Below are 112,637 nucleotides of genomic sequence, written 5' to 3' on the forward strand. Positions count from 1 at the left end.
GGATGGCGGTTTAAAGGATCTCGTCTCTTGCCTCTCTCGTTTTTCTTTTCGCTTCCTGTCTCCATCCGGTAGACGGACCGGTACTGCGAAGGCAATGCGGTTGGCGCTTCCCGCCTTGTGTTCACCGCCACCACCCAGCCCGACGCCAAATACTTTCAAGTTAGCGTCACCCTTGCCGGACGTCTCTGCAGAAACGGCAACGTCGAATTCAACGAGCGTGAAGATCCCGAGATCGTTTGCGGAAAACACGTTCTTGCCATCAGGAACGCCGTAGTTACTCGCATTAATATTGCCATCAGGATCGCTTGCTTGCGCCTCTTTAACACCTTCCAATATCTGTTGGAGGCTAGCTTTTACGAAGTCTTTGAGATCCATTATTGCCCTCATTTACCGCGACAGCACTTTCATTAGTAAGATCCGAATCGAGCGCGAGGGCTCATCAGGCTGGCGATATGACAATTAGCTGGAATGATCCGCTTACAAGTTGCGCCCAAGACCCATCAGACCGCCTAGTAGGCCGCCAGCCGATCGGTTGCCCCGCCAGTGACGTGCTCGCAGATTGAAAATGTGGTCTGGTCCGCCGAGACCAACCGGGTGGACGTGATCGATTTCCCATCCGTATTCGGTGAGCTTGCCGTAATCAGCGCGGCTTATCATGCGACCATCGCAATCAACTGCAAATGCGGCGGTCGCCGGGGCTACGTTGTTCCACGCAGCCGCCTTCCTTGCCTCTTCACCCAGGCCCAGTAAGCCCATCGCACCCGACTCGAAAAGTTTCATGTTCTGCCCCAGTGTCGCTCGACGAATCGTCGATTAGAATCATTCTACAAGTGGAAACGATAGGTGAACAAGATTTCGCTTCTGGGCTGAATGCTTTTTACCCGGCTATTTCGGGGTACGTTTAAGCCCCATCTCAACCAACCGCCTAATGGCTTCGCTGCGCGACGGTTTATCGGGCTGGCGCGTGGCCCACGCGTCGACCGTCTCGCGCAACTCTGCTGACAGGCGAATAGCGGTCACGGGGTCTTGCCCTGTCGCAGGGCGGCCTGGTCGTTTTCGTAGTACGTTTTTTGTTGCCTTCGCCATAAAAGCGTACTACACAAACCTCGCTTGAAGAACAAGCGGCTGCGCACGGTGCGCTAACACCAAGCACAGCCTAACCCCAGCAAGGACATGCATCCATGCCGCAGGCTGCCATCAATCCTATCACCTCTAACGAAATCGCCAATCAGCTCGTAATGCACGTGCGAAGCCATCGCGCGCAGCAGAGCGAAGCAAAACGGGAAAGGATTGACGGGCTCCTTACCGACCTTTCTCACTTGCCGCCCGACGATTCGACCTATGCCGCCTTTGCGCGCGCGGCGGCGCTGGTCGGTGATCTGCATAGCGTTTGGGAGCTTCTGCCTGACAAAGTCGTCGAGGGATACGAGATACGCAAACTGCTCACTCGTGCCCTACGGCTGGCGTGGCTGCAGCTACTGTTCGCAGAGTCCAACTGGGGCCTTTCGATTGGTGGTCATGACATGGACTATCTTGCCTCGCTCGACTGGGCCGCAGAACTGTTTCCGGGCTTCGACGCGCGTTCAACCAACGGGTTGGCCGAACAGGCACAAGCGACGAAATAGCCACCCACCGGCACCCCACGGTGCCGCTCACCTTCGCGGTCCGCTCAGCAACGTTGCGGCTGGCCGCGCAAGGCTGGTGCGGCGTGACTGTGGTATAATCACAGGGGCTTGCAACTACGCCGCCCTTTAACCAGAGCCGCCGCATGACCACACATCGTCCTGCCAACGATAATACGCGCGGGGGAATCATCCCTCGCGGCCTTCGCAGGGTTGACGCGGCGAGGTATCTTGGAATTAGCCCTAGCCACTTCGACAAACAGGTGAGGGCAGGCGCTATTCCTAAACCGCTAGAGAGATATGGCGTAACTGTATGGGATCGTGCGGCTTTAGACGGATTGTTTGACGGCGTGCCTGAGGCAAATACTGACAACGAATGGGATAGCGTTTTGCACCATGGCGACCAAGAAGCCCAAACACGTCCACGCGTACACTGATCGGCACGGCAAGCAACGCCTGTACCTGCGCAAGCCCGGTGAGAAGCGCGTGCCATTGCCAGGGCCGCTGTATAGCCATGAGTTTTGGAAGGCGTATCACGCGGCCAAGACGGCCCAGCCTGTTAAACTGAATCGCAATGCGCCCGGCAGCGTATCGGCTGCCATCATGGGTTACTACGGCTCGGCCGAGTACAAGTCGCTGGCCGAGTCCACGCGTGCAAATTACCGACGTATCCTTGAGCGCTTCCGAGCGGAGCACGGTACCAAGCCGCTCGCCGGACTTCGGACCAAACATATCAATGCGATAATCGACAAGATGGCGGACCGGCCCGCCGCGGCAAACGGCCTACGCAAGCGACTCCACACCGTCATGGAGTACGCAATCGGCGCTGGACTGTTGGACGTGAACCCGATCAGCCGCGCCAAGCATGTGAGGTACGTCGAGAAGTCATATCGATCGTGGACAGAAGCCGATATCGACGCCTATCGGAAACGCTGGACACCAGACACACCACAGCGCCTTGGTTTAGAAATTTTCTTATACACCGGCTTGCGCCGCAGCGATGCCGTGCGGCTCGGTTGGAAGCACATCGCCGATGGATGGATTACAATCACTACGGTGAAGTCTCGGCACAAGACAACGCTCAACATTCCGGTCCACCCGACACTCTGGGCGTACCTCAAAGACATTCCTCGCGATCAGCCGACATTCCTGCGCACGAAATGGAATAAGGATCGTAGCGCCAAGGGCACGACCAACTGGATTCGCGACGCCGCGCACAAGGCTGGCTTACCAACCAATTCAAGCCCGCACGGGCTGCGCCACGCGATCTGCGCCAACCTTGCTGATGTCGGATGTACTACGCACCAGATTCAGGCCATCACAGGGCACAAGAACCTGAAGGAAATCGAGACCTACACGAAGGCCGCGAATCAGAAGCGGCTGGCACAGATTGCGATGTCAGCACTGGCTAACCGCTCGGACAGGTTAGCCAATCCCGACACTAACGATTTGAAGATGTTAGAGAATTTGTCGAGCGTGGCGCTCCCTAGCGGAATCGAACCGCTCTCTCCACCGTGAAAGGGTGGCGTCCTAACCGATAGACGAAGGGAGCTGAACTTTTCGGCGGCAAATCGCACGTCGTTTCAGTCTCAATCCGCTGCGATCCTACCGTCAAATCAATATCCTATATTGATCTGATCAGACGGAGTTTCCGGCCGACATGAACCGACCGGCTGCAGTCGCGAAACGTATAGTGGCGTTTTCCCGGAGGAGCAAGCATCTCCACCGTGGGGACCGGGTTGCGCCGGGTCCCACTTCGACTGAAAGGCGAGCCCCACACGAACCTACCCGTCCAACACGAGCTACCCGTCCAATGGAGCATCCAAAATAATGGGCAGGGGTGTCGGTCATTGGCTTTTCCACGTGGGCGCAGGGGCGCGGTTCGCTCATCACCAACGGAGATAGCCGATCAAGAAGTCGAGACCATCCGCGCGCGAAAAGCGTGCCGAGGATACGCACAGGGGTTATCTGGATCTGAGGGATCGTCAAGTTGCGCATATGTCAGCGGCAGCAGGATTGGCATCCATATGGTGCTGGTGCTGCGTCGAACGGATGCGCCGTTGCGAAGCGCATTCGTAGTCGCGACGTCCCGGCGTACGGTAAAAAAAGCCTCGCTAAAGCGAGGCCTTCAACGAAGGTCTGGCGTGCGCGTTCAGCTACCGAAGAATAGCCACAGCAGAAGTATCACCGGTATCGGTACGCCAATCAGCCAGAGCAAAAGTCCCTTTCCCATCCGCCGTCTCCTTGAATGTCATATACGTTAAGGAGAACGTGAACTGCGCACGATCGTTCCCGCCTGCTACAGGGCCGAACAGTAAGGGCTGTACGAGGTCGCGCGGTGATGTTTCGTTGCAATCGCGCGAAAGCACGATCAGGCACAGTAGCGCCGCTCTGAACTTCTCACCAATGACCGGTGTTTGGCATCGAGCTCCACGGTTCGGCCGACGGGCGAGCATCACCCTTTTGCAACAGCTCGATCGAGTGCAGATCTGGGGAGCGGACGAACGCCATCTGGCCATCGCGGGGCGGGCGATTGATGGTGATCCCGAGCTTCATCAATCGTTCACAGGTGGCATAGATGTCGTCGACCTCATAGGCGAGGTGACCGAAAAAGCGGTCCTCGCCGTACGTCTCCTCGGCCCAGTTGTAGGTCAATTCGACCAGCGGTGCGCCGCGGCCTCTGCACTGTTTCACCAGATCCTCGTCGTCGGGGGCGCACAGGAAAACCAACGTGAATCTGCCTTTGTCGTTATCGACGCGACGGACTTCTTTCAGTCCCAACGCTTCGACATAGAACTTCAGCGCGACCTCGAGATTGCGCACGCGCAGCATGGTGTGAAGGTAGCGCATGTGTGACTGTCTCCTGAAGACGCATGAGATGAGCGGTGGGTCCAGACAGCAGGCGGGTGCCTGCTTGTTGATACATCGTAGCAAAACCAGATCGGGGCGGTCGCTTTTTGCGCGCAATTTCCGATGAGCGGAGCGCCAATTAAGCGCCCTTTTTCCACGTTAGTGGAACTCTTTCAGCGGCTTGCTCGTTAGCTAACGCAAAAACGGCATAAACCATAATTCCTGAGAATTAGGATGTGTCCAAGTCCAACGTCATTGCAACCAAGTTAAATAGAACCAAGTCAAATAGACGCGCGTTATTGCGTCGATTTTTGGTGAGAGGATAGCGACATGAAGAAGAAGTTGATCATGATTGCGACCGTGGCAACGCTCGGCAGCGCCGTTATATCGCTGCCAGCTCAGGCTCAGCGATTTGGACCGGGCCTCGGAGTCGGTCTTGCCGTCGGCGCTCTGGCAGCGGGCGCAATGGCGAATTCGTATTACGGACCGTACGGTTACTACGGCGGCGGTCCATACTATGGCTATGGACCGGGCATTTACGGCGCCGGCTATGGCGGTGGTTGGGGCTGGGGCGGTCCGGCCTATTATGGCGGGTGGGGACCCGGTTATTATGGCGGTGGTTGGGGCTATCGCCGTGGTTGGGGCTATCGCGGTGGTTGGGGCGGAGGCCGCGCGTACTATGGAGGTCGCGGTTGGGGTGGTGGAGGCCGTGGGTATTATGGGGGTGGTCATCGACGCTGGTGATCTGAGTTGACCCCCGGAGAGATCGAGATGGAATCTCTCCGGGACAACGGATGCACCGCAGGATTTCGTCGCCTTGACGGTTAATCGGTGCGCAGCGAAGCGGTCTATTCGCGGCCTCTTCGCGAATAGAATGACGCTGGACCTGCTGCGATGCTTCATTTTAGAGCCAATAATTTTTTGTTTTTTTTCGTGCGTGTGGATTTAGGTCGTTGTCGTTGGGCGTCCCTTGAATTTGGAGAATTTCCAAAAAAAGATTCAAAACAATCACGGACACGGGGCCAGCTTGTGGCTATTTGGAAACGTCTTGGCGCAGGGAACTATTCGCGCGTGCACCGGTCCAGTGAATTATCCTGCGATGTTTCTGCAAAACGTCTGGCTTCTTATTAGATGAAAACTGCCCACAACGGATTGGATGCTCGTTAGGGCCGAACCTGATCGGCAATCAGATGAGGATCAAAAACCCGTGAGTAACTGATTCGTGCGTGTGCAAGTCTGTTTATAGGTGTCGTCAATTTATCTTTTGTCTTGCGACGCCAACGAGAGTGTTATCTTTTGATTCCTAAGATTCGCTTGGATATATACAGTTGTGTATAACGTCGTCGAACAGACGACAACCGTAGTAAAATGTGTGGGGGCCTGCGTCATGGGGTCGGACGGTTTTGAATCCAGGAAATTTGCGGGACCGACGGTGAGCGATCACTTAGGGTCAAAGGACTTTTCCGGAACAACAGATCGAGAGTCGGGTGCCGGGCCTTTCGCCGGGCTTGGGGAATCTCCCGCCAACATCGTCGAGATCAGCGGCGTCATCAAATGGTTTGACGCTTCAAAAGGCTACGGATTTATCGTCCCTGATAATGGCTGGCCGGACGTGCTCTTGCATGTCACCGTGCTTCGTCGAGACGGCTATCAGACGGCTTATGAGGGGGCCCGTCTGGTCTGTGACTGCGTGCAGCGGGCGAGGGGCTATCAAGCGTTCCGAATCACCTCGATGGACGAGTCCACCGCGATTCACCCGGCGCAGATGCTGCCGCCGCGGACCCACGTCAGCATAACGCCTACCAGCGGCTTAGAGAGGGCGCAGGTAAAGTGGTTCAATCGGCTGCGCGGTTTCGGGTTCTTGACGCGCGGCGAGGGAACGCCGGATATTTTCGTCCACATGGAAACGCTACGGCGCTTCGGCATAACAGAGCTTCGGCCGGGACAGTTCGTTCTGGTTCGGTTTGGGCCGGGTAGCAAGGGTATGATGGCGGCGGAAGTTCAGCCGGAAACCGGTGCTCCCAGCGTGTCCTCGCACTGATCCGGCGGAGCTACCGCCAAAGCTGCGTTGCGCGGGGATGGCTTGAGATCTGACTTTCCGGAAATCGTGTTTTGCACCCACAACAAGCCTGCTGTTCCAGGTGGCGGCGGTTTGCGGCGAGACGCATTGTGATCATAGTTCTGACAGGTTGTCTGATGCTACAACTGCGGAATATCGGTCTAGGGTGGCTCCGCTCCGGTCTATGGATCGCCCTGTTCTCTTGGATTGTCATGGTCGCGCCGGACGACTCCTACGTCCACGCAGCCGAACTCCAGCCGCTGGAAATTGCAACCCAAGCCGGCGTAAGGACGTTCTTGGTTGAGATGGCGACAACCCCCGAGGAGAAGGCCACCGGATTGATGTATCGAAAGCATCTGCCGGACGGGCAGGGTATGCTGTTCGATTTTTCTCCGGTGCAGCAGGTGACGATGTGGATGAAGAACACCTACATCCCGCTCGACATGATCTTTATCGGCCCGAGTGGTCGCATCCTGCGGATCGCAGAGAACACCGAGCCGCTATCGACCCGAATTATCTCTTCACGCGGCCCGGCCAAAGCTGTGCTCGAGGTGATCGGAGGGACTGCGAAAAAGTACGGCATCGCGCGCGGTAACCGGGTCTCGCATCCGCTCTTTAATGGCCATTGATTCCGCCAATAGCGGAAAGGCTCTGACAATAGCGGAAAGGCTCTGAGCGACTTGCTGGGCCGGCCGGAAGCATGTAACGACATCGTTTCCCAGCAGATCGGGGTATAGCGCAGCCTGGTAGCGCGGCAGTTTTGGGTACTGCAGGTCGTTGGTTCGAATCCAGCTGCCCCGACCATTTTGTTTGATATTTATCAAAATAAATCAATAATTTACGACGACTTTCGAATAGCAAAAAGTTACAATCCATAACAGTTCTCCGGGGCAGTTTCCGTAACTTTGACCCGGTTCGGGTTTGAAGCTCCCGACGTTTCAAGGCAACGATGGGCAGAGCCGTCGAATTGAAGCAAAGGCTGAACGCTGCTCAGAAGGAAGAGGGCGGGGAAGCAGCTTTGAATCAATCCAAAGCCAATGAACCGTGCCCATTCGTCGGGTGCGTGACCAAAGACGGGATCAAGCTGGCCTTGGGCGAAAACTGGACATCATCTGGCCTAAAAGCATTCGGGAAATAGCAGAGGAAGAATGGCCAAATGAGCAGTTGGACACTTGTAGCCAAGAGGCCATCCGAAGGGGATGTGGCGGTTGATCTTACGGTCGACGGCGGTGATCCGCTCACACTGGGCTTAGTCGAAGCTGAGGGATTAGAAGCCGCATTGGGCAATGCGCTTACAAGCGTCAATGACGCGTCCGGCCGAATTTCATGCGTGAACGTAGGCGTGCAAATCGTCATCGCGGTCGATAAGACAGCGATAGCTACTCTTACGCATGACAAGGCAGAACAGATGCGCAGCCAGTTGAAAGAGCTTCTGGCGGGCAACGGCACTGAATTTAGCGATTCAGGTGCCGTCGAATAGACATGTGCTGAGGCTTGAGCAGATCATCCCGCGCCGCGCCTTGATCCGGATTGATCCGAGCGGGTTGCGGCCCGTTACTTTGGCCGCTGCAACTCCGGTGAATTGACCCACTTTATAGCGTTATCGGTCTGCCAGATTACCTTTAGCTTTGGATGTCGTTCCAATTCCTGCGAAAGCCGACAAATCTTTTTGAGAGCACAAGCGACGGTTGTCGGAGTGATAGACTTGGAAGCATTGTCGGACATTTGTGATGCTCCACACGTTATTTCCATATAAATATAGCGTAGGCAACCTAAAGATGTCTAGGCGTAAAGCGTCGTGAAATAAGGATGCAATATTTCGTGATCGTCCGCCGTCAGTGACCCGTGAGCTCCAAGTGCAAGCCAACTATCGTAAGGAAATAGCAGCTTCCGTCGCACGGCGTATGATGATCAATTTCGCGAAAATCAGGATAACCGTTTTGCCGACGCATGACGGCGCATCGCCCTCAACAGTCAATAATCAGGTGTGCCGCGCGGATTTTCCTTAGCCCAAGTCGTAATCGCTTCATTTGGAACGACAAGCGATGACGGGCTGCTAGGCGCGTAAAAGCTCTTTCCACTCTCCACAGAATAAGCGACGCCACCCCATACGGCCTCGTCATTCAAATGTATGCTTCCAACTTCTGGATTGATGTTGCTCACAGTCGTGATCTTGATTTCAAGGCGTCCATGTTGGCTGTTTCTAATCGCTGCTCGATCACCAATCTTGGCGTTGCGATAGTAGTACTCGATTTCTTCGGCCGTTTGATCTTGGCTCGGGTCAACATAGGTTCGGGGAGGAGACATATTTTAAGCAGCCTTCTGAGAGATTGTGGGGTATGATCGCCTCAATGATCTTCTGGCGTTCACTCAACACACCTTGCGGCAACACACCATAGATTCCTGCAGTCGTCGCTTTGGTGTGATCGAGGAGGGAGACGAACGGTTCATCCATATACCCGCCTCGGCGGAAGGCATCGGCGGTGCTATGCCGGAAGTTAGGGAAATTCCGACTCTTGTCCTCTTTGACGCCAACGTTCTTAAAGTAGCCCGCAAAGAAACGCGACGGCGTCGCGAATGAGGATCGCTTTCCGTTCGTCACCGGACCATGGATAGAGTAGAGTTGTCCCGACCAATCGGTATCTCAGAGCAATTTCGATCGACGAAACCTCCCAGAAGGACCAGATGGAGGTGGGAAAGCCGAGACATTATAAGGGCTGTCGATTGGAGACGATCGATCCGGATCAGCGAGGTTGATGGGGCGTTCACGATGGTGGGAAGGACGAAACAATGAGCAGTTGGGTGCTAGGTGCTCGGAAGCCGCTCGAAGGCAACGGCATCGAGATCGACCTTGCGATTGATGGTGGTGATCCGCTCACGTTGGATGCGGTCGAAGCTGAGATCCTGGAAACTGGGTTGGGCAAAACACTCGCGGGCATTGATAACGCATCCGGCCGAATTTCATGCGTGAACGCAGCCACCCAAATCATCGTTGCAATCGATAAGATCACGGTTGCATCGCTGAGATATGAAAAGGCGGAGCTACTTCGCAGCCACCTAAAAGAACTTCTGGCAGGCAGAGGCACTGAATTTACCGATTCAGGCGCCGTCGAAGATCCGCTAGGTACTCCCGTTCCTTGATAAGGGAGATCGAACCAGACCTAGTTCGCGAAGGTGTTGAATGAACCACCGGTGCGTGCAGATACCGGTTCGCGTGAAGAAAACGCGTCAGATTAAGATCTGAGAGCTTCGCCTCTGAATTTTCCATCAGAAGCGGAAAGGCTCCAAGGCAGCATGATCGCATTCATGCGTCAGACACAGGCGACGCATATTTTGTCTTGAAAGCATCCGCATTCAAAAAAAGGGGCACGCCAACCGGCGCACCCCCGTTGATACTTGCCGAGCGACGATCAGTATGGGCAGATCGTGCGGCCCCAGCGCGGGCTGAAGTAGCACCCGCCATAGCCCATACCAGCGCCGTAGCCTAAGCCGTAGCCCAAGCCGCCGTAGCCCCAGCCGCGACCGCGACCCCAGCCGCCGCCACGACCCCAGCCACCGCCGCGACCCCAGCCGCCGCCGCGACCACGGCCGCCGCCGCGACCCCAGCCGCCGCCACGGCCGCCGCCGCCGCGACCACCACCGCGCGCTTCCGCCGAAGTAGTCGATCCGGCGACCAGAACCGAGGACACGCCAGCAACGCTGATAAAATACACGCCAACCATCGCCGCTGCCGCCAGGACGCGAGTGATGATGCTACGTTGCGCGCTCGAACTTTTTTGAATCATCAAGTGAATCTCCAACTCTGTTTGGCACCGTCGTGAAGCAGACCTTGTATTCGGAACAACCATTGTCGCGAATCTAAGGCAATCAGTTTGCCTTGGTTTGGTGCATGATAAAATAACATTTCCAACGAACTTGAGCGTTGCCGCTAATCGAGACCAGGGTCGGCTTCCGCTCAGTCAAGGGTCGGCAGCTAACGTGTTAAGGTTCACGCAACGATGGCGAAAAAGACGCGATACTCACCATATAACAATCAATGGTTGTATATAACAACTTTTAGTTGCGTGCATTTTAAATCCAAGTTTTCTGGTCGAGCCGTCGTGAACTTCCTGTGCCGCAGAAGCGACGCAAAAGGGCAGGCATAAACGTGGCTCCCTTGATGGCGTCATGTTAGCCGCATCACCAGGTTGGGCTTCGCGAATACGAGGCGGCGCCCGAATCCTCCCTCGAGATTGCTCCGCAGAGGCTCATGTCAAAAAAGCACACCTATGTTCTCGGTCTCAACACCTATGATCACGACGTGAGCGCCTGCCTGCTTCGAGACGGCGCCGTTGCTTTCGCTATCGCCAAGGAACGGATCACGCGCGAAAAGCACGCCAGCGGATTCTTCAAGGAGGTCATTGACTACTGTCTCGGAGCCGAAGGCATCGCCATCGGCGACATCGATCTGGTGGTTCGCAATTGCTACATCCTTCCCGTTCCGGAAATGGAGGAGCGGCTGATCTATCAGGACATGCCGGGATTCCTTCCCCCCGAGGAGCGGCTGGACGCGCACGACCATCCGTATTTCCGCTCGCGTTCTGACAAGGTGGTGTCAATCTCACACCATCTGGCGCACGCCTATAGCGCCTTTGCGGCCTGCCCGTTCGATGAGGGCGCAATCATGATCGTCGACGGCGTCGGCAGCTATCGATCGGACGTGACCGAGCCCTATCCGGAAAGTGACACCGCATCGCCGCTCGCGCGCGAGTCGGAGAGCTACTACCAGTTCAGCGGCAAGTCGCTCGAATGCCTGAAGAAGGTTTGGATGGAGCCGGACCGCGGCTTTTTCAGCGACGAATTCTACAACATGCCAGGGCTCGGCGCGCTCTACAGCCGCGCTTCCACTTATGTATTCGGCGACTGGAATAAATGCGGCGAGCTGATGGGGCTCGCACCGTACGGACGCCGCGAGCAGATCAAGTCGCTGATGGACATCACCGACAATCGTCTCACGGTCCCGCGCTGGTCGGCCGAATTTAACCAGCCCTACATCGCTGAAGGTGGCGGAAAATGGGACAGCAGCCCCTCCATGCGGCATTGGGAGGATATGGCATGGCGGGTTCAGGACGACACAGAAAAGGTGCTGCTTGCCCGCGCCAATTGGCTTCGGGAAACCACGGGCGCGAAAAACCTCTGCATCGCCGGCGGCGTGGCGCTGAACTGCGTGGCCAATGGACGCGTCGCGCGGGAGGCCGGATTCGAAAACGTCTGGATTCAGCCAGCGGCGGGTGACGACGGCATCGCCATCGGCTGCGCTCTCTACGGTTGGCTCGAAGTGCAGAAGCAGCAGCGCGGCTTCGTGATGGAGCACGCCTATGTCGGTCGCGGTTATTCGGACGCCGAGGTCGAGGCCGCAACCCAGCGCTCGATCGTCAAGGTCCAGACGGCGGCGGTGAAAAGCTTAAATGTCTACGCCGAAACCGCGAAGCTTCTGGCGGATCAGAAGGTCATCGGCTGGTTTCAGGGGCGTTCCGAGTTCGGCCCGCGCGCGCTCGGCAATCGCAGCCTGATCGCCGATCCGCGCAAGGCCGATATGAAGGATATCCTCAACAGCCGGGTCAAGCACCGCCAGCCGTTCCGCCCTTTCGCGCCCATCGTGTTGGCCGAGCGCATGACCGATGTCTTCGAGGGCGACGAGGATTCACCGTTCATGCTGATCGCCAAGGCGGTTCGGCCGGAATGGCGCGACCGGATTCCGGCGGTGGTTCACGTCGACGGCACGGCGAGAGTGCAGACCGTACGCGAGAGCACGAACCCCGCACTCTATCGGCTGCTGAAGGAATTCGAGGAGCTGACCGGCGTTCCCGTGCTGATCAATACGTCATTCAACGTCAAGGGCGAACCGATCGTAGAGACGCCGCGCGATGCCATGCGCTGCTTCCTGACCACGGGCATCGATCATCTGGTGTTACATGACACGGTGGTTTCCAAGACAGGCTTGCACCGGATCATGGGACCGCTCGTCGGCGTCTACACCGACGTGGGCACCGTCGTCATGTCGAACCTCAGGCGAGCCTAAGGGGCCGCGGCGCCATTGCGCCGCGAAAACACCAGATTGTCAGGCCGCGACATAACGATTATATCCGATGGTGTCCGCCGGCTTTTCTGCCGGATCGGCCCGCTAGCAGCAGGTTATAGTGATCCATGACGGCACGTATCTTTAAGCCCGCCAAGAATGCGATGCAGTCGGGCGCTGCCAGAACGAAGGAATGGCAACTGGACTACGAGCCCGAGCAGGCAAGGGTGATCGAACCTCTGATGGGTTGGACCAGTTCCGGCGACATGAAGCAGCAAATCACGCTTCGCTTCGAGACCAAGGAGGATGCGATCGCCTATTGCGAGCGCAAAGGCATCCCCTATCAAGTGATAGAACCAAAGGTGAAGCCGGAGCGAAAAGCCGCCTACGCGGACAATTTTGCGTTTCGTCGCATCGAACCCTGGACCCATTAAGCGGGAGGATGGACCGAACCAAGGTTGACCTTACCCGGAAGGGCCGGGCACCCTGGCCGGATTAAGGCGCGCGTTTCACGCCTGCCAAGCATTCTGGACTGTCATGGCGCTCCGTTCCGGTGTCGATCCAACGTCGTCAGATTTCGCGCTCAACGTCGAGGCGATGAAAATTCTGGTCAACGAGTTGCGCGACAAGCTCGCGAGCGTCGCGGGCGGAGGCGGCGAGACCGCGCGCGCCCGCCACACCTCACGCGGCAAAATGTTGGCCCGCGATCGTGTCGACCTGCTGCTCGATCCCGGCACCGCGTTTCTCGAGCTGTCGCCGCTGGCGGCGAACGGCATGTACGGCGGCGACGTGCATTCTGCGAGCATTATCACCGGCGTCGGGCGCGTCTCGGGCCGCGAGTGCGTGATCGTCGCCAACGATGCGACCATCAAGGGTGGCACCTACTATCCGATGACCGTGAAGAAGCATCTGCGGGCGCAAGAGATCGCGCGGCAGAACAATCTGCCCTGCATCTACATGGTGGATTCCGGCGGCGCTTTCCTGCCGCAGCAGGACGAAATTTTTCCGGACGAGCGTCACTTCGGCCGCATCTTCTACAACCAGGCCAACATGTCGGCGACAGGCATTCCGCAGATCGCGATCGTGATGGGATCATGCACCGCGGGCGGCGCCTATGTGCCTGCGATGTCGGATGAGAGCATCATCGTCCGCAATCAGGGCACGATCTTTCTAGGCGGTCCGCCGCTTGTGAAAGCAGCCACGGGCGAGGTCGTTACCGCTGAAGAGCTGGGCGGTGCCGATGTGCATTCGCGCCAATCCGGCGTCACCGATCACTATGCGCAAAACGATGCCCATGCGATCGGGATTGCGCGCCGTATCGTTTCCACCCTGAAGCCACCGCAACACGCTGCGCTTAACATGCATGAACCGCGCGAGCCGCTGTTCGCACGGGAGGAAATCTACGGCGTGGTGCCGGCGGACGGTCGAAAGCCGTTCGATGTGCGCGACATCATCGCCCGCATCGTTGACGGTTCGGAGTTTGATGAATTTAAGAAGCTGTACGGCCAGACGCTGGTGTGCGGCTTCGCCCATATCTGGGGATATCCGGTCGGCATCGTCGCCAACAACGGCATCCTGTTCAGCGAAAGCTCGCTGAAGGGAACACATTTCATCGAGCTGTGCTGCCAGCGCGGCATTCCGCTGGTATTCCTGCAAAACATTACGGGCTTCATGGTCGGTAAGAAATACGAAGCGGGCGGCATCGCGCGCGACGGGGCCAAGCTTGTCACGGCGGTTGCGACCGCGGGCGTGCCGAAGTTCACGGTGGTGATCGGCGGCTCCTACGGCGCCGGCAATTACGGCATGTGCGGCCGCGCTTTCTCGCCCCGATTTTTGTGGATGTGGCCGAACGCGCGCATCTCGGTGATGGGCGGCGAACAGGCTGCGATGGTTCTCAGTACGCTGCGCCGGGAGAATATCGAAGCCAAAGGCGGCACCTGGTCTGCGGAGGAGGAGCGCGAATTCCAGGCACCGATCCGCGCGCAATACGAGAACCAGGGCAATCCTTATTACGCCACCGCGCGGCTATGGGACGACGGGGTGATCGATCCTGCCGACACGCGCCTCGTGCTGGGACTTGGATTGTCGGCGGCCGCGAACGCGCCGATCGAACCAACGACGTTTGGGCTGTTCAGGATGTGATCATGGCGAAGCGTCCGCATTATCGCCGTTTCAGCACGCTCCTGATCGCCAATCGCGGTGAGATTGCGTGCCGCGTAATCCGTTCCGCCCGAGCCATGGGTCTGCGCACCGTTGCCGTCTATTCGGAGGCGGATCGCGACGCGATGCATGTTGGCATGGCCGACGATGCCGTGTTGCTTGGACCCGCACCCGCCCGCGACAGCTATCTCGACATCGAGAAAGTGATCGACGCGGCCCGCAAGTCCGGCGCGGAAGGCGTCCATCCGGGCTACGGGTTTTTGTCGGAGAATGCCGGTTTCGCGCAAGCCTGCGCCGATGCCGGCCTCGTGTTCGTCGGACCGACAGCGGCGATGATGACCGCAATGGGGACGAAGTCGGACGCCAAGGCGCTGATGCAAAAGGCAGGCGTGCCGCTGGTGCCAGGCTATCACGGCGACGCGCAGGACGAAGCCACGCTGCAGGGCGCTGCGGACCGGATCGGCTATCCGGTTCTGGTGAAGGCGTCCGCTGGCGGCGGTGGCCGCGGTATGCGGATCGTGCGTTCGGCTGCGGAACTGACCCCGGCTATCGTCAGCGCCAGGCGGGAGGCCAAGGCGGCATTCGGTGACGACCGGATGCTAATCGAGAAATACGTTGAGAGCCCTCGGCATATCGAGGTGCAGGTGATCGGCGACAGCCATGGCAATCTGGTGTCTTTGTTCGAGCGTGAATGCACCTTACAGCGCAGGCACCAGAAGGTGATCGAGGAAGCGCCGTCGCCGACACTCGACGCCGCGCAGCGCGACAAGGTATGCGAAGCCGCGCGCAAGGCCGCCTCCGCGGTGAGTTATGTCGGCGCGGGCACCGTCGAGTTCGTATCTGACGGCAAGGACGTGTTCTTCATCGAAATGAACACCCGCCTACAAGTTGAGCATCCCGTGACCGAACTCATCACCGGAATCGACCTCGTGGAATGGCAACTTCGGGTCGCGTTCGGCGAAAAACTGCCGCTGACGCAGGACCAGATCAGACTGAATGGCCACGCCATCGAAGCGCGAGTCTACGCCGAGAACCCAAATAAGAGCTTCATGCCATCTGTCGGCCGCATCAAGACGTGGCATACGCCCCCGGAGGTGGATGGCCTGCGCATCGATGCCGGCTACCGTGAAGGCGATGCGGTTTCGCCGAATTACGATGCCATGCTCGCCAAAATAGTCGCATGGGCACCAACCCGCGAAGCCGCGATCTGCCGGCTCAACCGCGGCATCGAAGAAACCGATGTCCGCGGCGTCGTCACCAACATTCCGTTTCTATCCGCGCTGGTCACGCATGCGGACGTACGCGCCAACGCGGTCGACACGGGGGTTATCGAGCGTCATCTTCAAGACCTGACCCAGCCTTCAGCGGCACCGGGCGAGACCGAACTCGCGGCATCCGTCGCCGCTGTCCTACTGGCGGAAAGCAAGATGTCTCCAACGGACCAGGCATCGCCCTGGCGAACGGCGGGCTGGATGGTGGTCGGCCGACGTCGGCGGCGGTTCGTATTCCGTCAGGGTCAGGCCGAGCACGCGGTCACGTTCGTCTATGGCAATGGCCCGTACGAAATCCGGCTAGGAAAAAAGAATCTTGCATTCGCGTTTGCTGCGGACGACCGAGAAGGCATGATCCTCACGCTCGATGGAATACGAAGCCATGTTGTCTTCGTCGTCGACGGACGCGAACTCTACTTGCGGACACGCAATGGGCGGTTCGAGTTGCACTGGGTCGATCCCTTTGGCGAAGACGATGAGGAGCAGACCGGCGAAGATCGCATCGTCGCACCGCTTCCGGGCACAGTGGTCGCGTTGCTCGCGGAAGAGGGGGCGCTGTTGGAGAAGGGTGCACCCATCCTCACCCTCGAAGTCATGAAGATGGAGCAGACCTTGCGCGCGCCCTACGCCGGTAAGTTGAAGGAGCTTAAATGCAAGGTCGGCGATATCGTGCAGGAAGGCGCCGAACTCGCCGACATTGAGCCCGCGGCTTAGTCTGTCTCACGACCCGGAATTTCCATCCCCGTGACTTTTCCGTCAGGGTCTATTCTCAGGTAGAGACCAGACACGTCATCAGGCCGATTCGTCTCCGGCAGTTTGCCGCCGGCCGGTATACGGCAATGGTCCGGGACCAACGTCCGCTAAATTGCTGGCTACTTCTTCCGTCCCTTTCTGGCGGCATAGCGGGCATCGCGCGCCGCCTTGCGCTCGGCCTCAAGCGCCGCGGCGGCGGCGGCGGCTTCTTCTTTCTCCCGGGCGAGTTGCGCGGCGGCGACCGCAGCGGCCTCTGCCTCACGGGCTTTTTGCGCGGCCTTCTCGACTTCGCGGGCTTGCCGCGCCTTCTCGCGTGCAGCCGCCTGGGCCTCGCGCTCGGCCTGTCTTTGCTTTACGGCGGGATCGTCGGGACCGGGCTTGGCGCGAAACTTGTCGAGAATATTTTTCCGGGCCTCCAGCGCCGCCTTTTGGCGGTCCGCGAAGCCGGGTTCCTTGAATCCACTCATCTATCGAAAGCCTGTTCGTTCATCGCAATAGCAGGGTGTGCGGGGGTTTATAGCAGCTTCGCCATCGCATGCGTTGTGAAAAACGCCTGCGCGCTTTGTTATCCATTATTGTCGCTCATTTTCACGAAAATCGCGCGATTTTCAGTGCGCGCAATCCCCGACGCGGGTTGTTTTGCCGCATTACCAGCCCTCCGGCGGCCTGCCGAGCGCGCTTGCCGTGAATGATGCACGCCGATATAAGCGCCGCAATTCCCACGACCGCTGAATCAAGGACGATATCATGGCGATTGAACGCACCTTTTCGATTCTCAAGCCGGACGCGACCGCGCGAAACCTGACCGGCGCGATCAACGCCCTGATAGAAAAGGCTGGACTGCGAGTTGTGGCCCAAAAGCGCATCCGCATGACCCGTGAGCAGGCCGAGACGTTTTACGCCGTGCACAAGACGCGTCCCTTCTTCGGAGAACTCGTCGACTTCATGATTTCCGGGCCAGTGGTCGTGCAAGTGCTCGAGGGCGACAATGCGGTCCTCAGGCATCGCGAGATCATGGGTGCAACCGACCCGTCCAAGGCGGCCGATGGCACCATCCGCAAGCTCCATGCGAAATCGGTCGGTGAAAACTCCGTTCATGGATCGGACGCCGCCGAGACAGCCGCGATCGAGATTGCCCAGTTCTTCTCCGGCAACGAGATAGTCGGCTAGGCCAGATCTGGCGGCGCTCGATCGAAGGGAAGCTGACGTTGGATTCGCTTCTGCACGTCTTCGATCTAACGACGATCGCATCGGCCTTCGAGCAGTTTCGAAACGATGTAGATGATCCGGCATTCTGGCTCGCCGTCGGCAAGATCATTTGGATCGATGTTGTCCTGTCCGGCGACAACGCGCTGGTGATCGCGCTTGCCTGTCGCGGGCTGCCTCCCCAACTGCGTTTTTGGGGAGTGGTGCTTGGCGCCGGCGCTGCGGTCGGCCTTCGCATCATCTTCGCCGGGATCATCACGACCTTGATGGGGTTGCCCTACCTCAAGTTGGCAGGAGGGCTCGCGCTGCTGGTGATTGCCGCCAAATTGCTGGTGCCGGAGAAAGAGAGCGAAGAGGGAATCCCGGCGACCAGCCATCTCTGGGCTGCCGTTCGGGTGGTGGTGGTCGCCGACTTCGTCATGAGTCTCGACAATGTGATTGCGATCGCGGCGGCGGCGAATGGCAGCGTGCCGCTGCTGATCATCGGGCTGGCAGTCAGCGTGCCTCTGATCGTGACGGGCGCCGCGCTGATCATGATGCTTCTGACGCATTTGCCCTTTCTGGTCTGGGCCGGATCGGCGTTGCTGGGCTGGATCGCGGGCGAGGTCATCGCAACCGATCCGGCGGTTGCGCCACAGCTGCATCAATTCTTCGACACGGGCGCGGGTACCTTTCTGGATACAGTCTTGGGGTGGTTCGGCATCGCACCGCAATTTGCCTCCGGCGGACCCGGAGGCGAGGTATTGTGTGGCGTACTAGGAGTTATGATCGTACTGATCGCCGGGGCGATCTGGCGCAATCGCACGTGGGCCGCCGATAAGCGCTTCTAAAGCGTGGATAGATTTGGTGGCGACACGTGGGCCGGTCTCCGGCGTAGTTGGGCGCGATCCCGCGGTCGGCTCGGCAATGTGCTCCCCGGTCGCGAGAGGCGTGTTGGACTCGTTTGATCCGACAGAACTTGGTCAGATCACCAACGGCGAGATCAGGCTATCGTCCAGACTGGCCTTTGCCGACGTATTACAGATGTCGCCATCCAGTCGCGTGCCACCACCCGCGACCAGCCGCAGCGCATCCGGGTAGATACGATGCTCGATCTCCAGCACGCGTGCGGCCAGTATCTCAGCTGTATCGTCGTCGCGGACGGTCACCGCGCCCTGCATGATGATGGGGCCGGCATCTGTTTCCGCAACAACGAAATGAACCGTGGCGCCAGAGATCTTCACGCCTGCGCGCAGGGCCTGACCGTGGGGGTCGAGTCCTCGGAATGATGGAAGCAGCGAGGGATGGATGTTGAGCATTCGCCCATGCCAACGTTGGACGAACTCAGCAGTGAACAGCCGCATGAAACCGCCGAGGCAGATGAATTCGATGCGCTTGTCGTCCAGAGCGGATTGCAGTTTGGCCTCGAACGCCACGCGATCCTTGCCAAATGGCTTGCTTTCAATGACGAGGGTCTCGATGCCGACTGCTCCAGCTCTGGCGAGGCCCGCCGCGTCGGCCTTATTGGAAATGACGACCGCGATCTCAGCCGGAAAGTTCGCGGCTTTCGCGGCTTCCACCAGCGCCATCATATTCGATCCGCGTCCGGAAATCAGGATGGCGACACGGCGTTTCATGCTCTCATTCCCTGCGGGGGCGTTCTACATCGCGAGATCGAGGTGGCCCTCGTAAATGACACGGCCTTCATCGCCCGCGACGATCACGTCACCGAGCAACGAAACGCGTTCACCGGCCTGCGCCAACACGTCCACGACTTGCTGAACCGCATCACGGCGCACGATCGCGATCATTCCGATACCGCAATTGAAGGTTCGAAGCATTTCGCGTTCGGCTATGCTGCCCTGATGCGCCAGCCATTTGAACACCGGAAGTACCGTCAACCTGGCGAGATCGATCCGCACACCGAGTCCTTCGGGCAGTACGCGAGGAATATTGTCGGTGAAGCCGCCTCCGGTGATGTGGGCAAGCCCTTTCACCGCGCCGGTTTCGCGGATCGCGCGCAGGCAGGATTTGACGTAAAGCCGGGTAGGGGTTAGCAGCGCGCCTCCCAAGGTCGTAACCGGGGCAAAAGGCGCTGGAGCGGCGAGGGCGGTTCCCGAAACTTCGACAATCTTGCGGACCAGCGAATAGCCATTGGAATGCACGCCGGACGACGCAAGTCCGATCACCGCATCTCCGGCAGCGATATCGCGGCCTGGCAACAGGGCGCCGCGTTCCGCCGCGCCGACTGCGAAGCCGGCAAGATCATAGTCACCCTCCTTGTAGAGGCCCGGCATTTCAGCCGTTTCGCCGCCGATCAGAGCGCAACCCGCCTCCCGGCACCCTTCCGCGATCCCGGCCACGATCGCCGCGGCCGTTTCGGGATCAAGCTTGCCGCAGGCAAAATAATCAAGGAAGAACAACGGCTCCGCACCTTGCACGACGAGATCGTTGACGGACATGGCGACGAGATCGATGCCGATGGTGTCGTGAATACCGGTTTCGATTGCGATCTTGACCTTGGTTCCAACCCCGTCGTTGGCCGCGACCAAAATCGGGTCCGTAAATCCCGCGGCCTTGAGATCAAACAGCCCGCCGAACCCACCGATCTCAGCATCCGCGCCGGCGCGAGCGGTCGCGCGAACCATCGGCTTGATGAGGTCAACCAGCCGGTTGCCGGCGTCGATATCGACACCTGCCCCGGCATAGGTAAGGCCATCGTTCTTGTCGGTCATGCAGCAGCGCTCGAAGACATTTTCCGGCTGGTTACGTCGGATTGCGGACTTGCGCAATGGCTCGCACGGGCTGTCCGCATATACTATGTAGACAAGGGCCGATCCCTGCGGCAAAGCCTTGTCTCCCGAAGGTTTTGTGCGGAAACCATCCGGAGCCTGGGAAACGTCGCGTGAGTATTCCAAATATCATTACGCTCGGCCGCATTCTGCTCGTGCCAGTCATTATCTGGGCTATCGCCTCCAATCAGATGGAAATCGCGTTTGCCATCTTTGTGGTTGCCGGCATCAGCGATGCGGTGGACGGGTTTTTAGCCAAGCGCTTCAATATGGCAAGTGAACTGGGCGCGCTTCTGGATCCACTGGCCGACAAGGCGCTGCTGGTCTCGATCTTCGTGACGCTCGGCATCCTGGGGGCCGTTCCCATTTGGCTCGTTATCCTGGTGGTCTCGCGCGACATCATGATCGTCGGGGCCGTGATCGTGTCGTGGCTGTTCAACAAGCCGGTGCCCATGAAGCCGCTGCTGGTTTCGAAGCTCAATACGGGGGCACAGGTCGGGTTCGCGGCGTTGGTGCTGGCGGCGCTGGGATTCGGATTTGATTCCTCGCCCTATGATACCCTTCTGATGGTCGCCATTGCGGTCTTGACCCTGGTTTCCGTCTCTTTCTATCTCGTTGAGTGGGTGCGTCACATGAGCACCATCGATCCGAAATGAGATGGCACGGTGCGCGCAAGTTGGTGCTGGTGGTCCGGTGTAGAGTTTGTAGTGGAGTAGATGCGTGGCAGACCGCTCCCCCTCCCGTCAGCTCGCATTCGCGCTGCCGCACGCTGAAAGCTTTTCGCGGGACGACTTTCTGGAAGGTCACGCGAACGCGGCGGCGCTATCGCTGATTGAGAGCTGGCCGGAGTGGCCGAACAGGATCATGTTGCTGGCCGGGCCCGAAGGTTGCGGCAAAAGCCATCTCGCGACGATCTGGGCGGAGCAGGCGGGCGCGCGCTCCATAAGCGCGCGAAGCCTAACTGCGGCGACAGTACCAGCTGCTTTGGCGACAGGGGCGCTCGTCGTAGAGGACATTAATCCGCAAGCCTTCGACGAGCTTGCAATGTTTCACCTGATAAATCTCGCCCGTGAAGAGGCCGCGTTCGTGCTGATCACGGCGCGAGTCACTCCGGCCGCGATGGAGATCAGGTTGCGTGATCTCCGTTCGCGACTCCGCGCGGTGCCGGTCGTGACGTTGATGCCGCCTGACGATCAGCTATTCCGGGCGCTGATCGTGAAGTTCTCCGCGGACCGCCAAATGAACATCGACGAAGCGGTCGTCAATTATATCGCAACCCGGACCGAACGATCATTTGCTGCCGCTCGCCTCGCCGTCGAACAACTCGATACCGAATCGTTACGGCTTGGCAGACCTGTGACTCGCGCGCTCGCCGCCGAACTGCTGCGTAATCAGGACTGAAGCCATACGGCTCCGCATCCCTCCGGCTCACCCTTGACGTCACGACCTTCCGTAACATCAAATGTCATGGAAAGGTCATTGAGCTGGCCCATGGTTTGCAGCTGCGCCGCCGTGCCCGCACGACCAACGAGATACGGAACCGTCATATCAATGGATTCAGCTCAAACTATTGCTACCGAAGAAAAAAGGCGGGAGCCGCAACTGGACTCCGCAATCCGCACCAGCCCGGAACGGTTCATCAATCGGGAGCTGTCCTGGCTGCATTTCAATCGTCGCGTACTTGAAGAATCCGTCAATCCCGGCCACCCCGCGCTCGAACGCGTCCGCTTTCTGTCGATTTCCGCCAATAACCTTGACGAGTTCTTCATGGTTCGCGTTGCCGGTATCAAGGCGCAGGTCCGGGAAGGGATTACCGAGCGCAGCCCGGACGGGCTGCCGCCGTCGGAGCAACTTGTTCTCATCAACGAGACGGTCTCAAGGCTCGCGAGCGATCAACAGGCGATCTGGCGAGATCTCCGTAATGTGCTGACCGAAGTCGGGATCGTCCTGATCGATGGCAAGGACGTCACCAAAGCCGAGCGAAGCTGGATTGCGGATCACTTCCTGCACAATATTTTCCCCTTGCTGACGCCGCTCGCTATCGATCCGGCCCACCCCTTTCCATTCATTCCAAGTCTCGGCTTCACCATCGCGCTACAGCTCGCGCGCACCTCTGACGGTAAGCCGATGAATGCGTTGATCCGTATGCCGGGCAAGATCGACCGGTTTCTGAGGCTACCGCCGGCCAGCAAGGACGACCCCGTCAGATTGATCACGCTTGAAGGCGCCACCAGCCTGTTCATCAACCGACTGTTTCCAGGTTACACCGTCAAGGGACAGGGCGCGTTTCGCATCATCCGGGATTCCGAACTGGAGATCGAGGAGGAGGCGGAGGATCTGGTTCGCCTGTTCGAGACCGCATTGAAACGCCGCCGCCGCGGCTCCGTCATCCGGCTCGAGATCGAAGCCGCAATGCCGGCTGAGCTACGGGCATTCGTTCAGCGAGCGTTATCGGCGGCCGACGACGAAGTATTGTTGGTGGATGGCGTCCTGGCCATGAACGAGCTGTCGCAACTCACACGGCTCGATCGGTCAGACCTTGAATTCGTGCCGTACGTCCCGCGCCACCCGGAACGGGTGCGCGATCACGGCGGCGACGTGTTCGCTGCAATCCGGCAGAAAGACCTGATTGTTCATCATCCTTATGAATCGTTTGACGTCGTCGTGCAGTTCTTGCAGCAGGCTGCGCGCGACCCTGACGTGGTCGCGATCAAGCAGACGCTCTACCGCACCTCCAACAACTCGCCGATCGTGCGGGCGCTGGTGGAGGCCGCGGAGGCTGGTAAGTCGGTTACGGCGCTCATTGAACTCAAAGCGCGTTTTGACGAAGAGGCCAACATCCGATGGGCGCGCGATCTCGAGCGCGCCGGCGCCCAAGTGGTTTACGGCTTCCTTGAGCTGAAGACGCACGCCAAGCTGTCGCTGGTTGTACGCCGGGAAGGCGGTAGTCTCGCGACTTACGTCCACACCGGCACTGGAAACTATCACCCCGTGACCGCGCGCATTTACACCGACCTGTCTTATTTTACATCGGATCCGATTATCGGCCGTGATGCGGCGCGCGTATTCAATTACATCACGGGCTACGCCGAGCCGAGCGATATCGAAAAAATGGCCGTATCGCCTCTGACATTGCGAAACCGGATTCTCGATCATATTCGAGGCGAAACCACGTTTGCCCGTAACGGCAAACCGGCCGCGATCTGGATGAAGATGAACGCGCTGGTCGATCCCGATATCATCGACGCCCTGTATGAAGCATCCCTGGCCGGCGTTTCTGTCGAGTTGATCGTGCGCGGCATATGCTGCCTTCGACCCGGAGTTCCCGGATTGTCGGAAAACATTCGCGTCAAATCAATCATCGGCAGGTTTCTTGAACACGGACGAATTTACTGTTTTGGAATGGGGCAACCGATGCCCGGCCCAAAGGCTGCTGTGTATATCTCGTCTGCGGACATGATGCCGCGCAACCTCGACCGCCGCGTCGAAGTACTATGCCCCTTACAAAATGCGACGGTGCATCAGCAGGTTCTCGAGCAGATCATGGTCGCGAACCTGAAGGATACTGAACAGAGTTGGCAGTTGTTGCCGGATGGATCATCAACGCGTATGAAGGCCGCGAAGGGCGAGGAGCCCTTCAACCTGCATAACTATTTCATGACGAATCCGAGTCTGTCCGGCCGTGGAAAGTCGCTCAAGGAATCTTCGCCGCGCCGCCTCACGCGTCGCGCAGAGCGGCAGTCACCCGCATAGGAGGCCTGTGCGAGAATATCCGCGCCCAAGCAAGCCTGGCTCCAGCGTCGCTGTTATCGATATCGGCTCCAATTCCGTACGTCTCGTCGTCTATGAAGCGTTGCAGCGGAGCCTCGTTTCGATTTTCAACGAGAAAGCATCGTGCGGGCTCGGGCGCGAGGTGCAATCCACCGGGTTGCTCGCGCAGGATCCGATCAACAAGGCGCTGACCTCGCTGCGGCGTTTTCACGCCCTGTGCAGGGTCATGAAGGTCGGTCGCGTCTACGCCATCGCAACCGCCGCTTGCCGCGATGCCACAAATGGTCCTGATTTCATAGCCAAGGCTGAACGCATCTGCCGTGTGCCGATTGAAATCCTGTCGGGATCGCGGGAGGCTTATTTCGCAGCGCTAGGCGTGGTTTCCAGCGTCCACAAACCGAACGGGATCGTGGGGGATCTCGGTGGCGGTTCGTTGGAATTGACCGACGTGCGCGGTCATCGCATCGGTCGTGGAATAACGCTCCCGCTGGGCAGTCTCGCATTGCAGGATGCGTCGAAGAAATCGTTGAAGCGCGCAGACCGAATCGTAAAAGCCGCGCTTGCCGGCGCGGTGCCGCTAAAGACCGGACAGGGCCGTACCTTTTACGCGATCGGCGGGACGTGGCGAGCGTTAGCTCGCATTCACATCATCCAGAGCGGTTATCCACTTCGCGTCATGCACGGCTATTCCATTCCCGCAGCAGACGCGCTCGATTTCGTCCGGCGGCTGCGTCGTCTAGCGGCTTCCCAGACGCTGGCAGATATCGAGGCCGTTGCCGAGGCGCGCCAGCCGCTGCTGACTTATGCCGCTCTCGTCCTGGAACATATCATCCGGATTGCGAAGCCAAAAACCATCGTGTTCTCGACCTATGGTGTCCGCGAAGGTCTGCTTTATTCGATGCTGCCGGCCGCTGACCGCTCGCGGGATGGATTAATCTGCGCCGCGCAGTCGCTGAACGGCTTGCTCTCACGTTCCGCACGCCATGCCGAGGAACTGATCCAATGGACTGATCGACTGTTCCAGATTGCGAAACTTCATGAGACCGAAGACGATCGCCGGCTGCGTCACGCCGCTTGCCTGCTTTCCGATATCGGCTGGCGCATACATCCGGACTACCGCAGCGAGCAGACGCTCGATTCGATCATGCACGGCAATTTTGGCAGCATCGACCATCAAGGACGAGCGTTCGTCGCGCTGTCAGTATATTATCGCTATGCCGGGTTAAATGAGGTGAACGAACCATCCCCGGTGATATGCGAATTGGTAACTCCGCCTATGGATGAGAGAGCGCGCATTCTGGGCGCAGCCTTTCGGGTCGCACATATGATTTCGGCGGCTCGGCCAGGTGTGTTGTCCGCCACCCATTTTAAAAGCAGCGGCCGCAAGCTGACGCTTGTGTTCGAGCACCGGCTGATCGATCTGGTCGCGGATCGTGTGGGCGGCCGGTTCAAACAGCTGGCGCGCCTTGTTGGCCGCTCGGGCTCGATCGTCCTCCGCTAGCCCGTTCGTGGGGACACCGTCTGCGGCGTTTTCTCTGCGCGCATCGGCCATCCGCCTCGTAATACTATCGTGCTGGAACACTCATAAGGAGATGTCGCTGTGGGTGATGGCAATTCAGCCAGTCTAGCCGGAGTTCTCTCAGTCATCATTCTTGTCGTGGCGAATGGTTTTTTCGTCGCATCCGAATTTTCGCTGGTGGCCATGCGTCGCAGCCGCGTCGCGCAACTGGTTGCTGCAGGACGTGTAAACGCCCGTGCGTTACAGAAGGCGGTCGAACACCTGGATTATAATCTCGCAGCATGCCAGCTCGGGATTACGCTGTCATCATTGGCCCTCGGTTGGATCGGGGAGCCCGCGTTGGCGCACCTGATCGAGCCGCTGTTGATACTGCCATTCGGCACCGGAGCCGAAATCGGCGCTCACGCCATCGCTATTATCGTCGCCTTCGCGATCATTACGATTTTGCATATCGTGCTTGGCGAGCTCGCTCCCAAAAGCCTGGCCTTGCAGCGAACCGAGACCACTGCGTTGATTATCGTGCGTCCGCTCTCCCTGTTCGGGTTTTTGTTGAAGCCGGCAATCGTGTCATTGAACGGGCTCGGCAACGGTGTCTTGCGCTTGTTCGGCCTCAGCGCAGCCAGCGAAAAGGAATCGCTTCATTCGCCTGACGAGATCAGACTTCTCGTTGCAGAGACTGAGCGAGCTGGCTTGCTTGCTCGAACCCAGCGGGAAGTCGTCGAGCGGGTCATCAGTCTCACGAGTCGCGATGTGAGCGACATCATGACGCCGCGGACGAGTGTGGTTTGGGCGGACGCAAATGACAACCGGGACGAAATTCTCAATGTGGTCCGTGACTGCCCGTATGAGCACGTCGTGATCGGGCAGGGGAGCATCGACGAGATCGTCGGCGTGCTGCGAAAACAGGACTTGCTCGATCAGGCGCTTGAAGGCGCTGAAGTTGATCCGCTCGTGGTTCTGCAACAACCACTAGTATTCGCGGAGTTCACGCCGATCCTGCAGGCTATCGAGCGTTTCAAGGCGCAACCCGTTCGCGTTGGCATTGTCGTTGATGAGTACGGCACATTGCAGGGAATTATTACTCGTACCGATCTTCTGGAGTCCATTGCGGGAGAATTGCCGGACGCCGGCGAGGAGGCGGACATACAGGAAGGCGACAACGGCCAGCTTATCATCAATGGAAAAATGCCGATTGACGAAGCGATGATGCACTTGAACATCGCTCGCAAGCCCGATGGAGACTTTCATACCGTGGCAGGCTGCGCGATTGAGCTGCTAGGTCGAATACCAGCTATCGGTGACGAGTTTACCTGGGAGGGATGGTTGTTCCGGATCATGGAAATGGACGGTCCGCGGATCAGCAAACTGGTAGCCCGGAGGTCGGTCCCGTGATGTGCGTTCTGAACTTGTTGTGCGAAACTCGAGGTACGCTCTAAGTTCGCTCCACAAGCAACACCCGGCCCTTTTCGATCGCCAGAGCCAGCCTGCCGTGCTTTAGCGCGAGGGCGGTCTCGCCGAACAGTTCGCGCCGCCAGCCGTGCAGCGCACCGACATCGGCCTCGTCATCGGCTGCGATCCGTTCCAGGTCGTCCACGGTCGCGATCACCTTGCTCGCAACGGCATGGCGCTCGGACGTCATGCGCAGGAGAACCTTGAGAAGCTCCACCGTAGCAGCGCCGTTCGAATTGTTGCGCGGTTTCTCGATCTTCGGCAGCGCGTGCGGGTCTCGTGCGAGCCCGCGCTGGACGGCCGCGACGATATCGACGCCCCACTGGGATTTTTCAAAACCTTTTGGCAGCGAGCGCAGCGTCGCCAGCCGCTCCGGGTTGGCGGGAGCGTGGGTCGCGATATCACCGACGGCGTCGTCTTTCAGCACCCGCGACCGCGGAATGTTCCGACTCTGGGCTTCCTGTTCGCGCCATGCTGCCACTTCCATCAAAATGGCGAGGTCCTTCGGCTTGCGAACGCGGGTCTTCAATCGCTCCCATGCACGTTCGGGGTGGAAGTCATAGGTTTTTGGCGAAGTCAAAACCTCCATCTCCTCGCTGACCCAATCACTGCGGCCACGCTTCTTGAGATCGGCATCGAGAGCGGCAAAGACGTCGCGGAGATGGGTGACGTCCGCTACAGCGTATTCGAGTTGTTCCGCCGTCAGGGGCCGGCGCGACCAGTCGGTGAATCGATGGGTCTTGTCCGGACGATGCCCCGTGACGCGTTCGACCAGCGCGTCATAGGCGATGGAATCGCCGTATCCGAGCACCATGGCAGCTACCTGTGTGTCGAAGACGGGATGGGGAATGATGCCGGCCTGGTGCCAGATAATTTCGATGTCTTGTCGTGCGGCGTGGAAGACCTTCAGGACGCTTTCGTTCGACATCAACGTGAAAAAAGGCTTCAGGTCGATTCCCGTTGCTAGAGTGTCGATCGCAACGGCCTCGTCGGAGCTCGCCAGCTGAATAACGCAGAGCAGGGGATAATAGGTGGTCTCGCGGAGGAATTCCGTATCGACGGTGATAACCGGGTACTTGGCGAAGCGAGCGCAGACGGAGGTCAGTTCCGCAGTGGTCGTAATCAGGTCCATGAACGCTCCATAGCCCGTCTCTTTGCCCTTGTCGCCCCGCTTTCCGCGCGCACTGCGTTTGGTTTTGCAGACTTCTGCGGTCAAAAAATGCTTTTAGTAGAGTGAATTTGACATTCGCAAGCCACTTGAACGTGCGCCCTGACGCGAACGTCAAACTCAAAAACTCCCCTAACATCTTATGTTTGCTAACGGTCTTTCGATTCTAACGTTCGCAAGAAGCCGCGTCCAAAAAAGGGGGGCGAATGTTAGAATCGGACCACTAGCCGCTCTTTCAGGTTCCGCCATCCGGTTGCCGCGCTCCTTCCGCTCGGGTAAACCCCTGACGCTCAACCGTTCGGCCCGGTCCGGCCTCCGATTCCGCCTCTGAAGCATTCCTGCAGGATTTCCATGCATCGCTATCGGTCCCATACCTGCGGCGCGCTCCGCGACAGCCACATCGACCAGACGGTCCGCCTGTCCGGCTGGTGCCATCGCATTCGCGACCACGGCGGGGTGCTGTTCATCGACCTGCGCGATCATTACGGGCTGACCCAGTGCGTAGCCGATCCGGACTCGCCGGCTTTCGCCGACGCTGAAAAGCTACGCTCCGAATGGGTGGTCCGGATCGACGGCAAGGCGCGCCGCCGTCCGGCAGGCACCGAAAATCCGGAACTGCCGACCGGTAGCGTTGAAATCTATATTACGGAAATCGAGGTGCTCGGCCCTGCCGCCGAATTGCCGCTGCCGGTATTCGGCGAGCAGGAATACCCCGAAGACATAAGGCTTAAGTACCGTTTTCTCGACCTTCGTCGCGAGAAGCTGCATCAGAACATCATGACCCGCGGCGCCATCGTCGATTCGATGCGCAGGCGCATGAAGGAACAGGGTTTCTTCGAGTTCCAGACCCCGATCCTGACGGCCTCCTCGCCGGAAGGCGCACGCGACTTCCTGGTGCCGAGCCGCATTCATCCTGGCAAGTTCTACGCGCTGCCGCAGGCGCCGCAGCAGTATAAGCAGCTTTTGATGATGTCCGGCTTCGACCGCTACTTTCAGATCGCGCCGTGCTTCCGAGACGAAGACCCGCGCGCCGACCGCCTGCCGGGCGAGTTCTACCAGCTCGATCTTGAAATGAGCTTCATCGAGCAAGACGATGTTTTTGCTGCGGTTGAGCCGGTTGTCACCGGCGTGTTCGAGGAGTTCGCCAAGGGCAAGCCGGTCACAAAGAACTGGCCGCGGATTCCGTTTGCTGAAAGCCTACGCAAGTACGGCACCGACAAGCCCGACCTGCGCAATCCGCTGGAAATGCAGGACGTATCCGAGCATTTCCGCGGCTCGGGCTTCAAGGTGTTCGCTCGGATGCTGGAGGATTCGAAGAACCAGGTCTGGGCGCTTCCGGGGCCGGGCGGCGGCAGCCGGGCGTTCTGCGACCGCATGAATTCGTGGGCGCAGGGCGAGGGTCAGCCGGGCCTCGGCTACATCATGTGGCGCGAGGACGGCGAGGGCGCAGGCCCGCTCGCCAACAATATCGGGCCTGAGCGCACCGGGACCATTCGCGCGGCACTTAAATTGAAAGCCGGCGATGCGGCCTTCTTCGTTGCTGGCGATCCGGCAAAATTCTGGAAGTTCGCAGGGCTCGCGCGCACCAAACTCGGCGAGGAACTGAACCTGATCGACAAGGACAGGTTCGAGCTGGCCTGGATCGTCGACTTCCCGATGTATGAGTACAACGAAGAAGATAAAAAGGTCGACTTCTCGCACAATCCATTCTCGATGCCGCAGGGCGGGCTCGACGCGCTCAACACCCAGGACCCGCTGACGATCAAGGCGTTCCAGTACGACATCGCCTGCAACGGCTACGAGATCGCCTCCGGCGGCATTCGTAATCACAGGCCGGAAGCGATGGTGAAGGCGTTCGAGATCGCCGGTTATGGTGAGACCGAGGTCGTCGAGCGCTTCGGCGGCATGTACCGCGCGTTTCAATACGGCGCACCGCCGCATGGCGGCATGGCGGCCGGCGTCGACCGCATCGTCATGCTGCTCTGCGGCACCACCAACCTGCGCGAAATCTCCCTGTTTCCGATGAACCAGCAGGCCGAGGATCTGCTGATGAGCGCGCCATCAGACGTCGCTCCGAAGCAGTTGCGCGAGCTTCATATCCGGCTCAATCTGCCAAAAGACTAGCGGTTCGATTCTAGCTTCGGCATCTCTTTTCCGCAGGCATCTCTGCGAGAGTAGCATCGAGCAATCGCAGGCAAATTGCTGACGAAGCTTGGATTTTGACATTCGTGTTTGGGACTGGCAGCCGGTAGCGCGCTATTGTCAGATCCGCTCCGCCAACCGGCCGACCGAAGCTTCCGGGGAGCGTTTACCGTGTCGTATTCAGAAGATCTCCGCTCCGCCGCGCTGTCGTTCCACCGCAACCCGCGTCCCGGCAAGCTCGAAATTCAGCCAACAAAACCGCTCGCCAACCAGCGCGACCTCGCGCTTGCCTATTCACCGGGCGTTGCGGCAGCCTGCGAGGAGATCGTCGCCGATCCCGCGGAAGCCGCAACGCTGACCGGCCGGGCCAATCTAGTCGCCGTGGTATCGAACGGCACAGCCGTGCTCGGTCTTGGTAATATTGGGCCGCTCGCCTCCAAGCCCGTCATGGAAGGCAAGGCGGTCCTGTTCAAGAAGTTTGCCGGCATCGACGTGTTCGATATCGAGATCGCTGCCGATACCATCGAGCGCGTGGTGGAGACGGTCGCGGCGCTGGAGCCGACCTTCGGCGGAATCAACCTTGAGGACATCAAGGGGCCCGAGTGCTTCGAAATCGAGGAGCGGCTGAAGGCCCGGATGAAGATTCCGGTCTTTCATGACGACCAGCACGGCACCGCGATCATCGTCGCTGCCGCCATCACCAACGCGCTGTTGCTGAATGGCAAGGCGCTCGAAGAGGTCAAGATCGTCGCGTCAGGCGCGGGGGCGGCCGCTATCGCCTGTCTCAATCTGCTGGTGTCGATGGGCGCGCAGCGCAAAAACATCTGGGTTTGCGATATCGACGGCGTTGTTTACGACGGCCGCAATACCCGAATGGACAAGTGGAAAGCGGTTTATTCGCAGAAGACCGACAAGCGCAAGCTGGCGGAAGCGATTGCGGGCGCGGATGTGTTTCTGGGCGTCTCGGCCGGCGGCGTGTTGACGCCGGAGATGGTCGCGCAGATGGCGGATAAGCCCCTGGTGCTGGCGCTCGCCAATCCTGTTCCGGAAATCATGCCGGACGAGGCGCGCAAGGCGCGGCCGGATGCCATGATCTGCACTGGACGTTCCGACTTTCCTAATCAGGTGAACAACGTCCTGTGCTTTCCCTTTATCTTCCGCGGCGCTCTCGACGTCGGCGCCACCGCGATCAACGAGGATATGAAGCTAGCCGCTGTCGATGCCATCGCCCGGCTAGCCCGCGAACCGCCGTCCGACGCCGCTATCCGATTTGACAGCGAAACTCATGGTTTCGGACCGGGCTCTTTGATTCCCAGTCCATTCGACCCCCGCCTGATCCTGCGCATCGCGCCCGCCGTCGCGAGGGCTGCCATGGCTTCGGGAGTTGCGACGCGGCCGATCACGAATTTCGACGAGTACCACGCGCGGCTTGAACGCTTTGCCTTCCGGTCCGGCCTCGTCATGAAACCAGTATTTGCGAAGGCAAAGAAGCAGCCGTTTCGGGTGATCTACGCCGAGGGCGAGGATCTGCGTGTGCTGCGAGCCACTCAAGAGGTGCTTGAGGAGCAACTGGCCCGCCCGATCCTGGTCGGTCGCCCGTCCGTGGTGGAGACGCGTCTCAGGCGTCTCGGTCTCGCGATCAAGGCGGGCAGGGATTTCGATCTGATCAACCCCGAGGACGATCCCCGCTACCGAGCATATGTGCAGTCCTACATCGATGTTGCCGGCCGGCACGGCGCGACGCCGGACGTCGCACGGACGACGATCCGCACCAATGCGACCGTAATAGCGGCGCTCGCGGTGGTGCGAGGCGAAGCCGATGCGATGCTGTGCGGCGTTGAAGGCAGCTATATGCGGCACCTCCGGCACATTCGGGAGATCATCGGGTATCTGCCCGGGGCAAGCGACTTCGCCGCGCTATCGCTGATGATCACCGGCAAGGGCGCCTATTTCATCGCGGATACGCAGGTGCGCCCAAACCCGTCCGCTGACGAACTCGCGGACATCGCATCCCAGGCTGCCGTCCATGTGCAGCGCTTCAACATCACGCCGAAGATCGCTTTCGTGTCGCATTCCGATTTCGGCAGCTACGATACGGAATCCTCGCGCAAGGCGCGTCGAGCGACCGAACTGTTCATCGCCCGTCATCCCGATATCGAGGCTGACGGTGAAATGCAGGGCGATACCGCCTTGTCGGAGTCCGCACGACAACTGATCTTGCCGCATTCTCGGTTAACCGGCGTCGCCAACGTTCTAATTCTGCCCAACCTCGATGCAGCGAACGCCGCCTATCAGATGATCAAGGTGCTCGGCAGCGGCCTGCTTGTCGGACCTATCCTGATCGGTCCCGCGCATCCCGCCCACATTTTGACCCCGTCAGTGACGGCGCGCGGGATCCTCAACATGACAGCCATTGCGGTGGTCGAGGCGCAAGAGCGCGCGATCCGCTCTTAGGTGCGTGCGTTAAGCGGTTTAATCCGAGGAGGATGAGGTTGCGAAGCTTCAGTATTCCCGGAGAGGCCAGATGACCGCCACACGAATGCGAGCGGAATGCTCATTTGTGCCGCCCGTTCGTGTGTGCTGACGTGGGTGATATTAACTTCTACGGTTGCATTGCTCAGAATGACTCTGTCGCAAGACGGCGCATTCTGCGAAGTTTATCGTTTTCTTTTGCTGCCGATTGTGAGGATCACTCCGCTTCGCCAACATATGGTGAAACGACTCTCGATCAATGCATTTGAAATGGTGAAGCCGTGGGAAAAAGCAGTGCCGCTATCATTGATTTTCAACCTTATCTGGAGCGGCGCAGGCGCGCAGCGAAATCCGGAGAGGCTTGTGGTCTGTCATCGGCCAGCCAATTCAACATCCCGTTCGTTCTTCCGTTTATGTGGCTGACGGTGCCTGTCGTCTTCGTTGGGTTCCAAACATGGATATCAAGGCCCAGATCTACGGAGTCCAGCCCGATCATCGCATGAGCAAACTAGACACGAGCCAGATTTACCATCAAGGCGATGGAGGCGGTCTGGATTGCATTGAACTGCCGGTGATTGTCGGAAAGAATTTGCGCCGCATCCGGTTACGGCAAGGCTTGTCGCTTGAGCGGTTGGCCAAGCAATCGGGCGTGAGCCGCGCTATGCTTGGCCAGATCGAAACGGGCAAGAGCACGCCGACCATCGGTCTGCTTTGGAAAATATGCACCTCGCTCACCGTTCCGTTCGCTAGCCTGATCGCCATTGGCAATCCCGAAGGAATCATCGTTCTGCGGCGCGATGGATCGAAACTGTTGTCATCCAATCAGGGACAGTTCACCTCCCGGGCTCTGTTTCCGTTCGATAGCGAACGACGAACTGAGTTCTATGAACTCCGGCTCGCTCCACTCTATTGCGAAAACGCCGAAGCTCATGCGGCAGGGACACGCGAGAATCTGGTCGTTGCCAAAGGGTCTGTCGAAATCGCCGTCGGATCGGCGCGGCCAACGACTCTGAGAGAGGGAGACGCCATGCTGTTCGAGGCGGACGTTCCGCACGCATACCGCAATCTCGGCACAGACGAGGCAGTTCTGTATCTCGTGATGACCTATGCGCAGATGATCGGCTGACGCTGGCACAACCCCGCGATATTTACGGCCACCACTCGCCCAGCCTGAAACAAAAACAAGGGCAGGATCAGCCAGCCCTTGTTCGAACTCAACCGGACCGTTCGATATCGTCAGGCTGCCTTGGCCGGCATGACGCACATCATCGCCATCCCGCCGCAACACATCATCATGGGCATGCCGTTGTTCGCCATGTTCATCATGTTTTGGCAGCACTGCATGAACATGTCCTTCATCGACGCGTCCATGGGTGTCATCTCGCAAGTCATGCCATTGGCCGTCATTGTGCAAGTCATCTGGCACATCATGGTCGGCATCGCCATCATACCGTTCATTGGCATCATGCCGCCCATCGGCATCATGCCATTCATCATCATGGGCGCCGCGCCGCCCATCATGGGCATCATCATCTGCATGGCTGGATTCATTTTCTATCCCTTCAAGAGGCGAATGATCTCTAACTATCGAGCCAGATGGTAGATAATCCTAACTTGAGCCTCAATTAGAGATTGTTCGCGCTGTTCGCTTTCCTCCAATAAGGTGCCGGACTCTCCAATACAGTAGCCGGGTCCGCTATGATAACGGCAGCTCCTCCGTAATGTTAGACAAGCCCGGCCACTGAGAGGATGAAGCGTCTTGCGGGAAATCTACTCTGTCAAACGCGGCGCCATGCTGTAACGCGAACGTCGTTCTCCGCATCGAGAATCCGGACCTCGCTAGGCTGAAGTCCATGTGCCGCCAACACAGCTTGAGGAGAACTATCGGGGACGCCGGGAAAGCAGCCTTCGCCTCCGGGTAACCTCACGTGCGGAGCTTCCGACAGCCAGAACGTATCATAACGATCGAGAAACATTTCGAATACTGAAGGTCCACCGATGATCGCGGCCACTCCGTCGCGCACTCCGGCATGAGCGCAGGCGTCCTCGAACGACGCGCCAGCGGGATTCCATAAGGTAGCCTTTTCGTTTTCGGGATCACGTTCAAGAGCGGCTACGCGGCGGGTTAGTCTAACCCTTTTGCGCAGCGGCGAGTTGGGCTGATCCTCGAACGAATTGCGTCCATGAACGACGACGTCCGCATGATCCAGTCCTGCGGTGAAAAACTCAAGATCGCCCCTGAATTTCAGCGCTTGCGGCATCACATGGCTCGCATCGGCGAGCATTCCGTCCGCCGACACGATGACATAGCCCTCGATGCGAAGCATAAGCCTTTCCGGATCGTCGCGCGTTATTCGGAGATCGTCTGGACGACGCTGTTGACCGGCCGGGAACTCACGGTCGGCAGCTTGGTATCCTTCTTCAGTTCCTCGTCGTATTGCGCGAGCGTCTCGATCGGCGCCTTTGCCTTCATCTGCACGACTTTGTATCCACCGGCCTTCAGCCTGCGCAAAACCTCCGGCAGCGCCTCGGCGGTATGCTTCTGGAAGTCGTGCATCAAAATGATACCCTTGCCGACCTTGTCGAGCTTCTTGAAGATGTTGTCGACCACCTGTTGAGCCTTGTGCGACTTGAAGTCGAATGAGTCGACGTCGCAGGAAAAGATCGCGATATTGCGCTCGCCAAGGTAGGTCACCATCTCTGGCGGATGCTGTAGCGCAGGGAAACGGAAAAACGGGGCAGGAGCAGCCTCAAGCGCCCATTTGACGGCGCTGAATCCCTTCTCGATCTCGTCCTTGCGCTGCGCCTCGGACAGCTTCTTGTTGTTGAGATTAGCGTGCGACCATGTGTGCGAGCCGACCGTGTGTCCGGCGGCGGCGACATTCCGCAGGATCTCGGGATGGTAGGTCGCGTGCTTGCCGATCGAGAAGAAGATTCCGGTGGTGCACTGATCGGCAAGCGCCTTCAGCACGGCAGGCGTATTTCCGGGCCACGGACCATCATCAAACGTCAGCACCACTTCCTTGTCGCGCAGGAAGTCGAGTTGCTTGAAATGCTCGAATCCGAAGCCAGGACCACCGGTCGTATCAATTTGGACCACGCGGGCAACACCGAGTGCGTCGGGGCTTCCGTTACAGGCGACCTGCACTCCGCTTGCCCGCGCGGGAACCGGCGCGGCCGCATTCTGGACTCCCTTGGGTGCGGGCGTCTGCGACCAGGCGACCGTGGTCGCACACAACGAAACCGCGCCTGCAAAGATCAGCCCTGTCGTCATGCGCATCTCGATCACCTCAAAGGTTATCGCGGTTGAATCGCCCGCTTTCTCATTCTAGCGCAGCTACAGACGACCCCTTCCACGGAAACGGCATTTATCCCCAGTTGGGCTGCTTCCTCTGATACCGCCGTGTACGCGACCATGGCAATAGCGCCGAGCGAAAGCCCGAGCAATTGAACCGCCACTTTATCGCAGCCCGACGATGAAGTCGGTGCCTTCACCGGTTTCGCTGCCTGCAATACTCTGATCGGAGACAATGATGGAGTCTCCCGTTGAAAAGGCAATAGCGATTTGCGCCATGACGTTCTCAGGGATGGAGATGCGGTTCAACGCGTCGGTGGCGCTATCCGGAACAGGGGTCGGCCTGACCGTTGCGTTGACCACGGTCGTTTTCTGGCCGGACCGACCTTTGAGAACGTGAACTCGGTCGGCGCGACGCTCCAGCGCCGGGAGCGACACGACCGACCAGCGGAAGTCAGCCTTGCTGTCCTTGGCGACTTCCGCGGTGAACACGTGTGTTCCCAAAGGCCGATCGCTCGCGGCGATCGTGATGGGAGCATCGAATATCGGCGTAAAGTTCTGCCGCACATAGATCTTGCTGTCCTTGCCGCTGACAAAGACCGCGATCCGTCCGCTCCGCTTCAGTGCGGAGATCGCCGCGAGTTCAGCCTTCTCCGCACTCGCAGGAGAGGTTTGCGGTTGATCCTCCGACCCTGCGGGGATTTCGGCGGGGGAAACCACCGTATCGCTGACAGGGTTGGCCGCCGCCGTTACCGTGACGTCGGTGTCCCCCGTGTTGCCTGAATCTCCCTTGATCGGCTCGGCGGCCGCCGCCTCAGGCGTCGCAGTGATGGATCCACCGGTCGCAGGCAAACCGGATGTAAGCGATGAAACTTTGACTTGCGACATCGCGGCGTTGGCGTCGGCTTTCACCTCGGCCGGCACGGGCTCTGGCCGACGGCTTATCAGCACAGGGTGCGAAAAATCAGCGGGCGTCACCTCGTCAGGAGTGATGATGACTCGAGCGCCGATCCTGGTCCAATTCCACATCTTCACTGCGAAGTCCAAGGGCATTCGGATGCATCCGTGCGACGCAGGATAACCTGGAAGCGCGCCCGCGTGCATCGCGATGCCAGACCAGGTGATGCGTTGCATGTAGGGCATTGGCGCGCCGCTGTAGATATTCGAGCGATGCCATTTTTGCTTTTGAATGACGCTGAAAACACCCATTGGAGTTCCGTGGCCGCTCATTCCAGTCGACACCGGGGTTTCGGCGAAAAAGCCGTTGGCGTCATAGATCTTGAGCATTTGCCGCCGGATTGAAATGGCAATGATGATGGGGCCATTTGGCTTCCGCGTGACTTTAGCCGCCGATTCTGGCTTTGGGAGCCGGCGATGTTTAGCTCCATGCGCCTGCGGCCTCGTGACGGGCGGCGGGGGAGATCCTTCGTTAAAAAAGTCCGGATAATCGTCCTGCCAGAAGATCTGGCTGCGCGCGGGTGATACAAGTCCGGTCAGGACGGCGATCAGCAGTCCAATCCCGAGGCGTACCGACCAAGGATATGTACCCACGCAAACCGAGGGAACATTGGCGGTCCACCGCATCGTGCGCAGGAAGGACAGATATTCACTCACGCCTTTGTCCTCGAATCATGGTTCAGATTTAGCGCTTCCGACTTCACTTCCTACCGGTCTGTGTCGGTTTTCCGGCTGGCTTCCTTTAAATAATGCAAAATCCTTCACACGAATCTAATTCTCGGCTCGCTCGGCGGTCGAGATCTTTTCTCGGGAACTTGAAGAACTTACATAGGTCGGACTCAGCAAACGGAGCTACCTGATGACATTTCGAGCTCAGATTCATGATGAGAAGCGCCGAACGGCTCGGACCTTTTTGGCCTTCATCGTCCTTACGGTGGCGGTGTTCGCCGGAACATACGCCCATGCAGCAGACGAGCCCGATCTGATCTTTCGTCGCTCGACGGTTTTCAAGCTGCTGACACCGAATGACAAGCTTGCGACGTATGGCGTCGATGATCCTGAGATCGAAGGCGTTGCTTGCCATTTCACGTTACCCGAGAAGGGCGGCATCAAGGGGTGGCTTGGAGTGGCGGAGGAAGTCTCGGATATTTCGCTGTCGTGTCGCCAGATGGGGCCGATTCGCTTCAAGGAAAAGATGAAGCAGGGCGAAGACATGTTCCGGCAGCGGCGCTCGCTGCTGTTCAAGAAGATGCAGATCGTGCGGGGCTGTGACGCAAAACGAAACGTGCTGGTCTATATGGTTTATTCCGACCGAGTGATCGAGGGCTCGCCACAGAATTCGACGTCCTCAGTACCGATCATGCCCTGGGGCGCTTCGGACACCACCATCCAGAAATGCGGGGATTTCATTTCCGATTAGAGTCACGTTCGAAGGCGATGTTAATGCGACGGAGGTACGCATTCACCGCTTTGAGCCGACCCGCGATATGCACTTGCGTGCCGGAACAACGCCGGCCGGGGTCAGTTTCGTACCGGAGATTTCCTTAATCTGCCCCGCCGGACAAGATCCATCATCGACAAGAATGCGTTCGCCCAGCCGCAGATTGACGACGTCGGTCTCTCGCGCAACTTGCGAAGCGTGTGCGGCGGGCGCCGCAATGCTCAGTGTGACAACTATCAAAAAAAGCAGGTCGCAACTTTTCGGCATCTGGTATCCTTCTTAGCAGCGACAATTCGCATTCTCGTAACACGATTTTCAGCGCTGCGAAGAACGTCAGCAGGCAGTCGGAAGAATAGTGCGGTTTGCAGCTAAGCTAATCTCGACTCGACTCGCGTCATAATCGCCTGTCGTTGGCAAATCTGCGAACTACGCGGCGCTCGACCACGACCGAGCGCAACGCGCCCTGCTCACCCGCAATCACGCGCGTCGTAGGCGACCGCGTAACAGCACGAGCGGTCTTCTTGACCTCTGCGTGAACGACATCGAACGGCATTCCAATCAGCGATGCCGCAATCTCCGCCTGCGAGTCGAGATCGTCGGTGATCCCCATGGCCGCGAAGATGGCTTCCTCCAACGTGGGAGGATCGTGGCGAACCCGCCGGATGCCAAATTTTGTATGCCAGCCTTCGCTCATCGTTCGCCTCAATGGTTGGGCAAACTCAGCCCATGAAAATTGACGTGAAACGCCTCAACGCGACATGACCGTGGTCGTTCAAAGAACGACGGTTCTTCGAACCATTGTCTCCGGCATCCGCACTTTTCGATTCAAAAAGAAGCGGAAAGTACAATCAAACCTCATCCTGCTTTAGGTCAGGAGACTCGGTATGCACTCATACGGGATCTAAAGTGGCAAAACAGCTATGCATTTTGACGCGCTTTGCACATTGCCAAGTTGCGCATAAAGCAACATGCGACATGCAGCCGCGCTTTGCCTTAAAGACCCTGCATGGGGTTCTGACTTGCCCGGGGGTTATTCGGCGATCGGTACTACTTCGGATGGCCCCTGAGGCCATCGCTTCAGCGCGGTTCTGCCGGCGTCGGTCAAGGCATAAATTCCACGCTCAATGCGGTCGAACCATCCATAGACATTGTGAAGGAGGATTTTTCCGGCATCCGGAGCTTCCACTCTGAGATCCCGCACGCGGCATGGACCGGTAGCCATTGCGGCTGCGCAAACCAGTGCCTGCTGGCGATACGCTGTCATGATCGGCGTCCGCGTGCTGCCGCCGGCAACTGGATCGCCCTTGCGGCGTTGGTGCTCTATGACCAGCCGAGAGCGCTTCTTGGGATTGCGGCGCGGACTGACAGCGGAGGGCGCCACCAGCACTTCAACGCTCCCTTGGTGTGTCACCCCGAGCATTCCGAACCCTAGCCGCCGGCACAGGTTCCGATAGCGCGCGTCGCTCTCGCGTCCCTTGCCGTTCATCGACAGCCTGGCGGCAAGCCAGACCTCATCGCATGCGCCTGCGCGCTCGACGCCTTGAAGAATGAGTTCCAGATTGAAACTCAGTTTCAGCTCGCCGATCACGACGATCGGCGGATCATCGCCGCTGAGCGCAACCAGATCGCAGCCGCCGACTTCGCCCTTAACAGTGAAGCCAAGGCTTTCAAGATGACGTTTGACCGGAAGATAAAGCGAGGTTTCCACGTTGCACGCTCAGGCCGACTCAACGGCCCGGATCTTATCAGTCGGTCGGCTAAGTCGGCGACCCTGGAAGGCTTTTGAACAGGCCGAGCCGAAGATCTTTGGCACAATAGATCATATCGCCGTCAACGCTTACCGTGCCGTCGGCAATTGCCATCACCAGCCTCGAACGCCTCACCCGTTTGATGTCCACCGTGTAGGAAAGCCTGCGCGCATGCGGCAGAATCTGACCTGCAAATTTCAAATCGCCGAGACCGAGGGCACGAGCTTTCACATTCCGGTCGCGGCCAAGCCAGACCAGATAAAATCCCACCATCTGCCAAAGCCCATCGAGACCAAGACAGCCGGGCATCACCGGATCGTTCTGAAAGTGGCATTGGAAGAACCAGAGGTCCGGTTTGATATCGAGCTCAGCGCGCACCAGTCCGCGCCTGTATTTTCCGCCGCCTTCCGTGATTTCCGTGATGCGATCGAACATCAGCATCGGCGGTAATGGCAGTTTGGGTTCGCCAAAACCGAACATCTCGCCACGGCCGCAAGCCAGCAAATCCTCGTAGGAATAGCTGCTGCGGCCAGGCATCTGCTGATCCCTGTAGAAAACCCTAGGGCTGGGAACTTCTTATCGTCGCTACCATAGATAGCATAACTGCCATAATTACACGCCACAAGAGAAATGCAAGAGTCGAAGAACCGTAGGTTACTAAAAACCCGGTTAGACCGTTTGCAAGAGGAGAAGGTCGCGTTCAGACGCGTCCACGCACCGGTAGTAGCGCGCCGGTGACTCCGCTTGCCGCATCGCTTGCCAGAAACAGAATGACATTCGCTAGTTCCTGCGCCGTCACCCACGTCGCGAAATCCGCTTTGGGCATGTCCCTGCGGTTGGCTGGCGTGTCGATCGTCGAGGGCAGGACGGCATTGACGGTCACCTTGCCTTTCAACTCGGAGGCAAGCGCTTCGGTCAGCCGATGCACGGCCGCTTTCGACGCAGCATAGGCGCCCATGCCAGCGCCGGCCTGTAATGCTCCGGTCGCGCCGATGTTGACGATACGTCCGGCGCCGGATGCAACCAGATGCGGGATCGCGGCCCGCGAGGTGTTCAGCGCGGTCGTCACGTTGATCGCGTAGAGGTGCTGCCATGTTTTGGAGTCGCCGTCCGCGATAGTTTCGAACGCGAATGCACCGGCGATATTGACGAGGGCATCTAGCCGGCCGAAATGCGCAGCCGCCGCATCCACGGCCCGCAAGGCTTGTTCTGGGTCGGTCAGATCGACGCCGTCGAACTCGATCCGGTCAGCGGTAGCACCGCCGTTTACAGCAGCGCGGTCGATGCCGGCCACCTTGGAGCCGCGCGCGATGGCGGCGTCCGCGACGACCTTGCCAAGTGCGCCGGAGCATCCAGTGATGACGATGACCTTTCCATGCATTGAAGGAGCCTCCAGCTCGGATTGGCTGTAGATGAGGAGGGCAGGGCGTCAACCCTGCTTCACGAGCTTGTCCTGCGTCCGGGTGGTGAAGTCGGAGGCGTCGTGACGCTCGTGAAGCTGGCTTGCGGGATCACCGGATGTGCGGTTGACGATGCGGCCGCGCTTCACCGCAGGCCGAGCGGCGATCTGCGCGGTCCAGCGTTGCACGTTCTTGTAGCTTTGGACGTCGAGGAAGGTGGCACTGTCGCCGTAGAGCCTGCCCTCGGCCAGGCCGCCATACCATGGCCACACCGCGATGTCGGCGATGGTATATTCAGTACCGGCAAGATATTCATTGTCCTTGAGCCGCCGGTCCAGCACGTCCATTTGCCGCTTCGTTTCCATCGCGAAGCGATTGATGGCGTATTCGATTTTCTCCGGCGCATAGTTGTAGAAATGCCCGAAGCCGCCGCCGAGATAGGGCGCGCTGCCCATCTGCCAGAATAGCCAGGACAGGCATTCCGCGCGCGCCGCCGTTGCCCTCGGAATGAAATCGCGGAACTTTTCCGCAAGATGCAGGAGGATCGCGCCGGACTCGAACACGCGGAGCGGCTCGGGTCTCGAGCGGTCAATCAGGGCCGGTATCTTCGAATTCGGATTGACCTCGACAAAGCCCGAGCCGAACTGCTCGCCGTCGATCTGGATCAGCCACGCGTCATACTCCGCGCCTGGATGCCCGCGCGCGAGCAGCTCCTCGAACATGATCGTGACCTTCTGGCCGTTCGGCGTTCCTCGCGAATAAAGTTGAAAGGGGTGTTTGCCGACGGGCAGCACCTTTTCGTGAGTCGCGCCTGCGGTCGGACGGTTGACGGACGCGAATCTGCCGCCATTCTCCTTGTCAAAGGTCCAGACTTTGGGCGGCGTGTAGGGGGCGTCGGTCATCAAGAGGCACTCCGGAAGAGCGAGTATGCTAAGGAAAAAAGGCAGGATACCGCAGCTAGTTAGGCCTGAATGCGAACGGCCGCAAGCGGTGGACGCAACTGGAAAGCTCTGTCGCATTTGATCGGCATCCTGGAAGGAACGCTGGCGTGCATCAGGTGTTTTGAGGACGAACAATGAAATCAGCACGCTCCAGCCAGATGAACCGAGCCATTCTCGCGATCGACATCGGGGGGTCCCACGTCAAAATGATGACCAGCAAGGACCGCATCAAACGCGAATTCGAATCTGGCCCCGATCTCACGGCAAAGCAGATGGTGCGCAAGGTCAAGGCGCTGACGAAGGATTGGTCCTACGACGTCATTTCGATCGGCTATCCCGGCCCGATCTGCGGCAATCGCCCGCTGCGCGAGCCCTTCAATCTCGGCGAGGGGTGGAAGGGCTTCGACTTTCAAAAGGCGTTCGGCAAACCGGCCAAGGTCGTCAACGACGCGCTGATGCAGGCGCTCGGCGGATATCGCGGCGGGCGGATGCTGTTTCTGGGGCTCGGCACCGGGCTTGGCTCGGCGATGATTGTAGATGGCGAACTGGAGCCGATGGAATTGGGCCACCTGCCATATCGCAAAGGAAAGACCTACGAGGACTACGCGGGTGAGGCCGGACGGCAACGCCGCGGCAACAAGAAATGGCGCAAGCACGTCACCGATATCGTGATGCAACTCACGGCCGCGCTCGAACCGGACGAGGTGCTGATCGGCGGCGGCAATGTCGCGCATCTCGACAAGCTGCCGCCGAAATCGCGCCGTGGCGATAATGCCGATGCGTTCGAGGGCGGGTTCAGGCTGTGGGGAGAGGATGACAAGGGCCACACCCGCCGCGCATCCGAAGACGATCCGCAATATAAAATCAAAAGCAACAAGACCGGTCGCATCGCAGCCCGCAAGGGCAGCGCGCTTGAGCACGCGGGCAGGTGAGGACACAACGGCGCGGCGTTCGAGGATTTGAATGGTTACGCCGCCGCCGAATGCTTATGATCGGCTCATGTCGCGCCTCCTGTGTTTATCGATTGTCATCCTCCTTCTGCCGCTGCCGTGGGTTTCCGCGGAGGCGGCGCACCGACATGGAAAACACCCGCATCCCCCGCACACCTACGGCTTTCTGCCGGGGTATCATCAGCCGCTGAACAACGCGGCTCCGCTGTTCAAGCAGGAGGCATCGGTGCTACGCAATGCGCGCCGTGAGCAGCGTCATTGGTATATCGGGCCGACGCCGCACTATTACTGGTATGGCACACCGTATTATTTCGGCCGGCCCGGATTCTATCGCGGCCGCTACAACGGCGGCAGCATCGGCCCGTGCTGGACGCAGACGCCGATCGGACCGGTGTGGACCTGCGGGTGAGTGTGCGCTAGAGCATGATCCCGAAAAGTGGAAACCGGTTTTCGGAAAAGATCATGCTCAAACAAAAGGATAAGCGACGAGTCTGATTCAACGCAGTTGAAACAGACTCTAGGCGCTGACGATGCACGGGGCTTACGGGCCGAGACAACAAAGGTACGAACAATGAATGATTTTCGGGAATGGCGCAGCTCGACGCGAGAATACAACGGGGCGCCGAATATGAGCAAACGCCGCAAGAACATCTACGTGATAGGCGGCGCAGTCCTGCTGGTTGCTTTCTTCGCCGGGTTGGTGGTTATCAAACAGCTCGGCATTTGATGAGGCTGCTGGGCTTGTGAGGTTGTCTGCGCACCGACGCGCCTTTGCCATGGTTGGACGTGAGCCAATCAAGCTTGGAATGGGTTTGCCCAAGGGCAGTTGTCCAACCGCAGGGCGAGTCAGCCGGAGGCGTAACCCGCCATCACGCCATCGAGGAAGAAGTGCGGCGGACTACGTTGCGCTACTCCGCCTGATGCTGGCTAGCCATCGCCGAGATCAAGATCGAGTTGGCCGCCGTAGGCTCGCAAATAAAGTCGATTAAATTCGTTACGATTGTTGGACGCGCGTAAGAGTGCCATGACTCCGCTCATTTGAGAACGAAAGTGCTCTAAGCCAAATCCTTCAGTTAGAAGTTGGTGATGCCGGTATTTGCGCTGGTAGTTGGGCAAGGAGGGATTCATCTCATCAAGCTTGGGCAGGACAGGTTTTGGTAGATGACGATAGATTAGATTGCGGACAAGCTTGCCTGCGTACCTTGGACCGCGATTGCCTGCCTTATGTTGCCAGCCGAACACCCTAAACATCTCTTGGAAAAATTCGACAGGCACGGCCTTCATCCAAGGACGGTGTTCCGGTAAAATATATGCGTCTAGAATCTTCTGAAGAGCCTGCTCTTCGCGATATCTTTGATACCCAGTCGCTTCATCAACAAGCGCGATAATGCCAACGCGAGACAATCCACTCAGCAGCACCTCACATTGATGAGCAATAAAGAGCTGTTGCTCTTGCAGAACTCCCATGCGTGCTGCTGCCACAACAGCTTCGCACAATGCGGGTAGGACCTCCGCAGGAAGAGCATAGGCTTTTGCTCCACTTGGCTTTTTGATTTCAATCGGAGATTCGAGCTTAAGTTGTATATGTCGCGGAATGTTCTGAGCAATACGGTTGCGGGACGCAAACAACTCAAGTCGATTTTTCCCCGCGACCATTGAGCCGCCACTGGCAAACCCCATCGCGCTCTGAATGTCTGAATATAGAAGAACTCTTTCTCCGTCTTCGAGTACGTAACATTCGATGGTGATATCGCCAAGCTTAAGTGGATTGTCGGGAGAACCATACTTCACAGAAACAGATTCCATGTGGTCAATCCTTTAAGATTAGCATCTTGCCTTCAGTGACAGGTTAAATTTGAAAGGGACGGCTTGCAGCCGTCCCCAATACTATTTGCGGTTATACGGGGATTGGTTCGTTGGTTTGAGTGAAATCCCGTTCTCCGAAGCTTTCGCTCGCACAGCGGTCTCCGTGCGACCGAGGTGCAGCCCGATCACGCGCGTTGGCGTATTACCTTTTGCTTCTTGGCGGAGTTGTTTTACCTCGCCGGCCGTCCAAGCTTTGCCTGAGTTCCTGTCGTATTTAGCCATTTGTCTCGTTTTCTGCCCATTGGGCGTTGGAAAACGTTGAGGCTCCGCTGGACGCCGGACTGCAGAATCGCTTAACTGCTCTTGCTACTGAGAGGAAGCTTCTGCTTTCTCGATGCCCCCGTAAGTACCTCAACAGTGCTTCACGGATACCAATGCCGAGGTTTACCTCGGCATTGGTATTTCGAGCGAACGAATCAATTCTACCCATTCTTAGAATATATCGACGGATTCGGCCTTATCGCAGCCCACTTATCCCCATCTTCAATCGACCTATGATGGAGGGCCGCTCTCACTAGCGACCCTTATTTTTTTATCGTCCGCATCACCGCCGACGACAACCGATGCCCTTCGTTCACGAACACCCCGTCGTGCTTCCGCACGTATCGCACTTCATGCAGGTGCCGTTGCGCACCAAGGTGAAGTTGCCGCACTCCGAGCACATCTCACCCTCATAGCCTCTTGCTTTCGCTTCGGCGCGGCGCTCGGCCTTGGTCGGTGCGGTTGCATGCGCGGCGGCGGCCTTGCTTCTTTGCTGCTGTTCCAGCCGCTCGGTCGGCGAGAGGTCGTGCTCGGTCTCCTGCTTCAGCGCGGTTGCACCTTCGAGCGTGTCGCCCACGCGCGAGGAGGAGAGGGCGGTGACGTTGGCCCCTCCGCTCCGACTCTCTCCCGCGAGGGAGGAGGGTGAACCGCCGCGCATGACGACAAGATTATCGGTCCGCGAGCGGGTCAGGCCCTTCGACACGTAGCGGGTGGCATGCTGGCCTTCCGGCGTCTTGCCTTCGGCCACACCCTTGCCGAGTGCGTCAAAGCCGGTCTCCGACGGATCGACGTGGGCGAGGTCGTAGCGGCTCATGTAGCTGACCGCGAGTTCGCGGAACACGTAGTCGAGGATCGAGGTCGCGTACTTGATCGAGTCGTTGCCCTGCACTGGTCCCGCCGGCTCGAAGCGAGTGAAAGTGAAGGCGTCGACATATTCCTCCAGCGGAACGCCGTATTGCAGGCCGAGCGAAACCGCGATGGCGAAGTTATTGATGAAGGAGCGTAGCGCCGCGCCTTCCTTGTGCATGTCGATGAAGATTTCGCCCAGGCGGCCGTCGTCATATTCGCCGGTGCGCAAATAGACCTTATGCCCGCCGACGACAGCCTTCTGGGTGTAGCCCTTGCGGCGGTCCGGCATCTTCTCGCGCTCGCGCAGTACGACGATGCGCTCCACCAATTTCTCGACGACCTTCTCCGCCACCTGCGTGGCGCGCGCGGCCATCGGCTTGTCCATCAGCGCCTCGATCGCGTCGTCGTCACCGTCATCATCGGCGATGAGCTGCGAGTTGAGCGGCTGGGACAGTTTCGATCCGTCGCGATAGAGCGCATTGGCCTTCAGCGCGAGCTTCCACGACAGCAGGTAGGCCGACTTGCAGTCCTCTACCGTGGCGTCGTTCGGCATGTTGATGGTTTTCGAGATCGCGCCCGAGATGAACGGTTGCGAGGCCGCCATCATGCGGATGTGGCTTTCGACCGAGAGATAGCGCTTGCCGATCTTGCCGCAGGGGTTGGCGCAGTCGAACACCGGATAGTGTTCGGCCCTGAGGTGCGGCGCGCCTTCCACCGTCATCGCGCCGCAGATGTGCACGTTGGCGGCTTCAATTTCGCGCCTGCTGAAACCGATCGCCGTGAGCAGGTCGAAGGTCGGCGAGGCGAGGGCGTCGGTATCAACGCCGAGCGTGTCACGGATGAAGTCTTCGCCAAACGTCCATTTATTAAAGGCGAACTTGATGTCGAACGCGGTCGGCAGCGCCTTCTCCACCTTGGCAATGGCCTCGTCGGTGAAACCCTTGGCCTTCAGGGTGGAGACGTTGATACCCGGCGCGTTGGACAGCGAGCCGTGACCAACCGCATAGGCCTCGATCTCGGCGATCTCGCTCTCGCGATAGCCGAGCGCGCGCAGCGCCTCCGGCACCGCGCGATTGATGATCTTCCAGTAGCCGCCGCCGGCAAGCTTCTTGAATTTCACCAGCGCGAAGTCGGGCTCAATGCCGGTGGTATCGCAGTCCATGACCAGACCGATCGTGCCGGTCGGCGCCACCACGGTGACCTGCGCGTTGCGGTAGCCGTGCTGCTCGCCGAGCGCGAGCGCATCGTCCCACGCCCTGGTCGCGTGGGCGATCAGGTCCGCTTGCGGGCAGGAGGCATGGTCGAGCGGCACCGGATTCACCGCGAGCGCTTCATAGCCGTTGGATTGACCGTGCGCGGCGCGGCGGTGATTGCGGATCACGCGCAGCATGTGGCCAGCGTTCTTCTTGTGGCCGGGAAAGACGCCGAGCTCGCCGGCCATCTCGGCGGAGGTCTTGTAGGCGATACCGGTCATGATCGCGGTCAGCGCGCCGCACAGTGCGCGGCCTTCCTTCGAGTCATAGGACAGGCCCATGGTCATCAGGAGGCCGCCGATGTTGGCGAAGCCGAGACCCAGCGTGCGGAATTCGTAAGACAGCTCCGCGATCGCCTTGGACGGGAACTGCGCCATCAGCACCGAGATTTCCAGCACGACGGTCCAGAGACGAACGGTGTGCTCATAGGCATCGACATCGAACTGCTTCGAGGCGGTGTCGTGGAACGTCATCAGGTTGGCGGAGGCGAGGTTGCAGGCGGTATCGTCGAGAAACATGTATTCCGAGCACGGATTCGATGCACGGATATCGCCGGATGCCTTGCAGGTGTGCCAGTCGTTCATCGTGGTGTTGAAGTGCAGGCCGGGATCGGCCGAGGCCCATGCGGCGAAGCCGATCTTCTCCCAGAGGTCGCGCGCCTTCAGCGTCTTCGTCACTTTTCCGGTGGTGCGGCCGATCAGATTCCAGTCGCCGTCGGTCTCGACCGCGCGCAGGAAGTTGTCCTTCAGCGACACCGAGTTGTTGGAATTCTGGCCGGAGACGGTGAGATAAGCCTCCGAATCCCAGTCGGTGTCAAAGACCGGGAAGTCGATCTCCTTGTAGCCTTGTCGCGCGAACTGAATGACGCGCTTGATGTAATTGTCAGGGACCAACGCACGGCGGGCGAGCTTGATCTCACGGCGCAGCGCCGGGTTCTTCTCCGGCACAAAGCAATCGTCACCCGAGCCCTCGCAGTTGACGCAGGCGCGCATCACCGCCTTGAGGTGCTTCTGGTTGATCCTGGAGCCGGTGACGAGAGCGGCGACCTTCTGCTCCTCTTTCACCTTCCAATCGATATACTGCTCGATGTCCGGATGATCGGCGTCGACCACCACCATCTTGGCGGCGCGGCGCGTGGTGCCGCCGCTCTTGATGGCGCCCGCGGCGCGGTCGCCGATCTTGAGGAAACTCATCAGGCCGCTGGAACGGCCGCCGCCCGAGAGACGTTCGCCTTCGCCGCGCAGGCGCGAGAAGTTGGAGCCGGTGCCGGAGCCGTATTTGAACAGGCGCGCCTCGCGCACCCACAGGTCCATAATGCCGCCTTCGTTGACGAGGTCATCCTCGATGCCCTGGATGAAGCAGGCATGCGGCTGCGGGTGCTCGTATGACGACTTCGACTTGGTCAGCTTGCCGGTCTTGAAGTCGACGTAGTAGTGGCCCTGGCCGGGGCCGTCGATGCCATACGCCCAGTGCAGGCCGGTGTTGAACCACTGCGGCGAGTTCGGCGCCACCATCTGGCGCGCCAGCATGTAGCGCAGTTCGTCGTTGAAAGCCCGCGCGTCCTCTTCAGAGGTGAAGTAACCGCCCTTCCAGCCCCAATAGGTCCAGCATCCACTGAGCCGATCGAACACCTGCTTGGCCGAGGTTTCACCGACGATGCGTTCGTTCTCGGGGAGGGCGCCGAGCGCGTCGGTATCAGGGACCGAACGCCACAGCCATGAAGGGACCGTTTCCTCCTCGACCTTCTTGAGGCGCGCCGCGACGCCGGCTTTCCTGAAATATTTCTGCGCCAGCACATCGGAAGCGACCTGCGACCACGGTTCCGGCACCTCCACATTCTCGAGGCGAAACACCACGGAGCCATCCGGATTACGGATCTCGCTCGTGGTCAGCCGGAAATCGATCCCGGCATAGGGTGATTGACCGTCCCTGGTATAGCGCCGTTCGAATCGCATTGTTTCGTGCCCCGTAACTGTCCGTCACCGCTTCGGCGGCGTTGGCGGTTTCCATTCGCGGACTCTTGCGCCCGCAGTTCGGCCAGTGGTTCCGGCCCTGTTTGGAAGTCCGATTCCGACCAGAGGACCTGCGGCCCGTGGCTATCTCGGACTCAACGCCTCACATCCCCATTTGCGCCAGTTTCGATCTGGTTTTTGGTGTTCCTGACACCTCGGCTCAGCGCAGACACGTCCGCGCTCCGCTGCCCAAACCGGCGGACGAAGTGCCCATTCTGGAACCTTTCAGGAGCGACCGGCGGAACCCGAAACATACTCGCGCCAACCGAAATCTAAGCTAGGACGACTCCCTTGCGCACGTCAAGGACTAGTGCAGATTCTTGAATCAAATACTAAATATGGTGGAAAGAAGGGAAAACCAAGGGTCGAATCGCGCCTTGGATGACTTCAAGTATCGGTGAGTGTTCACGGATTCCGAAACGGAAAAAGTCTCTGATGTCGTCCCACCGACGAATTTCGCCCGCTGTTCACAAGACAGCTATTTATTGCACGCGAGGGGTTGCTTCAGAGACGCGACTCGCTACGCGCGACCAACCGTTCAGCGGATAAATAGCTAAGGTGTGCCGGGAACGGCAAAGCGAAGAAGATAAAAGAAAAAGGAGCGGTGCTTTTGGCACCGCTCCTGACGGGGCCCATGAAGGGGGCAAGCTAGTTACGGACAGCGATGGCGTTTGCCGTCGTGGCCCAAATAGGTTCCGGAACGCACATCGTATGATTTGAACCGTTGCTGGCAGTAGGAGGCATCCCTGCCAGAGCCGTTGCTTTGGACCGCGGTGGGACCATCATCGTAATAATCGTCATCGCCGTAATATGGGGAGCCGTAGTAGGGGGAAGAGTACGAGTAATAAGGCGATCCCCAACCACCGCCCCAACCCCAACCTCCACCCCAACCCCACGGGCCGCCCAGCAAGCCGCCACCAATAAAGCCGGGATAAAACCCGCCACCCCAACCTCCACGCCACCCGCGGCCGGCCCAGCCAATACCGCCGCCGCGCCAGCCTCCACCCATGCCCATGTGATGCCCGCCACGCCAGCCGCCACCGCCCATGTGTCGGCCACCTCCGCCCATACCAATGTGTCCGCCGCCACCGGCGAATCCTTGAGCCTTTGTTCCCAATCCTTGTGCATAGCTTGGCGACGCAATGGCCAGCGGTGCTGCAACCGCCAGGACGGCCGCCACCAGTACTGGTTTGAAACTAAACATCTTCACAACTCCATGTCGGATTCGAATTTAGGCTTTCGCTCACGAACAAAACGTGGCGATAGGTGGCGAGTTCCGCAACGGGGCTTTCGGAAATGTTCCATCACCGGAACAGGCATCCATCACAACAAAAACTGACTGAAAAATATCGTTTCAGATCATATGCATAAGAACAAATCCTTATAGATGAATTTATCGTTCACAAGTTTGCGTCTCGTGCGTCATTCAGCCGCTTCGCTCGCGTTATGTCGCTTCGGCTTTCCTGCCTTCTTCAGCACCGGCTTCAAAAAATTTCCGGTATGACTGCGCGGCGCTTTCGCAATGTCTTCCGGTGGTCCCCAGGCAACGATCTCACCGCCACCGTCCCCACCATCGGGGCCAAGGTCGATCACCCAATCCGCGGTCTTGATGACTTCAAGATTGTGTTCGATCACCACAACTGTATTGCCCTGCGCGACCAGCTCGTGCAGCACTTCAAGAAGCTTCTTTACGTCATGGAAGTGCAGACCAGTTGTCGGCTCGTCCAGAATGTAGAGTGTGCGGCCGGTCGCGCGTTTCGACAGTTCCTTCGCGAGTTTGACGCGCTGCGCCTCGCCGCCAGACAACGTGGTGGCCTGTTGCCCCACATGAATGTAGTCGAGGCCGACGCGATGCAGCGTCTTGAAGGTTTCGCGAACGCGCGGTACCGCCTTGAAAAATTCGGCCGCTTCCTCGACCGTCATGTCGAGCACGTCGGAAATCGACTTGCCTTTGAATACCACCTCGAGCGTCTCGCGATTGTAGCGCTTGCCCTTGCAGGTGTCGCAGGTGACGTAAACATCGGGGAGGAAGTGCATCTCGATCTTGATGACTCCATCGCCCTGGCAGGCCTCGCAGCGCCCACCTTTGACGTTGAAGGAGAAGCGGCCTGGCGCATAACCGCGAGCCTTGGCTTCCGGCAGGCCGGCGAACCACTCACGGATCGGCGTAAAGGCGCCGGTGTAGGTCGCAGGATTCGAGCGCGGTGTACGCCCGATTGGCGACTGGTCGATGTCGATGATCTTGTCGATGTGCTCCAGACCCTCGATGCGGTCGTGGGGCGCGGGGGGATCGCTCGCATTGTTCAGCTTCCGCGCGATCGCCTTGTAAAGCGTGTCGATCAGCAGTGTCGACTTCCCGCCACCGGAAACACCCGTGATGCAAGTGAACAGACCGAGCGGAACTTCCGCGGTGACGTTCTTGAGGTTGTTGCCGCGCGCATTGACCACCTTGATGGTGCGGCGATGGTTGGGCGGCCGCCGATCCGGCACCTCGACCGCCAGTTCGCCGGTGAGATACTTGCCGGTCAGCGACTTCGGGTTGCGCATGATATCGGCCGGCGTGCCCTGCGCGACGATATGGCCGCCATGAACGCCGGCGCCGGGTCCGATATCGAGCACATGGTCGGCGAGGCGGATGGCATCCTCATCGTGCTCTACGACGATCACCGTGTTGCCAAGATTGCGAAGCCGCTTCAGAGTTTCAAGCAGGCGGGCATTGTCGCGCTGGTGCAAGCCGATGGAAGGCTCGTCCAGCACATACAGTACGCCGGTCAGGCCTGAACCGATCTGCGAAGCAAGCCGAATGCGCTGGCTCTCGCCGCCTGACAGCGTGCCGGAAGCGCGTGACAGCGTAAGATAATTAAGGCCAACGTCGAGCAGAAACGACAGTCGCTCGCGGATCTCCTTGAGTATGCAGCCGGCAATTTCGTTCTGCTGCACCGAGAGCACTGTCGGAACGGTCTCGAACCATTCGCCGGCAAGACGAACAGACAGTTCGCTGATCTCGCCGATGTGCTTGCCCCCGATCTTGACGCACAGTGCCTCCTGCTTGAGCCGATAGCCCTTGCAGGAATCGCACGGCACGTCGGAGAAATATTTTCCAAGCTCCTCGCGCGCCCATTCGCTTTCGGTTTCGCGATAACGACGATCGATGTTGGGGATAATGCCTTCGAATGGCTTCCTGGTTTCGTAGGAGCGCACGCCGTCTTCATAGGAGAACTTGATCTCACTGTCGCCCGAGCCATGCAAAAGCGCGGCCTGCGTCTTCTTCGGCAAGTCCTTCCATTTGGTATCCAGAGCGAATTTGTAAAATTTGCCAAGCGCGGTGAGGGTCTGCAAGTAGTATGGTGACGACGATTTTGCCCACGGTGCGATCGCGCCTTTGCGCAGCGTCAATTCCCTGTTCGGGATGACGAGATCTTCATCGACGTGCTGCTCGATACCGAGACCACCGCATTTCGGGCAGGCGCCGTAGGGATTATTGAACGAGAACAGCCGCGGCTCGATCTCAGGGAGTGTGAAGCCGGACACGGGGCACGCGAACTTTTCCGAGAACAGGATGCGTTCAGGACCGCTCTTGTCGTGGATCTTCGCGATTTTCTTCTTTTCGCCCTCTCCGGCGAGAGGTGAAGGAGGCGCGTCCGCATATTCGATCACCGCCAGCCCCTCTGCGAGCTTCAAGGCAGTCTCGAATGACTCAGCCAGCCGCTGGCCCAGGTCCGGCCTTACAACGATGCGGTCGACTACCACGTCGATATCGTGCGGAAACTTTTTATCCAGAGTGGGAGCATCGGCAAGTTCGTAAAAAGCTCCGTCGATCTTGACGCGCTGAAAACCCTTTTTGAGATACTCTGCCAGTTCTTTTCGATACTCGCCCTTTCGGCCGCGAACGACCGGCGCCAGCAGATAGAGCCGCGTGCCATCGGGTAGCGCCAATACCCGGTCGACCATCTGCGACACCGTCTGGCTTTCGATCGGCAGGCCGGTTGCAGGCGAATAGGGCACGCCGACGCGCGCCCACAATAGCCGCATGTAATCGTAGATCTCAGTCACGGTCCCCACGGTCGAGCGTGGATTCTTCGAAGTCGTTTTCTGCTCGATGGAGATCGCCGGCGACAGCCCGTCGATCTGATCGACGTCGGGCTTCTGCATCATCTCCAGAAACTGACGCGCGTAAGCCGACAGGGACTCGACATAGCGGCGCTGACCCTCGGCATAGATGGTGTCGAACGCCAGCGAGGACTTGCCAGAGCCGGAGAGGCCGGTGAACACCACGAGCCTGTCGCGTGGGATTTCCAGATCGACATTCTTGAGGTTGTGTTCGCGAGCGCCGCGAATCGTGATGGCGCGACTCGCGGGACTCAATTGTTGCCGCTTCGCCTTGATGACTTCGTCCATGACAGGCTTTTCCGGATGCAGAAGCCGCACCGCGTTTGGGCGCGCCCCGCCGGGCAATCCCCGGAGTGGCGCCATCTGTAGCAGTCTGTGGAACGTAGATAGAACAGCGGGCGATTTCCAGAGGGCGTCAGCGATCATCCCCGATTTCATCGGGAGGAGCAGCACGGCGTATCAGTAGGCTGCCCGTTGGCGGGGTTGCCTGCGACCCGTGGCTCAAACAAAAAGGCCGGCAAAAAGCCGGCCTTTCAAGTTTTCCAAGAACGTCGGATCAGACGCGATCAGTACCGTGCAATGGCTGGGCCACCCCAGCGGTAATTGATGCGCGCCGTGACGAGATCCACGTCCTGGCCGATATTGTCGGTTCCAAACAGCGTACCGGCGGCCCCTGCAACACCATTGTTGATGAAGGTATATCTGTTGCTACCCATAAAGATGTGATCGTACTCGAATCCGAGCGACCAGTTTGGCGCAAATCCATATTCGAGGCCGACGCCGACCGTAGCGCCCCAGTCGGTATTATTGACGTTGTTGGTCACCTGAACGCCAGTCAGGGTGCCAAGGCTCCGGTATCGGTTAGAGGTCACGGCGGCGCCGCCCTTCACGTAAAGCAACGTGGCATCCCAAGCATACCCGACCTGGCCAGTGAACAGGCCGAACGCACCCAGATGGCTGTCGTTGGTGAAGGCAGGGAAGGCGAGGCTGGCACGGCGACCACTTATATCGGCCCAGTTACCCTGAGCTTCCAGCCCGAACACCCAATTGCTGCTCTGCCAGCGATAGCCGATCTGACCACCGGCCGTGCCGCCGGTTGCGTCATGGCAACCTTCACGCGCCACGACAACCCCTGCGGGCGTCGTGAAGTCCCAGCAATTGCGGCTCGATCCCCAGCCACCGTTCGCGCCGATGTAGAAGCCGCTCCAATCGTAAATCGCGGCCACCATCGGAGGGGCCTTCGTATATGGACGCGGGGCAAGGTCGGCCGCAGTGGCGGGCGCGGCACCAAGGCCAATAGCGAGAGCACCGACGGCCCCAATCAGAAACTTGTTCATTTCAATCCCCGGATTTTTGCTTTAATTTCAACAACTAAAGCGCGAGCGCTGCTAGTTACCCCGAAACTTGTGAATCAGTTATACCCTCAGGCGCGGCAAATTGCCGTCTCTCAAATGCAACACTCTAGGTCAAATTGGTTGTCCCCGCGGGCGGAGTATCTCGGCGAGAGGTCTGCGCGGACTTTTGGGCTTATTCTTGAGAACAAATAAAGAACATTATACCATACTCGATCCGTGGATAACCCGGCGATGAGCCTCTCGGCGCGGCGAGGGGAGTGTAGGCTGCTTGAACGCCGTCACGGCTCGATTTTGAAGCGGCAACATCCGTTTGGGTTAGCACCGGTTTTGAGCTAGCAATCGGGAATTGGGGACATGGAGAACGGCGATGGCGGGTAGCGTGAACAAAGTTATTCTGATTGGCAATCTCGGAGCCGACCCGGAAATCAAGCGGACCCAGGACGGACGGCCGATCGCCAATCTGCGGATTGCAACCTCTGAAACCTGGCGCGACAGGACCAGCGGCGAGCGCAAGGAAAAAACAGAGTGGCATCGCGTCGTGATTTTCAACGAAGGCCTCTGCAAGGTTGTTGAGCAGTATTTGAAGAAAGGCTCCAAGGTCTACATCGAGGGTCAGTTGCAGACCCGAAAATGGACCGACCAAAGCGGTGTCGAAAAATACTCCACCGAAGTGGTGCTACAGAATTTCAATTCGACTCTGACAATGCTCGATGGCCGCAACAGCGGCGGTGGCGGCAACTTCGGATCTGACGATTCCGGCGGCGACTTCGGGTCCGGAAGTCCGTCAGGCGGAGCGCCGCGCCGCGCCGCGGCCGCCGGTAGCCACCGCAGCGACATGGACGACGACATTCCGTTTTAGCGAGTGAAAATAACCTGGTGTTTACTGCGCCGGTTTTTGGCGATCCCGGCAGGATTCGAACCTGCAACCCGCGGAGTAGAAATCCGCTACTCTATCCAGTTGAGCTACGGGACCGTTTAAAGCTTCATCTCCCAAAAGCTTCATCTCACCGCAATATGAAAAAACCGCCTTCGCGCCAAGTCCGATCCGAACCATTTCGATCGGGCGGGCGACAAACACGTGCGATCCGTTCGTCTCGAGTGCGTACAGACGCCTCGTACGGGCAGTCCGAGGACGATGAATCGGAATTCCTTTGCGCTGGACTTATACTGTAGCGACACGGGATAAAGCAATGAATCTGCTACATTTTGGTGCATTTTCTGGCACGGGCGGTTTGATTCTGACATTCGCATCCCGTTCAGGCCGGTGTCGCGAAGTTAAAAACGAACGACCAACAGCAAGTATAACCTGTTAGTGGAGTTTTGGCCGTGATCGTGTTTCGGACTCGCGGCCCATGGATTGCAAGTGTCAAATTCGATTTCGATGCCGCACAGCGCAGAACTCTGACCCGGGGCCACCCCAGCGACATTTACGCGCGCAGGAGCTTTTTATGACCAGGATGGTTCGCGCCGTAGCCCTCTGTGCGACCTTACTCATCGGGCTTGGATCAGCTGCCCTGGCGGCAGATAAAGCCTTCAAGCGGGATGATCTTGCCGACGCGGCAATCAAGCTCGAGGCTCAGATCAAGAGCGAAGCAGGCACTATCACCAAATCGGCCCCGACTTTGCGCGCCGATGCCGACGCGGCCTTCAAACGAGCCGATTTTCGCAGCGGTCTTCAGATACTCGGCCAGATCGCAACGGTCGTACCAGCCGACAGCGGCAACTGGCTGCGCCTGGCACGGACAATCTTCCAGATCAGACCCACCACAAGTCAAGAACAAACCTTTCTGCTCGAACGAGCATCCACCGCCGCCTATCTCGCCTACCAGCGAGCGAACGATTCTGCTGTCGAGGCTGATGCATTAGCGGTCCTCGGACGCGCATTTTCGGATCGAAAGCTGTGGCGGCCAGCCCTCGACACGTTGCGGCTTTCGCTTGATCTGCGCGAGGTCGCCGATGTTCGCGCGCAGTACGAAAAAATGCGAGACGACCACGGCTTTCGGCTGCTCGATTACACCGTGGATTCGGACTCGGCATCGCCTCGAGTCTGCTTCCAGTTCTCTGAGGATCTTGCCAAGAGGACCGACTTTTCACCGTTCGTGACGCTGGCCGGGGTCGACCAGCCGGCGCTGTCCTCGGAAGACAGACAGCTCTGTGTCGAGGGCCTCAAGCACGGTGAGCGATACAACATCCATCTGCGCTCCGGGCTGCCATCGACCGTGAAGGAGGGTCTGCCGAAATCCGCTGAATTCAACGTCTATGTGCGCGACCGTAAGCCCTTCGTCCGCTTCACAGGACGGGCCTACGTGCTGCCGCGCGTTGGCCAGCGCGGCATCCCGCTGGTCAGCGTCAACACCCAGACCGTGACCGTGAAGGTGTTCCGGATCGGCGACCGCAATCTCATCAATGCCGTTGTCGACAGCGATTTTCAGAAGACGCTCAGCGGCTATCAGTTGTTTAATCTCGGCAACGAACGCGGGATCAAAGTCTGGTCGGGCGAGGTTGCGACGGCCTCCACGCTGAACGCCGATGTGACGACCGCGTTTCCAGTCGATGAAGCGCTCGGAAACCTCCAACCCGGCGTTTATGTGATGACGGCCGCGCCAAAGGGGCCGTCATCAATGGAGGACGAAGAGTCCAGCTCGCTGGCGACTCAGTGGTTCATCGTCTCGGACCTTGGCCTGACCGCCTATTCAGGCAATGACGGCATCCACGTATTCGTCAATTCGCTGGCGACAACCGATGCTGTGGACAAAGCGGAAGTCCGCCTGGTCGCACGCAACAATGAAATCCTTGCGACCCGCAAGACGGATGAGTCAGGTCACGCGTTGTTTGAGCCTGGGTTGGCTCGAGGCGAAGGAGGGCAGTCACCTGCGCTGCTGACAGTCAGCACCGACAAGACCGATTATGCATTCCTCAGCCTGAAGTCGAATGCATTCGATTTGACGGATCGCGGGGTTTCGGGCCGCGCCGTGCCATCGGGAGCCGATGCCTTCATTTATGCCGAGCGGGGCGTCTATCGCTCCGGGGAGACTGTGTATCTCACGGCGTTGGTGCGGGACGGGCAGGGTAACGCGGTAACCGGCGGACCGTTGACGCTGGTGGTCGAACGGCCCGACGGCGTCGAGTTCCGCCGAGCCATCCTGGCCGATCAAGGCGCGGGCGGACGAAGCGTGAGCCTGCCGCTCAATTCAGCGGTCCCGACCGGGACATGGCGGGTTCGCGCATTTACGGACCCGAAAGGACCGTCAGTCGGCGAAACCACCTTCATGGTTGAAGACTATGTCCCAGACCGGATTGAATTCGACTTAACAACCAAGGCGAAACAGATTGCGGCTGATACCCCGGTAGAACTCAAGGTCGACGGCCGTTTCCTCTATGGCGCTCCCGCATCCGGCTTGCAGATCGAAGGCGATTTGCTGGTGGTACCTGCCGAAAGCCGTCCAGGATATGCCGGATATCAATTCGGCGTGCCCGGCGACGACGAGGCGACCAGTAACGAGCGCACGCCGATCGAGAACCTGCCCGAAGCCGATGCAAACGGCGTCGCAACCTTCCCGGTCAGCCTCGCAACGCCGTCCTCGTCGAGTCGACAGCAGGAAGCACAGATTTTCGTTCGCATGGCGGAGGCCGGCGGACGCGCGGTCGAGCGGAAAATCGTGCTTCCGGTGAAACCGTCCAGCGCCATGATCGGCGTCAAACCGTTGTTTGCCGACAAGAACGTCGCAGAGGGAGACAAGGCCAGCTTCGATGTCGTCTTTGTCGCACCAGACGGAACATCGCTTGCCCGCAAGGGTCTCCGCTACGAATTGCTCAAGCTGGAGAGTCGCTATCAGTGGTATCGTCAGAATTCGTATTGGGAATACGAGCCGGTGAAGTCGACCAGACGGGTGGCCGACGGAGATCTGACGATTGCCGCCGACAAGCCTGCGCGGATCGAACTCTCTCCACAGTCGGGACGCTACCGGCTCGACGTTAAATCGTCCGATCCCGATGGTCCGCTGACATCCATTCAATTTGACGTCGGCTGGTATTCCGACGGCAGCGCCGACACGCCTGACCTACTGGAAACCTCGATCGACAAGCCAGATCACCAGTCCGGCGACACCATGGTCGTTTCGGTCAATGCCCGGACCGCCGGCAAACTGACGATCAATGTTCTCGGCGACCGGCTGTTGACCACCCAAATCGCCGACGTCAAGGAAGGTACGTCGCAGGTCAAAATTCCGATCGGCAAGGACTGGGGCACCGGGGCCTATGTGGTGGCAACGCTTCGGCGGCCACTCGACGTCGCCGCACAGCGGATGCCCGGACGAGCGATCGGCATCAAATGGTTCGGCATCGACAGGACCCCGCGCACCCTTTCGGTCAATCTCTCGCCGCCGACATTGGCGCGGCCGTCGACGACGCTAAGGCTGCCTGTGAAGATCGGTGGCCTAAGCCCCGGCGAAGACGCCAAGATCGTCGTTGCTGCGGTTGACGTCGGTATCCTCAATCTCACTAACTACAAGCCTCCCGCGCCCGACGACTACTATCTCGGTCAGCGTCGTATGACGTCTGAAATCCGAGACCTTTACGGACAACTGATCGACGGCATGCAGGGGACACGCGGCCAACTCAGGACCGGCGGCGATTCGGCCGGAGCGGAGTTGCAGGGCAGCCCGCCGACGCAGAAGCCGCTCGCGCTCTATTCCGGCATCGTCACGGTAGCAGCAGACGGCACGGCTGAGGTCAGCTTTGACATTCCGGAATTCGCCGGCACTGCGCGAGTGATGGCGGTCGCCTGGAGTGCAACCAAACTCGGCCGTGCGACGGTCGATGTCACGGTGCGTGATCCGGTGGTGTTGACGGCGACGCTGCCGCGCTTTCTGCTGACCGGCGATCAGGGCACCCTGACTTTCGACCTCGACAATGTCGAAGGTCCGCCCGGCGACTACGTTATCAACGTCAAGACCTCGGGGCCCGTGAAGATGGCGGGCAACGCCAAGACCACGATCAAGCTCGCGGCCAAGCAGCGCAGATCGATGGCGCTGACGCTTGGTGCCGGCGGCTCTTCCGGCGCTGCCCAATTCGACATCGATATCAAGGGGCCGAACGGCCTGACGGTCGCGCGGCACTATGATCTCGAGGTCAAGCCGGCGACCCAGATCCTGGCGCGCCGCTCTGTCCGAACGCTGGCAAAAGGCGAGAGCCTGACGCTGACTTCGGACATGTTCTCCGACCTCGTGGCGGGGACGGGAGGAGTATCGGTGTCCGTCGGGCTGTCGTCGGCGCTGGATGCGGCGAGTGTCCTGAAGGCGCTCGATCGCTATCCCTTCGGCTGCTCCGAGCAGATCGCAAGCCGGGCGATGCCGCTGCTCTATGTCAACGATCTCGTCGCCAACGCACACCTCGCGATGGATACCAGTGTCGACGATCGCATCAAGAGTTCGATCGAGCGCCTGCTGGCCCGGCAAGGCTCCAATGGTTCGTTCGGCTTATGGTCGTCCGGCGGCGAGGATTCCTGGCTCGACGCTTACGTCATGGACTTCATGACCCGCGCTCGGGAGAAGGGGTTCTCCGTCCCTGACGTCCCGTTCAAAAGCGCGCTCGACCGCATCCGCAACTCGGTTGTGAATGCAGCCGAGCCGGAGAAGGATGGCGGTCGCGACCTGGCTTACGGACTTTACGTTCTTGCCAGAAACGGTGCTGCCCCGATCGGGGATTTGCGTTATCTCGCCGATACCAAATTGACCAATCTGGCGACACCCATCGCCAAGGCGCAACTCGCCGCGGCGCTTGCGCTGGTCGGTGACCGGGCGCGGGCGGAACGCGTTTATGCCGCAGCGATACAAAGTCTGGCGCCCAGACCGGCTATCGAATTCGGCCGGCCGGACTACGGCTCGGCGCTGCGCGATGCTGCCGCGCTGGTATCGCTCGCAAGTGAGGGCAATGCGCCGCGAGCCACGGTCACGCAAGCGGTGCAGCGGGTGGAGGCAGCGCGGGGGTTGACGCCCTCAACCTCAACACAAGAGAACGCGTGGCTGGTCCTGGCAGCGCGGGCGCTTGCGAAAGAATCAATGTCGCTCGATGTCGGTGGCGCGCCCGTTAATGCCGCGCTTTATCGCAGCTACAAGGCAGCCGAGGTGGCCGACAAGCCGATCAAGATCACCAACACGGGCGAGGCGCCGGTGCAGGCGGTGATTTCCGTGGCCGGCGCGCCCGCCACTCCCGAACCGGCTGCTTCGAATGGCTTCGTGATTGAGCGCAACTATTTCAATCTCGACGGAACGCCCGCGGATCCGGCGCAGGCCACGCAGAACGAACGGTTCGCCGTCGTTCTCAGGATCACCGAAGCCAAGCCGGAATACGGCCACATCATGGTGGCCGACTATCTTCCGGCAGGATTCGAAATCGACAATCCTCATCTGGTTTCGTCCGGCGACACCGGTACGCTCGACTGGATCGAGGACGGCAAGGAACCGGTCAGCACTGAATTCCGCGACGATCGGTTCACCGCAGCCGTCGATCGCGCTGCTAATGACAAGGCGGTGTTCACCGTGGCCTATGTCGTGCGCGCTGTATCACCGGGCAAATACGTTCTGCCGCAAGCGTACGTGGAAGACATGTACAATCCATCGCGCTACGGCCGCACCGGCACTAGCCGTGTGGAGGTACGTTCCGCGAAATGACCGCGCCCGACACCCCTGCAACGGCGGTACAGTCGCGTCGCTGGCGGCGGGTGAAGCTGGCGGCGTCAGCCCTCGCCATCGTCGCTATGGTAACCACCGGCGCTGTCGCGAGCTGGATCATCTCGTTGGGACCTCTGCCGCTGGCGAACGCGCGCGAGGTTTCGACGACGGTGCTCGACCGCAACGGCAAATTGCTGCGCGCGTTCGCAATGGCCGACGGCCGGTGGCGATTGCCGGTCGATGCCAGCACCGATGTTGATCCCGGATATCTCAACCTACTGCTAGGTTATGAAGATCAGCGGTTCTATTCGCACATTGGCGTCGACCCGCTCGCGCTTGGCCGCGCGGCGCTGCAACTCTTGACCCGTGGCCACATCGTTTCGGGCGGGTCGACCATCACCATGCAGCTTGCCAGGCTGATCGAGCCTCGCCAGCGGCGCTCGATATACGCCAAGCTGCATCAGATGGTCCGTGCGTTCCAACTCGAGTACGAACTCCCCAAAAGCCAAATACTCGACCTGTATCTGACGCTCGCGCCGTTCGGAGGCAATCTCGAAGGTATTCGCGCGGCATCCCTTGCTTATTTCGGCAAGGAGCCGAAGCGGCTGTCGCTGGCGGAGTCGGCTCTGCTGGTGGCCTTGCCCCAATCGCCGGAACGGCGACGCCTCGACAGACATCCTGCCGCAGCGCGTGCGGCCCGCGACCGCGTGCTCGTGCGTATGGTTGAGGATGCCCGCATCGATGCGGACGATGCCAAGCGGGCGATGGCGGTGCCTGTCATGCGGATGCGCCAGCCGTTTCCAATGCTGGCGCCGCATTCGGCGGATCAGGCGATGGCCACGAACAAGAATTCGAACCTCATCAGGCTGACGCTAGAGTCCGGATTACAGCGGCAGCTCGAAGCACTGGCGCACGACCGCGCGGCTGCACTCGGGCCGGAAATTTCGGTCGGCATCGTCGCAGTGGACAACGCCACCGGCGATGTGATGGCCCATGTCGGCTCTGCGGACTATTTCGACGAGCGGCTTGCCGGGCAGGTGGACATGACACGGGCGGTGCGCTCGCCGGGATCGACCCTGAAGCCATTTATCTATGGACTAGCGTTCGAAGACGGGGTTGTTCATCCGGATAGCCTGATCGACGATCATCCGGTCCGATTTGGCAGCTACGCGCCGGAAAACTTCGATATGACGTTTCAGGGCACCGTTCCGGTGCGCCGGGCTCTGCAATTATCGCTCAACGTTCCGGCAATCGAGCTGCTCGATCGTGTCGGCGCCAGCCGCCTGTCGTCGCGACTAAAACAGGCGGGCGCCAGTCTGGTGCTTCCCAAGGACGAAGCTCCGGGTCTGGCGATGGGACTGGGCGGCGTCGGCGTCACGCTCCATGACTTGGTGCAAGTCTATTCCGGCATTCCCCGGCTGGGTAATGTAATGCCTTTGCGCGAGTTCGAGCGCCGCGACTCTGGTGTCCGCGAGCCTTTGCGACTGCTGGATCCCGTTGCTGCCTGGCAGGTGGGCAATGTCCTGCTGGGAACACCCCCACCGGAAAACGCGGTTCGGAACCGGATCGCTTTCAAGACCGGCACGAGTTACGGCTATCGCGATGCTTGGTCCGTCGGCTTCGACGGCCGCATGACGATCGGCGTTTGGGTCGGACGCCCTGACGGCGCCCCGGTTCCCGGTCTTATCGGACGTGTCGCGGCCGCGCCCATTCTGTTCGATGCATTCGCTCGCACCGGCAGCTTGCTTGCCCCGCTCCCCAAGGCTCCGCACGGAACTCTGACCATCGCCAATAATGCAAAGCTTCCACTTCCATTGCGCCGGTTTCGTTCTGCTGATGAACTCATCCGGACGGACAACAATGAGCGCCGGCTCCATATCCAGTTTCCGTTGAACGGCTCGCGGATCGATGCCGGGGCAGGGCAGGGAACGCTGTCTCCGCTGCCGGTGAAAGTGACCGGCGGCAGCCTGCCGATGACCATGCTGGTCAACGGGAAAGCGGTCGGAGCGATCGACGGCCGTCGCCAGCGGATGATCGACCCTCCTGGGCCGGGCTTCGTCCGGCTGACCGTGATGGACGCGGCTGGCACCGCGGACACAGTTACGGTCAGAATTCAGTAGCAGCCGGCTCAGCGGTTGTCCCTGCCTCGGGTTCAGCGTATGCGGAAATCCCATGGCCAAGACCCTTCCCCATCCCCAATTTGGACAACCGCGCGAGCCGAAGAACCCGGTGGGTAGGGGACGGGGTCTGGCGAACGTGCTCGACTCTGTCGCCGCCAGTCAGGGCAGATCGGTATTATTTCTGGCGATTGTTGGCCTGCTGTTCTTTCTGCCTGGTTTCTTCAACATCCCACCAATCGATCGCGACGAGGCCCGTTTCGCCCAAGCGACCAAACAGATGGTGGAGACCGGCGATTTCGTCGACATCCGCTTTCAGGACGAGGTGCGTTACAAGAAGCCGGTCGGCATTTACTGGCTGCAGGCAGCAGCCGTCGAGACGGCGTCATCTCTCGGCCTGCCGCGCGCGCAGATCCGCATCTGGCTCTATCGAGTGCCCTCCCTGATCGGCGCGATTGGCGCGGTGCTTCTGACCTATTGGGCAGCGCTCGCTTTCATAACGCGACGGGGCGCTGTTTTGGCTGGACTGATCATGTGCAGTTCGGTCCTGCTCGGAGTGGAAGCGCGGCTCGCTAAGACTGATGCCATGCTGTTGCTGACAATCGTTGCAGCGATGGGTGCGCTTGCGCGAATCTATCTGTCATCTCAGCGGCGCGAGAACCCCGAGCATCCGTCCTGGATACATCCGGCGATCTTCTGGACCGCGCTCGCCGGGGGAATCCTGCTCAAAGGTCCGTTGATCCTGATGTTCGTGGGATTGACGATCGGGACCCTCGCTATACTCGATCGCTCTGCGTCATGGCTTTGGCGGCTACGGTCAGTCTGGGGGCTGATGTGGATGCTTGTCCTCGTCATGCCGTGGTTTGTTGCGATTTTTCTTCGCGCAGGCGACACGTTTTTTACGCAGTCGATCGGCGGCGACATGCTGAGCAAATTCGCGGCTCAAGAATCACATGGCGCACCGCCAGGCATATACTTCCTGCTGTTCTGGATTACCTTCTGGCCCGGCGCACCGCTCGCAGGGCTGGCGGCGCCCGCGGTCTGGCGCACGCGGCGAGAGCCGGAGGTACGGTTTCTGCTTGCGTGGCTGGTTCCGTCATGGATCGTGTTTGAACTCGTTTTGACGAAGCTGCCGCACTATGTGCTGCCGCTGTATCCCGCGGTCGCGATCCTGTCGGTTTGGGCACTGGAGCGCCACGTCCTGTCCCGATCATGGCTGACGAAGGGCACGGCGTGGTGGTTTGCCATCCCTGCGATGACCCTCGTGCTCGCAATCGTCGCAACCATTACCTTAACGCGTCAGCCGGTCTTCCTGGCGTGGCCGTTCGCCGCGGCGGCTTTGATTTCCGGGCTGTTCGCCTGGTGGCTCTACGATGACTATAACGCGGAACGCTCCCTGCTGAATGCGATTTTGGCGGCGCTGTTCCTGAGCGCTTCCGTCTACGGAATCATAGTCGCTGCGCTGACACCATTATTCCCGAGTCCCGAAGTCGCGCGCGCGCTGCGAAATGTCGAATGTGTTGGACCGAAAGCGGCGGCGGCTGGCTACCATGAGCCAAGTCTGGTGTTCATGACGGGGACGTCGACGCTGCTGACCGACGGCTCCGGGGCCGCCGATTTTCTCAGCTATGGAAGCTGCCGGTTCGCGCTTGTCGAATCCCGTTCCGAAAGAGCCTTCGCGCAGCGCGCCGAGGCGATCGGCTTGCGCTATAATGTTGCAACGCGCATCGACGGTTTCAATTTCTCACGGGGCAAGACGATTTCGATCGCCATCTTCCGCTCTGAGGGAACGCGTTAGATATCAGGGTGGCCACACGACGTGACGATAAGCCACCTATGCCGGATGTTGTTCTTACAATTGATGTAGACAGCATAAAATTCTTCGCTCGCCGAAATTTCCCATCTCAAAAGTGTTGCCCGCAGCGCTTACGCGCCATAAGAAGCGGACGCGGCTAGGGTCTTTCACCGCTTCGCGGAAACGGTGAAAGACTCTGTCTTTTTGATGACGCGCTTTCTTCACGCGAACCGGATTTCACTTCGCTCGAAAACGCTATAGGCCAGTTTTTCGCGGGCTCTGATTAGCGGACCAATCGGACAATGAACGACGACATGTCCACCAGCACGACTACGCCGACGATTTCCATAGTTGTGCCTGTGCGCAACGAGGCGGACAATATCGCACCCTTGATCGACGAGATCTCTGCCGCGCTGGACGGCCGGTGGGACTACGAGATTGTCTATGTCGACGACGGCTCCGCCGATGCAACCGCCCAGCGTTTGGCTACGATCATGACGCGGCGGAAGAATGTGCGCCAGATTCGTCACGAAAAGTCATCGGGCCAATCGGCGGCGGTTCGGACCGGGGTGCGGGCCGCGCGCGGTTCGATCGTTGCGACGCTGGATGGCGACGGTCAGAACAATCCGGAATTTCTGCCGGAACTCATAATGGCGATCGAGAAGGGTGAGGGACGCATCGGTCTCGCCGCCGGCCAACGCGTTGGCCGCAAGGATACCGGATTCAAGAAATTCCAGTCGCGAATCGCCAACAAGGTGCGAAGCTGGGTGCTGAGCGACGGGACGCGCGACACCGGTTGCGGGCTGAAGGCCTTTCGGCGGGAGGTGTTTCTGTCCCTCCCTTATTTCGACGGCTTGCACCGTTTCCTCCCGGCGCTGGTGCGGCGAGAGGGCTATGACATCACCTATGTCGACGTGATCGACCGGCTGCGACGTTCAGGCGTGTCGAATTATGGATTCTTCGATCGCCTGTGGATCGGAATCATCGACCTCGCCGGTGTGTGGTGGCTGATCCGCCGTAAGAAATCGACACCCGTGGCAACCGAGGTAATGCGTCATGACTGACATCTTCGAGATGCTGACGACCTATTTCTACGACGTGTTCGTATCCAATTTTGACGGCTGGGTCGTTCTCGGTTTTGTTGCGCAGGGTCTCTTTACCATGCGGTTCGTCGTGCAATGGATTGCATCTGAACGCGCACGAAAGAGCGTGATCCCCGTGGCGTTCTGGTTCTTCTCGATAGGAGGCGGGATTCTTCTTTTGATTTACGCCCTTTACCGGCGAGATCCGGTGTTCATCGCCGGCCAGGCTCTCGGTCTCATTGTTTATTTTCGCAACGTGTACTTCATCATTCTCAATGGACGCCAATCATCAACGTGAGAAACAACAAAAAGCGCGAGGCAGAAGCCTCATTGCCGGGCGTTGAAGGCCGCAAATCCCCGTTCGAGATCGGCCTTGAGATCGTCCAAATTCTCAAGGCCGATGTGTAGTCGTAGCGTCGGCCCGCCCGGCGTCCAGTTCGTCGCGGTCCGATACGAAGCGCAATCGAAGGGAATGATGAGGCTCTCAAAGCCACCCCACGAGTAACCCATGCCAAACAGCTTCAGCGTATCGAGCAGCGCATCGACTGCTTGTTGTGGCGCGGGTTTAAGGACAATGCTGAACAATCCCGAAGCGCCGGTGAAGTCCCGTTTCCAGATCGCATGACCGGGATCGTCCGGTAATGCGGGATGCAAAATACTTGCAACTTCCGGCCGCCGAGCAAGCCACCGCGCCATGTCGATCGCGGCCTGCTGGTGATGATAAAGCCTTACCGCAAGAGTGCGTAATCCCCGCAAGGCCAAAAACACATCGTCAGGACCGACGCATAGACCGAGCAGCTTGATGGTTTCGGCGAGCGCCGGCCAGGCCTTGGCATTGGCGGCTATGGTACCAAACATGAGGTCGGAATGTCCTCCGATGTACTTGGTCGCCGCCTGGATGCTTATGTCCACGCCTTGTTCGAGTGCGCGGCGGAAGAGGGGGGTTGCCCACGTATTGTCGTCGATCACAAGCGCGCCGCGGGCGTGCGCCGCGGCAGCGATCGCCGGAACGTCGGGCATCTCCAAAGACTGAGAGCCTGGAGCCTCCACCATTACCGCGCGGGTTTCCGGCCTGAACAGCGCGGCGATTCCCGAACCGATCAGTGGGTCGAAATAGGTGGTCTCGATTCCATAGCGCGTCAGAATCCCATCGCAGAATTGTCGCGTAGGACGATAAATGTTATCGCAGACCAGAACATGATCGCCGGCCTTCAGCACGGACAATAGCGCCGTAGAAATCGCAGACACCCCCGAAGGAACGAGGCCTATGCCTGCGCATTGCGGGCCTTCCAACGCCGCCAACGCATCCTGCAACGCGCGGGTTGAAGGGGTGCCGTGCCGTCCGTATTGGAATTCTCCGCGGTGAGCGTAAAGATCGCTTGCAGTCGGGTAAAGCACGGTCGAGCCGCGAACGATGGGAGGATTGACGAACCCTTTCTGGGACGCCGTGTCTCGACCGGAAACGACCAATCTGGTTTCCGCTCGAAGCGAATCCGTGGGTCTGTCGCCCTTCGACAAGTTCATATCTTCCCGCTGCTGAACCAGGCATTTTGTGCTTTCCGGATGGCAGTTCCGGAGTGGTCGGGTAGTAACAGGAAGGGAAAGACCCCCGTCAACCCCCACGTGTCGCGGAGCTGAACGTCAAATTTAAAACCCCACTAGCAACATATATTTGCTAGTGGCTCCTTGATTCCAACCTTCGCAAGGCGGATCGCGGAACGGATGCGGACGCTAGAGTCCACCGCTAGTCGTTCCGTGATGGAATTCAATCCCTGCCGACCGAGGGTGGAGAGCCGCTGCGAGTTTCCATCTGCTCTCAACATCGGTTGATCGACGCAGTCCGTCTTTGGCCCGATTCTGGTGGGAGAAACGAATCGATTGGCCGCACTCAACCGAGCGACTAAACGGCACGAACTGACAATCCATTGACGTTCTTGAAAGGCATTGCCATGAAATGCATACTTGCTGCCATTTTCGCCATCGCCGCTGGTATTACATTACAATCGGCATCCGCACAGGAATCCGCGAAGGCGAAGACCACGCTCGAGGCAGTCAAGGAACGAGGCGTGCTGTCGTGTGGCGTGACTCAGGGGTTGCCAGGGTTTTCCACCCCTGACGACAAAGGAAACTGGACCGGTCTTGACGTGGACATCTGCCGCGCAATCGCAGCAGTCGTGTTCAACGATCCGAGCAAGATCAAGTTCGTCCCGCTATCCGCCAAAGACCGGTTTATCGCTCTACAGTGGGGCGACATAGATGTGCTGTCGCGCGATACGTCATGGACACTTTCACGCGATACCTCGCTTGGAGGAAATTTCACCGGCGTGACTTACTACGACGGGCAGGGTTTTCTGGTCAGGAAATCTCTCAAGGTAAATTCGGCGCTAGAATTGAATAGCGCATCCGTCTGCGTTCAGACCGGCACCACGAGCGAACAGAATCTCGCCGATTACTTCAAAAGCAATAAGATGAAATACGAGGTTATCGCGTTCAGCACGGCCGACGAAACCATAAAGGCCTACGAAACCGGTCGATGCGATGTGTTTACGTCGGATATTTCACAGCTCTACGCCCAGCGGTTGAAGCTCCTTAATCCCGCCGATCATGCGGTTCTGCCGGAGGTGATCTCGAAGGAGCCGCTCGGGCCGATGGTGCGTCAGGGCGATGACCAGTGGTTCGATCTCGTGAAGTGGACGCTGTTTGCGATGATCAACGCGGAAGAGCTTGGTATCACGCAGAAGAATGTTGGCGAGATGGCAAAATCGGAGAATCCGGAACTCAAGCGCATTTTCGGGACCGACGGCAATTTCGGCGAGCAACTCGGCGTAACCAAGGATTGGGTCTCGCGCATCATCAAGGCCGTCGGCAACTATGGCGAAGCGTTTGATCGTAACGTCGGCGCCGGATCCCCGCTTGGCATCACACGAGGACTCAATAGGCTCTGGACGCAGGGCGGCATTCAGTACGCGCCACCGATCCGCTAGCGTCAGCGTCAGGAATGACCGTCGCGCCTCGAAAACCGCCGCTGCAATTTTTTCTCAGGCTACGACGTGCGCTTGGCGGGCGGGCTGGTTGGGGTGCCCTTGCGTTGCAGGCTGTATTCGTCGCCGTCCTTGCGTGGATCGGCTATGAGATCGTGGCCAACGCAAAAGCAAATCTGGACGCGCAGAATATCGCATCCGGGCTTGGCTTCATGTCGAATACCGCGGGATTCGGCGTTAGCCAGACCCTGATCCCATACTCCGAGACCGACAGTTACACGCGCGTTTTCCTTGTCGGCCTTGTGAATACGCTCGTGGTCGCCGCAGTTGGTATTTTCTTCGCAACGATAATCGGCTTCATGGTGGCGCTCGGCCGGTTGTCGCCGAACTGGTTGATATCCCGCATTTCCGGCGGCTATGTGGAACTGGTTCGAAACCTGCCCTTACTGTTTCAGATTCTGTTCTGGTATCTCGCGGTACTGAGGACGCTTCCGAGTCCAAAGCAAAGCATCTCAGTCATTGACGGTATCTTCCTCAGCAATCGTGGTCTTGTGGTTCCCAAGCCTGTCGGGCAGGAGGGGCTAATCGCGTTTGCCGTCGCGGTGGTGGTTGCGATCATCGGCTGCATGCTGCTGCGAAGCCATTCCCGTCGCAAGTTGTTTCGGAGCGGGCGAGCTTTGGTTGTATGGCCATACGCCCTTGGTCTGCTGCTCGGTCTTCCCGCCGCCGCGATGGTCATTTTCGGTACTCCCTTCGCGTTCGAAATGCCAACTCTCCAGGGATTCAATTTCTCTGGCGGCGCGCGCCTGATCCCGGAGTTTGTCGCGCTAGCGATTGCGCTCTCGACATATACGGCCGCCTTCATCGCGGAAGTCGTGCGCGCGGGGATTCTTTCGGTGCATAAGGGACAGATGGAAGCAGGCGCCGCGCTCGGACTTTCGCGCAGATCGACGCTGCGATTGATCGTGGTCCCGCAAGCCATGAGGGTCATTCTACCGCCGCTGACCAATCAGTACCTCAACCTCACCAAAAATTCCTCGTTGGCTGTCGCTATCGGTTATCCGGAACTGTTCTCGGTGTTTGCGGGGACAACGCTTAGCCAGACCGGTCAAGCCATCGAGATCCTCGCGATCACGATGGGCGTGTATCTGCTGATTTCGCTGGTGACCAGCGGGATCATGAGCGTCTACTCCAGGCGCGTTGCACGGAGCGGGGGTGCATGAGCGTTCGGCCCGCACCATCGTTTATACGCGCCGCTCTCGTTCCGGAACGACACGCACCCATCAGGACTACGAGCCTGGCCCGTGTTCTCTGGATCCGTCTGTTCAGTTCCCCGAGCAACGCGCTGCTTACGGTGACTGGAGCTGCGCTGCTATGGTTCGTCCTTGTTCCAGCAGTTCGATTTTTCTTCGTTGATGCGGTCTGGGAAGGTCAGAATCGAACGTCGTGTTTGGTTACCGATACAAGTCAATCAATCGGGGCGTGCTGGCCGTTCGTCAACGCGAAGATCACCCAGTTCATTTACGGCTTTTACCCAGAACCCGAACGGTGGCGGGTAAATCTGACGTTTCTGTTGGCGGCCATCTTGTTGCTGCCGCTTCTCATTCCTCGGTTGCCGGCCAAACGTCTCAATGCCAGCCTGTTCTTCATCGCTTTCCCGGTCGCAGCATTTTTTCTTCTCCACGGTGGAGGCATCACTGGATTTGGCGTGAGCTGGACCGCCGGGATTCTGTCCAGCTTGGCTGACAGCGTTGGTAATGCCGGGCGGCAGCTCGCCGCGTCAGGGGAAGCAGGCGAATTCGGTTCGATCTTACGACTGTTGGGAAATGCCGTTGCATCAATTGGCGATGCACTGAACTGGCTGGCCTCGCCGCTGAGTTCGCTCCGGGATCGGCTCCAGAGCTCTGGTCAGCCGGTCTGGTACGATTTTGGTTGCACTGCTGCGATCGTTTCGCTGCTGCTCTTCCTTTTCAGCGGCGGCTTCCGTGCAGGCTGGGGAGCGTTACTCGCGAGCCTGACAACATTTGTCGGCATTGGCCTGGTTATCGCCGCAATGCGTCTCGATCGCGGCGGACTTCCGGTTGTCGATACCCGTCTCTGGGGCGGCCTGCTGGTAACGCTGGTGGTGTCGGTGACAGGCATCGTATCGTCGATACCGATCGGAATTGCGTTGGCTCTGGGACGGCGTTCGACCCTTCCGCTGATCCGGATGTTCTCAATCGCTTTCATCGAATTCTGGCGCGGCGTTCCCCTGATCACCGTATTGTTTTTTGCGACCTACATGTTGCCGCTCTTTCTTCCCGGAAACTTCACCGTCGATGGGCTGGTTCGAGTCCTAATCGGCATAGCGCTGTTCGCCGGGGCGTATAATGCCGAGGTTATTCGCGGCGGTCTCGCGGCGATCCCGAACGGACAGGCAGAAGCCGCCCATGCGCTTGGACTATCCTATTGGAAGACCACCGGGCTGATCGTAATGCCGCAGGCGGTGCGGCACGTCATTCCAGGATTGGTCAACAGCTTTATCGCGTTGTTCAAGGATACCTCGCTGGTCTCGATCGTCGCATTGTTCGATCTGCTCGGGAGCTTGCGAGCTTCGTTTGCAGATCCCGCGTGGGCGACGCCAACTACGCTGTTCACCGGGTTCGCGTTCACCGGACTCATCTACTTCGCATTCTGCTTCAGCATGTCGCGATATTCCCTATTCGTGGAGCATCGACTGAACGCGCATCGACGAACCTGAGCTTTGGAAATATCAATGACAGATGCGAACGCCATCGTTTCCATCATCGGTCTCAACAAGTGGTTCGGCAGTTTCCACGTGCTGCGGGACATCGATCTCGACGTGGCCCGTGGCGAACGCATCGTCATTTGCGGGCCGTCAGGCTCCGGAAAGTCAACGCTGATCCGCTGCATCAACGCTCTTGAGGAGTTTCAGGAGGGTCGCATCGTCGTCGATGGAATTGAGCTGGGACCCAATTTGCGGCGCGTCGACGAGGTGCGGCGCGAGGTCGGAATGGTCTTCCAGAGTTTCAATCTGTTTCCGCACCTCACAGTGCTCGAGAACTGCACGCTCGCTCCCATCTGGGTCCGCAATACTCCGAAGAAAGATGCCGAGGCTGCGGCAATGAAGTTTCTGGAACGCGTCAAAATACCTGATCAGGCCAATAAATATCCTGGGCAGATGTCCGGAGGCCAGCAGCAGCGTGTGGCGATCGCGCGCGCGCTCACGATGAACCCCAAGGTCATGCTGTTCGATGAACCCACGTCCTCCCTGGATCCCGAAATGGTCAAGGAGGTTCTCGACACGATGGTGGATCTGGCTAGAGAAGGCATGACCATGCTTGTGGTCACACACGAAATGGGATTCGCCAAAGAAGTAGCTAACCGCGTCGTGTTCATGGATGAGGGCCAGATCATCGAGTCCGATACCCCGGCAAGTTTCTTCGCCAACCCGCGACACCCGCGAAGCCAGCTCTTTCTAAGCCAGATCCTGCGGTGAGACCGGAACGGCTTTAAACTGCTGCGAGGGGAATTTTTACGGTGCTTTGTCTCTCGAGCCATTGCGGCACGGGAAGGCCCTTGGAGCGCATAAAGTCCGGGTTGAAAAGTTTCGATTGGTAACGGTTGCCGGAGTCGCACAGGATCGTCACGACGGTGTGACCGGGTCCCAACTGGCGCGCGAGACGAATCGCGCCGGCGACGTTGACACCAGTCGAGCCGCCAAGGCAAAGCCCTTCATGTTCAAGCAAATCGTAGATGACGGGCACGGCCTCCTCGTCTGGGATGAGGTAAGCTTCGTCAACTTTAGCGTCGGCAATCACCGGCGTTACCCGTCCGAGCCCGATTCCCTCGGTAATCGAACCTCCCGCGGTCGGCTTGGCCACGCCGTTCTTGAACAACTCATACATGGCCGCCCCGCGAGGGTCCGCAACACCGATGACGATATCCTTCTTTTTTTCCCGCAGGAAAGCGCTCGCTCCGGCCAGCGTGCCGCCCGTGCCGATCGAACAGATGAAGCCGTCGACCTTGCCACCGGTCTGCTCCCAGATTTCGGGGCCCGTTGAAACGTAGTGCGCCTTGGGATTGTCGAGGTTGTTCCATTGATCGGCAAACAGGACGCCGTTGGGTTCGGACTTGCGCAGTTCGTCAGCGAGACGCTTTGCGATGTGCTGATAATTATTCGGATTGCTGTAGGGAAGCGCCGGAACTTCGACAAGCTCGGCTCCGCACAGCCGCAGCATATCCTTCTTTTCGCGGCTTTGTGTTTCCGGGATCACGATCATCGTGCGATACCCGCGCGCGCTGGCGACGACGGCAAGACCAATGCCGGTATTCCCGGCCGTGCCCTCGACCACGAGGCCGCCGGGCTTGAGATCGCCGCGCCTTTCAGCTTCCAGAATCATCTGTTTCCCGGCGCGATCCTTGACAGACTGGCCCGGATTCATGAACTCGGCCTTGCCGAGAACGGTGCATCCGGTCGCATTTGAGGCGTGCTTTAACTTGATAAGAGGCGTATTTCCGATCGCTTCTACGACGTCGTTATCGATTCTCATGAGATGCAAAATTCTCATTGGGCTGTTGGAGGATTTCAAGGCAACCCTAGTTGAGGGGCGAGGGAGGTACAAGGGAGCGTAGAATCGCATCCCACAGAGAGACGGTCTCGGACCGAAAAATCCCTGCCGCCAACGGGCGGGACCCCGCAACGCCGCATGAAATCTTCGTAAGATTGTTGGACGCGTATGTAGCCTGAACTTCGAGAAAGGCCCTGAAATCGGGCCTTTTCTGATAAATCAGAGCAGTGACGCCTATGGAACGCATCTAATGTTCTTGGCTGGGCGGGACTGTCCGTCACCTGTTCGGACAGCTAGAATAAGGACGATCTCAGAGAAAGTATGACTGCCGGTGGCCGCGTCGCTTTATTCCAGAAAAGGTTGGGACTGCGGCGCAGTGATATCATGTCAATACCTGTCGCCGTTTCTGTCTTCCCCCAGGGGGCCGGTGTGACTTTTTCCCCTGCTACGGCCTTTAGCCATCCTCAGAGATGCGCGATGTGGATCTGGCGTTCCGCTATGCTCCTCCCTGTGTTGGTGGCGGCCGCGTTGTCGGCTGGCTGCATTCTGACGGCGGATATTCCGGATCCGGCGCTGGAGATCCCTAGCGGGTACAAGGCTGCGCAGACGACCAGGGCCGACGCTCTGCCGAAGCTCGACTGGTGGCGTGGTTTTCGTTCTCCTGAATTGACCGGCCTGATGGAGGAAGCCCAGACCGTCAATCTCGATATCGCAGCGGCGGCGGCAAGGATCGTTCAGGCCGACGAGCAATCCCGGATAGCGGGTGCGGCGCTATTGCCGAGCGTCAGCATCGGGGGACAGGAAGCCTATTTCCGTACGTCGGGGTCGAGCTTAAGCGGCCTGACAAATCGGGGCCGGGAGATCGTGAACTACTCAGGCACGTTGAGCGCCGCCAGCTACGAAATCGATTTCTGGGGCAAAAACCGCGATGCCGCGTTGGCCGCGGTGGAGACGGCCAGTGCCAGCCGCTTTGACCGCGATGTGGTCGCGCTGACGACGCTCGCCAGCGTCGCGAATGCCTATTTTCAGGTCCTTGCCTCACAAGACCGGATTCGCGTCGCCGAGCGCAATATCGCCAGCGCCGTGCGTATCCTGGATGCACTCAAACAGCGGCTGAGTGCCGGTACCGGAACCGACCTGGACGTGGCGCAGCAGGAAAGCGTGTTGGCGAATCAGCGCGCGACCGTTCCGCCGCTTCGGCAGACGCTTGCACAAAACATCAACGCGCTCGCGACGCTGGTGGCTCGCCCACCAGAAAGCGTGAACGTCAAGGGCGGTTCGCTCAACCGGATCACTGCACCACGGGTAACGCCGGGGCTACCATCCGAATTGTTGACCCAGCGCCCGGACATCCGCCGTCAGGAGGCGCAACTGGCGTCGGCTACCGCGAATGTCGGTAGCGCCCGGGCGCAGTTTTTTCCGAGCATTACGTTGACCGCGCAGGGCGGCTACCAGAGCCCGGCGTTGGTCGCGCTGTTCACCCCCAATGCCGCATTCTTCAACCTCGCCGGCGGACTGACGCAGCCGATCTTCGACGGCGGTAGAATTCTCGGCAATTTCGAAACCACGAGAGCAAGACAGGACGAGCTGCTTCAGACTTACCGCAAGACGGTGGTTTCGGCGTTCGCCGATGTCGACAACGCGCTGATTGCCGTGCGTCAGACCGCTGAAAGACTGCGCTTGCAGCGGGAGGTCGTGGCCACTTCGCGCAGGGCATTCGAGCTCTCCGAGCAGCAGCTTCAGGCAGGCACCGCCGATATTATTATCGTGCTGAACACGCAATTGACACTGTTTCAGGCGGAAGACGTCCTAGCGCAAGCGCAGCTTGCGCGGTTACAGGCAATCGTGAGCCTTTATCAAGCCCTGGGCGGGGGCTGGGAGCCGAGAATCGAGAGGGCGGGCAATGCTCTTTAAACCGGGTCTCGACGAAACCGCGAAAGCAGCCGGTGAAAGGATACCTGGCCAGGCGGCGGCCGGCGGCCGGCGGCGGCCGGTGTGGATCGTCATTACGCTTCTGATCCTCGGAGGACTCACCTATCTTGGCTGGATCGCGCTTGAGCAAACGAAGCGTGATGGAGGTCGAGAACATTCCGATCGCGCAATTCCCGTACTGGCTGCAACGCCGCGGATCCAGGATGTGCCGGTCTACCTCGACGGCGTCGGAACGGTCCGGGCTCTGAACACCGTTACTGTACGCTCTCAGGTCAACGGCAAGCTGATCGCCGTCAATTTTACCGAAGGCCAGGATGTTCAGAAGGGCGACGTGCTGGGCGAAATCGATCCCGTGATCTACCAGGCCCAGTACGATCAGACAGTTGCGAAGAAGGCCCAGGACGAAGCGCAACTTGCCAATATGCTCCTCGATCTGAAACGCTACCAGCAGCTGGCCGTCTCCAATGCCGGTTCGAAGCAGCAGGCGGATACCCAAAGGGCGGTCGTTGCTCAACAGGAGGCGCTGGTCAAGGCCGATCAGGCCGCGATCGACAACGCGGGAGCGATGCTCGGCTTCACCAAGATCGTCGCGCCGATTTCCGGTCGCGTCGGCCTGCGCCAGGTCGATCGTGGCAACATCATCAATACCACGGATACGACCGGACTCGTCGTCATTACGCAGCTTCAGCCTATCTCCGTTCAGTTTAGCCTTCCGCAACAGCAAATTACGCGGGTGAATGCAGCAGCAGCCAAGGGTGCTATCGAAGTCGATGTATTCGGAAGCGACGGCACGACACTAGCCGACACGGGTGAGCTGATCGGTATTGATAATCAGGTCGATCCGACCACCGGCACGTTGAGGCTGAGAGCCAAGTTTCCAAATGAGCATTTTCAGCTCTGGCCAGGCCAATTCGTGAACGTGCGGATCAAGGTTGAAACGCTATTACAGGCGACGGTTATACCGACGTCGGCGGTGCAGCGCGGTCCGCTCGGAACCTTCAGCTACGTGATCGGAGACGACGACATCGTAACGGCCAAACCAGTGACGGTGCAGCAGCAGGACGAAAAGGACGCTGTGATCGCCAAGGGAGTTGGTCCTACTGATCGCGTGGTCACGACGGGATTTGCCAATCTCTCCGACGGAGCAAAGGTGACGATCAGCCAGAACGATCAGGCGCCGACGGCCGATCTCGCGCCGCAGAAGCGGCACGATGAGCACGGCGCTCGCCGAGGCGGCGACAACAGTGAGCGTCGCGGCAAGCGGAGTTCTGGCGGCGGACCAAAGGCTCGGCCATGATTCCGGAGGCACGGCACTGAGAAGCGAACCCACGGCAGTGCGCTGCCAGACGAGTTGATTAGACATGGGTGTCTCGGAACCGTTTATTCGTCGTCCGATTGCAACCTCCTTGCTCGGGATCGCGCTGATGATCGGAGGCGCGCTCGGCTATTGGGCGTTGCCGGTCTCTGCGCTGCCGCAAGTCGATTTCCCGTCAGTACAGGTGAGAACTCAGCTCCCAGGCGCCAGTCCCGATGTCGTCGCGTCATTACTGACAGCGCCGCTGGAACGTCAACTCGGTCAGATCCCGTCGCTGTCGTCGATGACATCGACAAGCTCGTTCGGGCTCAGTCAGATTTCCTTACAGTTCAACCTGAATCGGGATATCGACGGCGCGACGCAGGACGTGCAGGCGGCCATCAACGCTGCCGCGGGAGTACTGCCGAAAAACCTGCCGTACCCGCCCGTTTATGCCAAGGTGAATCCTGCCGATGCGCCGGTAATAACGCTCGCCCTGACCTCCGACACGGTCTCGCTGCGCACCTTGAGCGATATTGGGGACACCATTCTGAGCCAACGCCTCAGTCAGATTTCAGGCGTTGGCCGCGTTTCCGTGCTCGGAGGTTTGAAGCCCGCGGTACGTGTCCAAGCCGATCTCGCGCGGCTCGCCGCCTACGGCATTTCAATGGAGGACTTGCGGACCGCAATCGCCAACGCCAACGTTTCTGGCCCCAAGGGCGCGCTGGACGGTGCACAGCAAGCTTATACGATCGCAGCGAACGACCAGATCACGACGGCCGACGCATACAGACCGATCATTATCGCCTACCGCAACGGCTCTCCGGTCACGATTGGCGATGTCGCCCGGATCGTCGACGGACTGGAGAACGACCGCACCGGCGGCTGGTATAACGGAACGCCGGCGGTCATCATCGATATCCAGCGCCAGCCCGGCGCCAATGTGATCGAGGTTGTCCGCCAGATCCGGGAGGAGATTCCGAAGGTCCAGAAAGCAATTCCGGCCGGTGTCAAACTGACCGTCGTCAGCGACCGGACCGTGACAATCCGCGCATCAGTCCACGACGTGCAGTTCACGCTCATTCTCAGCATCGTCCTCGTTACGCTTGTCGTACTTCTTTTCTTGCGCTCGCTCCGGGCGACGTTGATTGCGGGCGTGGCGCTGCCGTTGTCGCTGATCACCAGTTTCGGCATCATGTATTTCGCCGGATTCAGCCTCGACAACCTGTCGCTGATGGCGCTGACGATCGGCACCGGATTCGTGGTCGACGACGCCATCGTGATGATCGAAAACATCGTTCGACATATCGAGAACGGCGAGAGCGTCATGGAGGCTTCGCTCCGGGGCGCGAGTGAGATTGCCTTCACCGTGATTTCGCTGACGGTTTCGCTAATCGCGGTGTTTATCCCGCTTTTGTTCATGTCCGGGCTGGTCGGAAGAATGTTCCGCGAGTTCGCACTGACACTGACGATCGCGGTCGTCACGTCCGCCGTGGTGTCGCTTACTCTGACGCCGATGATGTGTTCCCGGCTGCTAAAACACTCGGAGGAAGGAGCTCCGATTCCGGGGTTGGCGGCGGTCAACCGCAGTATTGATCGGCTTGTCGCATTCTATCACTGGACGTTGTTATGGGTCCTTCAGCATCAGAGGGCAACGCTGGTCGTTGTTTTTGCGACGGTCGTCGCAACAATGATGCTCTATGTCGTCGCGCCAAAGGGATTCCTGCCTCTGCAAGATACGGCGTCGATAACCGCGGTAACTGAGGCGGGTCCAGACGTATCCTTTGCCGAAATGGGAAGGCGTCAAGCCGAGGTAGCGGGCATCCTCGAGGAGGATCCGGACGTCGTGGGCGTTGTATCCGTCATCGGTGCCGGTTCAGTGAATCCGACCACGAATGTCGGCCGTCTGGTGATGACGGTGAAGCCACGGAGTGACCGCCGCGACGACGTCGCTGCAATCATCACGCGTTTGAAGACGCGCGTAGCTTCGATCCCTGGTATGGCGGTTTATTTTCAACCGGTGCAGGATATTCAGATCAGCACACGGGCCAGCCGCTCACTTTATCAATATACCCTGACGGGAACGGACGCAGCCCACGTTTCGGAGTGGACCCAAAAGCTGGTCAAGGAACTACGTCGCGATCCGCTATTTCGGGACGTATCGTCGGAAGCGCAAGACGCAGGTCTTCGAGCCGCGCTGAACATCGATCGCGAACGCGCCGGTCAACTCGGCGTTAGCCTTCAGGCTGTTAACGACACTTTGAACGATTCTTTTGCTCAGCGGCAAATATCGACCGTTTATGGACAGGCCAACCAGTATCGCGTCGTGTTGGAAGCCTTGCCGCAGTATCAGAACGACCCCTCAATCCTTTCCAAGCTTTTTCTGCCGGGTGTTGCCGGCGCTCAGGTCCCGCTGTCTGCAGTTGCGACGCTGACCAGGACGACGGCACCACTGGCAATCTCTCATCAGGCGCAATTCCCCGCATTCTCGCTCAGCTTCAATCTCGCCCCGGGCGAAGCGCTGGGCGACGCCGTAGAACGGGTCAAGATCATCGAAACCCGCATCGGCATGCCCTCTAGTATCGTCGGCATGTTTTCGGGCGATGCGGCGGAATTCTCGAAAGCGCTTGCCGGTCAGCCTTGGCTGATCTTGGCCGCACTGGTCACGATCTACATCGTGCTGGGCGTATTGTACGAAAGCTATGTTCATCCAATTACAATCCTCTCAACACTGCCTTCGGCGGGTATCGGCGCCATTCTCGCCTTGATGCTGTTCGGACAGGATCTGTCGGTTATCGGTCTGATCGGCATCATTCTTCTGATGGGCATCGTGAAGAAGAATGCGATCATGATGATCGACTTCGCGCTCGAGGCAGAACGCCGTCAAGGCATGTCTTCGACCGATGCTATCGTGCAGGCGTGTCTGCTCCGGTTCAGACCAATCATGATGACCACACTGGCAGCGCTGTTCGGCGCGTTGCCGCTGGCGATCGAAAGCGGCACCGGCTCGGAGTTGCGGTTTCCACTTGGCATCTCGATCATCGGCGGCCTGCTGCTCAGTCAGTTGCTCACGCTTTACACCACGCCGGTGATCTATCTGGGGCTCGATCGGCTAAACAAGCGAATCGAGCAAGCCGTTCCTACTGGCGGTTCGAAGCCGCTGCCTGGTGCGACCGAGGACATAAGATAATGGCCTCGATCTCCGAGCCGTTCATTCGAAGACCGGTCGGTACCACGCTGCTCGCCATTGGCCTGTTTCTCATTGGCGTTGTCGCTTACGCCGTCCTTCCGGTAGCTTCGGTTCCCAATGTCGATTTCCCGATGATCAGAGTGTCGGCGAACCGGCCGGGCGCGTCGCCGTCGGTGATGGCTGCTACCGTTGCCGCGCCGCTGGAGCGCCGCCTGGGTGAGATCGCCGGCGTCGAGCAAATCACGTCCACGAGCGCGTTGGGCGCCACGAGCATTCAATTGCAGTTTGCCATCGGGCGCGACATCGATCACGCGGCACGCGACGTGCAAGCGGCGATCAACGCATCGCTCGCCGATCTGCCGACGGATCTGCCGACATTGCCGAAATTCCGCAAGGCCAATCCTGCTGCGTCACCCGTCTTCGTTCTAGCGCTAACATCAAAGACTATGTCGACGAGCGCCATCTATGACGTAGCTGATACCGTTATTGTTCAGCGCGTTTCGCAGGTCCCGGGGGTAGGGGAGGTTTCCGTAAGTGGAGCTGATCAGCCGGCTGTGCGGATTGCTCTCAATCCGGTCGCGCTCTCAAACGCAGGCATCTCGACCGATGATGTCCGGACCGCGATCGTGAACGCCAATCCGCTTGGCCCAGTCGGAATTTTCAATGGCGACCGTCAGAGCGAGACGCTGTCGACTAACCGGCAGATGCGGACGGCCACCGAATTTCGCAACATCATTATAAAGAATTCAGGAGGGAATTTCGTTCGGCTCTCGGACGTGGCCGATGTCAAGGATGCCACGCGAAACAGCCGCTCGATCGCTTGGTTCAACAAGCAGCCGGCGGTGTTGATCCAGGTCACCAAGCAGGGCGACGCCAATGTCATCGACACTGTCGACCGGGTGAGGGCGCTGCTCCCCGAACTCAAGAAGTGGATTCCTGGCGGTGTCGAAGTATCCATCATCGTTGATCGCACAGGCACGATCCGGGCAAGCGTTGAGGACATGGAATGGACACTGTTGGCCACCGCCTTTCTGGTGATGGTGGTGGTATTTACGTTCCTTCGACGTCTTACGCCGACTGTCGCGGCCGGCATATCAGTTCCATTGGCGCTGGCTGGTACATGCGTCGGGATGTGGCTGGCAGGTTTCTCCATCGACAACCTATCCCTGATGGCGCTGGCCATCTCGGTCGGCTTCGTGGTCGATGATGCCATCGTCATGATCGAGAACATGTACCGCAATCTCGAGCAGGGTTTGCCGCCTTACCGGGCGGCGGTCGAAGGAGCAAGGCAAATCGGCTTTACCGTGTTCTCGATCAGCCTGTCGTTGATTGCCGCATTCATGCCCTTGATCTTTATGGACGGCGTTGCTGGCCGGCTGTTGCGGGAATTCTCGCTCACACTCACCTTCGCGATCGTGGTGTCAACGATCGTGTCGTTGACGGTAACGCCGATGATCTGCGCCCATTACATCAAAGGCGCGACGTCCACGAATGCGACCCGGTTCGACCGGCTGGTTGAAGGCCTGCTTTCGCGAATCGTGGCGTTTTATACGCGCACGCTGCGCGTCGTGCTCCGCTTTCCCGCCCTGACGTTGCTGGTGTTTTTTGCGACTATCGCCCTGACGGTGACTCTCTATATCAAGACGCCGAAAGGTTATTTTCCAATCGACGACAGCGGCTTCATAATTGGTGTCACGCACGCGTCCGCCGACGTTTCCTTTCAGTCCATGCTCGGACTTCAACAGCGCGCTATGGATATCGTAATGGCAGATCCTGCCGTGCAGGGAATCGGCTCTTCCATCGGCGGCGGCACGCTCGGAGGCTCAAATCGAGGATTCATGTACATCATCTTGAAGCCGCCCGCTGAACGGGGAAAACTGACGACCCCGCAGGTAATTAACCGGATGCGCCGAAATCTTAGCGACCTATCAGGCATCAGGCTGCTCATGTTCGCCGCCCAGGACATCCGCACCGGAGGACGCCAGAGCGATTCAAACTACCAATACACGCTCTACAGTACCGACCTCGAGTTGTTGCAGAAGTGGGCGCCCCTTGTCACCAAGCGCATGCAAACGGTCGAGGGAATTACTGACGTGTCAAGCGACCGCGAGGCAGGTGGTCTGCAACTGACCGTGTCCATCGACCGGAAAAAGGCATCCAGCCTTGGAGTCAGGGTTCAGGATATCGACAACGCACTCAACAACGCGTTCTCGCAACGGCAGATTTCGATAGTTTATACCCAGCGCAATCAATACCAGGTCATTTTGGAAATTGATCCACAACTTCAGGAAGACCCATCCAACCTCGAGCGCATCTTTGTTGCCGGAGCCAACGGAGTTCAGGTGCCGCTGTCTGCCGTCGCTCACTATCAGCGTGATCTGTCGCCGCTCGCTGTTGTTCATTCACAGTCGCTCCCGTCGATGACGGTGTCTTTCGACACGTTACCGGGCGTGGAACTTCAGGACGCTACCGCCAATATTCAACGCGCTGTCGATGAGTTGCACATGCCCGAGGGTATTCGTGGAAACTTCGAGGGCAACGCGGCTGATTTCCGCAAAACGTCGGGACGGCAGCCACTACTGATTCTCGGCGCGCTTGCCGCCGTGTATATTGTGCTCGGGGTTCTCTACGAGAGCCTCGCTCATCCGCTCACGATCATCTCGACCCTGCCGTCCGCTGGACTCGGAGCACTTCTGGCCTTGCAGATCACCAATACGCCACTGACGATCATTGCATTTGTCGGCATCATTCTCCTCATCGGTATCGTCAAGAAAAATGGCATCATGATTGTCGATTTCGCGCTGGATGCTGAGCGCCAACGCGGATTATCATCCGCGGACGCAATCTTCGAGGCTTGTAGCGTGCGCTTTCGGCCAATCATCATGACCACCATGGCCGCGCTTTTCGCTGCGATACCGCTGGTGCTCGCGGTCGGTCCCGGCACGGAACTACGACGACCGCTCGGAATCACCATCATCGGCGGGCTTCTCGTTTCGCAAATTTTGACCCTCTATACGACTCCGGTCATCTACCTTCTGATCGACCGGTTGCGACGACGAGGCGAGGCCGTACCCGCTGCCGCGCCGGCCGAATAGGGAGGCGATCGTTGTTGCGGGCTGGATCGGCGCGGCGTATAGCGAGCAATGTCCAGCAACCCCGAGAGCTCCACTGCAGGACGTGACGCGCTCCCGCAATGCCAGCGCTGTCACAAATTGGCAGTGTTATGCGTTTGCGACGGCATTAAGCCGATCAAAATCCGGACTTCGCTGCTTCTTCTGCAGCATCCACAGGAGCAAGATAAAACGCTCGGAACTGCTCGGCTAACCGCGCTACATTTCCAGGACGCCGTGTTGAAGATCGGTCTGTCCTGGCCCAGTCTCTCCAGGGCGTTGGGCCGACCGGTGCATGACCCATCGCGCTGGGCGGTGCTTTACCTTGGCTCGGTCAGGGTCGACCGTTCCAATACCGACCGTGCCATCATCGCCATCAATCGCAACGGCCAGATGGAGACCGATCAACGCGCGGCTCTTGCGGATATTGAGGGTGTCGTGCTGCTGGATGGTACTTGGAGCCAGGCCAAGGCGCTGTGGTGGCGCAACCCGTGGATGTTGAAGTGCCAGCGCGTTGTTCTTGCACCCGGTTGGACCTCTCGCTACGGCAAACTGCGCAGGGAGCCGCGCCGCGACGGACTCGCCACGATCGAGGCCGCAGCGATAATGCTCGCTAACCTCGAAGGTCGGCCTGACATCGAGACGACATTGCTTGCCAGCTTCGACGGGATGTTGACAAAATATCAGGAGGTGCAGGGTAGGATGCCCGAACTTGCTCCCGGACCAAAACGCCGCCGGAATCGGCGCCAGCGCGCCTGACCCGTCGTCTGGCGCCGGAACTATCAAACCATAGAAGCTCGCGGACTGCAGAGAGCAGGTTGCCTAAGCAGAGGATGCTCTATATTGATCCGGATTCGAGGGGCCACGTGGCGGAGTGGTTACGCAACGGTCTGCAAAGCAGACTCGAATGGAAGCGCTTTCAATGATCATTCTGAAGCGAGGGTTGTTTGATGTTGAAGAACCGCACGGTTTTATAGGACTTGGTGACTTCTGAAACTGAACAAGTCACTGCGAAGGAACGAAATTCCGGCCCCTATGAAAGCGTATCTCGTCCGTGCCCGTATTACTGACCTTGGACCTGCGCCTCAAGGGGCTATAGTCCTCTACATCGCGATGTTTGACACTGAGAGTGAGGCGCTAGGAGCCGTAAGAAAAGCCGCGCCGGCATCTCAGCACGTTGACGAAATCGTGGGCATAGCTAGCGATGCCATCGTGGACCGTTGCAAGATCGGCCCGGGCGCTGTGAAGCTGTTGGCTGACAAAACATAAAGCCAAGCCTGCCTAATGTGAATCGATCTGTTTTTCGGCCGGGACCGACGCCGGTCTGGTAACGTCGTGAAGTTTGATGGAAGCGCTAATCTCGTTTCCATCGCTTTTGAGCTGCCTTCTTAGCGATTTCCGAGCGCTTCTTGGCCGTCATGCCCGCCGCCCGTGCCTTGCCTCCCATGCGCCCTAGCGCCACGGCGGCGGCGTTCTTGCCGTCCTCCGTGGTGATGTCCTCAATCTCGCCGGTCGCGATTTTGGCGATCATGACGGCGTCACCGATGGCGCCTGCGGGGCGTTTTCCGCCTTTGGGGCCTCGCGGCATATTGAACCATCCCCTTATATTTACTTGGCGCTAAGCATACATGAATTGCAGAGCAGGGGCGAGAGTGGCATTTGTGTAACCAACAAGATGCACAGTTCCGGTAATGTTGAGCACGAATCGTTGAGGCGCGTCGAAAAGAGTCCCTATTCGGGCTCATTGCGGTGTTATGATCCAACGATGACTGTCAGAGGAGGACAACCCATGGCCGATCGAAAGCAATTTCTAGCTGTACCTCCGGCTGATCCGGAGCTTTTGAAGATGATGGACGAGGCGCGCGGACAGCCGGTCTCGGAGCACGATTTACGGGAACAGCGGATCAGCTTCGCTTTTGGCAACGCGCTGGATAATGATGAAATTACCAAAGAGTCCGTCCGGGAGGCCTCAGAGCACATCCGTCTCCGTTAGAGATTTGAGGGGGGCGATTCTATGTCGGTGCGAGAGAAAGATAACAAAGCGCTTTACCAGCGAATCCAAGAACAAAATCTACTCCGACAGTATGACCTTCTGTCCAACTGCATAGAAATCGGTATCGAAAAAGGTATCGAAAGTTTCGACAAGTATACGCTGTGGGCTCTAAACCATGTCGCTGTCGCAAACATTGCTCAGTTTGGAGGGCGATTTAGAGAGCAGCCGATTTATGTAGGGAACCATAATCCGCCTCATTTTGAGAAGGTCCCTAACTGCATCGACCAAATGCTTTCGGTGATCCATGAGAACTGGACGGTGGTGGACCACCCCACGGCCATCGCTGCTTATGCTCTTTGGCGGCTCAACTGGATACATCCCTTCGTCGAAGGTAATGGCAGAACTGCTAGAGCAGCCTGCTATTATCTCATCTGCTTGAAATACGGAGAACTGTTACGGGGCAAGAAAATCGTTCCGGAGCGTATCCGTGAGAACCGAGCACCTTATTACGCTGGTCTTCAAGCTGCTGATCGAGCTTGGGACTCTGGCCATTACGATTTCTCTGAGCTTACGAATTATCTCCAGATGTTGCTCAAAGCTCAACTTGCTGACGCCGTCTGATCAGTATCTCAAATTTCAAACCGAGACACTGCTGCCTCTAGGTCTTGCCGAGTCTTTCTCAGTTTCAAAATCCGTCGAATCTTCGGTGCTCATCGTCATGCGGTAGGCATGCCGCTTCCGCGTCGCAGCGAGCGCGCGTTTGGCGGTGCGCTTGGCATAGCCCTCGTAGGCCTTGCTGCGATGCGCTGAGAGGGCACGACCCTGACCGTCGGTGAGTTCGGCTTCCTCGAGCTCGGTCATGCCGCCGTGTCGGCAGGCGTCGAGCGTGAACGTTTTCGGCAGACCGAGATCGTCGCGCAGGCTTCGCACCAGCCGCCCCATGCTGAAAGGGTCCCATTTGATCGGGCCTGCCGGCCGGTCGCGCATCACGATGCCAAGGCCGCTCTTGGGCACCTTGGCGAGGATGTCTTCCGCCTCCTCATAGAACAGCGTCCGGACTGCCTGGTTGTCCGCATCGAGCGTGGTCTCTTCGAGCGGATGCAGCACCATCTCGCCGGTCTTGTGATGCTCGATGCGGATCATGGTCGGGGCGTTGCGGCCGCGGTAGTCGTTCCAGCTCACGTAGCCCGCCAGCACATTCTCCGGCCGCTGCAGCCATTCAAAACAGATCACGGCGGCGGCCGCGACGGCGGGATAGCCCTTGTTCACGGCGCCCCAGGCGAAGGCATAGACATCGTCGCGCGTCACGGCGGCCTTCACGGCTTTGCGGCGGTGCTTCATGGCCACGCCTTCCCAGGGATTCGGCACCTTCTCCTTGAAGAACTCGGGATGCAGCCGGTGAACCACCGACCAGGCATGGCGGCAGATGGCGACAACCTTCTCGGCCGTGCGCGGCCGTTCCGCCTTGCCTTTGCGGACCGGCGTGGTGCGAACCTTCTCGTAGACCTTGTCGGCCGCGTTCGGGCTGATGGCGGCGATCATCCGGTCTCCGATCCGCACGCCGGACTTGCCGCGAATGTCGCAAAACAGACGGATGGTGAGCTCGTGATCGGGGGCGGTGCGCTTCGAGACGCGCTCCTTCCAGTCCAAGCTGCCCTTGTAGATCCGAAACAGCCAGTCGACTGTGCCGGGCTTGCCGGCGATCGGCGCGACCGGTGCTTCGCCGAGGCGCGCGCGGTCCCATTCGTCGAACAGACCATTCAGCGCAACCGCGCGCTTGCAGGCCTTTTCGTATTCAGTCCCGAGCGCTGTGTCGTTCTGTTTATGCAGCAGGCATCCCAGCTTGCGGTAATAGGTCGGCAGCGTCCAATAAAAGCGGGTTTCATCACCGACCGCCTTGCCGATGACGAATCGCGGCAGCGGCTTTTCCACGGTCACAGATCCTCGGCGACGTCCGCCAGCATTGCGGGGTCGCCCTGCGGGGCGATCGCCCGGTCCAGATCTTCCTTCGCCCATATCTGCCGCCGCCCGCGCTTGATGACCGGGGCAGGGTATCGGCCGGCCCGGACCTCGCGCAAGAAAACCTCAGCGGAGGCCTCGCCGCAATAGCCAGCGGACAATTCCACGCCCATGCGGGGCGGCCAAAGGCCTGGGGGTATGACGGCTGGGCGGGTCATGGCGCGCGTCCGATCAGCGCCTCGATCGCCTGTCCGACACACCACAATAGACCGACCAGGCCGACCGCGCCCACGACGGGCCATGGATACAGGATGATGAGGACGATCGCGACCGCGATCAGCGCGACGCAGGCGAGCGCGAAAAGACCGAGTCGGATCATGCATGCCCCGCGCATTCATGTGATGGCGAAATAGTCGGGCTGTCAGGCCATGTCGGCTGCCCGCCGATTGCATCGATGAGCAGATCGGACGCTCCATGCAGTCGTCCTTGTTCGTCTCGTCTGCGGCAACGCTCACACCGCTCCGCCGGCAGCCGCCGATAGACGCGCTGGCCGCTCGGGCCAGTCGCGATCACAGCGCCGGCGACCGCGAGCTGGCGCAAGACGATGCGAACGTAGGACGGTGATGAAATTTCACCGATCGCGAGGAAGACGCCGCGCGATGAGATCGGCGCGCCGTCGGCCGGCAGCGCATCCAGCACTCTGGCGACGAAGTCGGGTCGTGGCTGGTTTCTCATGACGCCTTCGCCATCTCGGCCGTGACGATTGCCTGCCGGGCGGCTGCCAGCGCGTCGTCGACGAAGTTCGCAATATCGCCGTAGCTGTAGCGGCGGGTGCACATCAGCGAACGGATGGCGTCGCTTTCGGTATTTGTCGCCTCGAAACGGAGGAGGTCGGCGACCATGCGGTCGACAAGGTCACTGGATTCGCGGAGGGGTAGGGTAATGACGTTGTTTTGGGCGTTGGTGTCCATGACGAGTCTCCCGACTTAGGCTGGGGAGATGTAACCTATAAGGTCACATTTCGTCAATCTGGAATAGTAACCGTATAGGTTACGTCAATTCACCAATCACTGACCGCCGCGCGCGAGGTCAATTTCTTGGGCGAACAGAGTGACAACCGGTAACGAACCTTCGTCTGTTTCGGCAAGGACGCGCTCAGCACTCTGCGGGATGAACGACACCGAAAAGGAGCAGTCGTTGTTTGCGAGGTTTGCGGTGCCTTGACAGTATTCCGTTAAGCGCTGGACCGTATCCGGGGTTGTCATCCCCCCGATGGAGACGGCGTCTATCTTAAGTAGTTTTCCTCGCGCCTGAGCAACGCAGACGATCGATCCTTTCGGATCATCGATGCATGTGACGCGATTAAGACGGACTTCTTTTTTAAGGTGGGAGTGCGGCGCAGCAGCAAGTTCACTGGGCGTCAAGCTCGATGCGAAAGCACTGGTAACTAGAAGCAGCATGGCTGAAACCCATAACGCCAGCCGGGGGGTGATCATTGCGCGCCCCCCTTGCGCTTGGGCTTCTTGGGCTTTGCTGTTGGGGAACTGAGTTTGGCTAAAAGCGAGAGCGCAAGCTCGCGTTCGGCGGTCGTGAGGCCGATCTCGCCACCACCAGCGCCACTGCCTGTTGGTGGGCGCCAGAGTTGCTCGGGTAGAATTCCTAACACATCAGCATATTTCGCGATCTTCTCCGCATTCATGCGGTTCTGCTCGCGCTCCATTCGATGCACCGATTCGCGCTCGATGCCGAAGGCTTCGGCAATCGTCTCGGGACTGACGTTGAGGTGCTTCCGCCATTCTACAACGTAGAGAAGTCGGCGCGGACTGGCAGTACGTGTAACCATCCCGGCATCGTAGTTGTGGATGGCTCTAAATGCAGGGACCGCATCGGTTACATTTCCGCTTCCCTGAAAGTGACCGAATCGGTTACTCATCGAAATCATGACCGATCCTCTTCACCCTCTCACCTCCTACCGAAACAACTTCAAACCTCCCAAGTCGCAGGAGGACTTAGCCCGAGAACTCTCGGTGAGCCGGAACACAATCAATCGATGGGAAAAGGACAGGCGGAAGATTGACCTCGATATTTTGCCCCGTGTGGTCAAGGTCACCGGCATTCCGGCGCACGAACTGCGGCCCGATCTTGCAGCGTTGTTCACTCCGGAGGGAGCGGCCTAATGTCAGTGGCACGATCCTTCGAGCACAACATCTTCGTCGAGGGCGGCCGCACCGTCGACGAAGGCCGCGCATTGCCGCAAGCAGCGCCTGAAAACCAGTTCTGGCAGCACCAGGCGCGCAACGACGATGCGCTCGCGATCTCCTTGGCCGATGCTTCGGCTGGCGAACAGTGTCATGCGGATGCAATTCGCGCCGATGCGCTCGATTTCCCCGACGCCTTCGACAAACACGTCGGCCACGCAGGCCGGATCGATCAGTTCGGTGAAGGCATCTCTCATTCTTCCCAGCTCCGAAATTCATTTCGCTGGGTAACTCTTGGTTGTGGAGAGGGTGCAGGGCTACCTTCCATTGGAAATAACGTAAACGCGGATGCCGCGCGCGGCGGCCCGTCACTGGCGGTGACAGCCCTGCGGATTGTCCGCGATTCGATGCACTACGCAAAAACTGGAGAACACGCATGACCCGCAAGGTAGCGGCGCGGTCTCGCGTGTCAAAAAGACCGACCCTCATCGATGAGGGTAGAAACCCTCAAGCTTGCGGGTGGTTTTCTTCGATCATCTTGGAATTGCAGCGACTTTTTCCGCGCGATACGGCCGCTGAAATCGCGCACAGATCGCGGCGCTCAGTGAAGGTTGTTGAGCGCTGGCTGGCGCGAAAGGGCGCTCCCGACGGTCAGGCGCTGGCGGCGCTGCTGCGCAGCGACGTGGGTGATGCCGTCCATGCCGCGCTGATTGCCTCGGTCAAATCGCCTTGGGCCGACAATCTCCGCGCCGTTCGTGAAATCGCAAAACTGCGCCAGCAGCAGGCCGATGCCGCGCGGCGGCTCGAAGCGTTGGAAAGGGGCATCAGATGACCGTAGCCCGTTCGATCACGCCAGACCTTGCAGCGATCGATGGCATCCACATCGTGCCGACGATCGAACCGCGCCTTGGCGCGCCGCTAGGAATCGAGCTGCGGCATTTTCGGCGCCACGACATTGCCGTCCGCATCGAGCCAGCCGGCCTCCATGCCCTTGCTGATGATGCATTGGGCAAGATGCCGAGCGGCAACCGGATTGATGGTGAAGGCGAACTCGCCTCGATCGCGGGCTCGGAGACGAACGCACATGCCGACATTCAGAGCGTCGGCTGCGAACGCCTCGATCTGGGGCAGTCCGGGCCATTCGATCTCGGTGACCGCAAGCGGCCTGTCTTCGAGGGCGGCATCCCAGCGAGCGATGATGTCTGCATCAAAGAGGAAATCGGCCACGGCATTCTCCCTGGAGGTAAGCGACGATGAGCGCCCTTCATATCATCATGGTCATACTTTTTGCTTTCACGGCGCTGGGTTTTGTTTGCGCCGTTCGGGTATCGCGCCTGCGGCGCGAACCCGGGATCGGCCGGCGCAGCGACCCGTCGGCCGATCCCCTTGCGCGGCCGTTCGGTGATGCGCCGTATCTGTGCCGAGATCTGCATCGCGTGTATTCGCGCGATCAGCTCGAGGCGATCGCGCGGCGGCCTACTCACCATCAACTCGATTCCGGCGGCGCCTCCAGGCCGGATGCGGGCGCTCGCCGGTTTAGCCCCTCGGAGCCGGCGGGCGTCCGTGCTGCGGGAGTGCGTCATGGCTGATGTTATGACCGCTCCCGAACAGGCCAACTTTCTTGCAGGGCATGTCATTGCCTGCGCCACGGCCTTTCTTGATGGCCGGCACGATGCCGCACGTCTGGCCACTGACGCCCAGCGCCTGCAGTGCGAGCTGCTGACCGCGGCGAGCGACCCTGATTCGATTTGCATTCTCGTTCCCGCACGCCTGCTGGTGATCGCCATGGCAATCGCCGCGCGCGCCGAAAGTGAGGCGCGGCGGGACCGCTGTCGAGCGGTGATGGGCGCGTTGGTCGATCTGGTGCGGCATGAATCCACGGATATGCGGCTCAGGGGTGTGCAGCGATCATGAAGCCGATGTCCGCGACCCTGTCGAACCTGATCGTGCTGGCGGAGGAAATCATCACCCGGCCGAACTCGGATCGCCCGTTCATCCGAGGCGAATTCAGTTCGGTTGCTGACGAGGTCCGCCACGCCGACGCGCGGCCAGCCGAGGACGTTCGCATCACAAACGCCGCCATGGTGATGGTCATCGCGATCGAAGCGTTCCGCGCCGGCACGCGCGATGCGACGTCGCCCTGGCTGATGGTGGTCGGTGCAACGCTGCCGCTGTTGCGCGGAGACGGCTTCCTCGCATTTAAATCTGAGCGGGAGCGACAAGCGTGAGCGCGACGGGGGAGCTTCGACGGATCAGGCCGATCGCTCTCGGGAGCGATGTCACTCCGGGACGTTTCGATGGCCCGCGACCGTCCCTGAAATGGTTGCCCCCAACCGAGCTGTTGGTGGATTCGACTTACCAGCGCGATCTTTCGGAGCGATCGATGCGGTTGATCCGCAAACTCGCTGCGGCGTTCTCCTGGAACCGGATGAAGCCCATTATCGGCGTTCAGGTCGGTCCGGCCGCGGTTCATGTGGTCGACGGTCAGCATAGTGCAATCGTGGCGGCGTCGATCGGCGTTCCGCAGGTCCCGGTCTACCTCGTCGAAGCCGATTCCGTCGTCGATCGGGCACGCGCATTCGTTGGCCACAACAATGACCGCATCAAGGTTTCGCCGTTCGACATTTACCGTGCGCTGGTGGCGGCCGGCGATCCCGACGCCATGGATGTTGCAAACGTCTGCCGGCGCGCCGGTGTCCGCATCCGCAATATCTCCCCATCGTCGGCGATTGCCGAGGGCGATACCGCCGCTGTTGGCGTTATCCAGTCACTGGTCAAGCGCTGCGGCGTGATCCGTTCGCGCAAGGTCCTGCAATGCCTTGTCCATGCTCGGCGCGCGCCGATCACGGCGGCCGAGATTCTCGCCGTCGCGCAGATCATCGGAGTCGAACGGCCGGCCATTGATCTCGATGCACTGACAGCCGTTATTCGCATCGAAGGCGACGACGGTCTCGCCAAGGCCCATGCGAAATCCAAGAGCGACCGGACGCTGTATTGGCGCGAGGTGATGGCGCGATACCTGCACCGGATCGACCGGGTGGTCGCATGACGCTGCGCGACGATCTCGTGACGACGCTAGAGGGCGAAAACGAACTGCTACGCGAACGCTGCCGGCAGCTCGAAGAAATGATCGGGCTGCGTTTTGAGTCGCCGCCGATCTTCGGATTCACGCGATCGGAATCGGCGATCTTCGGCTTGCTGATGAAGAACAGTTTAATGCGGCGGGAAGCCGCCATGCTCGCGCTGTATCACGGGCTCAACCAGGACGAGGCCGAGGTTAAAATCATCGACGTCTTCATATGCAAGATGCGTCGGAAGCTCCTCCCGTTTTCGATCGAAATCAAGGTCATGTGGGGCCAGGGCTATTACCTCACGGCCGACGCAAAGGCGCGCGCCTCTGCGGTGCTGTATGAGGCGCAAGCCGCATGACGATGCTCGCCCAATACGATCGCGCTCGACATGCGTTGGCCGAAGCGATCCGCGTCGACCAGGTGCTGGCGATCCGTGATGAGCTTGAACACGTGAAGCTCTACGCCAAACAGATTCGCGATCGCGCACTGATGGCCGATGCTGCCGCATTTCAGATGCGAGCGGAGCGGCGGCTTGGCGTGTTGCTCGCGGCCGCGCGCGACGCCGGTCAGCTGATCGAGAAGGGACGCCGGCGCAAAGACGACGGCGAGTCGGTCGCAACATTGGCCGAGATCGGCGTCGACAAGAAGCTGTCGATGACGGCGCAGCGTGCGGCGGCGTTAGAGGAAGCTGCCTTTGAGGACATGGTCGCCGGTGTCCGCGAGAAGATGGCGGCGGGGCGGGCCATCGTGGTCGATCCGATCGACGCTGCAGCCAAGACGGCAGAGATCAACCGCCGGCGGGCCGAACACGCGGCGCGCACCGAGAACGGCGGGACGGCTGATGACCTCGCCGCGCTCGCGCGTTCAGGCTTCCGGGCGTCGACGATCTATATGGACCCGCCCTGGCATTTCGAGACTCGTTCGGCGGCGGGTGAGGGGAGATCGGCGAACATCCATTACACGACCGGTCTGATCGACCGCATCATGGCGGACCTGGCGCCTGTGAAGGATATCGCTGCCGACAGCGCCGTGTTGCTGATGTGGATGGTCGATTGGGGGCCGCATCTGGCGCTGGGGCTGATCGACGCTCTCGGCTTTCTGCACAAGACGACCGCCTTCACTTGGGCCAAGACCGAAGGCGAGGGCTGGCATATGGGACAAGGCTATTGGACCCGCGCCAACCCGGAGGACTGCTGGCTTGCGACACGCGGCAGCCCAAAGCGGCTGCATGCCGACGTACGTCAGTTGATCGTCGCGCCGATCGCGGAGCATTCCCGCAAGCCGGACGAGACCTACGAGCGGATCGAACGCCTGGTCGAGGGTCCATACCTCGAGCTTTACGCGCGGCGGCCGCGCAAGGGTTGGGTCAGCTGGGGCAATGAACTCGCGTTTACAGGAGAGGCGGCGTGATGGATCGGAAGATTCCGCCAGCCATTCTTCGCGATCTCTCCAACGAAATGATGGAGCGTACGCGAAAGAACATCTATTCGATGACCGCTATCGTCGACGACCCTGCCGACAAGATCGCTCTCAGTGTATCCTGCCTTTCATGTGCGATTGGCATCACCGCGGGCTTTGTTGCTTCTCAGTTCGGCGACAAGACGCCGCCAGATGTCTATGACGTTGCCGAAGCTATTCTCGGTATTCTCCGCGAAGCTGGCGTGTCAAAACGGCAGCTTGAACTCGGTGACCTGGTTCAGCGCACAAAAGACAGGCTCAATCCATGAGCCGCCGTCGCCTCGCCAATCGCCGGTCGCACGAAACGATCGCCATCGAACACGACGGCCAGCGCTACAAGGTCGGGCTGGGTCGCGAACTGGTTTGCGCCGATCTCGACAGGCTCGGCCCGGTGGTCGAAGTCTTCCTCAATGCGCAGAAGGTGAATTCGCCAGTCGACGTGCTGGTGAGTGATGGCGCGATCCTGATGTCGATGCTGCTGCAGCACGGCTGCCCGGCCGATGTCATTCATCACGCCATGAAACGCAATCAGGACGGTTCGCCGGCGTCGCCGCTCGGCCGCGCAGCGCAGCTAATCCATAGCACCCTTGCTGAGATTCTCACCAACCCCGCCGGCGTGTCGCCGGCCAACATGGAGACGTGACACATGAATGCGAACGTCAAGACGATCGAGCAGGCGACCGCGCTGTTGACCAAGGCCGATCCGGAAACACCTTGCCTGAATGTGCTGGACTGCGCCACGATCGCGATCAAGGCCGGAACGTCTGTCAATGGCGTGAGCTTTGCGGAAGATACGATCGTTACCCTACCGGTCGATGGCTATTTGCCAGGCCGCGACTACGTCGTCGCGGTTGTCGATGGCGCGGCCGTGGCCGCCGCCGCGGATTCCGTTCCGCAATCTGCATCGCAGATCGGAGGCTTCCACTTCGCGCCGGGTGGCAACGCCTCTGCCCGCGCCGGCGGCGACGATGTACCGGCGATCAACGCGTGCTCGCTGTGGGATCTGAACTTTCGCCCAGCGTGCCCCGACCCGCGCGGCATGACACTGGTCGAGCATCATGGGCGGAAATTCTGGTGCGACATCTATCTCACTGCCGCAGATCACACGAACGGCACCAGCCGGTTTGGCGTGACCATCGCTGATGGTGATGACCTGCCTATCGGCGCTGGCGCGGCCAGTAAGAATTTTACTGCCTTCGATTATGCGACCGCCGTCGCGGTGCTGGGCTCACACGGCAAGGGCCTACTGTCGCTCGAGGAGTTCTTTGCCGCGGCGTTTGGCGTCACCGAGAAATCTGCCGCGGACAAGGATCCAAAGGTCACTGGTCTCGATGCATCCCGCACCAGCAAGTTCGGCCTGATGCAGGCGACCGGCAATATGTGGGCGTGGGGTCACGACGGCGATCCTGACACGCCGCGCGCTTCCATCTTCGGCGGCGCCTGGATCAGTGGCGACGACGCGGGCTCGCGCTTCGCGTTCGTCGGCTACTGGCCGGAGAACTCGAGCGTCCATTTGGGCGCCCGGGGCCGCAGTGACCACTTGCAGCTTGGATAGGCGCTGCGACAGCAGCGCCATGTGAACCCGCATGCCGATCGTCAGGGACGACAACACCGCAACCGACGCCCTGGCGATCGTAGAAAAATACGAGGCTTTCGTGCGCTACCTCTACCCGATCCTGCAACGCAGCCCGCGCAAGCACGGCGTTCTTCGTGACACTGTGCTTGCGGCGCTGTTCATGCCGATCGGTGGCCTCTATCACGCCGCGAAGTCGCGGCAGGTATCGCGGCTACATGCTGTTGATGCCGAATTCGCAACTCTGCGGTCGCACCTGCGTTTTCTCGCGCTCGCCTCCGTCCGAATTCTAACACCCCACCAGCACGAGGTTGCGCTGGTATTGCTGTCAGAGCCGGGGCGGATGCTGGGCGCATGGCAGAAGAAGCTCAGCGACGGCCGCGCACATCATTCGGGCGCATCGTCGCGCCCGATGGGGCAGGCGGGGACATGATGCAGCCGCGCGCTTCCATATTCGGCGGCTCCTGGATCAATGGCGACAACGCGGGCTCGCGCTACGCGAACGTCGACAACTGGCCGGAGAACTCGAACGACAATTTGGGCGCCCGGGGCCGCAGTGACGACGGATACACGTTTGACGTTCGGCGCCGATCACGGTCACGCCGGCAGATCATGCGAGATCAAGGTCTGTGGTTAGCCCGCGTGTCCTGCTTCGGCGAACACACTCCAAGATCCGGCAGAGCGGGGCGTAGGGGGCGGAGCCTTTCGAGACCCGCGGCCGGTTTTTTGCTGAACGGGAGTGTGCGGCCATGACCAGGCGTTATCGCAATCTGATCGGGTTGATCACGTCGCCTCGCACGATGGACGCGGCCTATAGACTGACCGCGGCTGGCAAGCGGCTGACCCCCGGTTACCTGGAGTTCAAGGAATTCTCGGCGTTGAACCTCGCCGATCTCGCCCGCGACATGCGCGAAGGCCGATATGTTTCCGGAACGCCGCACCAGTTTTATGTGTTCGATCCGAAGAAGCGGTTGATCTCGGCCCTCCCGTTCCGCGACCGGGTTGCCCAGCAGGCCTTGTGCCTGATCATCGCTCCGATCTTCGACCGCGCATTGCTGCCGCGCGCCTTCGCCTGTCGCCCCGGCAAGGGAACGCATGCTGGCGTCATGTTGCTGCAGGGCGATCTACGGCGAGAATCTCGGGCTGGGCCGCTCTATTTTCTCAAGACGGACTTCCGCAGCTATTTTGCCTCGATCCAGCGCGACGTGTTGTGGCGATTGATCGAAGCCAAGATCAGCTGTCGCGCCACGCTTAACTTGGTCGAGGCGATGGTGCCGCGCATAGGCATCGGCTTACCGATCGGCAGCCTGACGTCGCAGATCTTCGCCAACATTTATACCGGTGCGACGCTCGATCGCCACCTGCAGCAGACGCTAGGGGAAAGTCTCTGGTACCGTTACATGGACGACCTTGTGGTGCTCGGCCGCGGCTCGGCGCATCTGCGGGCCGTTAAGCAGTCGGTTGAGGACTATTCCCGCTGCGAACTGGGCCTGAGGTTCTCGAAATGGTCGATCGCAAATACTTCGCGCGGGGTGAATTTCCTCGGCTACCGCATCTGGCCGACGCACAAACTGCTGCGGCGCGACAGCGTTATTCGTGCCCGCCGTAAGATCGCGGCGTTTCGGGCGAGCGGAGACCTCGAGCGGTTGCGGCAATTTCTCGGCGCGTGGCTGGGACACGCGCAATGGGCCGATAGCGCCAACCTGATTCATTCGCTGGATCTGCGACTTCACCCGGCACACGATGGATCGTCTCTCCCGCGCGGAGGTCGAGCGTGAGCTGCACCGAGCGTGAATCGAAATGGCCGTGGCGTGACTACCTGTCGCCAGACGAGGCTAACGAGATCGCCAAGATCGATGCAGCGAAAGCCAATTGGTTGGAGCTGAACAAGTCCCGCGCATCCATCAAAAACCGGGCGGTGCAGCGCGCGATGTACGGCGCCTCCAGCAAGAGGCAGCCGTCATGACATGCGGGTGCTGCGACGGGCGAAGGGTTGTCATCGGTGTGACAGGGGAAACACGACCATGCAGCCGTTGCCGGGTCGAGGAGTTCAGTGCGTGGTACCGCGCGGCATATGGCGCGCGGGAAGACAAACAGCAGAACAAGGGAGAAGGCTGACATGCATATCGATGTGCCGTTGAACAGGTTGCGCTTCGGCCACGAAGATGGCGCCGGCATCAACGCCCGCGTTACTGGCCGGGACGATGGCATCGCGGCGCTGGCCGCGAACCTCTACGCCCAGGGCCAGATTGAGGATCTGATTGTCAAGCAGTGTGGGGACGGGTTCTATTCGGTCGCCAACGGCAACCGTCGCCTGAAGGCGTTCCAGAAGATTTATGGCGAGACCAGCGATCATCTGATCGGCTGCACGCTCCATGAAGTCGACGAGGCGCGCGCGTTTGAATTTTCGCTGACGACAGCGGTGACGGCGGCGCAACTCCATCCCATCGACCAGTATGAAGCCTTCGCGAGGTTGAAGGACCGGCGGACCGATGAGGAGATCGCGGCGCAGTATGGCCTGAGCGAAAAGCAGGTGCGGCAGGCACTGGCGCTCGGTCACCTGTCGCCGACGGTCCGTGCAGCCTGGCGCGACGGGACCATCAAGGCCGATGAGGCCAAGGCCTTCACGCTCGGCTACGATCACAAGGTGCAGGACAAGGTCTTCGCCAAACTGCAGAAGGCCGGGCGGCTATGGCAATCCACAATCCGCGAGGAGCTCGGCGCATCGGCCGATGACATCGGCGAGCTGATCGATTTTGTCGGCGCCGAGGAATATCGGCTCGCCGGCGGCATTGTCACCGAGGACCTGTTCGGGTCACGGCATGTCGTCTCGGATGCCGCGCTCCTCAGCCAGCTCGCAACGGCGAAGTTCGAACTGACCCTTCAGGCGCTGCGGGACGAAGGCTGGAGTTGGGCTGAACTCGCATCAAACCTGCCCCAGGGTGCGCGATGGTGGAACAAGACCGAGCCGAAGAAGCTGATTTATCACGATGGCGAGGAAGATCGTGTCGAAGCGCTGAAGGCGGCGATCGCTGCGATCGATGCCGAGGAACATGAATCCGGAGACTACAGCGAGGACTGTGATCGTCGACGCGAGGTAGTTCAATCCGAGCTTTCCGCAATCGAAACACAGATCATGCGTCGGTCATTCACCGACAGGCAGAAAGCACGGTCCGGCGTCATCGTCGATTTCGATGACGGCGTGCTCGGGTTTGTGTTCGGTCGGATCCGCCCCGAGGAACGCAAGCCGGTCGGCGACGAGAAGACGACGAAAGCCGGGAAGGCCGCGGACGTGGCTGCGGAGCCCGAGGAGCCGGCGATTTCGAATGCGCTCACGCACCGCCTGACGGTGCAGCTCACCAAGGGTGCGGCAACCGCGTTGATGCAGGATCCCGATCTTGCATTGTGTGTGCTGCTGGCTGGTACCAGCAGCTCTCACGATAGCGGCGTCAAGATCAGCATTACCGGCCTGTATCGCGATGCGATCGACTACGGCACCCGTGAGTTTAGCGATGTCCTCGCCGGAATCCGCAAGCTGACGGCACAACAGCGCAACGAAATGGTGGCGCAATACGCCGCGGCCGCGCTCGATTTCCAGAATAGACCGCTCGATAAGGCTACTTCCGATCGTTCTGACCATGGCCCAAGCGCGATCTGCGATGCGCTCGATCCGGCGGCGTTGAATGCAGCCTTGCGTGGCGCATTTGATGCGACCGATTATTTCGGGGGCATCAACAAAGCGCTGTGCCTGAAGGCGATCGAGGAAGCCTGCGGGCCTGATCTCGCACGACAACAGGAGAAGAACTCCAAGGGCGATATCGTCGCCTTCGCGATCGAAAACGTGCCGCCGACCGGCTGGCTGCCGCCGCAGTTGCGCGCCAAGGGCTATGACGGCCCGCCGGCGGGCAAGCCAAAACCGCAAACAAAATCGGGAAGGGGAGCGGCAAAGGCTGCGGCCAAATCGTCGGCACGGAAAAAGACAGCGCGGCGTCCGGCGGCGAAGCGGGCGGTGCGAAAAAAGAAGGCAATCTCGAAAAAGCGCAAAGCGGGCTGACCGGGATAAAATCATGGCAGGGGAATCTCACGACGGCGTGGTGACGTTCCAGTCGCTCACGCTCGGCCGTGAAGCGGTGATGCTGGGCCGTGTCCAGGTCGGCGAAATCATGCCGACAGAGCGCGGACGGTTCAGCGCCTGCTTTCGCCTGTCATTGCCCGATGCCAGCGCCAGCAGCTGGCGACCGGCAGCGAACTTCGAGGCCGCGCGGCGGCTTGCCGTCATCAAGATCAACGACTGGCTCAACGCGGCCGATCTCAGGCCAAATGGACAGAGGACAAGCTCGTGAGCGGTATCAACAAAGCGATCATCCTCGGCAATGTCGGTCGCGATCCCGAGATTAGGCGCACTCAGGATGGCCGGCCGATCGCGAGTTTTTCGATTGCAACATCGGAAACCTGGCGCGACCGGGATACGGGCGAGCGCAAGGAGCGCACGCAGTGGCATAACATCGTTTGCTTCAATGAAGGCCTCTGCAAGGTCATCGAGCAATACGTTAAGAAGGGCTCGCGCGTCCTGGTCGAAGGCCAGATCGAAACTCGCAAGTGGACGCAGGACGGCGTCGATCGCTACACGACCGAGATCGTGTTGCGTTTCAACGCGACGCTCTCGCTCGAGGGTGGGCCAAACCGTTCCGCTCCGCCGCCGAATGATAATGCTGATCGCTCGGATGGTAAGCCGCTGCCGGAGCGAAATTCCGGCGGGATTTCGTCAGGTCGTAGGTCCGACATGGACGACGATATTCCGTTTTGAGGACTGCGGCTGTGAACCCTCCCGGGAAAACGACCCTGACGCGCATGCAGCGCACCGCGCTCCTCGAGGCCGAACGTCTTGAGATCGGCGAGGACGGCCGTGTGGCTGCAGGCATGATCAGCGCGCCGCGCGTGGAGATCGTCGATCGCCGCGACGACTTCGCGGGCATCGTTCGCTTGATCGATAAGATCATGTCCGATTCCACATTGCTGGAGCGGCTGTCGAAATGACGACCAAGTTCACGGCCGAGCAGCTCGAGGACATCAAGGCGCGCAATCCGGTGCGCGACATCGCCTCCGGCTATGTCGAGCTGCGGCGCGCCGGCGGGCGCCTGGTCGGGCCATGCCCGATCTGCGGCGGCCGCAAGACCTCGCAGCGCTTCGAGATCAAGGGCGATGACGGCTGGGTCTGCGCCGTGTGCGAGGATGGCGGCGACGTGATCTCGCTGATCGAGAAAGTCGAGGGAGTGGACTTCGCTGGCGCCGTGGAATGGCTCGGCGGTCGCCGCGCGATCGACAAACGGACCGCGGAACGGCTGACCGAGGAGCGCGAGGCCAAGCGCCTGGCGCGTGAGGCGCAATCCGAACGCTACCGCGAGAATGAGCGCAGGCGGTTATGGGCGAGATGGGAAGATGCATCGCCGATCCACGGCACGCACGTCGAAGCCTATCTCGCCGGCCGCGGTCTGCAGGTGCCGGCATCGTGCCCAGGCCTGCGCTACCAGCCACAAATGATCTACTGGCACGGCGAGACCATCGATTCCCACGGCCGAAGCTCGCCGCGCGCGTTGCATACGGGACCGGCGATGCTCGCCGCCTTCATTCGGGCCGATGGCCGGTTCGGCGGCTTGCATATAACCTGGCTCACGACGGATTCTCCACCGACGAAGGTTTCATTGATTGATCCTGAATCCGGGGAGATCCTTCCGGCGAAGAAGATGCGCGGCTCCAAGACCGGCGCGCACATCCTGATCGCGCCGGCCGCGACTGGCGCGATTGCGCGGCGCCTGATCGTCGGAGAGGGCATCGAGACGGTGCTGGCGGTGTGGACCGCACACGCGCTTGAGGGCCGGGATCTGACATCCACCGCATGCTGGGCCGCCGGCGATCTCGGCAACATGGCGGGCCGGGCGACCGAGACGGTGCCGCATCTTACTTTGAAGCGACCGGACGGCCGCGCACAACGCGTTCCCGGCCCGATGCCCGATCCAGACGATTCCGGCCTTGCGATCGCGGGCGACGTTGAAGAGCTCATTCTGCTCGGCGACGGCGACAGCGAACGCGTCCTGACGGACTACGCCATGGAGCGTGGCTGCCGCCGCTACGCTCGCCCAGGGCGCGCCATTCGTCCGGCGTTTGCGCCAGACGAGCAGGACTTCAACGATGTGCTGAGATCGGGGGAGTAAAAAGGTTGGCACCGGTCCGCATTCAGCTATCACGCCGCAAGGGCTTCGATCTTCAAGCCACTTCATTAGCGACTAACGGGCTGCGGGCCGTGAACGTCGCGCGGCCTGGCCCGCTCGGCAATCCGTTTATTGTTGGCAAGGATGGCAGCCGAGCCGATTGCGTGCATCTCTATCGGATGCTGGCCTCCGGTCATCTTGCCATATCCAGCCACGCCAGTGTCGAAAGCCAGCGCAGCGCGCTCACCTACATCTCCGAGAACTTGGAGACGCTGCGCAATCACAATGTCGCTTGCTGGTGTCCGCTCGACGCGTGTTGCCATGGCGACGTCGTTCTCGAGATCGCCAATCGGCGAACTGACGAGGAGAGGCAATGACCGCTGCGGCCGTTCTTGCCCTGATCGATTCCGCGCCGGTGTTTGATCCATCGCCGCTGGATCCCGCGGCTGAGGCGGCCGCCGTCCGCGCCTGGGGGCTGACAGAGCTGGACGCTGCGATCGCCAGCGTGCGCGAGGCCGAAGGCGATCTGCGCGGCGTGGTGCTCAAGGCGGCAAGCCAGCGGCTCGGCCGTGCAGTTACATCGGATGCCCTTGACGCCGATTTCGCGCGGGCTGCGCTCGAGGAGGCGGCTGGTTCGTGCGGGCTGATCCGCGATGACGGCTTGCGCGCGGTCCGGAAGACGATCGCGGCCGCGGTGAAGCTTGGACAGAAGCATCCGCATGATCTGCGCGACGTGCGGCGCGGAGCGCTTGCACGTCAAAGTCGGCCGCGACCAGCGGCCGTCCACATTCCTTCCTCCACTCCATCCGATTACCCGTCGCCACCGTTGTCGCCGGCCTCTGCCGCCGCGCCCCCCGCCGCAGGGGGCGAATCGGAATGCTCCCAAACGGGAGTGTCGCCGGATGCATCTGCTGCAGGGGGGCAGGGGGGCGACGGCGATATCGACGGCAACGCGCGCGGTGATGACGCCGATGATTTCAACCTGCGGCTTGCCTTCTACCCTCTCACCGATCTCGGAAATGCCGAGCGCTTCCGCGATCGCTGCCGCGGCAAATTGATCTGGAACGTCGCGCTGGGCTGGCTGGCCTGGGACGGGAAGCGATGGAGCCGCGACGGCGCCGACGATGTCGTCAAGATCGCGGAACATCAAACCGTGCGCGCAATCCAAGAGGAAGCCGAGGCGGTACGTAGCTCCGGCCTGCGCGAACAGGACGGCGGCGAACGCGGCGGCCGTGACTTCATCTTCGACGTCAAGAAAGATCAGCCTGTCTTCTACTCCGACAAGATCGCGAGCTGGGGCCGTGCATCCGAGTCGGTCAATAAGCTGGGGGCGCTTTCCAAGCGCGGCGCGCCCTATCTTGCGGTTTCAATCGATCGGCTCGACGCCGACAAGATGAAGATCAACGTCAACAACGGTACGCTGACCGTGCGCCGCTCGGCCGACGGCGGCGACTACGTTCAGTTCAGCCCGCACGACGCTGCCGACCTGATCACCAAGCTTGCACCGGTCGATTACGATCCGGCGGCACAATGCCCGGCCTACGATGCGTTTCTGGCGCGCGTGCAGCCGGACGTCGCCATGCGCCTATTCCTGCATCAGTGGGGTGGCCTGTCGCTAACCGGTGACGTCAGCGAACAAAAGCTGGCGTTCTTCTATGGCAAGGGATCGAACGGCAAATCGGTGCTGATCGACGCCTGGAGCCATGTCGCCGGCGACTATGGCGAGACCGTTCCGATTGAAACATTCCTCGATCAGGGCAAGGCACGCAATGCGGGGCAGGCCACGCCTGATCTTGCCATCCTGCCAGCGGTTCGGATGTTGCGAACATCCGAGCCGGAAAAGAATTCGAAACTCGCCGAAGCGCTGATCAAACTGGCGACCGGCGGCGAACCAATCCAGGCGCGGCATTTGAACCGCGACTTCTTCAAGTTCTATCCGCAGTTCAAGCTGACGATCTCGGGCAATTACCGGCCCTCGATCTCGGGTGCAGACGAAGGCATCTGGCGCCGCATGCAGCTCATTCCCTTCAACGTCACGATCCCGAAGGAGGAACGCGACGTTCACCTCGGCGATAAGCTGCGCCGCGAGGCCTCCGGCATTCTCAACCGGCTGCTCGATGGCTTGCGGTCCTGGTGCGACAAGGGTCTCGCGACACCAGACGCCGTCGCGGCGGCGACCGCCGATTATCGGTCGGCTTCCGATCCGCTCGGCCGGTTCCTGTCGGCGTGCATCACCGAAAGCCATGGAGATCGGGTTCAGTCGAGCGCGCTTTATGCGGTGTTTGAAGCCTGGTGCAAGGCCTCAGGCGAGGCGACTTGGAAGCAAAAAGGCTTCTCCATGGCGATGGAGGAGCGCGGCTTCAAGCGCAAACAGTCCGACGTGATGTGGTTTCTCGACATCAAACTGATCCGGTGCGTCGACGATTTTGTCGATCACAATGGTAACCCAAAGAACGTCGTCGACGCTGATGGCAAGAAAGGAGGGAGTGATCCCGGTGATATGGAGTTCTGATCCACCCGACCCTCCCAAAACGGGAGGATTTGATTCGCGGCTAACGCATTGATGTTGCGGCATTCGGGAGGGTTCGGGAGCTTTGGGAGCTTTTTCTACTACACATGCGCGCGTGCGTGCGCGCGCCCGCACGCGGAACGTAAACATAAATAATCCTCCCAACCCTCCCAATGGTCCCATTTGATTAAATAAACCCTTGGGAGACAGGGTTAAGTGAGATCGGGAGGATCATTCCGAGAGGCATAGGCACCCTCCCGGACCCTCCCGAAAGGGAAATGGTTCTCAATCGGAACCATTGTTTTGAACGGCCAGCAATCGAGGGGATCGAATGTTGGAGCTCGCGATGAACAAAGCGGACGCACTGCAATGGAAGGTCGGCGATATCGTTGGCGTGAAGGCGATGACCACGACGGCCTCGCCAGCGTCGGTGTGGCATATCGTCCAGGTTATGACGGGACGTGAACGGGCGATTGCCGAACTGCTGCATCGCCATGGGTTTGAAACATATTTCCCCCTGACGACAGTGATGAAGGTGGTGCCGCGTAAGCTGCTCTCAGCAAAACAGAGGCGAAGTTCGGCCCGCATTATGAGGCCAAAGACCGTGCCGTTGCTGCCTGGATATCTGCTGGTGTTGATGGATATGAAAGCTGATGATTGGCACCCGCTGTTTCGGCTGGTCGGTGTGCGGGGGATTTGGTGCGAAGGAAATCTGCCCGTAGCGATCCGTAAATCCGACTTGGATAATCTTCGTGGTCGCGAAGTAAATGGTGTGATTCCTGGCGACGTGACGATCGGCGCGCTGCTCTGCTGCAAGGTTGGTGACAACGTCCGCATCGCACGCGGACCGTTTGCATCCTTTCCGGCTGTCGTCGATCGATTGCCCGATGGATATCAACCCGGCACTCGGCTTGATGAGCTTGACGAATCGAAACGCGTGACGCTTCTTGTCAACGTCTTCGGTCGTTCGACCCCGGTTGATCTGCCTCTCGGCGAGTTCGAACCGATCAGATAGCGCGCAAGGCGCATCAGCCACCCCCGTAGCCACCCGGACTGCAGCGCTATGGAAAGCCCCGCCGATGAGCGGGGCTTTGTCGTTTCGAGCATAAGTTATCCGCCGAACGTTTTGTGGGTTGAGAAATTGGCTTGTGGTGGTTGCGGCGCGCGCGCCAAGGCGATCGGAGCTGGCGTCAAGGCGCTCGTCCGTGGCGATGTCAAAGCCGCGGCGTCGAGCGCGCGGTTTGTCGTGCAATCGGCCGGGGCCGATGCCGCTGCGTTCCGGGCCAAGGTCAGTGCAGCGCGCGCGAGGTTGGGAAAGCGCTAATGACGCTCTCGATCCGGTTCGATACCACGGCGATCGCCCGAACCAGCAATCTGTTTCATGCCGCGGGCAAGAACGCGCCGCTGGCTCTTATACGCGCGGTCAATCATACCGGCGACAAGGCCAGAACCCAGATGCGGCGGGTGCTGGTCGATCAAACCGGGCTGGCGATAAAGACCATCCGCAATGCGGTCAAGTCGAAACGCGCGTTCAACGGCGGCGCTTACGAGATCAAAGCGCGAGGCGGCGATGTCCGACTGATGTTCTTCAAGGCGCGCGAAACCCGCAAGGGTGTCAGCGCCGCGCCCTGGAACAAGCGGCAGGTGTATCCCCGGGCCTTCATGAAGGGTGGTCAATTCCCAAACCGGAGCGGGATGGTTGCCGGAGGCGCTGTCGTCAGACGAGTAGGCAAGGGTAGATATCCCTTGCATGGTGTGAAGTCGGGTCTGTTCATCCCGACCGAGATGATCTCAGGCTCATCGGAGGCGGCATTCTACGCCACGGTCGAAAGCCAGCTGCCCGACCGCATAGCGCATGAACTCTATCGCGTCCTGGGCTGACCGCGTCGCACAAAAAGGGACCGTATTTCCTTGCGCGGTGCAGTACGGCGCTAGTGCGGCCTGGGATTTCGCTAGTAGCTCAATTTGAAATCGGTACACGCGATCATGTGTTTCACACGTGTTCGCGCACGGATGACACGGAATGGATGACGGCGAGTGGATTTCGATCACGGATGCGGCAGCGCGGCTGAGCGCTGCCGGCGATCTCGTCGATCGTTCGACGCTGTCGCGCTATCTGAAGCAGCATGCGGAGGCGCTGCCGCTTCGGCACGCCGGCAAGTCGAACCTTGTTGAGTTCGGCGCCCTGGCGGCGCACCGCGCCGAGAACGTGCGACTTCGGAAAACAGCGCCGCTGCTATCGTCGTCATCGGCGCCCGGTCAGCCGCGCCGCTTTGCTGGAACGCAATCGGACGGCGCGGCACGCAAGGCGCAAGCCGATGCCGAGATGCGCGAGATGGATCTCGCCGAGCGGCGCGGCGAGTTGACCTTGGTTACCGAGGTCGACAAGGGCGCGCGCGATGCCGTCGCCTTAATGCAGAGCGCGTTTGACCGTGCGATCGACAGCGAAGCCGCCGCCGCCTCGGTCAAGTATGGTTGGGACGAGCGGATCGCCCGGTTGGTTCTCAAAGGTTTCGCCCGAAAAGGCACTGAGGTGTTTCATCGCGAGATGCTGCAGAAGCTGGACGACATCGACCGCGCCGAGCTCGCAGCCCAACACGGTGACAACGAACCGGTTGAGGCGGCGCTGCAATGAGCTTTCACGATCCGCGGCTACGCTTTCCGCTATTGCCGACCGGCGCGAAGGTGTTGTTCGGCGGCTTCGCCGCTGCGACCAGACCAACTGAGGATCTGACCATCAGCGAATGGGCGGATCGCAATCGTATGGTATCAGCGGAATCGGGCTCTCCCTGGCCAGGAGAGTTTCGCACCTCCCGCGTGCCGTATCTTCGCGAACCGCAGGATTGCCTGCATCCCGATCACCCAGCCCGCCGCGTCACCTCGCGCTGGGCCGCGCAGCTCGGCAAGTCGACCGCCATCGAGAACTGGTTCGGCTTCATCGTCGATCGTGCGCCCGGCACCATGATGATCGTGCTGCCGACCCTTGAGGAGGCCACAAAGTTCAATCGGGTCAAACTTGATCCGACAATCGACGCATCGACCAAATGGAAGCACAAGGTCGCGCCGGTCAACAGCCGCGACGAAAAAGCCTCGACGACGGCGTACAAGCGATACGCGGGCGGTTTCTGCGTCATCGTCAATGCAGGCTCTTCCAAGGGGCTGCAGATGGTCTCGATCAAGTACCTCGCGATGGACGAGGTGACCGGCTATCCACGCGATGTCGATGGTCGCGGTAGTCCGCGCGACCAGGCGCGCGCGCGACAGAAGGCTTACGGCGATCTCGCCAAGGAATGGCAGGGCTCGACGCCCGGACTCGCCGGCGAATGCGCGATCACCGCTGATTTCGAGAATGGCGACCAGCGCTTCTTTTATGTGCCGTGTCCTCATTGTCGCGCGTTCCAGCCATTGGACTTCGAGCAGGTGCGCCCCGCCGATGACGCTGAAAAGCTCCCGGTACACATGCGATGCCTCTCTTGTGACGGAGTCGTTCTCGACGGCCACAAGCATGACATGCTCGCCGATGGCGTATGGATTGCTCGGCGGGTCAGGGAAGATGCCGAGCCCGTGCCAGATGTTATAAAACCCGCCGATCTTGATCGTTGGCGGTGCCCGCCTTGCGAGGGCCGCTGCAGCGAATGGCAGCCCAGCTATCACCTGTGGGCGGGCTACGCGCCGCGGGAGCGGTTTGCCGATATCTGGGTCCGTTGGGAGGAAGCGCAGGGCGACACCACGAAGTCGCGGGTGTTCTATCAGCAGGATCTGGCCGAACCGTACGATCCCAGCGGCGTCGCGGTTGAGTGGGAGAGGATTGTCGAGGCCGTGCGCAAGCAGCCTTATCCGCGAGGAAAGGTTCCTGTTGGCGCCGGTCTCATCGTCTCCGCGGCAGATGTGCAGAGTTACGGCATCAAGTGGGCTGTCTATGCGATCGGTCCCCGCGGCCAGCGCTGGCTGATTGATCGCGAGATATTCGTAGGCGCACCCGATCAGGTCGACGACGCATGGATTGCGCTGGCTGATGCGCTCGGCCGCAAGTATGAGGCCGCCGGCGGCGCGCAGGTCGGTATTGATCTCTCGGGTGTCGACTCGGGCTTCGCGACCGATCGCGTCTATCGCTTTTGCGCCAAGCGGCCCAACGTTTACGCTCTGGATGGTCGACACAAGGCGGGCCTGCCCTGGCTTGGCACGCCAGTGAAGAAGGATATTCGCGATCAGCGCAAGCGCATCATCGCGAAGGTGCTGCTCTATCCGGTCGGCAATTACGATGTGAAAACTGAAGTCGTTGCCGGCCTCGCGAACCTGGTCGAAGGGCCGGACAAGGCCGGACGCTGGCCGCGCAACACGCTGCACCTGACGCCGGAGCTCTGCGACGAAGAATTTGCCAAGGAAATGACGGCGGAGCGACTTGTCGATCCTGACGAGGAGGCCCGCACCACGATTAGCCGTCGTGCCCGGAACCTGATCCGGCCCAATGCGCCGCGCGAATGGAAGCGGATCATCGGTCGCGTGAACGACTGGTTTGACGCCACAGTCTACGCCTTCGCGCTGGCATGGCACCTGGAGCACAAGCGTCGTCTAAACGAGGCGCGCTGGGCCGACCTCTTGCTGCTCGTTCACGGTCGTGCGCCGGAGCCAGATTTGTTCGAAGCCGCGGCGGGCCCATTTGAGCGGCAGCGGACCATGGCATCGGCCGCCGAACGCGAGCAACGCAAAGCGACGCGGCGCAGTAAATGGAAGCATCGAAAGTGAAGCTGCTTGACCGCATACGGGGTCGCGTCGTCGCTCCGACCGGAGAGACGCGGCCGCCGCGTGCTCGGGCCGGATATCTTCGCGATACCAAGTCGCGGGTCATCTCAATGCGCGCCGCGCCGCTGCGCGATCATCGCGATGACGTTCGTAGGGCCTGGCGCCGCGCCGCCGGATTAGCCATGGAGTTGATTCAGAACTCCGGACGGCTACGTGGTGCTGCCGATCAGGTCATCGCGGACACCGTCGGCGTCGAGCTGGTGCTGAATCCGCAACCCGATTTGTCTGGGCTTGGTTACAGAGCGGAAGACGCGGCCGCGCTGGTGCGCACCATCAAGCGACGCTGGAAGCGCTTTGCCTGGTCGCCGCGCGAATGTGATCTACGCGGTAAGTTTACTCTGCCGCAGATGATCGATATCGCACTGCGTTGGGACATGGCCTACGGCGAGGCGCTGGGCGTCATGAGTTACATGAGCCCGGCGCAGCGGCGGCAATACGGTATCGTGGCCGGCACCAAGCTATGCATGGTGACTCCGACCAAGCTGGTGCAGGACACCAGCGATATTGAGGGACTATTTCAGGGTGTGATTCATGATCCGAACGGTCGCCCTGTCGCCTACCGGATTCAGGAAAAGGAATCCGGAATTACCGTGAAGCGCGACTATCGGGCCTATGATCGCACCGGCCGCCAGCTTGTGACGCATGTGTTCGATCCGATGGATGCCGGCGATGTGCGCGGCATCAGTCGCCTTGCATCGGCCTTTCGCCAGCACATCCAGCATGAGCTGCTGGTCGACACCACGATCCAGACGGCCATCATGCAGACCGTGTTCGCGGCGGTGCTGACCAGTAAGACGCCATCGAAGGAAGCGTTCGAAGCCATCACTGCAATGAGCGACGATACGCCGGCCGGGCCGGGTTCGGACTCTCCGCTGTCTTACGCCGATGAGTATCGCGACTACTTCCTCGGCGTGCTCGATCGCGCCGCCGAAAGCGAGATCGCAATCAGCGACGCGCCGCAGGTCTCGCATCTAGCGCCGGATGAGAAGCTGGAACTGCTGTCAACGCAGACCCCGGGACCGCAATTCCTGCCGGTCAGCCGCGAATTGTCGCGCGACATGGCGCGGGCGATCGGCATCACCTTCGGCGGCCTGACCATGAACCACGAGAATGCCACCTATTCGTCGGTCCGCATGGAAAACTCCTCGATCTGGCCGGTTGTCACGCGCCGCCGCGAGCGCATCGCCGCTCCGCCTTGCCAGGCGCTCTATGAAAACTGGCTCGATGAGGAAGTCGGCGAAGGGCGGATTCAGGTCAGGGGCGGGTACGAGGTCTTCGCGGCCAACCGCGACCGGTTGACCTGGGCGCTCTGGCAGGGTCCGGCGAAGCCGAGCGCCGACGATTTCAAGAGCGCGAAGGGCTCCAGCGAGCGGCTGTTCAACGGCACCACTACGCTGGCCGATGAATGCGCAGAGTTGGGCAAGGATCCGGACGAGGTGTTCGAGCAGCGCCAGCGCGAGCACAAGCGCTACATCGATGCCGGCTTGCCTTCGCCGTTCATTCGTAATCCGGCATCGGCCAAGGATGAGACCTCCGATGACGAGCAGGTCAAGCGCCGCCGCGAGGACGCCTGATGCCGACCATGGTTCTGATCGATGGGATATCAGTCGATATCGACGATCCGTGCGCGATCGCGACGGCCCTGCGCGTCGCCGAACTTAAGATCGCCACCAGTGGCGGCGTCGTCATGACGCGCTTTGACGACAACCATGAGGTTCGCTGGGGCCGCGCGAACCTCGACCGGCTGGCGACGGTGCGCGCTCAATATGAGCGGGCTTGCGCCGCCAAGTCCGGTCAGCAGTCGCGCTTCGCGAAGCGGTTGCGCTTCGTGCGTTAGGAACGATCATGTCGCTCGCCCATGAACGCCTCTGCAATATGCTGTTCGAGCAGCCGCATCTATATCATCCGCGCAAGGCCGAGACCTTTGTCCGGATGCTCGGGCCGAAGCTGACCGGCTTCAACGTCACCGTCCTTAATGGCAAGGGGGGAGTCGATCACGTCGCCTTCGCCAACGGTCGCCCTTCGGCGGGTGTCATCGGCGACCGCCTAGGTCGCGGCTATGATCGGGCGGGCGTCGCGCCATTCGATATGGTGGAGGGCGTTGCGATCATCCCGATCGAAGGCACGCTGGTGCAGAAGGGCGGGTGGATCGGCAGTAGCTCCGGCGAAACATCCTATCAAGGCCTCCAGACGCAGATCGCACGGGCACATCGGCCCGACGTGAAGGGTGTGGTTTACGAGATCGATTCCTTTGGCGGCATGGTCAACGGCGTGTTCGAGACCGCGGCCGCCATGCGGGCGCTCTCGGCCGTCAAGCCGACCATCGCCATCCTGACCGATTTCGCGTTTTCAGCAGCATACCTGCTCGCCAGCCAGGCGCGGCAGATCGTAATGCCGGAATTTGGTGGCGCC

Annotated in this window: 109 protein-coding genes and 3 tRNA genes (2 of these 112 only partly in view); 75 read left to right on the top strand and 37 right to left on the bottom strand. The window is 59.7% G+C overall.

The features are described 5' to 3' along the window. Together AC1RT6_RS03810 and AC1RT6_RS03815 are read right to left on the bottom strand one after the other, a co-directional pair. A protein-coding gene (locus AC1RT6_RS03810) for a hypothetical protein (protein ID WP_472789743.1) crosses the window boundary here: on the bottom strand, positions 1 to 375 show its 5' portion. The gene continues 9 nt to the left of window position 1, outside the view; 375 of the gene's 384 nt are visible here — the first part of the coding sequence; the start codon lies at positions 373 to 375; its stop codon lies off the left edge, out of view. A 102-nt stretch (positions 376 to 477) separates the two neighbouring features. Then, complete coding sequence (locus tag AC1RT6_RS03815) at positions 478 to 780, bottom strand: HNH endonuclease signature motif containing protein (RefSeq protein ID WP_472789741.1); 303 nt, start codon at positions 778 to 780, stop codon at positions 478 to 480. A 401-nt stretch (positions 781 to 1,181) separates the two neighbouring features. Here AC1RT6_RS03815 and AC1RT6_RS03820 point away from each other — a divergent pair, with 401 nt between their 5' ends. Both AC1RT6_RS03820 and AC1RT6_RS03825 read left to right on the top strand, forming a co-directional pair. Then, positions 1,182 to 1,625, top strand: a complete 444-nt coding sequence (locus AC1RT6_RS03820) for a hypothetical protein (protein ID WP_472789739.1) — start codon at positions 1,182 to 1,184, stop codon at positions 1,623 to 1,625. A gap of 804 nt (positions 1,626 to 2,429) precedes the next feature. Beyond that, entirely contained in the window at positions 2,430 to 3,140 is a 711-nt protein-coding gene (locus tag AC1RT6_RS03825; protein ID WP_493029258.1) for a tyrosine-type recombinase/integrase, read from the top strand. On the opposite strand, the gene AC1RT6_RS03830 is transcribed toward AC1RT6_RS03825, so the two are convergent. Together AC1RT6_RS03830 and AC1RT6_RS03835 are read right to left on the bottom strand one after the other, a co-directional pair. Continuing rightward, positions 3,100 to 3,174 (bottom strand) — tRNA-Glu (locus tag AC1RT6_RS03830). The two genes, AC1RT6_RS03825 and AC1RT6_RS03830, sit on opposite strands and share 41 nt — an antisense overlap. Positions 3,175 to 4,022: 848 nt before the next feature. Beyond that, positions 4,023 to 4,472, bottom strand: a complete 450-nt coding sequence (locus AC1RT6_RS03835) for a VOC family protein (protein ID WP_079446772.1) — start codon at positions 4,470 to 4,472, stop codon at positions 4,023 to 4,025. Between the two features lie 330 nt (positions 4,473 to 4,802). Here AC1RT6_RS03835 and AC1RT6_RS03840 point away from each other — a divergent pair, with 330 nt between their 5' ends. From AC1RT6_RS03840 to AC1RT6_RS03860, 5 genes are all read left to right on the top strand, one after another. Further along, the gene (locus AC1RT6_RS03840) at positions 4,803 to 5,216 is read left to right on the top strand and encodes a hypothetical protein (protein WP_079446771.1); all 414 of its coding nucleotides are present in this window, start codon (positions 4,803 to 4,805) and stop codon (positions 5,214 to 5,216) included. 643 nt (positions 5,217 to 5,859) lie between these two features. Then, positions 5,860 to 6,513 (top strand): cold-shock protein, encoded by a 654-nt coding sequence (locus AC1RT6_RS03845; protein WP_079447012.1) that lies wholly within the window; start codon positions 5,860 to 5,862, stop codon positions 6,511 to 6,513. A gap of 230 nt (positions 6,514 to 6,743) precedes the next feature. Then, complete coding sequence (locus tag AC1RT6_RS03850) at positions 6,744 to 7,160, top strand: DUF192 domain-containing protein (protein WP_374708836.1); 417 nt, start codon at positions 6,744 to 6,746, stop codon at positions 7,158 to 7,160. A 98-nt stretch (positions 7,161 to 7,258) separates the two neighbouring features. Further along, positions 7,259 to 7,335: transfer RNA gene (locus AC1RT6_RS03855), tRNA-Pro, on the top strand. Between the two features lie 352 nt (positions 7,336 to 7,687). After that, positions 7,688 to 8,011, top strand: a complete 324-nt coding sequence (locus tag AC1RT6_RS03860) for a hypothetical protein (protein WP_079446768.1) — start codon at positions 7,688 to 7,690, stop codon at positions 8,009 to 8,011. 494 nt (positions 8,012 to 8,505) lie between these two features. Here the strand turns inward: AC1RT6_RS03860 and AC1RT6_RS03865 are convergent, their stop codons facing one another. Beyond that, positions 8,506 to 8,838 (bottom strand): hypothetical protein, encoded by a 333-nt coding sequence (locus AC1RT6_RS03865; RefSeq protein WP_139372868.1) that lies wholly within the window; start codon positions 8,836 to 8,838, stop codon positions 8,506 to 8,508. Continuing rightward, positions 8,813 to 9,133 carry a site-specific integrase gene (locus AC1RT6_RS03870; protein WP_079446618.1) on the bottom strand — a complete coding sequence of 107 codons (321 nt, stop codon included), beginning with the start codon at positions 9,131 to 9,133 and terminating at the stop codon, positions 8,813 to 8,815. Before AC1RT6_RS03870 ends, AC1RT6_RS03865 begins: the two co-directional genes overlap by 26 nt. A gap of 188 nt (positions 9,134 to 9,321) precedes the next feature. Between AC1RT6_RS03870 and AC1RT6_RS03875 the strand changes: the two genes are divergently transcribed. Continuing rightward, positions 9,322 to 9,672 (top strand): hypothetical protein, encoded by a 351-nt coding sequence (locus tag AC1RT6_RS03875; protein WP_079446617.1) that lies wholly within the window; start codon positions 9,322 to 9,324, stop codon positions 9,670 to 9,672. A gap of 269 nt (positions 9,673 to 9,941) precedes the next feature. Here AC1RT6_RS03875 and AC1RT6_RS03880 read toward each other — a convergent pair whose 3' ends face one another. Continuing rightward, positions 9,942 to 10,316: a hypothetical protein gene (locus AC1RT6_RS03880; protein WP_079446608.1), complete on the bottom strand. Its 375-nt coding sequence runs from the start codon at positions 10,314 to 10,316 to the stop codon at positions 9,942 to 9,944. A 464-nt stretch (positions 10,317 to 10,780) separates the two neighbouring features. On the opposite strand from AC1RT6_RS03880, the gene AC1RT6_RS03885 reads away from it, so the two are divergent. The 4 genes from AC1RT6_RS03885 to AC1RT6_RS03900 all read left to right on the top strand — a co-directional run bounded on the left by AC1RT6_RS03885 (position 10,781) and on the right by AC1RT6_RS03900 (position 16,734). After that, complete coding sequence (locus AC1RT6_RS03885; RefSeq protein WP_079446607.1) at positions 10,781 to 12,592, top strand: carbamoyltransferase family protein; 1,812 nt, start codon at positions 10,781 to 10,783, stop codon at positions 12,590 to 12,592. 125 nt (positions 12,593 to 12,717) lie between these two features. Beyond that, positions 12,718 to 13,023, top strand: a complete 306-nt coding sequence (locus AC1RT6_RS03890) for an ETC complex I subunit (RefSeq protein WP_079446606.1) — start codon at positions 12,718 to 12,720, stop codon at positions 13,021 to 13,023. 103 nt (positions 13,024 to 13,126) lie between these two features. Beyond that, positions 13,127 to 14,731 carry a carboxyl transferase domain-containing protein gene (locus tag AC1RT6_RS03895; protein ID WP_079446605.1) on the top strand — a complete coding sequence of 535 codons (1,605 nt, stop codon included), beginning with the start codon at positions 13,127 to 13,129 and terminating at the stop codon, positions 14,729 to 14,731. Between the two features lie 2 nt (positions 14,732 to 14,733). Further along, positions 14,734 to 16,734 carry an acetyl/propionyl/methylcrotonyl-CoA carboxylase subunit alpha gene (locus AC1RT6_RS03900; RefSeq protein WP_079446604.1) on the top strand — a complete coding sequence of 667 codons (2,001 nt, stop codon included), beginning with the start codon at positions 14,734 to 14,736 and terminating at the stop codon, positions 16,732 to 16,734. 158 nt (positions 16,735 to 16,892) lie between these two features. Here AC1RT6_RS03900 and AC1RT6_RS03905 read toward each other — a convergent pair whose 3' ends face one another. Beyond that, positions 16,893 to 17,240: a DUF6481 family protein gene (locus AC1RT6_RS03905; RefSeq protein ID WP_079446603.1), complete on the bottom strand. Its 348-nt coding sequence runs from the start codon at positions 17,238 to 17,240 to the stop codon at positions 16,893 to 16,895. 280 nt (positions 17,241 to 17,520) lie between these two features. Here AC1RT6_RS03905 and ndk point away from each other — a divergent pair, with 280 nt between their 5' ends. Both ndk and AC1RT6_RS03915 read left to right on the top strand, forming a co-directional pair. Continuing rightward, positions 17,521 to 17,943 carry a nucleoside-diphosphate kinase gene (ndk, locus tag AC1RT6_RS03910; protein ID WP_079446602.1) on the top strand — a complete coding sequence of 141 codons (423 nt, stop codon included), beginning with the start codon at positions 17,521 to 17,523 and terminating at the stop codon, positions 17,941 to 17,943. A 38-nt stretch (positions 17,944 to 17,981) separates the two neighbouring features. Beyond that, positions 17,982 to 18,809 carry a YjbE family putative metal transport protein gene (locus AC1RT6_RS03915; protein WP_079446601.1) on the top strand — a complete coding sequence of 276 codons (828 nt, stop codon included), beginning with the start codon at positions 17,982 to 17,984 and terminating at the stop codon, positions 18,807 to 18,809. Positions 18,810 to 18,941: 132 nt separating this feature from the next. On the opposite strand, the gene purN is transcribed toward AC1RT6_RS03915, so the two are convergent. Beyond that, positions 18,942 to 19,595, bottom strand: a complete 654-nt coding sequence (purN, locus tag AC1RT6_RS03920; RefSeq protein WP_079446600.1) for a phosphoribosylglycinamide formyltransferase — start codon at positions 19,593 to 19,595, stop codon at positions 18,942 to 18,944. 24 nt (positions 19,596 to 19,619) lie between these two features. Further along, positions 19,620 to 20,693: a phosphoribosylformylglycinamidine cyclo-ligase gene (gene purM / locus AC1RT6_RS03925; protein WP_079446616.1), complete on the bottom strand. Its 1,074-nt coding sequence runs from the start codon at positions 20,691 to 20,693 to the stop codon at positions 19,620 to 19,622. A gap of 170 nt (positions 20,694 to 20,863) precedes the next feature. On the opposite strand from purM, the gene AC1RT6_RS03930 reads away from it, so the two are divergent. The 5 genes from AC1RT6_RS03930 (at position 20,864) to AC1RT6_RS03950 (ending at position 27,432) form a co-directional block, all read left to right on the top strand. Then, positions 20,864 to 21,406 (top strand): CDP-alcohol phosphatidyltransferase family protein, encoded by a 543-nt coding sequence (locus tag AC1RT6_RS03930; protein ID WP_472789733.1) that lies wholly within the window; start codon positions 20,864 to 20,866, stop codon positions 21,404 to 21,406. Positions 21,407 to 21,470: 64 nt separating this feature from the next. Further along, positions 21,471 to 22,151, top strand: a complete 681-nt coding sequence (locus AC1RT6_RS03935; RefSeq protein WP_079446598.1) for a P-loop NTPase family protein — start codon at positions 21,471 to 21,473, stop codon at positions 22,149 to 22,151. A gap of 150 nt (positions 22,152 to 22,301) precedes the next feature. Beyond that, positions 22,302 to 24,503, top strand: a complete 2,202-nt coding sequence (locus AC1RT6_RS03940) for an RNA degradosome polyphosphate kinase (RefSeq protein ID WP_079446597.1) — start codon at positions 22,302 to 22,304, stop codon at positions 24,501 to 24,503. A 7-nt stretch (positions 24,504 to 24,510) separates the two neighbouring features. Then, a complete protein-coding gene (gene ppx / locus AC1RT6_RS03945; protein WP_079446596.1) occupies positions 24,511 to 26,022 on the top strand; it encodes an exopolyphosphatase in 1,512 nt (503 codons plus the stop codon). A 99-nt stretch (positions 26,023 to 26,121) separates the two neighbouring features. Then, positions 26,122 to 27,432: a hemolysin family protein gene (locus AC1RT6_RS03950; RefSeq protein ID WP_079446595.1), complete on the top strand. Its 1,311-nt coding sequence runs from the start codon at positions 26,122 to 26,124 to the stop codon at positions 27,430 to 27,432. 40 nt (positions 27,433 to 27,472) lie between these two features. Here AC1RT6_RS03950 and rnd read toward each other — a convergent pair whose 3' ends face one another. Further along, complete coding sequence (gene rnd, locus AC1RT6_RS03955; protein ID WP_079446615.1) at positions 27,473 to 28,621, bottom strand: ribonuclease D; 1,149 nt, start codon at positions 28,619 to 28,621, stop codon at positions 27,473 to 27,475. 387 nt (positions 28,622 to 29,008) lie between these two features. On the opposite strand from rnd, the gene aspS reads away from it, so the two are divergent. The 4 genes from aspS (at position 29,009) to AC1RT6_RS03975 (ending at position 34,397) form a co-directional block, all read left to right on the top strand. Further along, on the top strand, positions 29,009 to 30,781 hold the full coding sequence (gene aspS / locus AC1RT6_RS03960) for an aspartate--tRNA ligase (protein WP_079446594.1): 1,773 nt from the start codon (positions 29,009 to 29,011) through the stop codon (positions 30,779 to 30,781). A 189-nt stretch (positions 30,782 to 30,970) separates the two neighbouring features. Further along, positions 30,971 to 33,253: an NADP-dependent malic enzyme gene (locus tag AC1RT6_RS03965; RefSeq protein ID WP_079446614.1), complete on the top strand. Its 2,283-nt coding sequence runs from the start codon at positions 30,971 to 30,973 to the stop codon at positions 33,251 to 33,253. A 96-nt stretch (positions 33,254 to 33,349) separates the two neighbouring features. Further along, on the top strand, positions 33,350 to 33,694 hold the full coding sequence (locus tag AC1RT6_RS03970; RefSeq protein ID WP_139372867.1) for a hypothetical protein: 345 nt from the start codon (positions 33,350 to 33,352) through the stop codon (positions 33,692 to 33,694). 76 nt (positions 33,695 to 33,770) lie between these two features. Then, positions 33,771 to 34,397 (top strand): helix-turn-helix domain-containing protein, encoded by a 627-nt coding sequence (locus AC1RT6_RS03975; protein ID WP_079446613.1) that lies wholly within the window; start codon positions 33,771 to 33,773, stop codon positions 34,395 to 34,397. Between the two features lie 110 nt (positions 34,398 to 34,507). On the opposite strand, the gene AC1RT6_RS03980 is transcribed toward AC1RT6_RS03975, so the two are convergent. The 4 genes from AC1RT6_RS03980 to AC1RT6_RS03995 all read right to left on the bottom strand — a co-directional run bounded on the left by AC1RT6_RS03980 (position 34,508) and on the right by AC1RT6_RS03995 (position 38,180). Continuing rightward, positions 34,508 to 34,822: a hypothetical protein gene (locus AC1RT6_RS03980; RefSeq protein ID WP_493029116.1), complete on the bottom strand. Its 315-nt coding sequence runs from the start codon at positions 34,820 to 34,822 to the stop codon at positions 34,508 to 34,510. Between the two features lie 227 nt (positions 34,823 to 35,049). Then, positions 35,050 to 35,598, bottom strand: a complete 549-nt coding sequence (locus AC1RT6_RS03985) for a dihydrofolate reductase family protein (protein WP_079446592.1) — start codon at positions 35,596 to 35,598, stop codon at positions 35,050 to 35,052. Positions 35,599 to 35,621: 23 nt separating this feature from the next. After that, entirely contained in the window at positions 35,622 to 36,551 is a 930-nt protein-coding gene (locus tag AC1RT6_RS03990; RefSeq protein ID WP_079446611.1) for a polysaccharide deacetylase family protein, read from the bottom strand. Between the two features lie 180 nt (positions 36,552 to 36,731). Then, entirely contained in the window at positions 36,732 to 38,180 is a 1,449-nt protein-coding gene (locus tag AC1RT6_RS03995) for a L,D-transpeptidase (RefSeq protein ID WP_244553468.1), read from the bottom strand. A 202-nt stretch (positions 38,181 to 38,382) separates the two neighbouring features. Between AC1RT6_RS03995 and AC1RT6_RS04000 the strand changes: the two genes are divergently transcribed. Next, positions 38,383 to 38,943: a CreA family protein gene (locus AC1RT6_RS04000; RefSeq protein ID WP_079446591.1), complete on the top strand. Its 561-nt coding sequence runs from the start codon at positions 38,383 to 38,385 to the stop codon at positions 38,941 to 38,943. Between the two features lie 42 nt (positions 38,944 to 38,985). Here AC1RT6_RS04000 and AC1RT6_RS04005 read toward each other — a convergent pair whose 3' ends face one another. The 6 genes from AC1RT6_RS04005 to yghU all read right to left on the bottom strand — a co-directional run bounded on the left by AC1RT6_RS04005 (position 38,986) and on the right by yghU (position 43,014). Next, positions 38,986 to 39,231 (bottom strand): DUF6719 family protein, encoded by a 246-nt coding sequence (locus AC1RT6_RS04005; protein ID WP_079446590.1) that lies wholly within the window; start codon positions 39,229 to 39,231, stop codon positions 38,986 to 38,988. 127 nt (positions 39,232 to 39,358) lie between these two features. Then, on the bottom strand, positions 39,359 to 39,658 hold the full coding sequence (locus AC1RT6_RS04010; protein WP_079446589.1) for a hypothetical protein: 300 nt from the start codon (positions 39,656 to 39,658) through the stop codon (positions 39,359 to 39,361). A gap of 336 nt (positions 39,659 to 39,994) precedes the next feature. Next, complete coding sequence (locus AC1RT6_RS04015) at positions 39,995 to 40,672, bottom strand: DUF2161 domain-containing phosphodiesterase (RefSeq protein WP_079446588.1); 678 nt, start codon at positions 40,670 to 40,672, stop codon at positions 39,995 to 39,997. A 49-nt stretch (positions 40,673 to 40,721) separates the two neighbouring features. After that, positions 40,722 to 41,249: a bifunctional 3-hydroxydecanoyl-ACP dehydratase/trans-2-decenoyl-ACP isomerase gene (gene fabA, locus AC1RT6_RS04020; protein WP_472789724.1), complete on the bottom strand. Its 528-nt coding sequence runs from the start codon at positions 41,247 to 41,249 to the stop codon at positions 40,722 to 40,724. 163 nt (positions 41,250 to 41,412) lie between these two features. Beyond that, on the bottom strand, positions 41,413 to 42,093 hold the full coding sequence (gene fabG, locus AC1RT6_RS04025) for a 3-oxoacyl-ACP reductase FabG (RefSeq protein WP_079446586.1): 681 nt from the start codon (positions 42,091 to 42,093) through the stop codon (positions 41,413 to 41,415). A gap of 48 nt (positions 42,094 to 42,141) precedes the next feature. Continuing rightward, positions 42,142 to 43,014: a glutathione-dependent disulfide-bond oxidoreductase gene (yghU, locus tag AC1RT6_RS04030; RefSeq protein WP_079446585.1), complete on the bottom strand. Its 873-nt coding sequence runs from the start codon at positions 43,012 to 43,014 to the stop codon at positions 42,142 to 42,144. Between the two features lie 173 nt (positions 43,015 to 43,187). Between yghU and AC1RT6_RS04035 the strand changes: the two genes are divergently transcribed. The 3 genes from AC1RT6_RS04035 (at position 43,188) to AC1RT6_RS04045 (ending at position 44,730) form a co-directional block, all read left to right on the top strand. Beyond that, positions 43,188 to 43,985, top strand: a complete 798-nt coding sequence (locus tag AC1RT6_RS04035) for an HVA1 family protein (protein ID WP_079446584.1) — start codon at positions 43,188 to 43,190, stop codon at positions 43,983 to 43,985. A 67-nt stretch (positions 43,986 to 44,052) separates the two neighbouring features. Continuing rightward, entirely contained in the window at positions 44,053 to 44,412 is a 360-nt protein-coding gene (locus AC1RT6_RS04040; protein ID WP_079446609.1) for a hypothetical protein, read from the top strand. 162 nt (positions 44,413 to 44,574) lie between these two features. Further along, positions 44,575 to 44,730 (top strand): hypothetical protein, encoded by a 156-nt coding sequence (locus AC1RT6_RS04045; protein ID WP_158081515.1) that lies wholly within the window; start codon positions 44,575 to 44,577, stop codon positions 44,728 to 44,730. 200 nt (positions 44,731 to 44,930) lie between these two features. Here AC1RT6_RS04045 and AC1RT6_RS04050 read toward each other — a convergent pair whose 3' ends face one another. The 5 genes from AC1RT6_RS04050 to AC1RT6_RS04070 all read right to left on the bottom strand — a co-directional run bounded on the left by AC1RT6_RS04050 (position 44,931) and on the right by AC1RT6_RS04070 (position 55,691). Next, positions 44,931 to 45,809: a P63C domain-containing protein gene (locus AC1RT6_RS04050; protein WP_079446583.1), complete on the bottom strand. Its 879-nt coding sequence runs from the start codon at positions 45,807 to 45,809 to the stop codon at positions 44,931 to 44,933. A 634-nt stretch (positions 45,810 to 46,443) separates the two neighbouring features. Then, positions 46,444 to 50,187: a vitamin B12-dependent ribonucleotide reductase gene (locus tag AC1RT6_RS04055; RefSeq protein WP_493029121.1), complete on the bottom strand. Its 3,744-nt coding sequence runs from the start codon at positions 50,185 to 50,187 to the stop codon at positions 46,444 to 46,446. A gap of 709 nt (positions 50,188 to 50,896) precedes the next feature. Continuing rightward, entirely contained in the window at positions 50,897 to 51,448 is a 552-nt protein-coding gene (locus AC1RT6_RS04060) for a BA14K family protein (RefSeq protein ID WP_472789720.1), read from the bottom strand. Between the two features lie 218 nt (positions 51,449 to 51,666). Continuing rightward, on the bottom strand, positions 51,667 to 54,642 hold the full coding sequence (uvrA, locus tag AC1RT6_RS04065) for an excinuclease ABC subunit UvrA (RefSeq protein ID WP_079446580.1): 2,976 nt from the start codon (positions 54,640 to 54,642) through the stop codon (positions 51,667 to 51,669). Between the two features lie 278 nt (positions 54,643 to 54,920). Continuing rightward, positions 54,921 to 55,691, bottom strand: a complete 771-nt coding sequence (locus AC1RT6_RS04070; RefSeq protein ID WP_079446576.1) for an outer membrane protein — start codon at positions 55,689 to 55,691, stop codon at positions 54,921 to 54,923. A 385-nt stretch (positions 55,692 to 56,076) separates the two neighbouring features. Between AC1RT6_RS04070 and AC1RT6_RS04075 the strand changes: the two genes are divergently transcribed. After that, positions 56,077 to 56,568 (top strand): single-stranded DNA-binding protein, encoded by a 492-nt coding sequence (locus AC1RT6_RS04075; protein ID WP_309774632.1) that lies wholly within the window; start codon positions 56,077 to 56,079, stop codon positions 56,566 to 56,568. 37 nt (positions 56,569 to 56,605) lie between these two features. Here AC1RT6_RS04075 and AC1RT6_RS04080 read toward each other — a convergent pair. Further along, a tRNA-Arg gene (locus tag AC1RT6_RS04080) sits at positions 56,606 to 56,682 on the bottom strand. A gap of 475 nt (positions 56,683 to 57,157) precedes the next feature. On the opposite strand from AC1RT6_RS04080, the gene AC1RT6_RS04085 reads away from it, so the two are divergent. The 5 genes from AC1RT6_RS04085 to AC1RT6_RS04105 all read left to right on the top strand — a co-directional run bounded on the left by AC1RT6_RS04085 (position 57,158) and on the right by AC1RT6_RS04105 (position 67,672). Then, positions 57,158 to 62,380, top strand: a complete 5,223-nt coding sequence (locus AC1RT6_RS04085; RefSeq protein ID WP_493029123.1) for an alpha-2-macroglobulin family protein — start codon at positions 57,158 to 57,160, stop codon at positions 62,378 to 62,380. After that, complete coding sequence (gene pbpC / locus AC1RT6_RS04090; RefSeq protein WP_079446573.1) at positions 62,377 to 64,500, top strand: penicillin-binding protein 1C; 2,124 nt, start codon at positions 62,377 to 62,379, stop codon at positions 64,498 to 64,500. The genes AC1RT6_RS04085 and pbpC overlap by 4 nt, the downstream gene beginning before the upstream one ends. 52 nt (positions 64,501 to 64,552) lie before the next feature. Further along, positions 64,553 to 66,295 carry an ArnT family glycosyltransferase gene (locus AC1RT6_RS04095; protein WP_079446572.1) on the top strand — a complete coding sequence of 581 codons (1,743 nt, stop codon included), beginning with the start codon at positions 64,553 to 64,555 and terminating at the stop codon, positions 66,293 to 66,295. 311 nt (positions 66,296 to 66,606) lie between these two features. Further along, positions 66,607 to 67,356: a glycosyltransferase family 2 protein gene (locus AC1RT6_RS04100; RefSeq protein WP_173815955.1), complete on the top strand. Its 750-nt coding sequence runs from the start codon at positions 66,607 to 66,609 to the stop codon at positions 67,354 to 67,356. Next, a complete protein-coding gene (locus tag AC1RT6_RS04105) occupies positions 67,349 to 67,672 on the top strand; it encodes a lipid-A-disaccharide synthase N-terminal domain-containing protein (protein WP_079446570.1) in 324 nt (107 codons plus the stop codon). The genes AC1RT6_RS04100 and AC1RT6_RS04105 overlap by 8 nt, the downstream gene beginning before the upstream one ends. A 29-nt stretch (positions 67,673 to 67,701) precedes the next feature. On the opposite strand, the gene metC is transcribed toward AC1RT6_RS04105, so the two are convergent. After that, positions 67,702 to 68,898, bottom strand: coding sequence for a cystathionine beta-lyase (gene metC / locus AC1RT6_RS04110; protein ID WP_472789713.1), 1,197 nt, complete (start codon positions 68,896 to 68,898; stop codon positions 67,702 to 67,704). A 425-nt stretch (positions 68,899 to 69,323) separates the two neighbouring features. Between metC and AC1RT6_RS04115 the strand changes: the two genes are divergently transcribed. The 4 genes from AC1RT6_RS04115 to AC1RT6_RS04130 are packed head-to-tail and all read left to right on the top strand — an operon-like array spanning position 69,324 to position 73,854. Continuing rightward, positions 69,324 to 70,358, top strand: a complete 1,035-nt coding sequence (locus AC1RT6_RS04115; protein ID WP_079446568.1) for an amino acid ABC transporter substrate-binding protein — start codon at positions 69,324 to 69,326, stop codon at positions 70,356 to 70,358. A gap of 14 nt (positions 70,359 to 70,372) precedes the next feature. Continuing rightward, on the top strand, positions 70,373 to 71,578 hold the full coding sequence (locus tag AC1RT6_RS04120) for an amino acid ABC transporter permease (protein WP_079446567.1): 1,206 nt from the start codon (positions 70,373 to 70,375) through the stop codon (positions 71,576 to 71,578). Next, entirely contained in the window at positions 71,575 to 73,095 is a 1,521-nt protein-coding gene (locus tag AC1RT6_RS04125) for an amino acid ABC transporter permease (protein ID WP_079446566.1), read from the top strand. The genes AC1RT6_RS04120 and AC1RT6_RS04125 overlap by 4 nt, the downstream gene beginning before the upstream one ends. Positions 73,096 to 73,110: 15 nt before the next feature. After that, complete coding sequence (locus tag AC1RT6_RS04130; RefSeq protein ID WP_079446565.1) at positions 73,111 to 73,854, top strand: amino acid ABC transporter ATP-binding protein; 744 nt, start codon at positions 73,111 to 73,113, stop codon at positions 73,852 to 73,854. A 13-nt stretch (positions 73,855 to 73,867) separates the two neighbouring features. Here AC1RT6_RS04130 and AC1RT6_RS04135 read toward each other — a convergent pair whose 3' ends face one another. Next, entirely contained in the window at positions 73,868 to 74,908 is a 1,041-nt protein-coding gene (locus AC1RT6_RS04135) for a cysteine synthase A (protein WP_079446564.1), read from the bottom strand. A 516-nt stretch (positions 74,909 to 75,424) separates the two neighbouring features. Between AC1RT6_RS04135 and AC1RT6_RS04140 the strand changes: the two genes are divergently transcribed. The 5 genes from AC1RT6_RS04140 (at position 75,425) to AC1RT6_RS04160 (ending at position 85,211) form a co-directional block, all read left to right on the top strand. Then, positions 75,425 to 76,840 (top strand): efflux transporter outer membrane subunit, encoded by a 1,416-nt coding sequence (locus AC1RT6_RS04140; protein ID WP_338013164.1) that lies wholly within the window; start codon positions 75,425 to 75,427, stop codon positions 76,838 to 76,840. Next, positions 76,830 to 78,155: an efflux RND transporter periplasmic adaptor subunit gene (locus AC1RT6_RS04145; RefSeq protein WP_472789710.1), complete on the top strand. Its 1,326-nt coding sequence runs from the start codon at positions 76,830 to 76,832 to the stop codon at positions 78,153 to 78,155. Before AC1RT6_RS04140 ends, AC1RT6_RS04145 begins: the two co-directional genes overlap by 11 nt. A 64-nt stretch (positions 78,156 to 78,219) precedes the next feature. Beyond that, positions 78,220 to 81,342: an efflux RND transporter permease subunit gene (locus AC1RT6_RS04150; protein ID WP_472789708.1), complete on the top strand. Its 3,123-nt coding sequence runs from the start codon at positions 78,220 to 78,222 to the stop codon at positions 81,340 to 81,342. Beyond that, positions 81,342 to 84,437, top strand: coding sequence for an efflux RND transporter permease subunit (locus AC1RT6_RS04155; RefSeq protein WP_079446560.1), 3,096 nt, complete (start codon positions 81,342 to 81,344; stop codon positions 84,435 to 84,437). The genes AC1RT6_RS04150 and AC1RT6_RS04155 overlap by 1 nt, the downstream gene beginning before the upstream one ends. A gap of 48 nt (positions 84,438 to 84,485) precedes the next feature. Then, entirely contained in the window at positions 84,486 to 85,211 is a 726-nt protein-coding gene (locus AC1RT6_RS04160; protein WP_472789705.1) for a tRNA-uridine aminocarboxypropyltransferase, read from the top strand. Positions 85,212 to 85,806: 595 nt separating this feature from the next. On the opposite strand, the gene AC1RT6_RS04165 is transcribed toward AC1RT6_RS04160, so the two are convergent. Further along, a complete protein-coding gene (locus AC1RT6_RS04165) occupies positions 85,807 to 85,983 on the bottom strand; it encodes an RNA-binding protein (protein ID WP_493029130.1) in 177 nt (58 codons plus the stop codon). 258 nt (positions 85,984 to 86,241) lie between these two features. On the opposite strand from AC1RT6_RS04165, the gene AC1RT6_RS04170 reads away from it, so the two are divergent. Together AC1RT6_RS04170 and AC1RT6_RS04175 are read left to right on the top strand one after the other, a co-directional pair. After that, positions 86,242 to 86,445, top strand: coding sequence for a hypothetical protein (locus tag AC1RT6_RS04170; protein ID WP_472789702.1), 204 nt, complete (start codon positions 86,242 to 86,244; stop codon positions 86,443 to 86,445). A gap of 21 nt (positions 86,446 to 86,466) precedes the next feature. Then, positions 86,467 to 87,066: a Fic family protein gene (locus tag AC1RT6_RS04175; protein WP_472789700.1), complete on the top strand. Its 600-nt coding sequence runs from the start codon at positions 86,467 to 86,469 to the stop codon at positions 87,064 to 87,066. A gap of 15 nt (positions 87,067 to 87,081) precedes the next feature. Here AC1RT6_RS04175 and AC1RT6_RS04180 read toward each other — a convergent pair whose 3' ends face one another. The 7 genes from AC1RT6_RS04180 to AC1RT6_RS04210 form a co-directional block, all read right to left on the bottom strand. Then, a complete protein-coding gene (locus tag AC1RT6_RS04180; protein WP_493029133.1) occupies positions 87,082 to 88,377 on the bottom strand; it encodes a hypothetical protein in 1,296 nt (431 codons plus the stop codon). Between the two features lie 2 nt (positions 88,378 to 88,379). After that, positions 88,380 to 88,622 (bottom strand): hypothetical protein, encoded by a 243-nt coding sequence (locus AC1RT6_RS04185; protein WP_472789696.1) that lies wholly within the window; start codon positions 88,620 to 88,622, stop codon positions 88,380 to 88,382. Next, complete coding sequence (locus AC1RT6_RS04190) at positions 88,619 to 88,783, bottom strand: hypothetical protein (protein ID WP_472789694.1); 165 nt, start codon at positions 88,781 to 88,783, stop codon at positions 88,619 to 88,621. The genes AC1RT6_RS04185 and AC1RT6_RS04190 overlap by 4 nt, the downstream gene beginning before the upstream one ends. Then, entirely contained in the window at positions 88,780 to 89,139 is a 360-nt protein-coding gene (locus AC1RT6_RS04195) for a hypothetical protein (protein ID WP_472789692.1), read from the bottom strand. The genes AC1RT6_RS04190 and AC1RT6_RS04195 overlap by 4 nt, the downstream gene beginning before the upstream one ends. Continuing rightward, positions 89,136 to 89,375, bottom strand: coding sequence for a hypothetical protein (locus AC1RT6_RS04200; protein ID WP_472789690.1), 240 nt, complete (start codon positions 89,373 to 89,375; stop codon positions 89,136 to 89,138). The genes AC1RT6_RS04195 and AC1RT6_RS04200 overlap by 4 nt, the downstream gene beginning before the upstream one ends. Positions 89,376 to 89,471: 96 nt before the next feature. Beyond that, complete coding sequence (locus AC1RT6_RS04205) at positions 89,472 to 89,900, bottom strand: hypothetical protein (protein WP_472789689.1); 429 nt, start codon at positions 89,898 to 89,900, stop codon at positions 89,472 to 89,474. Continuing rightward, the gene (locus AC1RT6_RS04210) at positions 89,897 to 90,346 is read right to left on the bottom strand and encodes a helix-turn-helix domain-containing protein (RefSeq protein WP_472789687.1); all 450 of its coding nucleotides are present in this window, start codon (positions 90,344 to 90,346) and stop codon (positions 89,897 to 89,899) included. The genes AC1RT6_RS04205 and AC1RT6_RS04210 overlap by 4 nt, the downstream gene beginning before the upstream one ends. Between AC1RT6_RS04210 and AC1RT6_RS04215 the strand changes: the two genes are divergently transcribed. The 31 genes from AC1RT6_RS04215 to AC1RT6_RS04365 all read left to right on the top strand — a co-directional run. Next, positions 90,345 to 90,581 carry a helix-turn-helix transcriptional regulator gene (locus AC1RT6_RS04215; RefSeq protein ID WP_493029136.1) on the top strand — a complete coding sequence of 79 codons (237 nt, stop codon included), beginning with the start codon at positions 90,345 to 90,347 and terminating at the stop codon, positions 90,579 to 90,581. The two genes, AC1RT6_RS04210 and AC1RT6_RS04215, sit on opposite strands and share 2 nt — an antisense overlap. After that, positions 90,581 to 91,042: a hypothetical protein gene (locus AC1RT6_RS04220; RefSeq protein ID WP_472789683.1), complete on the top strand. Its 462-nt coding sequence runs from the start codon at positions 90,581 to 90,583 to the stop codon at positions 91,040 to 91,042. The genes AC1RT6_RS04215 and AC1RT6_RS04220 overlap by 1 nt, the downstream gene beginning before the upstream one ends. After that, the gene (locus AC1RT6_RS04225; protein WP_472789681.1) at positions 91,039 to 91,434 is read left to right on the top strand and encodes a hypothetical protein; all 396 of its coding nucleotides are present in this window, start codon (positions 91,039 to 91,041) and stop codon (positions 91,432 to 91,434) included. The genes AC1RT6_RS04220 and AC1RT6_RS04225 overlap by 4 nt, the downstream gene beginning before the upstream one ends. Beyond that, entirely contained in the window at positions 91,431 to 91,859 is a 429-nt protein-coding gene (locus AC1RT6_RS04230) for a hypothetical protein (protein WP_472789680.1), read from the top strand. The genes AC1RT6_RS04225 and AC1RT6_RS04230 overlap by 4 nt, the downstream gene beginning before the upstream one ends. Continuing rightward, positions 91,856 to 92,191 carry a hypothetical protein gene (locus AC1RT6_RS04235; protein WP_472789678.1) on the top strand — a complete coding sequence of 112 codons (336 nt, stop codon included), beginning with the start codon at positions 91,856 to 91,858 and terminating at the stop codon, positions 92,189 to 92,191. The genes AC1RT6_RS04230 and AC1RT6_RS04235 overlap by 4 nt, the downstream gene beginning before the upstream one ends. After that, on the top strand, positions 92,184 to 92,516 hold the full coding sequence (locus AC1RT6_RS04240) for a hypothetical protein (protein ID WP_472789677.1): 333 nt from the start codon (positions 92,184 to 92,186) through the stop codon (positions 92,514 to 92,516). Before AC1RT6_RS04235 ends, AC1RT6_RS04240 begins: the two co-directional genes overlap by 8 nt. After that, positions 92,513 to 92,830 (top strand): hypothetical protein, encoded by a 318-nt coding sequence (locus AC1RT6_RS04245; protein WP_472789675.1) that lies wholly within the window; start codon positions 92,513 to 92,515, stop codon positions 92,828 to 92,830. Before AC1RT6_RS04240 ends, AC1RT6_RS04245 begins: the two co-directional genes overlap by 4 nt. Positions 92,831 to 92,985: 155 nt before the next feature. After that, on the top strand, positions 92,986 to 93,651 hold the full coding sequence (locus AC1RT6_RS04250; protein ID WP_472789673.1) for a hypothetical protein: 666 nt from the start codon (positions 92,986 to 92,988) through the stop codon (positions 93,649 to 93,651). Beyond that, positions 93,648 to 94,031 (top strand): helix-turn-helix domain-containing protein, encoded by a 384-nt coding sequence (locus AC1RT6_RS04255; protein WP_472789671.1) that lies wholly within the window; start codon positions 93,648 to 93,650, stop codon positions 94,029 to 94,031. Before AC1RT6_RS04250 ends, AC1RT6_RS04255 begins: the two co-directional genes overlap by 4 nt. Next, positions 94,028 to 95,083 carry an MT-A70 family methyltransferase gene (locus AC1RT6_RS04260; protein WP_472789669.1) on the top strand — a complete coding sequence of 352 codons (1,056 nt, stop codon included), beginning with the start codon at positions 94,028 to 94,030 and terminating at the stop codon, positions 95,081 to 95,083. Before AC1RT6_RS04255 ends, AC1RT6_RS04260 begins: the two co-directional genes overlap by 4 nt. Then, on the top strand, positions 95,080 to 95,400 hold the full coding sequence (locus AC1RT6_RS04265; RefSeq protein ID WP_493029141.1) for a hypothetical protein: 321 nt from the start codon (positions 95,080 to 95,082) through the stop codon (positions 95,398 to 95,400). Before AC1RT6_RS04260 ends, AC1RT6_RS04265 begins: the two co-directional genes overlap by 4 nt. Continuing rightward, positions 95,397 to 95,774: a hypothetical protein gene (locus tag AC1RT6_RS04270; RefSeq protein WP_472789666.1), complete on the top strand. Its 378-nt coding sequence runs from the start codon at positions 95,397 to 95,399 to the stop codon at positions 95,772 to 95,774. The genes AC1RT6_RS04265 and AC1RT6_RS04270 overlap by 4 nt, the downstream gene beginning before the upstream one ends. Positions 95,775 to 95,777: 3 nt before the next feature. Continuing rightward, positions 95,778 to 96,686: a phage major tropism determinant gene (locus AC1RT6_RS04275; protein WP_472789664.1), complete on the top strand. Its 909-nt coding sequence runs from the start codon at positions 95,778 to 95,780 to the stop codon at positions 96,684 to 96,686. Positions 96,687 to 96,717: 31 nt separating this feature from the next. Continuing rightward, positions 96,718 to 97,137: a diversity-generating retroelement protein Avd gene (gene avd, locus AC1RT6_RS04280; protein ID WP_472789661.1), complete on the top strand. Its 420-nt coding sequence runs from the start codon at positions 96,718 to 96,720 to the stop codon at positions 97,135 to 97,137. A 316-nt stretch (positions 97,138 to 97,453) separates the two neighbouring features. Continuing rightward, positions 97,454 to 98,482: a reverse transcriptase domain-containing protein gene (locus AC1RT6_RS04285; protein WP_472789660.1), complete on the top strand. Its 1,029-nt coding sequence runs from the start codon at positions 97,454 to 97,456 to the stop codon at positions 98,480 to 98,482. After that, a complete protein-coding gene (locus tag AC1RT6_RS04290) occupies positions 98,479 to 98,670 on the top strand; it encodes a hypothetical protein (RefSeq protein ID WP_472789658.1) in 192 nt (63 codons plus the stop codon). Before AC1RT6_RS04285 ends, AC1RT6_RS04290 begins: the two co-directional genes overlap by 4 nt. A gap of 153 nt (positions 98,671 to 98,823) precedes the next feature. Beyond that, the gene (locus tag AC1RT6_RS04295) at positions 98,824 to 100,758 is read left to right on the top strand and encodes a ParB/RepB/Spo0J family partition protein (protein WP_472789656.1); all 1,935 of its coding nucleotides are present in this window, start codon (positions 98,824 to 98,826) and stop codon (positions 100,756 to 100,758) included. A 13-nt stretch (positions 100,759 to 100,771) separates the two neighbouring features. Then, positions 100,772 to 101,047, top strand: a complete 276-nt coding sequence (locus AC1RT6_RS04300) for a hypothetical protein (protein WP_472789654.1) — start codon at positions 100,772 to 100,774, stop codon at positions 101,045 to 101,047. Further along, complete coding sequence (ssb, locus tag AC1RT6_RS04305; RefSeq protein ID WP_472789652.1) at positions 101,044 to 101,511, top strand: single-stranded DNA-binding protein; 468 nt, start codon at positions 101,044 to 101,046, stop codon at positions 101,509 to 101,511. Before AC1RT6_RS04300 ends, ssb begins: the two co-directional genes overlap by 4 nt. Before the next feature lie 11 nt (positions 101,512 to 101,522). After that, positions 101,523 to 101,741, top strand: a complete 219-nt coding sequence (locus AC1RT6_RS04310) for a hypothetical protein (protein ID WP_472789650.1) — start codon at positions 101,523 to 101,525, stop codon at positions 101,739 to 101,741. Continuing rightward, complete coding sequence (locus AC1RT6_RS04315) at positions 101,738 to 102,916, top strand: DUF7146 domain-containing protein (protein ID WP_472789648.1); 1,179 nt, start codon at positions 101,738 to 101,740, stop codon at positions 102,914 to 102,916. Before AC1RT6_RS04310 ends, AC1RT6_RS04315 begins: the two co-directional genes overlap by 4 nt. 20 nt (positions 102,917 to 102,936) lie before the next feature. After that, complete coding sequence (locus AC1RT6_RS04320; RefSeq protein ID WP_472791519.1) at positions 102,937 to 103,290, top strand: DUF4326 domain-containing protein; 354 nt, start codon at positions 102,937 to 102,939, stop codon at positions 103,288 to 103,290. Further along, the gene (locus AC1RT6_RS04325; protein ID WP_493029146.1) at positions 103,287 to 105,425 is read left to right on the top strand and encodes a DNA primase family protein; all 2,139 of its coding nucleotides are present in this window, start codon (positions 103,287 to 103,289) and stop codon (positions 105,423 to 105,425) included. Before AC1RT6_RS04320 ends, AC1RT6_RS04325 begins: the two co-directional genes overlap by 4 nt. A gap of 343 nt (positions 105,426 to 105,768) precedes the next feature. Beyond that, positions 105,769 to 106,437, top strand: coding sequence for a transcription termination/antitermination protein NusG (nusG, locus tag AC1RT6_RS04330; protein WP_472789644.1), 669 nt, complete (start codon positions 105,769 to 105,771; stop codon positions 106,435 to 106,437). Positions 106,438 to 106,485: 48 nt separating this feature from the next. After that, positions 106,486 to 106,746 carry a hypothetical protein gene (locus AC1RT6_RS04335; RefSeq protein WP_472789642.1) on the top strand — a complete coding sequence of 87 codons (261 nt, stop codon included), beginning with the start codon at positions 106,486 to 106,488 and terminating at the stop codon, positions 106,744 to 106,746. After that, positions 106,746 to 107,303: a phage tail protein gene (locus AC1RT6_RS04340; protein WP_472789640.1), complete on the top strand. Its 558-nt coding sequence runs from the start codon at positions 106,746 to 106,748 to the stop codon at positions 107,301 to 107,303. The genes AC1RT6_RS04335 and AC1RT6_RS04340 overlap by 1 nt, the downstream gene beginning before the upstream one ends. Before the next feature lie 142 nt (positions 107,304 to 107,445). Beyond that, entirely contained in the window at positions 107,446 to 108,057 is a 612-nt protein-coding gene (locus tag AC1RT6_RS04345; RefSeq protein WP_472789639.1) for a hypothetical protein, read from the top strand. Further along, a complete protein-coding gene (locus AC1RT6_RS04350; protein WP_472789637.1) occupies positions 108,054 to 110,168 on the top strand; it encodes a terminase gpA endonuclease subunit in 2,115 nt (704 codons plus the stop codon). The genes AC1RT6_RS04345 and AC1RT6_RS04350 overlap by 4 nt, the downstream gene beginning before the upstream one ends. Continuing rightward, complete coding sequence (locus tag AC1RT6_RS04355; protein WP_472789635.1) at positions 110,150 to 111,799, top strand: phage portal protein; 1,650 nt, start codon at positions 110,150 to 110,152, stop codon at positions 111,797 to 111,799. The genes AC1RT6_RS04350 and AC1RT6_RS04355 overlap by 19 nt, the downstream gene beginning before the upstream one ends. Next, positions 111,799 to 112,062 carry a hypothetical protein gene (locus tag AC1RT6_RS04360; RefSeq protein ID WP_472789633.1) on the top strand — a complete coding sequence of 88 codons (264 nt, stop codon included), beginning with the start codon at positions 111,799 to 111,801 and terminating at the stop codon, positions 112,060 to 112,062. Before AC1RT6_RS04355 ends, AC1RT6_RS04360 begins: the two co-directional genes overlap by 1 nt. A gap of 8 nt (positions 112,063 to 112,070) precedes the next feature. Next, on the top strand, positions 112,071 to 112,637 hold the 5' portion of the coding sequence (locus AC1RT6_RS04365; protein WP_472789631.1) for a S49 family peptidase. Its footprint extends 354 nt past the window's final position; 567 of the gene's 921 nt are visible here — the first part of the coding sequence; the start codon lies at positions 112,071 to 112,073; the stop codon falls past the right edge of the window.

The sequence above is a fragment of the Nitrobacter sp. MLSD-S21 genome (assembly GCF_058809865.1).

What these genes read in the sequence shown, in the direction of transcription:
- AC1RT6_RS03815 (WP_472789741.1), bottom strand. Translation starts at nt 780, where the DNA reads ATGAAACTTTTCGAGTCGGGTGCGATGGGCTTACTGGGCCTGGGTGAA.
- AC1RT6_RS03820 (WP_472789739.1), top strand. Translation starts at nt 1,182, where the DNA reads ATGCCGCAGGCTGCCATCAATCCTATCACCTCTAACGAAATCGCCAAT.
- AC1RT6_RS03825 (WP_493029258.1), top strand. Translation starts at nt 2,430, where the DNA reads ATGGAGTACGCAATCGGCGCTGGACTGTTGGACGTGAACCCGATCAGC.
- AC1RT6_RS03835 (WP_079446772.1), bottom strand. Translation starts at nt 4,472, where the DNA reads ATGCGCTACCTTCACACCATGCTGCGCGTGCGCAATCTCGAGGTCGCG.
- AC1RT6_RS03840 (WP_079446771.1), top strand. Translation starts at nt 4,803, where the DNA reads ATGAAGAAGAAGTTGATCATGATTGCGACCGTGGCAACGCTCGGCAGC.
- AC1RT6_RS03845 (WP_079447012.1), top strand. Translation starts at nt 5,860, where the DNA reads ATGGGGTCGGACGGTTTTGAATCCAGGAAATTTGCGGGACCGACGGTG.
- AC1RT6_RS03850 (WP_374708836.1), top strand. Translation starts at nt 6,744, where the DNA reads ATGGTCGCGCCGGACGACTCCTACGTCCACGCAGCCGAACTCCAGCCG.
- AC1RT6_RS03860 (WP_079446768.1), top strand. Translation starts at nt 7,688, where the DNA reads ATGAGCAGTTGGACACTTGTAGCCAAGAGGCCATCCGAAGGGGATGTG.
- AC1RT6_RS03865 (WP_139372868.1), bottom strand. Translation starts at nt 8,838, where the DNA reads ATGTCTCCTCCCCGAACCTATGTTGACCCGAGCCAAGATCAAACGGCC.
- AC1RT6_RS03875 (WP_079446617.1), top strand. Translation starts at nt 9,322, where the DNA reads ATGAGCAGTTGGGTGCTAGGTGCTCGGAAGCCGCTCGAAGGCAACGGC.
- AC1RT6_RS03880 (WP_079446608.1), bottom strand. Translation starts at nt 10,316, where the DNA reads ATGATTCAAAAAAGTTCGAGCGCGCAACGTAGCATCATCACTCGCGTC.
- AC1RT6_RS03885 (WP_079446607.1), top strand. Translation starts at nt 10,781, where the DNA reads ATGTCAAAAAAGCACACCTATGTTCTCGGTCTCAACACCTATGATCAC.
- AC1RT6_RS03890 (WP_079446606.1), top strand. Translation starts at nt 12,718, where the DNA reads ATGACGGCACGTATCTTTAAGCCCGCCAAGAATGCGATGCAGTCGGGC.
- AC1RT6_RS03895 (WP_079446605.1), top strand. Translation starts at nt 13,127, where the DNA reads ATGGCGCTCCGTTCCGGTGTCGATCCAACGTCGTCAGATTTCGCGCTC.
- AC1RT6_RS03900 (WP_079446604.1), top strand. Translation starts at nt 14,734, where the DNA reads ATGGCGAAGCGTCCGCATTATCGCCGTTTCAGCACGCTCCTGATCGCC.
- AC1RT6_RS03905 (WP_079446603.1), bottom strand. Translation starts at nt 17,240, where the DNA reads ATGAGTGGATTCAAGGAACCCGGCTTCGCGGACCGCCAAAAGGCGGCG.
- ndk (WP_079446602.1), top strand. Translation starts at nt 17,521, where the DNA reads ATGGCGATTGAACGCACCTTTTCGATTCTCAAGCCGGACGCGACCGCG.
- purN (WP_079446600.1), bottom strand. Translation starts at nt 19,595, where the DNA reads ATGAAACGCCGTGTCGCCATCCTGATTTCCGGACGCGGATCGAATATG.
- purM (WP_079446616.1), bottom strand. Translation starts at nt 20,693, where the DNA reads ATGACCGACAAGAACGATGGCCTTACCTATGCCGGGGCAGGTGTCGAT.
- AC1RT6_RS03940 (WP_079446597.1), top strand. Translation starts at nt 22,302, where the DNA reads ATGGATTCAGCTCAAACTATTGCTACCGAAGAAAAAAGGCGGGAGCCG.
- rnd (WP_079446615.1), bottom strand. Translation starts at nt 28,621, where the DNA reads ATGGACCTGATTACGACCACTGCGGAACTGACCTCCGTCTGCGCTCGC.
- aspS (WP_079446594.1), top strand. Translation starts at nt 29,009, where the DNA reads ATGCATCGCTATCGGTCCCATACCTGCGGCGCGCTCCGCGACAGCCAC.
- AC1RT6_RS03970 (WP_139372867.1), top strand. Translation starts at nt 33,350, where the DNA reads ATGCTCATTTGTGCCGCCCGTTCGTGTGTGCTGACGTGGGTGATATTA.
- AC1RT6_RS03975 (WP_079446613.1), top strand. Translation starts at nt 33,771, where the DNA reads ATGAGCAAACTAGACACGAGCCAGATTTACCATCAAGGCGATGGAGGC.
- AC1RT6_RS03980 (WP_493029116.1), bottom strand. Translation starts at nt 34,822, where the DNA reads ATGAATCCAGCCATGCAGATGATGATGCCCATGATGGGCGGCGCGGCG.
- AC1RT6_RS03985 (WP_079446592.1), bottom strand. Translation starts at nt 35,598, where the DNA reads ATGCTTCGCATCGAGGGCTATGTCATCGTGTCGGCGGACGGAATGCTC.
- AC1RT6_RS03990 (WP_079446611.1), bottom strand. Translation starts at nt 36,551, where the DNA reads ATGCGCATGACGACAGGGCTGATCTTTGCAGGCGCGGTTTCGTTGTGT.
- AC1RT6_RS04000 (WP_079446591.1), top strand. Translation starts at nt 38,383, where the DNA reads ATGACATTTCGAGCTCAGATTCATGATGAGAAGCGCCGAACGGCTCGG.
- AC1RT6_RS04005 (WP_079446590.1), bottom strand. Translation starts at nt 39,231, where the DNA reads ATGCCGAAAAGTTGCGACCTGCTTTTTTTGATAGTTGTCACACTGAGC.
- AC1RT6_RS04010 (WP_079446589.1), bottom strand. Translation starts at nt 39,658, where the DNA reads ATGAGCGAAGGCTGGCATACAAAATTTGGCATCCGGCGGGTTCGCCAC.
- fabA (WP_472789724.1), bottom strand. Translation starts at nt 41,249, where the DNA reads ATGCCTGGCCGCAGCAGCTATTCCTACGAGGATTTGCTGGCTTGCGGC.
- fabG (WP_079446586.1), bottom strand. Translation starts at nt 42,093, where the DNA reads ATGCATGGAAAGGTCATCGTCATCACTGGATGCTCCGGCGCACTTGGC.
- yghU (WP_079446585.1), bottom strand. Translation starts at nt 43,014, where the DNA reads ATGACCGACGCCCCCTACACGCCGCCCAAAGTCTGGACCTTTGACAAG.
- AC1RT6_RS04035 (WP_079446584.1), top strand. Translation starts at nt 43,188, where the DNA reads ATGAAATCAGCACGCTCCAGCCAGATGAACCGAGCCATTCTCGCGATC.
- AC1RT6_RS04040 (WP_079446609.1), top strand. Translation starts at nt 44,053, where the DNA reads ATGTCGCGCCTCCTGTGTTTATCGATTGTCATCCTCCTTCTGCCGCTG.
- AC1RT6_RS04045 (WP_158081515.1), top strand. Translation starts at nt 44,575, where the DNA reads ATGAATGATTTTCGGGAATGGCGCAGCTCGACGCGAGAATACAACGGG.
- AC1RT6_RS04050 (WP_079446583.1), bottom strand. Translation starts at nt 45,809, where the DNA reads ATGGAATCTGTTTCTGTGAAGTATGGTTCTCCCGACAATCCACTTAAG.
- AC1RT6_RS04055 (WP_493029121.1), bottom strand. Translation starts at nt 50,187, where the DNA reads ATGCGATTCGAACGGCGCTATACCAGGGACGGTCAATCACCCTATGCC.
- AC1RT6_RS04060 (WP_472789720.1), bottom strand. Translation starts at nt 51,448, where the DNA reads ATGTTTAGTTTCAAACCAGTACTGGTGGCGGCCGTCCTGGCGGTTGCA.
- uvrA (WP_079446580.1), bottom strand. Translation starts at nt 54,642, where the DNA reads ATGGACGAAGTCATCAAGGCGAAGCGGCAACAATTGAGTCCCGCGAGT.
- AC1RT6_RS04070 (WP_079446576.1), bottom strand. Translation starts at nt 55,691, where the DNA reads ATGAACAAGTTTCTGATTGGGGCCGTCGGTGCTCTCGCTATTGGCCTT.
- AC1RT6_RS04075 (WP_309774632.1), top strand. Translation starts at nt 56,077, where the DNA reads ATGGCGGGTAGCGTGAACAAAGTTATTCTGATTGGCAATCTCGGAGCC.
- AC1RT6_RS04085 (WP_493029123.1), top strand. Translation starts at nt 57,158, where the DNA reads ATGACCAGGATGGTTCGCGCCGTAGCCCTCTGTGCGACCTTACTCATC.
- pbpC (WP_079446573.1), top strand. Translation starts at nt 62,377, where the DNA reads ATGACCGCGCCCGACACCCCTGCAACGGCGGTACAGTCGCGTCGCTGG.
- AC1RT6_RS04095 (WP_079446572.1), top strand. Translation starts at nt 64,553, where the DNA reads ATGGCCAAGACCCTTCCCCATCCCCAATTTGGACAACCGCGCGAGCCG.
- AC1RT6_RS04100 (WP_173815955.1), top strand. Translation starts at nt 66,607, where the DNA reads ATGTCCACCAGCACGACTACGCCGACGATTTCCATAGTTGTGCCTGTG.
- AC1RT6_RS04105 (WP_079446570.1), top strand. Translation starts at nt 67,349, where the DNA reads ATGACTGACATCTTCGAGATGCTGACGACCTATTTCTACGACGTGTTC.
- metC (WP_472789713.1), bottom strand. Translation starts at nt 68,898, where the DNA reads ATGAACTTGTCGAAGGGCGACAGACCCACGGATTCGCTTCGAGCGGAA.
- AC1RT6_RS04115 (WP_079446568.1), top strand. Translation starts at nt 69,324, where the DNA reads ATGAAATGCATACTTGCTGCCATTTTCGCCATCGCCGCTGGTATTACA.
- AC1RT6_RS04120 (WP_079446567.1), top strand. Translation starts at nt 70,373, where the DNA reads ATGACCGTCGCGCCTCGAAAACCGCCGCTGCAATTTTTTCTCAGGCTA.
- AC1RT6_RS04125 (WP_079446566.1), top strand. Translation starts at nt 71,575, where the DNA reads ATGAGCGTTCGGCCCGCACCATCGTTTATACGCGCCGCTCTCGTTCCG.
- AC1RT6_RS04130 (WP_079446565.1), top strand. Translation starts at nt 73,111, where the DNA reads ATGACAGATGCGAACGCCATCGTTTCCATCATCGGTCTCAACAAGTGG.
- AC1RT6_RS04135 (WP_079446564.1), bottom strand. Translation starts at nt 74,908, where the DNA reads ATGAGAATCGATAACGACGTCGTAGAAGCGATCGGAAATACGCCTCTT.
- AC1RT6_RS04140 (WP_338013164.1), top strand. Translation starts at nt 75,425, where the DNA reads ATGCTCCTCCCTGTGTTGGTGGCGGCCGCGTTGTCGGCTGGCTGCATT.
- AC1RT6_RS04145 (WP_472789710.1), top strand. Translation starts at nt 76,830, where the DNA reads ATGCTCTTTAAACCGGGTCTCGACGAAACCGCGAAAGCAGCCGGTGAA.
- AC1RT6_RS04150 (WP_472789708.1), top strand. Translation starts at nt 78,220, where the DNA reads ATGGGTGTCTCGGAACCGTTTATTCGTCGTCCGATTGCAACCTCCTTG.
- AC1RT6_RS04155 (WP_079446560.1), top strand. Translation starts at nt 81,342, where the DNA reads ATGGCCTCGATCTCCGAGCCGTTCATTCGAAGACCGGTCGGTACCACG.
- AC1RT6_RS04160 (WP_472789705.1), top strand. Translation starts at nt 84,486, where the DNA reads ATGTCCAGCAACCCCGAGAGCTCCACTGCAGGACGTGACGCGCTCCCG.
- AC1RT6_RS04165 (WP_493029130.1), bottom strand. Translation starts at nt 85,983, where the DNA reads ATGATCGCCAAAATCGCGACCGGCGAGATTGAGGACATCACCACGGAG.
- AC1RT6_RS04170 (WP_472789702.1), top strand. Translation starts at nt 86,242, where the DNA reads ATGGCCGATCGAAAGCAATTTCTAGCTGTACCTCCGGCTGATCCGGAG.
- AC1RT6_RS04175 (WP_472789700.1), top strand. Translation starts at nt 86,467, where the DNA reads ATGTCGGTGCGAGAGAAAGATAACAAAGCGCTTTACCAGCGAATCCAA.
- AC1RT6_RS04185 (WP_472789696.1), bottom strand. Translation starts at nt 88,622, where the DNA reads ATGACCCGCCCAGCCGTCATACCCCCAGGCCTTTGGCCGCCCCGCATG.
- AC1RT6_RS04190 (WP_472789694.1), bottom strand. Translation starts at nt 88,783, where the DNA reads ATGATCCGACTCGGTCTTTTCGCGCTCGCCTGCGTCGCGCTGATCGCG.
- AC1RT6_RS04195 (WP_472789692.1), bottom strand. Translation starts at nt 89,139, where the DNA reads ATGAGAAACCAGCCACGACCCGACTTCGTCGCCAGAGTGCTGGATGCG.
- AC1RT6_RS04200 (WP_472789690.1), bottom strand. Translation starts at nt 89,375, where the DNA reads ATGGACACCAACGCCCAAAACAACGTCATTACCCTACCCCTCCGCGAA.
- AC1RT6_RS04205 (WP_472789689.1), bottom strand. Translation starts at nt 89,900, where the DNA reads ATGATCACCCCCCGGCTGGCGTTATGGGTTTCAGCCATGCTGCTTCTA.
- AC1RT6_RS04215 (WP_493029136.1), top strand. Translation starts at nt 90,345, where the DNA reads ATGACCGATCCTCTTCACCCTCTCACCTCCTACCGAAACAACTTCAAA.
- AC1RT6_RS04210 (WP_472789687.1), bottom strand. Translation starts at nt 90,346, where the DNA reads ATGATTTCGATGAGTAACCGATTCGGTCACTTTCAGGGAAGCGGAAAT.
- AC1RT6_RS04220 (WP_472789683.1), top strand. Translation starts at nt 90,581, where the DNA reads ATGTCAGTGGCACGATCCTTCGAGCACAACATCTTCGTCGAGGGCGGC.
- AC1RT6_RS04225 (WP_472789681.1), top strand. Translation starts at nt 91,039, where the DNA reads ATGACCCGCAAGGTAGCGGCGCGGTCTCGCGTGTCAAAAAGACCGACC.
- AC1RT6_RS04230 (WP_472789680.1), top strand. Translation starts at nt 91,431, where the DNA reads ATGACCGTAGCCCGTTCGATCACGCCAGACCTTGCAGCGATCGATGGC.
- AC1RT6_RS04235 (WP_472789678.1), top strand. Translation starts at nt 91,856, where the DNA reads ATGAGCGCCCTTCATATCATCATGGTCATACTTTTTGCTTTCACGGCG.
- AC1RT6_RS04240 (WP_472789677.1), top strand. Translation starts at nt 92,184, where the DNA reads ATGGCTGATGTTATGACCGCTCCCGAACAGGCCAACTTTCTTGCAGGG.
- AC1RT6_RS04245 (WP_472789675.1), top strand. Translation starts at nt 92,513, where the DNA reads ATGAAGCCGATGTCCGCGACCCTGTCGAACCTGATCGTGCTGGCGGAG.
- AC1RT6_RS04250 (WP_472789673.1), top strand. Translation starts at nt 92,986, where the DNA reads ATGCGGTTGATCCGCAAACTCGCTGCGGCGTTCTCCTGGAACCGGATG.
- AC1RT6_RS04255 (WP_472789671.1), top strand. Translation starts at nt 93,648, where the DNA reads ATGACGCTGCGCGACGATCTCGTGACGACGCTAGAGGGCGAAAACGAA.
- AC1RT6_RS04260 (WP_472789669.1), top strand. Translation starts at nt 94,028, where the DNA reads ATGACGATGCTCGCCCAATACGATCGCGCTCGACATGCGTTGGCCGAA.
- AC1RT6_RS04270 (WP_472789666.1), top strand. Translation starts at nt 95,397, where the DNA reads ATGAGCCGCCGTCGCCTCGCCAATCGCCGGTCGCACGAAACGATCGCC.
- AC1RT6_RS04275 (WP_472789664.1), top strand. Translation starts at nt 95,778, where the DNA reads ATGAATGCGAACGTCAAGACGATCGAGCAGGCGACCGCGCTGTTGACC.
- avd (WP_472789661.1), top strand. Translation starts at nt 96,718, where the DNA reads ATGCCGATCGTCAGGGACGACAACACCGCAACCGACGCCCTGGCGATC.
- AC1RT6_RS04285 (WP_472789660.1), top strand. Translation starts at nt 97,454, where the DNA reads ATGACCAGGCGTTATCGCAATCTGATCGGGTTGATCACGTCGCCTCGC.
- AC1RT6_RS04295 (WP_472789656.1), top strand. Translation starts at nt 98,824, where the DNA reads ATGCATATCGATGTGCCGTTGAACAGGTTGCGCTTCGGCCACGAAGAT.
- AC1RT6_RS04300 (WP_472789654.1), top strand. Translation starts at nt 100,772, where the DNA reads ATGGCAGGGGAATCTCACGACGGCGTGGTGACGTTCCAGTCGCTCACG.
- AC1RT6_RS04315 (WP_472789648.1), top strand. Translation starts at nt 101,738, where the DNA reads ATGACGACCAAGTTCACGGCCGAGCAGCTCGAGGACATCAAGGCGCGC.
- AC1RT6_RS04325 (WP_493029146.1), top strand. Translation starts at nt 103,287, where the DNA reads ATGACCGCTGCGGCCGTTCTTGCCCTGATCGATTCCGCGCCGGTGTTT.
- nusG (WP_472789644.1), top strand. Translation starts at nt 105,769, where the DNA reads ATGAACAAAGCGGACGCACTGCAATGGAAGGTCGGCGATATCGTTGGC.
- AC1RT6_RS04335 (WP_472789642.1), top strand. Translation starts at nt 106,486, where the DNA reads ATGGAAAGCCCCGCCGATGAGCGGGGCTTTGTCGTTTCGAGCATAAGT.
- AC1RT6_RS04340 (WP_472789640.1), top strand. Translation starts at nt 106,746, where the DNA reads ATGACGCTCTCGATCCGGTTCGATACCACGGCGATCGCCCGAACCAGC.
- AC1RT6_RS04345 (WP_472789639.1), top strand. Translation starts at nt 107,446, where the DNA reads ATGGATGACGGCGAGTGGATTTCGATCACGGATGCGGCAGCGCGGCTG.
- AC1RT6_RS04350 (WP_472789637.1), top strand. Translation starts at nt 108,054, where the DNA reads ATGAGCTTTCACGATCCGCGGCTACGCTTTCCGCTATTGCCGACCGGC.
- AC1RT6_RS04355 (WP_472789635.1), top strand. Translation starts at nt 110,150, where the DNA reads ATGGAAGCATCGAAAGTGAAGCTGCTTGACCGCATACGGGGTCGCGTC.
- AC1RT6_RS04360 (WP_472789633.1), top strand. Translation starts at nt 111,799, where the DNA reads ATGCCGACCATGGTTCTGATCGATGGGATATCAGTCGATATCGACGAT.